Raw genomic sequence first — 112,192 nt, 5'->3', positions numbered from 1 at the left:
GTCCTTCGTCATCAACGCCGTGCTGATGCTGGTCCGCTTCAGCCGCGACTTCCGCCCGCCGCGCCCGCGGGTGGACCTGAAGGTCTGGGCGGCGATCCTGAAGGTGTCCGCCCCCATGGCGGTCAGCGTCTTCGCCTGGGCGCTGTTCTCGCACCTTGATCTGGTGATGCTGGGCTTCCTGGTGCCGCAGCATGACGTCGGGCTCTACACCGCGGTGACGAAGCTGCTGGTGCTGGCGCTGACCGCCGGCAACATCGTTCTGAGCGCCTTCATGCCGCAACTGGCCGCCGCCTATGGCGACCCGGCGCGGATGCGGGAGCGCATGCGCGACTACGCCACGACAATCCTCAGCATCGGGGCGCTGATCGCGGCCGGAGGGATCACGCTGGCGCCGGCCATCCTGGGGGTGATCTACGGGCCGGCCTACGCGGACGCCGCCGACTCGCTGCGCCTGATCATGATTTCGGTGGCGGTGGTGCACGTCAACCTGGCGCTCGGCAACCCGCTGCTCGTCTGGCACCGGCAGACCGGCTACATGACCGCGATCCTGATCGGCGGCGTGACGAACGCGGCGCTGAATTGCGCGCTGATCCCGCGCTGGGGAATCGAGGGGTCGGCCGTCGCCACCATCGTGGCGGAGCTGACCGCGATGACCGGGCTGGCGTGGCAGCACCGCCGGGCCGTGGGCGAGCTGCATCTGGACATCATCGCGCGGGCGGCCCTGTGCGGCCTGCTGGCCGTCGCAGTCACATCGGCGCTGTTGCCGGCGCTGATGAACGCCCTTCCCGACCTTCTGGCACCACGAAGCCCCCTGGTGACCGTCCTGGTCGGCGGGCTCCTCCTTACGGCGGTGTATGCCCCCGCCGTTCTGATCACCGGCCTCGTACGCCCGTCGCGCCTCCGGCGCCTGATGACGGCGGCGGCCTGAATCCACCCGTACTCCCGATGACGCTGCCCATCCGATCGGACGCACACTTCTCACCGGTCCGGAGTAATCCCAAAAAAACTCCGGCCAATCAACAGCATAGCCTCTTCACGCCGGCAATATGACCGGAACATTGGCGCACCAACGGGCGTTCGGAGTCGCGCATGGTGCCGACGGTGGGTGAAGCGGCGCCTTCGGATGCATGCGCAAAACACTTGCAGGATCGAACGAATATGCTTCCAAAGTCCTTCCCAGACCGGAATGTCTGCGTCCTGGGCCTCGGCTATGTCGGCCTGACGCTTGCCGTCGCGATGGCCGACGCGGGCTTCCAGGTCCATGGCGTCGAGGTGCGTGGCGAGGTTCTCGACAAGCTGGCGCGCGGCATCCCGCACTTCCATGAGCCGGGCCTGACCGAAAAGCTGCGCCATGTGGTGGCGCGCGACCGCTTCTCCTTCGGGCGTACGCCGGAGGGATGCGAGCGCTGCAGCGTCTTCATCATCACCGTGGGCACGCCGCTGGGCGCCGACGGGCAGGTGCGCACCGACATGATCGAGGCGGCGACCCGCCAGGTCGCGGACTGCATCCACGATGGCGACCTCGTCATCCTGCGCTCCACGGTGAAGCTGGGCACGACCCGCAACATCGTGGCGCCGATCCTGCGCGCGACGGGCAAGCGCTTCGACATCGCCTTCTGCCCGGAACGCACGCTGGAAGGCCAGGCGCTGATCGAGCTGAACCAGCTGCCGCAGATCATCGGGGCGGAGAGCGTCGAGGTCGCGGCCCGCGCCGCGCAGATCTTCGGCATGCTGACCCCGACCACGGTCAAGGTCTCCACGCTGGAAACGGCGGAGATGATCAAGCTGGTGGACAACACCTACCGCGACGTGACCTTCGCCTTCGCCAACGAGATCGCCCGGCTGTGCAACGCCATGGAGGTTTCGGCGCTGGAAGTGTCGCGCGCCGGCAAGCTGGGCTATCCGCGCACGCAGCTGCCGCTGCCGGGCCCGGTCGGCGGCCCCTGCCTGGAGAAGGACCCGCACATCCTGATCGAATCCGCCCGCCAGTTCGGGGTGGACATGGACATCACCGCGGCCGGCCGGCGCATCAACGAAAGCCAGCCCATCGAGGTGTCGGTGTTCCTGGAGCAGCTGACCGGCTCCATGCAGGGCTTCCCGAAGGCCCCGACCATCAGCCTGATGGGCCTTGCCTTCAAGGGCCGCCCGGCGACCGACGACCTGCGCGGCACCATGGCCAAGCCGCTGTACGATGAGCTGCGCACCCGCTTCCCGAATGCCCGCTGGCGCGGCTTCGACGCGGTGGTGGCGCCGGACGACATCCGCGGCTTCGGGCTGGAGCCGGCGGGCAGCATGGCCGAGGCGGTGGACGGCGCCAACCTCGCCGTCATCCTGAACAACCACCCGGTCTTCACCTCCATGCCGCTGCCGGATCTGGCGAGCCGCATGGACCGGCCGGGCGTGATCTACGACTTCTGGAACAACTTCAACAGCCGCGAGGTGGACCTGCCCGAGGGCACGGCCTACGTGGCGCTCGGCAGCCACGGCGCCGCCCGCTTCGCCCACGTTGCCTAAGGGGAATTCCATGCCGAAACATTACCTCGTCACCGGGGGCAGCGGCTTCATCGGTGCGGCGCTGGTCCGCCGCCTGGTCCAGGACGGGCACCAGGTCCGCGTGCTCGACGACAACTCGCGCGGCCACCCGCGCCGGCTGGGCGACGTCGTCAACGCCGTGGAGTTCGTCACCGGCGACATCCGCGACCTTGCTGCCGTCACCAAGGCGGTGAAGGGCGTCGACGGCGTGCTGCACCTGGCCGCCGTCAACGGCACCAAGCATTTCTACGAGAAGCCGGAGACGGTGCTGGACGTCGGCGTGCGCGGCATGCTGAACGTGCTGGACGCCTGCCGGTCGGAGGGGGTCGGCGACCTCGTCCTCGCCTCCTCCTCGGAGGCCTACCAGACCCCGCCGGTCGTCCCGACGCCGGAGGACATCCCGCTGGTCGTGCCGGACGTGCTGAACCCGCGCTACAGCTACGGCGGCTCCAAGCTGATCTCGGAGCTGCTGGCGGTCAACTGGGGGCGCACCGGCTTCGACCGCGTGGCGATCTTCCGCCCGCACAACGTCTATGGCGCCGACATGGGCTGGGAGCATGTGGTGCCCGAGTTCGTGCGCCGCGCCGTGGCCGCCATCGACCTGTCGCCGCGCGGCCCCGTGCCCTTCCTGATCCAGGGCGACGGCACCCAGACCCGCGCCTTCGTCCACATCGACGACGCCATCGACGGCATCGTCACGGTGATCGAGCGCGGCGAGCATCTGGGCATCTACCACGTCGGCAACCCGGAGGAGGTGGCGATCGCCGACCTCGCCCGGCAGGTCGTCTCCATCCTCGGCCGCGAGGCCGAGATCCAGGCCGGTCCGCCGGCCCCGGGCGGCACGCAGCGGCGCAGCCCGGACATCGCCCGCCTGTCGGCGCTGGGCTACACGCCGCGCATCCCGTTGAAGGACGGGCTGCCGGGCGTCGTGGACTGGTACGCCGCCCGCAGCCGCGGCCAGGACAGCATCGCCAGCGCGGCCGAATAAAGGACCGAGTCCATGGATAGAAACGCCCGCATTTTCGTCGCGGGGCACCGGGGCCTCGTCGGCTCCGCCGTGCTGCGCCGCCTGACCGAGGAAGGCTACGGCGACCTCGTCCTGCGCAGCCGTGCCGAGCTGGACCTGACGGACCAGGCCGCGGTGCGCGCCTTCTTCGACCGGGAGAAGATCGATTACGTCTTCCTCGCCGCCGCGAAGGTCGGGGGCATCCTGGCCAACGACCGCTTCGGCGGCGACTTCATCCGCGACAACCTGCAAATCCAGACCAACGTCATCGACGCGGCCTGGCGGGCGGGGGTAAAGAAGCTTCTGTTCCTGGGCTCCTCCTGCCTCTACCCGAAGTTCGCGGAGCAGCCGCTGCGCGAGGATGCGCTGCTGACCGGCCCGCTGGAGCCGAGCAACAAGCCCTACGCGATCGCCAAGATCGCCGGCATCACCATGTGCCAGGCCTACCGGCGGCAATACGGCTTCAACGCCATCTGCGCCATGCCGTCGAACCTCTACGGCCCCGGCGACAACTTCGACCCGGAGGGCTCGCACGCCATCCCCGGCCTGATCCGCCGCCTGCACGACGCCAAGCGGCAGGGCGCCCCCTCCGTCACGCTGTGGGGCACGGGCACGCCGCGGCGCGAGTTCCTCTACGTCGACGACATGGCCGACGCCTGCCTGCACCTGATGGACCACTACGACGGGGAGGACATCGTCAACGTCGGCCCCGGCGAGGACGTGACCATCGCCGATCTCGCCGGGATGATCCGCGAGGTGGTCGGCTATCCGGGCACGCTGACGCAGGATCTCAGCAAGCCGGACGGCCATCCCCGCAAGGTGATGGAGGTGTCCCGCCTGTTCGCCACCGGCTGGCGGCCCAAGGTTGGGCTGGAGGAGGGCCTGCGGCGCACCTACGCCTGGTTCCAGGAGAACGTGGCGCCGGGCATCGACGCCCCTTCCGCCGCCAAAGCCGCGGAGTGATCCGATGCCCGACGATTCCGCCGCCTTTCGCGCCGTCGCACCCGCCGTCGCCGTGCCGCCCCGCGCCCTGATGGTCGCCATGAGCTATTGGCCGGAGCCGGCCGGCAGCGCGCCGATGATGACCGACCTCGCCACCGCCTTCGCGGCGGCGGGAACGGACATGACCGTGCTGACCGCCCGGCCCAACTACCCGGGCAACCGCGTCTACGACGGCTACGCCGACGGCAGCCAGGACCATCGGACGGTGGACGGCGTGCGGATCGAACGGCTGTTCACCATCCCGCCGCGGGGGGGCGGCATGAGAGCCCGCCTGGTGCACGAGGGCGTGCTGCACGGCGGCTTCCTCGCCGCCCGGGCGCGCGGGCGGGTGGCCAGGCACAAGGCGGTGCTGTCGCTCTGCCCGTCGATCTTCAGCGTGGCGGTCGCCGACCGCTTCAGGGCGCCGGGCGGGCGCCACGTCGCCATCGTCCACGACATCCAGTCGGGCCTCGCCGGCGCGCTGGGCATGGGCGGCGGGGCGGCGCTGAAGGCGATCCAGGCGCTGGAGCGCACCGCGCTGAACCGCGCCGACAGCATCGTCGTCCTGTCGGAGGCGATGCGCGACGTGCTGCGCGACCTCGGCGTGCGCCGTCCCGTAACGGTGATCCCGCCGCATGTGGACGCGGATGCCATTCATCCCCTGCCCCGCCCGGACGGCCAGCCGCCGACCGTGCTCTACAGCGGCGCCTTCGCCCGCAAGCAAGGGCTGGAACAGGTGCTGGAGATGGCCCGCCACCTCCACAGCCTGCGCCCCGACGCGCGCGTCCTGCTGCGCGGCCAGGGCGGGCTGGAGGAGGAGTTGAAGGCGCAAGCCACGGCCATGGGCCTGACCAACGTCGAGTTCGCGCCGCTGTCCCCCAAGGAGCGGCTGGCCGAAGGGCTGGCGGAGGGCGACGTGCACCTCGTCCCGCAACGCCCGGAGGGGGCGGCCTTCGCCATGCCGGGCAAGGCGGTGACCATCCTGGCCGCCGGCCGCCCCTTCGTCTGCACCTGCCTGCCGGGCTCCGCGCTGGCGCGGCTGGAGGCGGAGATCGGCGCCTTCCTCAGCACGCCGCCCGACTCCCCCGAGGCCATGGCGAAGGCCGTGGCCGACCTGCTGAACGCTCCCGACCGCAGCGCCGCCATGGGCCGCCGCGGCCGCGCCTGGGTCGAAGCCCACGCCAGCCGCAGCGCCGTGCTGGCGCGCTACGCCGGGCTGCTGATGAACGGTGAGGTGGAATGAGCAAGCCCGCCCTGATTTTCTCCTGGGAAATGTTCGGCCCCTACCACATGGACCGCCTGGAGGCGGTGGGACGCCGGCTCGGCCACCTGTACGACGTGGTCGGGCTGGAGGTCGGGTCGAAGTCCCACACCTACGCCTGGGATTCGACCGGAAGCGGCCAGAATTTCCGCAAGGTCACGCTGTTTCCCGGCCGGTCCAAGGCGGACATCCCGTCCTTCCAGGTCTACCGGGCGCTGCTGCGCGAATGCCGGAGGGCGAACGCCAGCCACGTGTTCCTCTGCCACTACGAGGACCCGGACGTCTTCGGGCTGGCGGTGACGATGCGGCTGCTCGGCCGCAAGGTCGTCAACATGAACGCCTCCAAGTTCGACGACAAGCCGCGCGTCCTGTGGCGGGAGGCGCTGAAGGGGCTGCTCTACAAGCCCTACCAGGCGGCGATCGGCGGCAGCCACCGCACGGTGGACTACTACCGTTTCCTGGCGCTGCCCAAGGACCGGCTGTTCATCGGCTACGACACGCTGTCGCTGGACCGCGTGCGCCGGCTGTCCGGCATGGTCCCGGCGCCGGACGGCGTGCCGTTTGCCGAGCGGCACTTCACGATCATCGCCCGCTTCGTGCCGAAGAAGAACCTGTTCCGCGCGGTGGAGGCCTACGACCTGTACCGACGGCTGGCCGGGGACGCGGCGCGCCCGCTGCACCTCTGCGGCTCCGGCCCGCTGGAGGCGGAACTGCGGGCGGAGGTCGCGAAGCGGGGCCTGGAGGGGCACATCATCTTCCGCGGCTTCCTTCAGGAGAAGGGCATCGCCGAGACGCTGGGCTCCACGCTGTGCCTGCTGCTGCCCTCGCTGGAGGAGCAGTTCGGGCTGGTGGTGAACGAGGCGTTGGCGATGGGCGTGCCGACGATCCTGTCCGACCAGTGCGGCGCCCGCGACGTGCTGATCCGCAGCGGGCTGAACGGCCACATCGTCGAGCCCGACAACCCGGAAGGGCTGGCGCGCTACATGCTCTCCGTCGCGGCGGACGAGGCGGAGTGGCGGCGCCTCAGCCTCAACGGCCGGCCGTTCCAGGCGCTGGCCGACGCCTCCTTCTTCGCGGAATCGGTGGAGAAGGCCCTGGTCAGCCTGGGCGCGCAGCCCGTTTCCCACACCACCATCCAGTCCGCCCCCATGCCGTCCGCCCACATGCCATCCACTCGTGAAAGCGAGGGTTGATGACCGACCGCAGCACGTCCCCCCACATCGTCGTTTCCGGCCGCCTGCCCCCGCCGGTCGACGGGATGAGCCGCGTCACCGCCCTCGTTCTCGACCGCCTGCGCGCCCGCGGCGACGTGGAGGTCGCGGACCTGTCGCCGGGTTGGAACGGCGGCGGCCCGCGCTACCACGCGGCCAAGGCGCTGCGCGTCCTGCTGGCCGGGCTGCGGCTGGCGGCCGGCGGAATGCAGGAGGACCGGCGCTTCTACATGCCCGTCGATTCGGGCCTGGGCATCTTCTACACCACGGCGCTGGCCGGGCTGGCGCGGCTGTTCGGCTACGAGCGCACGCTGCACCACCACTCCTTCGCCACCATCACCAAGCCGACCTGGCGGATGAGCCTGCTGACGCGCGTGGCCGGCACCGACTGCATGCATGTGCTGCTCTGCCCGGCGATGCAGCTGGCGTTCCAGAAGCTCTACCCCGCGGCGCGCACGGGGATGAGCATGTCGAACGCCATCTTCACGCCGCCGGTGCCGCGCCCGCGCGCCCGCAAGCCGGGTCCGCTGCGCATCGGGCACCTGTCGAACCTGTGCGTGGACAAGGGGCTGGACACGATGTTCAACCTGCTGCGCGCGCTGCGGGCCGAGGAGGTGGACGTGAAGCTGGTGCTGGCCGGGCCGGGGCTGGGCCGCATGGACAACGCGCTGGTCGCGGCGGGGCTCGCCGCCTTCGACGGCGACGTGGAATACCGCGGCCCGGTCGACGGCGAGGCCAAGGCCGCCTTCTACCGCGACATCGACGTCTTCGTCTTCCCGACCCAGTACCGCAACGAGGCGCAGCCGCTGGTGCTGTTCGAGGCCATGGCCGCCGGCGTGCCGGTGCTGGCCTATGAGCGCGGCTGCATCGGCAGCGACATCCCCCGCCCGGGGCTCGTCCCGCAGGACAAGGATTTCGTGCAGACGGTGCTGCCGGCGCTGCGCCGCTGGGCGGAGGACCGCGCCGCGCTGGCGCTCGCCTCCGAGCAGGCCCACGCGCGGGCGCGGGCGGCCTATGAATCCAGCCACGCCGGGTTCGACGCCGTGCTGGAGCGCATCGCCGGCCCGGCCCCCGAACCGGAATCCGCGGCGGTCCGGCCGAAGCGCGCGGTGGGCTGAGGCCGCGCGCGCCCTGCTTTACGCCGTACAGCCAGCTTGACACCGCGATCACCGGAAGCCCATTGGTGGCCCCGCGACAACCCCTGCTGAGTCCATCGATTGCGGCATCGGCTTCTCCTTCTCGTGATCGGGGCATTGTTGCCGCTGGTCCTCTTTGCGGCCGGTGTCACCGCGTTCGTGCTCCACACGCAGCAGGAGCGGATGAGGGACGAGGCCGTCGGCCGGGCGGACGCGCTGTCGGCGCGCATCGACCACGACCTGGCGACCCAGATCGAGCTGCTGAAGGTCCTGGCGCGCTCCCCCCGGCTGGACGAGGACGTGGCGGATTTGGCCCCCTTCTACGAGGTGGCGACCCGCTTCAAGGCCGAGCTTCCGCACTGGGACCGCATCTTCCTGGCCAACATCGCGGGCGACCAGCTGGTGAACACCGGCCTGCCCTTCGGGACCCCGCTGGGCCATGTCGTCGACGAGGCGGGGCACCTGCGCGTCGTGGCGGTGGGCAAGCCCATCGTCGGCAACATGGTCGGGCCGGGCACGGCCTCGCCCAACGGCCGGGGCATGGTGAGCGTGCGTGCGCCGGTGATCCGGCACGGGCAGGTCGTCTACACGCTGGCTGCCACCATCAAGGCCGACCGCTTCGCCGACCTGCTGCGCGCGGGGCTGCGGGAGCCGCTGCGCGGCATCGTGGTGGACAACGCCGGAGTCATCGTCGCCACGACGGGAAACCCGGACCGCATCGGCCAGTCCCCCGGCCCCATGGCCCTGAAGGCGCGGGCCGAAGGCGACGCGGGTGTCTACCGGGGCTTGACGCCCGACAACGCCGGCATGATCACCGCCTTCCGCAAGTCGCCGGAGACCGGCTGGTCCGTCCATGTCGCCATCCCGATCGCCGTCTATCAAGCGCCCTTCGACCGCTCCGTCTGGATCCTGGCGATCGCCTGCGTCGCGGCGCTTGGCCTCACCGCCCTTCTGGTGGGGTTGCTGCGGCGGGAGCTTCGGGCCGAGCGGCAGGACATCCAGGCGAAGGCCCACGCCGCCCGCATGGAAGCGCTCGGCCGCATGACCGGCGGGGTGGCGCACGACGTCAACAACCTGCTGATGGCCGTCCAGGGCAACGCCGACCTGATCGGCCGCCGCCTGCGCGACCGCCACCATGTGGAGGATGCCAAGCTCGATCGCCATCTGGCGTCGATCAAGCTGGCCGTGGAGAAGGGAACGCGGATCACCCGCGACCTGCTGGTCTTCTCCCGCGGCGGCAGCGCAGCCCATGTGGAGACCATCGACTTGGCGGAGCGGATCGGCGGCAACCTCGGCCTCATCCGCCAGTCGCTGACCGGCGCCATCGCGCTCGATCTCGACCTCACCCCCGGCTTCCGCGTCGCCATCGACCCGGTGCAGCTGGATCTGGCGCTGATCAACCTTGCGGTCAACGCGCGCGACGCGATGCCGGACGGCGGGACGCTGCGCATCGCGCTGGAGCGGACGACGCTGGAGGGAGGGGAAGAGGGCCGGGCCGTGACGCTGTCGGTCACCGACAGCGGGGTCGGCGTGCCGCCGGAGATCCTGCCCCACGTCTTCGAGCCCTTCTTCACCACCAAGGGCGTCGGGTCGGGCACGGGACTCGGCCTCAGCCAGGTCTATGGCCTCGCCAAGGCGGCGGGCGGCGGCGTGTCCATCACCAGCGCCGAAGGACCCGGGGAAGGACAAGGCACGACGGTGTCGATCCACCTGCCGCTGGCGGAGGAGACGGAGGGCACGGCCGTGGCCGGATGGGCGGATGCCCCGGCGGACAGGATCGGGCCCGGCACGCGCCTGCTGCTGGTGGAGGACAACGAGGAGGTCGGGCGGGTGACGACCGCCTTGCTGACCGACGCCGGCTTCACCGTGCGCCGGGTCGTCGACGCGGAGGCGGCGCTGGACCTCCTGTCGGCCCGGTCGCCTGAAGATCCCATCCAGGTGGTGGTTTCCGACATCCGGCTGCCCGGCTCCCTGGACGGCGTCGCCCTGGCCCGGCGCGTCCGGGAGGACTGGCCGGACTTGCCCGTCCTGCTGGTGTCCGGCTACAGCGACTCCATCGCGGAGGCTCGCGCCCTGGGCTTCACGGTGATCGGCAAGCCGTTCGACACGGCCGGTCTGATCAAGGCCGTGACGCGCGCGATGGCCGCCCCGGCCGCCGACCGCACGCCCATCGCCTGAGCTCCCGTCGCCTGAGCCCCCATTGCCTGAAAGGTCCGCCGGTCACACCCGTCGCGCCACCGCCACGCCCAGGCGCGACAGGGCCACGGCCGCCCAAGCGAGCGCGCGGGCTCCCCAGGGCGGGGACGGGTCGAGCCGCGCCGCGTCCAGGCTGTGCTGGATCTCGTCGTGGCGGCAGGCCTCCAGCATGCGCAGCAGGCCGGGATCGGGGGCCAGGCGGCGGGCGGTGTCGATCTGCCCGGCGTAGTGGCCGTCCACCCAGGCCTCCACGCCTGCGACCACCGCGTAGAAGTAGGCTGGGCCGAGGCGGGCCGGCAGTCCGCCCATCAGCCGGCCGGACAGGCGCCAGAACCCCATCAGGCGGCTGCGGCGCGCGTGCGGAAGCACCGCTTCGAACAGGCGCAGGTGCCGCAGCTCGACCAGCCGGTGCGAGGCCGCGAAGCGCAGCAGCTCCGGGTCGGCCGTGGCGCCGGCCACGCCGTTGTAGAGGTTCACCGCGACCGTTTCCCCCACATGGCTGGCGCGCAGCTCGCGCAGCATGCGGGGCGGCAGGGCGTCCAGGTCGAGGCGCGGCGGGGGGAGGCCGATGGTCTCCGAGGGCGGCGCTTCGGTCGGGGCCCCTTCGGTCGGGGCCCCTTCGATCGGGGGTGTGGGAGAGACGGCGTCCACGGCGTCAGCGAGCCCCTTCCGGGCCGATGCGGGACCAGGGCAGGTCCTCGAAGCCGATCTTGCGGGCGGGGGAGTTCGCGCGCAGGCGGAAGTCGCCCTTGTCCGGGTCCTGGAAATAGGGGTCCGGCAGGCTGCCCGCCTGGACCGAGCGCTGCGTCCGGTCCGACGCCGCCGCCTGGGCGCGGGCGTTGCGGCCGGCGCGGTCCAGGATGTTGTTCTCCAGCCGGTATTCGCCGCCGGTCAGGCTGGTGACGATCTGCTCCACCGGCACGCGGGCGTAGACGAGGTTCCGCGTCGCCGCGTTGTCGTGCAGGAAGCCGGCCGTCCCGGCGCTGGGCACCCATTCGAAGCGGACGAACTTGTCGCGCCCCTCGGTCAGCACGGCGATGTTGTTCTCCACCCGGTTGCCGTCTCCGCCGTGGATGAAGACCGCCGCCCAGCCGGTGTCCTCCAGGAAGTTGCCCTGGACGGTCACGCCGTTGGTCAGGTCGTCAAGGTAGATCCCGAAGCCCTTGTAGCGCACCAGCCAGTCGCCGGCCGGGTTGGTGGCAAGACCGCCGGTGCCGCGGATGTCGTTGAAGCGGATCACCGTGCGCGTGTCGATGTCGCTGCGCCCCAGCGTCTCGATGGCGCCGAGGTCGGCGGTCTCCCGCCCGACGTCGCGGATGCGGTTGTATTCGACGACGTTGTCGCTGTTCTTGGTCTGCGGGTTCCAGTTCTTCAGCGAGATGCCGTAGCGCGCCGCCGTGCGGATGTCGTTGTGGGCGATGATGGTGCGGGTGACGCCCGCGGCCATGACCCCGGCGCTGTAGAAGTTCACCTCGCCGATGTTGCGGATGCTGTTGGCGACGACGCGGTTGCCGTTGCTGCCCGGCGTCAGTTCCACGCCGCTGCGGCCCAGATGCTCCATGGCGTTGCCGGTGACCTCGCTGCCGTCCGCCCCGTCCAGGATCACGGCCGTGCCGACCGCGAAGAAGCGGTTGCCGGCGACGCGATGCCCCGTCCCGCCCGTCAGGCGGATGGCGGCGCCGTCGTAGGGCGTGTCGGCGAAGCCCAGGCCCTCGATGGTGAGATTGTCGGCCTTCTCCGCCCGGATCAGCGGCGCCAGCCGGGCCACCACCGCCTCGCCGCTGCGGGCGAAGCCCTCCGGGTCGTGCGGGCGGAGCAGAAGGCGCTTGTCCCGCGCGCGCCAGGCGAACTGGCCGGGAAACCTCAGGAAGTCGGGGTGGCCGAGCAGGCGGAAGGTCGTGCCGTCGCGGAACGGGTACCAGCCGTCGCGGTCGAGCACGAGCGTGCCGTTCCGGTCGATGCGCTCGATGCCGCGGATGTCGTCGGCCTGGCGTGCGCGGTCCAGCGCCTGCACGCGCACGCCGGGGACCGCCCAGGCCGACTGAACCGTGCCGGGCGGAAAGCGGAACTGCCGCTTGTCGCCGCCGCCCTTGGTGGCCTGCGCGACGAACCAGCCGGAGCGGATCGGGTCGTTGGGGTCGAAGTTGCCGCTCTGCGCCGCGCGCTGGCGGACGCCGCCGGCGGTGACGTCCAGGCCGGGCTCCCGCGCCAGCGGGGCGGAGACGGTGCCGCCCGATTCCACCGTGAAGCCGGTCACGCGCTCCCCGCCCGACAGGACGGGCTGCTCGCCGGAATAGGCGGCGATGCGCAGCCCGGAATCCTCCGGCCCCAGCGTGACGGTCTCGGTCAGGCGGTGGGTGCCGCCGCGCAGCAGGACGACGCGCGTCTTCGCCTGGCGGGCCGCCTCCACGGCGCGCTCCAGCGTGGCGACGGGGCCGTCCTTGCCGTCCGGGGTCGGGTCGGCGCGGCGGCCGGACCAATGGTCGTTGCCCTTGGTGGACACATAGATGGCCGGATCGGCCGCCAGCGCCGGAACGGACAGGAGCATGCACAGGATCGGGCTCAACAGCAGCGCAAAGACACCGCGGGACCAGCTTTTCCTCAGGCGCGTCATATCACCTCCGCTTCGGACGCTAGCGAAACTGGCGGCGGAGCCCCGGCGTGGCAAAAGCGCGAAGGGATTGCCCCGAAATCGCGGCGAGGGCGTGGATCAAGAATTCATCATTCCCGTCAATCCGGAGGACGGCACACCGGAAAGTTTCATCGGCCCCCGCCAACCGGAGGGCTGAACGCCGCCCTCCGGCGTAGAGACCTGCGGACGATTGACACCCCAGTGGGGATAGTCCGCTTTCGGGATGCGCTCGCCGTCTGCGCACGCTCCTCCGTCGGACCCCGGCCCGTGTGCGCCGCGTTGCTTCGTCCGGACGTCCTCCCCGCCGGCTCCTTCAAACGGGCTGGGCGGGCGAGGCGCGTCGTCACGAGCGAGGCGGAGCCCGGTATGATCGAAACGGCGTTGATCGCGCAGGTGCTGGTGGTGGCCCTGGTCGCCGTGGTGTTCGTGAGCAGCGGCACCGCGTCGATGTTCCACCCCCTGACCTACTACCTGGTCTTCCACACGCTGGTCTTCGTGATCCGCCCGCTGCTGGTGTACACCTTCAACATCGACAACGTCTGGCTGTTCATCGGATTCTGGCCGAGCGCCACGGAATTCGTGAAGTCGCTGACCGTCAGTTCGGTGGCGCTGATCGCCTTCTCCATCGCCTGCGGCTACGCCGGGCGGGTCAGGCCGGACCTCAGCCGGATCCCGAAATTCACCTTCGACCGGCTGGACATCACGGCCTTCGTCATGACGGTGGTCGCGCTGGCGCCGCTGGCCGTCTATTCGGCCATCCTGCGCCAGCAGGGCGCGGACTTCAGCGGCACCGGCGACGTCCAGATGGAACGCGACCCGATGACCGGCCAGCCGGTCTACGTCAACACCACCGGCTACATCGCGGAGGCGCATTCCATGGGCCTGCCGCTGACGCTGGGGATCATCTGGGTCAGCCGCTTCCACCCGCTGTCCTTCATCCCCTTCATCGCCTTCGTCAGCTACCGCGCCTTCCTCGGCTGGGGGCGCTGGGCGATCATCATGGGCGTGCTGGGCATGGTGCTGCTGGTGCTGTACCACACGCGGGCCAAGTGGTTCCGCTGGTGGCAGGTGGCGGCCGGCCTGCCGGTGCTTCTGCTGTTCCACACGCTGGGCAACAACCGCGACTTCCTGCGCGGCGTGCTGGACGGCAGCGTCAGCCCGTTCAACATGTTCCGCATGTTCGACGGCGGCTCCAGCTCCTTCGTCGACAGCGTGTCGAACCAGGACATCGCCAACTTCGACTTCCTGGCCTTCATCCTTTGGGTCGTGCCGAACCAGTCCGGCACCTACACTTGGTTCACCCAGTACCTGCAGCTGTTCACCGAACCGATCCCGCGCATGCTGTGGCCGGACAAGCCGATCGGCGCGCCGGTCAAGTGGGTGTCGCTGCACGACTTCGGCAACTTCTCCAACCTGACCACCTCGCTGGCCGGCGACGGCTGGATGAGCGGCGGCTGGATCGGCATGATCGTGACCATGGTGGTGGTGGGCCTGATCCTGGGCCGGCTGCACCGCTGGTTCTGGCAGAGCGGGTTCCAGAACCGCTACGCCGTGCTGTTCTACTGCGCCTTCATCCCGCTGTCGCTGCAGTGGTTCCGCGACGGCAACATCACCATCGTCAAGTTCGGCTTCTTCTCGCTGCTGCCGATCCTGCTGTGGATCGCGGTGACCCGGCTGCTGCGCGTCTGGATGCGGCTGGGCGACGGGATCGCCGACCGGGCGGACCAGCCCGCGCTGCGCCTGCCGGAACGGCTGTGAGGACGGCATGAGGATGCGGTTCGGAAGCCTGTTGGGCGGCTTGTTCGGGGGCTTGTTCCGGGGGTTCGACGGCCTTGCCCTGCGGGCCTGCGCGCTGGTGGCGGCGCTGGTACTCCCGCTCGCCCACGCGCTGGACCCGCCCGACGGCGACCTGACGCGGATGGGCGGCTTCGCGGAGAACCGCTTCGGCCCGTCGGCCCCGCAGGCGATCTTCGTCCCGCCACTGGCCGAGGCGGCCCGGCTTGGCACGGCCTACGACGTGGTGGTGATGGGCGACGGCTTCTCCCGCCCCGACCCGTCGGACAGCCGAACCCCCTACGGCCACTACTGGACCGACCACCTGCGCAACCAGACCGGCCTGAGCGTCGGCGTGCTGCATTTGGACGAGACGCCGCTGGCCAAGTATCTGGCCTCCGCCGACTTCCGGGACCGCCCGCCCCGCGCCCTGGTGCTGGAGGTGGCCGAGCGCGACCTGCCGGCCCGCACCGCCCATCTGCCCGCCCCGGCGGAAAGCCTGCTGCGCGCGCCCGCGCTGACCGTCGTCTCCCAGCAAAGGGGCCAATCGGCGGCACCGAAGGCCGCACCGCTGACGCCGAAGGCGATCGGGCAGACCGCGCAGCCCTGGACCCGCGCCCGCGCCCACGCCTGGGCCGCACCCCCGGTCGGCTACGCCATGGACATGCTGGTGAAGGCCATGCCGCGCGCGCTGCTGAACCTGCCCGCCGCCTCGGTGCAGGAGCGGACGCTGGTCTACGCGGGCCTGTTCAGCTCGGCCGCCGCCTCCAGCACGCTGTTCCGCACCGACGATTTCCTGCCCTGGCGGGCCGACCGCGCGCTGCTGGAGGAGCGGCGGCGGAGCCTGCGCGCGCTTCAGGCCGCGGTGGAGGCCAACGGGCGGACGCGCTTCCTGCTGATGGTCGCGCCGGACAAGGGCACGGTCTACGCCGATTTCCTGCTGGAGCCCCCGCCCGTCCGCTCCGCGGTGGAGGAGGTGCTGTCCGACGACCGCACGCTGCACCTCGCCCCGCTCGCCTCCGGGCTGAAGGCGCTGGCCGCCGGCGGCGTGACCGACCTGTACAAGCCCAACGACAGCCGCTGGGGGACGGAGGGGCATTTCTACGCCGCGCGCGTCGTGCAGGCCTCGCTGGCGCGGCTGGGCGTGCTGGTCCCCACCGAGGCGCCGAGCGTGGCGAACCTGCCCTGCCGCCCGCCCTCCTCCGACTGCGTTCCGTTCCAAGTGCAGACTGATTGATCGAGGATCGCCCGGCCATGGTACCTAATTTTCCGGCGGCGGACGTCGCCCGCGACGTCGCCGCGATCGTCGTCACCCACAACCGGCTGGCGCTGCTGCCGACCTGCCTCGCCGCCATCCTGAACCAGGTGCCGCGGCCCGACCGGGTCGTGGTGGTGGACAGCGGCTCCAGCGACGGCACGCCCGAATGGCTGGCTGCCCAGAAGGAGGAATGGGGCGACGTGCTGGTCGTCGTGCGGCAGGCCAACTGCGGCTCCGCCGGCGCCTACCACACCGCCTTCGACACCGCGCTCGGCCTCGGCCACCGCTGGATCTGGAGCACCGACGACGACGGCATCCCGCAGCCGGGCGCGCTGGCCGAGTTGCTGGCCCAGGCCGAGCGGCACCACCTCGACATGGTCGGCCCGCTGGTGCTGGCGGCGGAGGACCACGGGATCCTCGCCTTCCCCATGCAGGGAATCCGCGATCCCGACGCGCTGCGCGCGAAGGCCGTGGACGGGCTGGTGCCGGACACCATCGCGCTGTTCAACGGCACGCTGATCGGCCGCAAGGTCTTCGAGACCATCGGCAACGTGAAGCGCGAGATGTTCATCTGGGGCGACGAGTACGAATTCACGCTGCGCGCCCGCCGCGCCGGGCTGAAGTCCGGCACCGCGGTGAAGGCGATCCACGTCCACCCCGGCATGTCGCGGACGGAGCACAAGGTTCTGGGCGGCCGGCTGGGCACCGTGGAGACGATGCGCGCCGACCGCACCCCGCATTTCTTCCGCAACATGGGCTACATCCACGCCAACTACGAGAAGGCGTCGGTGATCCCGCGGATGATCGCCAAGTACAGCGCCCATTACCTGCTGAACCGCGACTTCAAGGGCCTGAGCGTCTTCCTGGAGAGCTACCTGGCCGGCCTGCGCGACGAGTATCCGGAGGAGCAGAAGCGCCCGCCGACCTTCCTGCCGATGCCGGAGCGGCCGCGTGCGTCTTCGTCGTCCAGCGAGGTCGCCTGATGGCATCCGTCAGCGCCGTCATCGCCACCTACAACCGCGCGCCGGAGCTGCGCACCGCACTGTCGCGCCTGCTGGCGCAGAGCCACGCGGTGGCGGAGATCCTGGTGGTGGACGACGGGTCGACCGACGGCACCGACGCGATGGTGCGGACGGAGTTCCCCAGCGTCCGCTACGTCCGCCTGCCGCACAACGCCGGGCTGATCTACGCCCGCAACTTCGGCTTCGTGAACACGACGGGCGACTATGTCCTGTCGGTGGACGACGATTCCTGGTTCGAGGAGCCGGATGGGCTCGCCCGCGCCGTGGCCTATCTGGAGTCGCACGCCGACACGGCGGGGGTCGCCTGCAACATCGAGACACGCGACGGGCTGGTCTATTTCCCGCGCGGCGTCGCCCCCTTCGACGTGCCCTGGTACGTCGGCTGCGGCCACCTGCTGCGCCGCAGCGCCGTGGCCTCGGTCGGCCTCTACATGCCGGAGCTGTACCGCCAGGGCGAGGAGAAGGACCGCTGCCTGCGCCTGATGGGCGCCGGCTTCCGCGTCGTCGCCCTGCCCGACGTCATGGTCTACCACGACAAGAGCGAGAAGGGCCGCAAGCCGGGGCTGGAGCGCTTCTACAACCACCGCAACGACCTGATCCGCGAGGTCGCCCGCTGCCCCGCCGGGCTGCTGCCCTGGCGATTCGCCCGGGCCTGGATCGGCAACAGCTGGAAGAACCTGCGGCACGGCCCGCGCCTGACCGACCTGAAGGTGCTGGCGGCCCTGCCGGAGATCGTCCGGATCGGGCGAAAGCACCGCGCGCCGGTGAGCGCCGAGGCCTACCGGCGCTGGCAGCACCTGGCCGCCACAGCGGCGCCGGGGCGGGTGGGGAATGCTCCGGAGTCGTCTGTGGAGCGGTCAGTGGTCGCGCTGGGCCCCCACCCTAACCCTCCCCCGCTGGGCGGGGGAGGGAACTAGCCCATCTCCCTCCCCCGCCCAGCGGGGGAGGGTCGGGGTGGGGGTAAGGACGTCCCCCTACCCCGCTTTCCGCATCAAATGGTGCCCGATCGCCGTGCGCAGCTTGTTCAGGCGGCGCGGCAGCTTGCGGAGCTGGCGCAGGACCGCGGGCTGCGGCGGGTTGATCGGTTCGCTCAGCAGTTCCGGGGCCATGCGGCGGATCAGTTCCGCGTGGTGGCGGCTGGCGCGGCGGACGTCCACCGGCAGGGCCAGGGCCACCGCCATGAAGTCCGCGCAGTTGCCGGGCTGGAACAGCTGGCGGCCGGTCAGGTCCACGCCCTGGTCGATGGCCGACAGCCAGCCGGCGACGCGCTGCTCCAGGTAGAAGCGGTCGCGGAGATCCATCGCCAGCTCCGGCGTGCGCACCACCCAGTCCAGCCACTCGCGCAGCGAGTCGTAGTGGGACAGCGGGTTGTACAGCTTGCCGCGGAAGCTGTCGAACAGGCGGGCGGCGGTGTCCTCGCCGTCCGCGGTCAGGCCCGGCGGGATCTGGCCCCAGTAGAAGCAGCGCGCCACCTCGAACACGCCGCCGTGCAGGACGGTGCTGCCCTCCGGCACGCCCTCCCAGGCGCCGTTGGAATGGAATTCCCCGTCCAGCGCCGCCGTGTGGCGCCCGGTGTGGGCGAGGTAGTCGCGCGCCCGCTGCCGGTCGATGGGGCCGCAGTGGATCAGCGTGTGCTCCACCCCCGCGATCTGCGCCAGCTTCGGCGGCAGCTTGCGGTCGCCGGGGGTCAGGTCCTTGTGGTCGAAGGTGAACGTCGCGAAGGGCACCTCCGCCTTGCGCGCGGTCGCCAGCAGCAGGCGCGTGTCGAAGCCGGCGGTCAGCTGCAGCATCAGCGGCCGCCCCACAGTCCGGTGCAGGTTGCGCACGGCCGTTACCAGGATGCGCTCCATCCGCTCCATGGCCTGCTCGTCGGAGAAGCCGGGCAGCAGCGGCGGGAAGGGCCGGCGGAAGGTGAGGAACCCCTCCTCCCCGATGCGGCGGGACGGGTTCAGCACCTGGGTCGGCAGCAGGCGGCGCACCCCCTTCAGGCCGGAGCCCGGCAGCGGGTACCAGTCGAGCCCGGCCTCGTGCGTCAGGCGGCGGCGGAACTCCGCCTTGTCGCCCAGCAGCTCCGCCATCAGCGCGGCGCTGGAGGACAGGACCAGGCCGCCGTCCACCTCGCCGTAGAAGACGCCGAGCGTGCCGCCGGCGTCCATGTGCACGGCGCGGTTGCTCAGAAGGACCCAGCGCCCCGCCCAGGAGCGGTGCGTCTCCCCGATGGTCTCGAAGCGCGAACCGGCCAGGGCCTCGGCCGGATCGGGACGCGCCGGGTCGGTCTGCACGGCGAGGCCAAGCAGGTGCCAGACCGTGCCGTCGGCGCCGAGCACGCGCTCGACCGGCAGGTCGGGCGCGTGGGACAGGACCAGCCCGCCGATGTCACGGACCACCCAGTCGGACCCGATCGCTTGCGCTTGCCTGGACACGATGAACTGCCGCCGGTGCAGCATGCCGATTTCCCCTCTCCGGACCCTCGTACGTGGTCACGGATAAACACTTCGGTGCGGCGCAGGGGCAGCGCCATACCCTGTTTGCACCGGGGGCACCCCGGACGGAGAAGAATTCGCACCCGGCATGGACCGCGGCGATTGACTCACGCGGGCTGTGCCTCTATACAGCGGGGCTCATTTTTTGCCCTGAGATCGAGGAGTAAAGTGCCGTGAAACGCACGTACCAGCCCAGCAAGATCGTGCGCAAGCGCCGGCATGGCTTCCGCGCCCGTATGGCGACCGTCGGTGGCCGCAAGGTGATTGCCCGCCGCCGCGCCAAGGGCCGCAAGGTCCTGAGCGCCTAACACGCGATGGCGGCGCCGGACCGCTTGGTCGGGCGCCTGAAGCGGCGGCCGGAGTTCTTGGCCGTGGCCGGTACACGGCGAAAGCATGTTGCTCCCGGCCTGATCCTGCAGGTGCGCCGACACGACGATCGACAGCGGCCCGCCCCTGGCGAGCCGCCGATTCGTCTTGGCCTGACAGCGAGCCGCAAGGTGGGCAACGCGGTCGTGCGCAATCGCGCCCGCCGCCGCCTGCGCGAGGCGGCCCGCCAGATCCTTCCCGCCCATGCGGCCCCCGGTCACGATTTCGTGCTGGTGGCCCGCGCCGACACGGCCGAAAGGCCGTGGACGGAGCTGTTGGGCGACCTGTCCGCGGCGCTGAAACGCCTCGGGCTTTGGCGCGACGCGCCGAAAAGCGGGCCAGACGACGGACCACGCAGCGAGGGGGCCGGCGCATGAGCCCGCTTGCCTTTTTGCTGCGCGGCCTTGTCGTCCTCTACCAATGGACGCTGTCGCCCTTCGTCGGGTGGCACTGCCGATTTCAGCCAACCTGTTCCAACTACGCTCTTGAGGCGCTATCTAAGCACGGAGCGATCCGGGGCAGCTGGCTGACCGTCCGGAGGCTCTTGCGTTGCCATCCCTGGGGCGGGTGGGGGTACGACCCCGTGCCCGAGCCGGGGCGGGCGGACCGCTGCTGTTCGCACGGGCCGTCCGGGGCGGCGCATCGACACACTTTCTCAGGCCGGCCCTGAGGCCGGCCATCGGCCGCCCTCTACCAGCAAGGCCCACGGCAACCGGGATGCCATGACCGACCAACGCAACCTCATCCTCGCGATCGCCCTCTCGATCGCCATCCTGCTGGGCTTCCAGTACTTCTATGAAGGGCCCCGCGTGCAGCAGCAGAAGCAGGCTGCGCAGCAGGCCGCCCAGACGGAGCAGCCGGTCGCCCCCGGCACCGCTCCGGGGGTTCCCGGCGCCACGGTGCCCGGTGCTGCGGCACCGGAGGCGGTCAAGGACCGCGCCGCGCTGATCGCGGAGCAGATGGCCGCCGGCAGCCGCGTCAAGATCGACACGCCGGCCCTGCACGGCTCGGTCAACCTCGTGGGCGCGCGGATCGACGATCTGACGCTGGCCGACTATCACGAGACGACCGACCCGAAGAGCCCGGAGATCGTCCTGCTGGCCCCGGGCGGCACGCCCGACGCCTATTACGCCGAGTTCGGCTGGGTGCCGGAGGACAAGGGGCAGCCGGTCCCCGGCGCCGACACCAAGTGGACCGCCAACGGCCAGGCGCTGACCCCGGACAAGCCGCTGACCCTGACCTGGGACAACGGCAAGGGCCTGGTGTTCGAGCGGACCATCGCGGTCGACAAGAACTTCATGTTCACGGTCACGCAGAAGGTGCGCAACACGGGCTCCGCCCCGGTGCGCCTGCTGCCCTACAGCCTGGTCAGCCGCGCCGGCACGCCGCAGACGTCCGGCTACTACATCCTGCATGAAGGCCCGCTCGGCGTCTTCAACGGCAAGCTGAACGAGCACAAGTACGACGACCTGAAGAAGTCCGGTTCCATCTCCGCCCCGACGACCGGCGGCTGGATCGGCATCACGGACAAGTACTGGCTGGTCTCCCTGGTCCCGGACCAGAAGGAGCAGGTCACCGCCCGCTTCCTCCACACCTCGCCGGGTGCGACCGACCGCTACCAGGTCGACACGCTGGGCCAGGCCATCGAGGTCGCCCCCGGCGCCACGGCCGAGCAGACCAGCCGCCTGTTCGCCGGCGCCAAGCAGGTCCGCCTGCTGGACGAGTATTCGGACAAGCTGGGCATCGCGAACTTCGACCTGGCGATCGACTTCGGCTGGTTCTACTTCCTGACCAAGCCGTTCTTCTACGCGCTGGATATGCTGGGCCGCCTGTTCGGCAACTTCGGCGTCGCCATCCTGGTCTTCACCGTGATCGTGAAGGCCTGCTTCTTCCCGCTGGCCAACAAGTCCTATCACGCGATGGCCAAGATGAAGAAGCTGCAGCCCAAGATGCAGGAGCTGCGCGAGCGCGTGGGCGACGACAAGGTCCGCCTGAACCAGGAGATGATGGCGCTCTACAAGCGCGAGAAGGTCTCCCCCGTTTCGGGCTGCCTGCCGATCCTGATCCAGATCCCGGTGTTCTTCGCGCTCTACAAGGTGCTGTTCGTGACCATCGAGATGCGGCACGCGCCCTTCTTCGGCTGGATCCACGACCTGTCCGCGCCCGACCCGACCACCATCTTCAACCTGTTCGGCCTGATCCCCTGGACGCCGCCGCAGATGCTGATGCTGGGCCTGTGGCCGATCATCATGGGCATCACCATGTACTTCCAGCAGAAGCTGAACCCGACCCCGCCGGACCCGGTCCAGCAGAAGGTGTTCCAGTTCCTGCCGATCATCTTCACCTTCATGCTCGCCAGCTTCCCGGCCGGCCTGGTCATCTACTGGGCCTGGAACAACACGCTGTCGGTGGCGCAGCAGTGGATCATCATGCGCCAGGACGGCGTGAAGGCCTGATCGCCCTTCCCTCCTGAGCGGACTCCATGACCGCCGGCAAACCCCTTCCTTGACGGGCGTTTGCCGGCGGTTATGTTTTGGGCGAGATTTTCGGGACGACCTAGCCCTCACCCTCCCACGCCTTCGGCGCGGGCCCCTCCCTCTCCCGCCGGAGGCGGGCGAGGGGGTTTCTACCGTGAAAGCACTGCCATGACCCCACCCAACATCACCGGGCCCAACAGCACCGGCCTGATGTCCGGCTTCAGCGAGGAGGCCCTGGAAGCGGGGCGGCTCCTGTTCGCGAAGGAATGCGACTTCAAGTGGGGCGCCCAGACGCCCGACCAGCTGCCGGAAGCCGACCTGCCGGAGGTGGCCTTCGCCGGCCGCTCCAACGTCGGCAAGTCGAGCCTCGTCAACGCCCTGACCGGACGCAAGACGCTGGCCCGCACGTCCAACACGCCGGGGCGGACGCAGCAGCTGAACTTCTTCGACCTGGGCGGCCGGCTGAAGCTGGTGGACATGCCCGGCTACGGCTACGCCAAGGAATCGAAGGAGAAGGTGGAGGCCTGGAACGACATGGTCCGGCGCTACCTGAAGGGCCGGGTCACGCTGCGCCGCGCGCTGGTGCTGATCGATTCGCGCCATGGCCTGAAGCCGAACGACGACGAGATCATGACGATGCTGGACAAGGCCGCCGTGCCCTACGTCGTCGTGCTGACCAAGGCCGACAAGGTGCGGTCGCAGGAGCTGGCCGAGGTCACCAAGCGGTGCGAGGCCGGGCTGAAGAAGCACCCCGCCGCCTTCCCGCAGGTCCACATCACCAGCTCCGAGAAGGGCCTGGGCATCGCGGAGCTGCGGGCCAGCCTCGCGGCACTCGCCGCGGAGTAACCCGGTGCCCCCCGCGCTGACGCCGGCGCTGCTGTTCCTGGTCCAGGCGATCCTGCTGATCGCCGGGCCGTTCCTGCTGTGGCGGCTGTGCGGGGTGAAGCATGTGGCCCCGATGGTGGTCATCCAGATCCTGTTCGGCATCGCGCTCGGCCCTTCCGGGCTGGGGCACTTGGCACCGGGCCTCTGGGGCGCGCTGTTCGCCCCGGCGTCCCTGGCGCCCCTCTCGGGGCTGGCGCTGCTGGCTGTGGTGTTCTTCGCCTTCCTGACCGGGCTGCACCTGGACGTGGACGAGCTGCGCGGGCGCGGGCGCGGTTTCGTGGCGGTCAGCCTGTCGAGCATGCTGGTGCCGACCCTGCTCGGCGGCGCGCTCGGCCTGTGGATCGCCGGCGCCTTTCCGGGCATGGCGGGGCCGAAGGCGGAGCCCTGGCTGTTCGCCGCCGGCTTCGGCATCTGCGTCGGGGTGACCGCCCTGCCCGTGCTGGGCGCCATCCTGCGCGAGATGGGCCTTCTGGAGGAGCGGGTCGGCCGCCTGGCGCTGGGCTATGCCGCGGTGAACGACGCGCTGCTCTGGGTGCTGATCACCGCCGTGCTGGCCTGGGCGGCGGGCGGGACCGAGGGCCTGGGCGGCGTGGCGGCGGTCGCGGTGCTGGGCTTCGCCTATCTGGCCCTCACCGAACTGGTCGCCCGCCCCCTGCTGAGCCGCCTGCTGGACCGCGTGGCGCCCGACGGCCGGGTCGGCGACACCGCCGTGGTCGTCACCTGCACAGCACTTCTGGCCTCCGCCGCGGTGACGGAGCTGATCGGCCTGCACTACATCCTGGGCGCCTTCGTGGCCGGCACCGTCGTGCCGCGCCGGCTCGCCGCCGCCGTGCTGGACCGGCTGGAGCATTTCGCCACGCTGGTCCTGCTGCCCTTCTTCTTCACCCTGACCGGGCTGAAGGTGGATTTGGACCTCGCCGCCTCCGCGCAATGGTGGGTCTTCGCGCTCGCCACCGTCACGACGCTGGTCGGCAAGACGCTGGGCACCGCCATCCCCGCCCGCCTGACCGGCGAGAGCTGGCGGGATTCCTGGAGGCTCGGCGCCCTGATGCCGTGCAAGGGGCTGATGGAGGTCATCGTGCTGACCATCCTGCTGGAAGCCGGCGTCCTGTCCGGGGCCTGCTTCTCCGCGATGGTGCTGATGGCCGTCACGGCGACCGCGCTGACCCAGCCGATGACGGTGCTGGTGGGGCGGGTCGCGCGGGTCCGCGTGGCGTGAGGGTTGGTTTCTTGGGGGACAACAGGGTTTTCACGGATTTCACGGATTTGAGCGCGGATTTCACGGAAGATTATGCTTGCTGAGCCGTGGCTGATCGAAAAGCCCTGGCTGAGCCAAGATCAAAGAAAAATCCGTGTCATCCGTGTCAAAATCCGTGCAATCCGTGAAAACCCTGTTGCCCGCAACGGAGCGACACCCCGTCACTTCGGCTTGCCGTCCCCGCTGCCTTCGTCCTTGCGCGGCTTGATCTCCCCCTGGCCCTTCTCGATCTTGCGCGCGTTCTCCTCCAGCTCCTCCTTGTGGGCTTCGGTGAAGGGGTTGCGCGGGGTCGGCAGGATGCGGTCGTTCATGGTCTCGTCCCGTTCGGTTGCCACTCGGTTGCCATTCGGTTGTATGATCTCGAACCATGCAGCCTTTCGAGGGTTCCCGGCTGAAAAAGCCCACTAGGCACCCCCGGAGCTTTCCGTTAAAGAGTCCGCCAATGTCCACCCTGACGAACGGCTCTCCCGTGCAGAACACCACCCGCGACGAGTGGCTCGCCAAGGCCCGCACCCTGTCCGAAGCCCTGCCCTACATGCGCCGCTACGCCGGGCGCACCTTCGTCATCAAGTACGGCGGCCACGCCATGGGTGACGACAGCCTGGCGGAGAGCTTCGCCCGCGACATCGTCCTGCTGAAGCAGGTCGGCATCAACCCCGTGGTCGTGCACGGCGGCGGGCCGCAGATCGGGCAGATGCTGCAGCGGCTGGCGATCAAGTCGAGCTTCATCGACGGCCTGCGCGTCACCGACAAGGAGACGGTCGAGGTGGTGGAGATGGTGCTGGCCGGCTCCATCAACAAGCAGATCGTCGCCGCCATCAACAACGCCGGCGGCCGCGCCGTCGGCCTGTCGGGCAAGGACGGCAGCCTGATCACCGCGCGCAAGCTGCGCCGCACCCAGCGGGACCCGGACAGCAACATAGAGAAGGTGCTGGACCTGGGCTTCGTGGGCGAGCCGTACCAGGTGAACCCGTCGATCATCACCTCGCTGGCCCAGTCGGACATCATCCCGGTCATCGCCCCGATCGGCTTCGATCGCCAGGGCGACACCTACAACATCAACGCCGACACCGCCGCCGGGGCCGTCGCCTCCGCGCTGGGCGCCACGCGCTTCTTCCTGCTGACGGACGTGGCCGGCGTGATGGACAAGAACAAGGACATCATCGCCAAGATGTCGCTGGAGCAGGCCCGCGCGGCCATCGCCGACGGCACCGCGACGGGCGGCATGATCCCGAAGATCGAGACCTGCATCGACGCCGTCGAGCAGGGCGTGGACGCCGCCGTCATCCTGGACGGCCGGGTGCCGCACGCCCTGCTGCTGGAGATCTTCACGGAGGGCGGGGCCGGCACGCTGATCGGCCGCGAGTAAGACCGGCCGCGGGTAAAATCGGCCGCGAGCAAAATCGGAAGGGGCCTTCATGTCCGACGTCCGCAAGGAGTTGCTGCGCCAGATGAAGGCCATCCGCGAGCGGATGGACCCGAAGCTGCTGGAACGCGCCAAGCTGTCCGTCTTCGGCAAGGTCCCCTTCGACCGCGATTCCGCGAAGGAGGCCGTCGGCCACTTCCTGGACTCCCGGAAGGACGGCGGCGCCTTCCGCCGCAAGCTGGAAGCCGAGCTGCGCAAGGACGGCGGCCCCGCCGAGCTGGACCTTCCGGCAAAGGCGGATGAGGCCCCCCCGCCGAAGCCCCGCCGCGTCGGCCGCATCGTCTGACGGCGGCGCTCCGGCATGCTGCACGCATTCGTCAAGGACGGCGGCACGCTGCGCTGGTCCAAGGAGGCCGAGCAGGACGCCGAGCAGAATGGCGGCCCGCTTCCGGCCGCGACCACCTGGATCGACCTGCTGAATCCCACACCGGAGGAGTTGGCCCGCGCCGAGGCGCTGATGGGCGTGGCCCTGCCGACGCGCGAGCAGATGGCGGAGATCGAGGAATCGAGCCGCCTGCGCATCACCCCCGGGGCCGTGCACATGACGGTGATGGCCCTGCTGTGGGCGGACACCGACCGCCCGAGCATCGTCCCGGTCAGCTTCGTGCTGGCCGGCGGGCGGCTCGCCACCATCCACCCCGTCGATCCGCAGCCCTTCCTGGCCTTCCGCCGCCGTGTCACACGCAGCGGATGCCCAGTGGCGAAAGGGGCGGCGACCGGCGGCGAAGCGGTCCTGGCGGCGCTGGTCGAGGCCATGGTGGAGCGCACGGCCGGCGTGCTGCGCCGCGTCGGGCTGGAACTGGACACCATGAGCAGCCGCGCCTTCCGCGGCCGCGCCCTGCCCTCCCGCACCGAGAAGAGCGACGACACCCGCACGCTGAAGCGCATCGGCCACACCGGCCATCTGGTCGGCAAGGCGCATGTCAGCCTGGCGAGCCTTCACCGCATGCTGACCTTCCTCGCCCGCGGGGAGGGCTGGACCGCCGCCAAGCCGACCCGGCGCTGGGCGCGCGCGACCCTGCAGGACGTCGTGGGGTTGAGCGAGTACGCGCGCTTCCTGGCGGGCAAGGTCGGGCTGCTGCTGGACACCACGCTGGGCCAGATCAACGTCGAGCAGAACGAGATCGTGAAGATCGTCTCGATCCTGACGGTGGGCCTGTTCCCGCCGACCCTGGTCGCGACCGTCTACGGCATGAACTTCGCCGGCATGCCGGAAAAGAGCTGGGAGTGGGGGTACCCGCTGGCCATCCTGCTGATGGTCCTGTCCGCCCTGCTCCCGATGCTCTATTTCCGGTCGCGGCGTTGGTTGTAAAGCCGCCCTGGGGGGGGCGGCGCTGGTTGTAGCCGCCCCGGTTACCAGCCGCTGAACAGCGTTTTGAAGGGGATGTGCAGATAGCCGCCGGCCGTGTTCACGCCCGGATTCTTCCGGGTGATGCCGGCGTTGGAGATGTGCGACAGGTAGGCGGACACGCGCATCTGGTTGTCGAACTCGTAGCCGACCTCGATCTGGCTGCGGAATTCCAGCGCGGAGCCCAGGTTCTTGCTGCCGCCGCGCCGCCAGAAGCCCAGGCCGACGCTCGGCGTGACGACCACCGGCCCAAGCTTCAAATCGGCCAGGAAGCCGCCGCCGCCGTACAGCATGCCGTCGATCGTGGTTTCCACGCCCAGCCAGGGGTGGATCTGCGCGTAGGGTTCGGTGAAGGGCAGCAGGGAGTAGCCAAAGCGGTATTCCAGCCGCAAATCGAGCGACCGGTTGCGGGGCGTGTCCGTCGACTCCTGGAAAACGATGGAGTCATAGGCCCCCACGCCGAAGCTGACCAGATCGGGGGAGGAGGCCGCGTGCACGCGCCCTGCGAAGGGCATGCTCAAAGACAAGGCAGAAAGAGCAGCAACCACCAAGTATTTTCGGATCGCGCGCATGAAGCCTCCCAGTCTCGACCGCGAAGCAACATGAGTGTTATTTGTCCGCGAATGAATTGCGCCGATGGTGGTATGACCCCGGCGCAGAAGCAGGGCGAAACATCTACGCCGTTCGGGTTTCGGCCGCAGCCTCCCCGTGGTGCGTGGCCTCCCGGGCCTCGCGGCTTTCTGAAAGTTTCTCGCGCGTCGTTAAAAACTTTTCTTTTACCTCAAGCCATTCCTTCAGGATTTTTCCCATCGCGAAGACGAAAAGCCCATGCGCCGTGGTGACCTCCACGCCGATGAAATCCTCCAGCATGGTGTCGAACAGTTCGAGCACCGCCGTCAGCAGCAGGAAGGCGGAAACAGCGATTTGGGCGAAGGAAGGCCATTGGGACAAGCGCATTGCGCGAACTCCGGGCGCGAGGATCCGCTCAGGACGATCAAGGAGCGGACATCATACGCGCGGCATGGCGCAACCTCAACGTCATCGTCCCCATGGGTTGTGCAGAGGCAGCCTCAGGCCAAGGACAGGAGGATGGACCAGCCGAGAAGCACGGCGTTGACCGTCAAGGTCACCGACATGCCCGGCGCGCGGGCGTAGGGATGGGCGAGGTAGCCGGCCCAGAACAGCAGGCGCCCCACCACGAACAGGATGGTCGCCACGGTCGCCGCCCCGAGATCCGGCAGGGGAGCCTGCGCCACCAGCGCGGCCAGCGCCGGCAGGAAGATCAGGGTCTGCTCCACCGTGTTGCTCAGTACGCGCTGGCTGACCCGGTGGAACCGCGACTCGGGATCGTCGATGGGGTTCAGGGCGACCGACCGGGTCCGCGCCAGCATGACGCCGCCCACGGCCAGGAACAGGACCAACGCCGGCCACAGGGCCAGACGCGCCCAGAAGGCCATGCGCGCGCCGGGGTTGGCGATCCCCTCCGGCGGCGCGACGATCGCGGACAGCAGCCAGAAGGCCGCGAGTGCCAGCGCCACGGCCGTCAGGTTGACGGTGGCCGCCAGCCCCAGAAGACGGGTCTTCCTGCCGGCGGCCATGGCGCGTCCTCAGCCCAGGCCCTTCTGGCCCATATCGAGGAACTTTTGGCGGCGCTGGGCGCGCAGGGCGGCGCCGTCCAGCCCCTCCAGATCGCGCAGCGACTCCTCGATGGCGTCGCCGAGCGCCTTCACCGTCTCCGCCGGGTCGCGGTGGGCGCCGCCGATGGGCTCGCTCACCACCCGGTCGATGACGCCGAGTTCCTTGAGGTCCTGGCTGATCAGGCGCAGCGCGATCGCCGCCTCCCCCGCCATGTCGGGGTTGCGCCACAGGATCGACGCGCAGCCCTCCGGCGAGATGACGGAGTAGATGGCGTGCTCCAGCATCAGCACCCGGTCGGCCGTCGCGATGGCGATGGCGCCGCCCGAGCCGCCCTCGCCGATCACCGCGGCCACCATGGGCACGGCGAGGCGCAGGCAGCGCTCGATGCTCTTGGCGATGGCCTCGGCCTGGCCGCGCTCCTCCGCCTGGACGCCGGGGAAGGCGCCGGCGGTGTCGACCAGCGACACGACGGGCAGGTTGAAGCGGTCGGCGAGGTCCATCAGGCGCTGGGCCTTGCGGTAGCCCTCGGGCTTCGCCATGCCGAAGTTGTGGCGCACGCGCGTTTCCGTGTCGTGCCCCTTCTCCTGGCCGATGACCACCACCGAACGGCCGCGGAACCGGCCCAGGCCGCCGATGACCGCGCGGTCTTCGGCGAAGGCGCGGTCGCCGGCCAGCGGCGTGAAGTCCTCGATCAGCCCTTTCACATAGTCCAGGCAGTGCGGCCGGTTGGGGTGGCGCGCCACCTGCACCTTCTGTGCGGGGGTGAGCTTGGCGTAGGTCTGCCGCAGGAGCTTGTCGACCTTGGTCTGCAGCTTGGTGACCTCGTCGGCGATGTTGATGTCGCCGGCGTTGGTCAGGTGGCGCAGCTCTTCGATCTTGCCTTCAAGCTCGGCGATCGGCTTTTCGAATTCGAGGAAGGTTTGCATGCCGGAAGGATCACGGACCGATATAGATAGGACGCGGACGTCGCGGACCGGCCTTGGTAGCACGGTGCGGCGCGGCGACGCCACAGGTTATCGCGCGGCATTATGCCCAAAAACGCGGCGCCCCTAAAGCCGATGGCCGAGAAGCCGATGGCCCAGCAGCCGGCGCCCGAAGGCGACCAGCAGCACGCCGGCGACGATCACCGCCGCTCCGCCCCAGATCCAGGCGGAATAGCGCTCCCCGAAGACCAGCGTGCCGGTGCCGAGCCCCACCGCCGTCGCCACATAGCCGATCTGGCTGAGATAGACCGGCCCGGCCACGACCTGGAGCCGGAAATAGAGGATGTAGGTGAAGGCGGTCACCGCGATCTGCAACGCGGCGAGGCCCGGCGCCAGCCAGAGCTTCGGCAGATCCCCCACCGCCCCGGTGGCGAGCAGGGCCAGCGCCACCCACGCCGCGCCGCCGAGCATGGTGCCGGCCGCCAGCGCCAGCGGCTTCGCCCCCGGCGGCCAGGCGGCCGTGCGGTAGATGTTGCCGGCCGCGACCGAGACCGGCATCAGGAAGGCCAGCGCCATCCAGCCGGCGAGGTCCGGCGACGGCAGGCTGCCGCGCGGCCCCACGATCATCAGCGCGCCGGCGAAGCCCAGCCCGATGCCCGCCGCCCGCCAGCGGTCCGGCCGCTCGATGCCCACCGCCGTGGCCAACAGCAGGGTCAGGATCGGCGGCAGCGTGTAGACGACCGACGACAGGCCGGCGCCCAGCGGCGGCATGACGAAGAACAACACCACGTTGGGCAGCGCCACGGACAGGAAGCCGGACACCGCGAAATAGCGCAGATACCGCCCGGTCAGCGGCACCGGCGCCCCCTTGGCCCGCGCCAGCGCCGCCAGGATCGCCCCGGCGCCGAACATCATGGAAAAGGCCCAGGGCAGCGGCGGCACGCCCGCCGCCTGGGCGAACTTCGTCGCCGGAACGATCGCCCCGATCAGCCCGCCCGTGGTGAGCAGGAGCAGAAGCGATTCGAGGCCGTGGGAGGAGCCGCGCGGGGCTGGCCGGGCGGCGGGGGAGGATGCGGACACGGGAGCGCTTCGGGTCATCCCGGCCGCCGGGCGGGTTGCTGGTTCCGCCGCCAGCCATCCTCCAGGTCTTCGGGAAAATCCGGGCTCAAGGTCTGGTCGAGGGTGAACGGATTGCCTTCCGGGAAGCGATCGGCCGGCAAATCCGTCTCGCGGGCGGCTTCGCGGCGGGCAAGCTGGTAGGCCTTGTCGAACAGGACCGGGAGCTTCGGCGCGAGGCTCGGGTTTTCCTCCAGCGCCAGGGCCGCGTTGTCGCGCTCGCGCTGGATGGTGTTGCGCCAGCTTCGGGACCGGCGCTCCGGCTGTTCCTGCCATTTCAGGAGGTGAAGAAGGATCAGGCGCAGGCAGCTCCGCAGCCGGTCCGCTTCGCTGCGGCCCATGCTCTCGATCTCCTCGGCGAGGTTTTCGACGTCCACCTCGGACAGCTTGCCGGCACGCAGAAGCCCGGCCTGCTCCTGCGTCCAGCCGTAGAAATCGTCCTCATAGGCGGCGGCGTTGCGTCCCATTCCCGGCCTCCGGTTTATGGCCTCCCGGCTCAGCGGGATATGGTAACGGCCGAACCGCCGCCCAAGGAAGCCCCCGCTCACACCCCCTGGGCGACGATGTGGTCGTAGGCGGGCAGGGTCAGGAAGTCGACGAAGTCCTTGCGCTCCACGAGGTCGCGGAACAGCACGGCGGCCTCCTCGTACTGGCCGACGTCGAAGGCGGCGGCGCCGACGCGGTCCTTCCAGGCGGCCAGTTCCTCGTCGATGACGGCGTCCACCAGCTCCATGGTGACCGGGCGGCCGTCGTCGAGCGCCGCGCCGTGGTGAAGCCACTGCCAGACCTGGGTGCGGCTGATCTCCGCGGTCGCGGCGTCCTCCATCAGGTTGAACAGCGGCACGCAGCCGATGCCGCGCAGCCACGCCTCGATGTAGCCGATGGCGACCGCGACATTGTTGCGCAGTCCCTTCTCCGTCTTCGGCCCGTCCGGCACCGTCAGCAGGTCGGCGGCGGCGACGGTCACGTCGGTGCGCTTGCGGTCGATCTGGTTGGGGGTGGGCATGTAGGTGTTGAACACCTCCATCGCCACCGGAACGAGGCCGGGGTGCGCCACCCAGGTGCCGTCGTGGCCGTTGGACACCTCCCGCTCCTTGTCGGCGCGGACGCGGGAGAAGGCCGTCTCGTTGGCCGACGGATCGTCCTTCACAGGGATATAGGCGGCCATGCCGCCGATGGCCGGGGCGCCGCGCTTGTGGCAGGTCCGGATCGCCAGCAGGCTGTAGGACTGCAGGAAATGCGTCGCCATGGTGACCTCCGCCCGGTCGGGCAGGACGGCGGCGGGGTCGTTGCGGAACTTCTTGATGAAGCTGAAGATGTAGTCCCAGCGCCCGCAGTTCAGGCCGGCGGAGTGGTCGCGCAGCTCGTAGAGGATCTCGTCCATCTCGAAGGCGGCCAGGATCGTCTCGATCAGCACCGTCGCCTTGATGGAGCCGTGCGGGATCTTCAGGTAATCCTCGGCCAGCGTGAACACCTCGTTCCACAGCCGCGCCTCGAAATGGCTTTCCAGCTTCGGCAGGTAGAAATAGGGGCCGGAGCCGCGCTCCAGCAATTCCCTGGCGTTGTGGAAGGCGAAGAGCGCGAAGTCGAACAGCGCGCCGGAGATCGGTTCGCCGTCCAGCAGGACGTGCTTTTCCTCCAGGTGCCAGCCGCGCGGGCGGACCTTCAGCACGGCGGTCCTGTCGTTCAGCCGGTACTTCTTGCCGGTAGCCGGGTCGTCATGGCTGATCGTCCGGCGCACGGCGTCGCGCAGGTTGATCTGCCCCTCCACCTGGTTGGTCCAGGACGGGCAGAGCGAGTCCTCGAAATCGGCCATGAAGACCTTCGCGCCGGAGTTCAGCGCGTTGATGATCATCTTGCGCTCCACCGGGCCGGTGATCTCCACCCGGCGGTCGAGCAGGTCGTGCGGCAGCGGGGCAATGGTCCACTCCGCCTCGCGCACCGCGCGGGTCTCCGGCAGGAAGCCCGGCTTCTCCCCCCGGTCCAGCAGGGCCTGCCGCTTGGCGCGCACATCGAGAAGGCGCAGCCGCTCCGACCCGAAGCGCCCCTCCAGCTCCGCCAGGAAGGCCAGCGCCTCCGGCGTCAGGATGGCGTCGAAGCCCGGCTTGATCGGACCCAGGATCTCCAGACCGGAAATGGTCGTGCCCATGCGTGTTCCCCCCGAACGGAGCGGCGCGTCGTTGCGTGGCCGCTCAACACCAGTTGGCCAATTGGCCCAATTGGTTCAGGGATATACCACAGCGGAGGGGGTCGAACCAATGGCGCATCGCACGGATCGGTCGTGCCAAGCGGTCGCGGCGTAACACTATTGCGTACGTACGGTCTTCCGCCGCGCCAGGGGGTGGTGCTCGTGCACGACCTGTTTCAACCGTTCCGAGACCACGTGCGTGTAGATCTGGGTGGTGGCGATGTCGGCGTGGCCCAGCATCTTCTGGACGGAGCGCAGGTCGGCGCCGCGGTCGAGCAGGTGCGTGGCGAAGGCGTGGCGCAGCACGTGGGGGCTGACCTTCTCCGGGTCGATGCCCGACTCGATGGCCAGCTCCTTCAGCAGCTGGGCGAAGCGCTGGCGGGTCAGGTGGCCGTTGGTGGAGCTGCGCGACGGGAACATGAAGGCCACCGGCCCGCCCTCCCGACCCGCGAGGATGAAGTGGCTGCGCCAGGGCAGGTAGGCGGCCAGCGCGGCCGAGGCGGGCTCCGACAGCGGGACCATGCGCTCCTTCCCGCCCTTGCCGCGCACGATCAGGCCGCGCCCGTCGCGCAGGATGGACGCCATGGGCAGGCCGACCAGCTCCGACACGCGCAGGCCGGTGGCGTAGAGCACCTCCAGCAGCGCCACCAGCCGCAGCCCCTCCGGCCCGCCGCGGGTCTGGGCGGCGTCGATCATGCGGGTGACCTCGTCCACCGTCAGGATCTTGGGAAGCGGCCGGCCCTGCTTGGGGCTGTCGAGCGCCGAGGCCGGGTCGTCCTGGCGCCGCCCTTCCGACACCAGGAAGCGGTAGAACTGGCGCATGGCCGACAGGCGCCGCGCCACGGTGCGCGGGGCGGCCGGCTTCTGGTCGCCGCCGCCGGCCGCGTGCTGGTAGGCCAGATAGCCGCGCAGGTCCTCCGTCCCGGCCTTGTCCAGCGGCAGGCCGCGCTGGGCGAGCCAGAGGCCGAGGTCGGCGAGATCGCGCTCGTAGGCCATGCGCGTGTTCAGCGCGGCCCCGCGCTCCGCCGTCAGCATGTCGAGGAAAGCGTCCACGTGCGGCGACGCGGCGACCGGCCTCGGCTTGCAGGGGCGTCCGCGCCGCTTGGCCCCGGTGCTGTTGGCGGGGGGCTTCGTCTGGGTCGTCTTTGGGGGCATTCGGGTCATCCAGCCAGGGCTGCGGCGGCTTCGCGGGCGACGGCGCGGGCGTCGGCCTCCAGGCCCACGGCGCGCAGGCCCGCCACCACACGGGCCACCACCACGGGCGAGGCGGCGGCCGGCCCACCCTCCCCCAGCAGCAGAAGGGCGGCAAGCACGGTTTCCCCGGTCCGGCCGGCGGCGGAGGCGTCCTTCAGCCGCTCCCACAAAGCGGGGTTCGGAAGCATGGGAGTCATTTGCGCCGCAGGGGCCTCGCCGTCGGCGGCGCGCAGCCAGGCGTCGTCCGGCACCGTCACGCCGACCGCCTGCAACAGGGCGAGCTGGCCGGCGACTCGCGCCCGGGCCGCGGCGTCGGCGCCGCGCAGCGCCTCGTCCATCCAGCCGGCAAGACCCATGTTCCCCGCCGGGGCGCCGCTGGCGATTACGGACAGCGGCCACAGCCGCGCCACCTCGGCCGTCGGCCGGCCGCGCAGCGCGAGGTCGTGCCAGCGCCGGCCCGCGTCGGCGCGGCCCAGCGCGAAATAGAGACGCGCGGCGGCCGGGGCCAGCGCCGCGGCGTCCGGGGTCGGCGACACGGTGTCGAGCATCCCCGCCGCCGCGGCCCCCAGCGGACCGGCCAGCAGCGGCGCGTCCACGAGGTCCACGGCCAGCCGCGCCAGCTCCACCCGGCGCCGGCCGTCCATCGCGGCCAGGAAGGCCCGCTGCACCAGCGCCCGCGTGCGGGCGGAGCGGTCACGGGCCGCCATGTCCTTCAACTGGACCGGATCTTCGCTGTTGGAGGGGCCTTTGGAGGGAACCGCGTGGTAGGCGTCGGCCAGTTGGCGCGCGTCCAGGAACAGGGCCGCGGCGGCGCGCTCGGCGGCGGTGACGCGGGTCGCGGGGTCGGTCGCCGGGCTGGTGGCCACGGCGGCGAGGCGCGCCGGGTCGGTCAGGGCCAGGACGTCGGGCGGCGCGCCGAACTGGAGCGCGCGCAGGGCCGCCAGGGTCACCGGGCCGGGATCCTTCAAGCCGGGCAAGCCGCGCAGCGCGGGCGGCGGGCCGCCGGCCATCGCCTCCGCCAGGGCCGGGAACAGGCGGTCGCCGCCCGGCTGCTCCCGCAGCATGTCGAGCGCGAGGCCGGCGTCCGAGGCCTCCGCCGCCTTTCCGGCGCGCAGGCGGCAGAACAACTCCACCCGCTGCCAATAGGCGCCGGCAAAGGGCTTGGCACGCTCCTGCGCGGCGGCGCAGTCCAGGGGGCCGGCGAGCATTTGCGCGTCGGTCAGGGCGCGGGCGGCGCCCTCGTCGGCCAGGACCTCGGGCAGCAGGGACGCCAGGTCGGCGGCACCGCGCGGGTCGCCCATGGCCGCCAGCTTCTCCACCCGCAGGGCGCCGAAGCGGCGCGGCGGGGCGGGCTCGCCCGGGGCCGCCTGGGGCGAACCGCGGCTGAGCAGGAGCCGGCGCTGCAGTTCCTTGACGGCGGGCGACGGGGTGGCGACGGGCAGTTCGGGCAGAAGGCGCAGCAGGACGGCGCGCGGCAGGCCCTGCCAGGGGTTGCCGCCCAGGCCCCGGGCGCCGTCCAGCGTGCCGGCCCCGTCGGGGTCGAGCGGCCCCAGCGTCTCCACCTGGATCGCGGCGGGAGGCGCCACCTTGGGCACCACGTCGAAGGACGGGGGCTGGGGTGCCGGCGGCTCCACGAGCGTCACGGGCGGCGGCGGAACGGCAGCGGGGGGTGCTGCGGGCGGCAGCACCGGCACCAGCCGAATCGGCGGGCCGACGCGGCTGTCCTGCGCGAGCGCCGGCGCTGCGATCGAAAAAGCGGTCGAGACGGCGAACGCACCGGCGGCCACGACGGTGAAGGCCGCGGGCCGGCGCGGTCGCCCGGCGGTTATCCCGGCGTCAGCGGGGGAACCGCTCATCCGGAATGACCTTTTCCACCGTCTTCGACGGTGCCGGCATGTCCCAGGACGCGAGGAACGCCATGCCGCCGCCGACAACGAGCAGAAGCAGGACGAAGAGTACGGAAATGACCCGGCTCATGGTGATCGGTGACGTGTTTCTGTGGAAGGAACGGCGGCGCTGTATCACGGTCTGCGTCCGTGCGGCTTGGGACAAGGATGCGCTTCATGCTAAAGCATCGCGAACCCGTCCGCGCCGCTGACCCGATGGTCGATGACCGCAGGACGTACCACCTTAGACGCACGGCACGGTTCGGCGCAACAACCGGTCGTGCGGCAGGTCTGGATTTGGACGCCGGTATCAGGGATTTCGCAACGTCATGACCGCTCGCGCACCGTCACACACCCCGCCTCAGAGCCCGCCTTCAGGCCCGGCGAAGACCCTGCCGAAGACGGTCGTGCTCGTGGGCCTGATGGGTGCGGGCAAGAGCGCCATCGGCCGGCGCCTGGCCGCGCGCCTGCACCTGCCCTTCGTCGACGCCGACACGGAGATCGAGGCGGCCGCCGGCTGCACCATCGCGGAAATCTTCGCCCGCGACGGCGAGGCGGTCTTCCGGTCCGTGGAGCGCAAGATCATCGCCCGCCTGCTGACGGAGCAGCCCGTGCACATCCTGGCGACCGGCGGCGGCGCCTTCATGGACCCGGAGACGCGCGCGATGATCCGTCGGCACGGCCTGTCGGTGTGGCTGCGCGCGGAGCTGGACGTGCTTCTGGCGCGCACCGCCCGGCGCACCCACCGGCCGCTGCTGAACTCCGGCGACCCGAAGGAGATCCTGCAGCGGCTGATGACCGCCCGCTACCCCGTCTACGCGGAGGCCGACCTGACGGTGATCAGCGACGAACGCCCGCCGGAGGCGACGGTGGAGCAGGTGCTGGACGCGCTGGAGGCGCATTTCGGCATCGCCCTGCGGCACAGCGGTCATCAGGGCGGCCACCACCGACACCACGCCGCCCATTCCTCCGACAAGACCTGACACAGCACGGACCGGGACCCGACCATGACCACTTCCGTCACCGACACCGTCCGCCTCGACCTCGGTCCGCGCAGCTACGACATCCTGGTCGGCGACGGCGTGCTGGCCGACGCCGGCCCGCGCATCGCCGCGGTCACCCGGGGCCGGGCCCCCATCGTCGTCACCGACGAGAACGTCGCGCCTCTGCACCTGCCCACGCTGGAACGCACCCTGCGCGAGACCGGCGTGGAGCCGACCCAGGCCATCGTCCTGCCGGCCGGCGAGAAGACCAAGGACTTCGCCCATTTCGAGCGGCTGATGGACGCCATCCTGGAGCGCGGGATCGAGCGGTCGGCCGTGCTGCTGGCGCTGGGCGGCGGGGTGATCGGCGACATCACCGGCTTCGCCGCGGCATCGGCGCTGCGCGGCATCGACTTCATCCAGGTGCCGACGACGCTGCTGAGCCAGGTGGACAGCTCGGTCGGCGGCAAGACCGGCATCAACAGCCGGCACGGCAAGAACCTCATCGGCGCCTTCCACCAGCCGAAGCTGGTCATCGCCGACACCGCCACGCTGGACACGCTGCCGCGGCGCGAGGTGCTGGCCGGCTACGCCGAGGTGGTGAAGTACGGGCTGATCCGCCTGCCCGACTTCTTCGCGTGGCTGGAGCAGAACGGCCCCCGCGTGGTGGCCGGCGACAGCGACGCCCGCCGGTACGCCGTCACCGCCAGCTGCCGCGCCAAGGCCGACATCGTCGGCGTGGACGAGCGGGAGAGCGGCGACCGCGCGCTCCTGAACCTCGGCCACACCTTCGGCCACGCGCTGGAGGCGGCGACCGGCTTCGGCGCCCGCCTGCTGCACGGGGAGGCGGTGTCCATCGGCATGGTCCTGGCCTTCGACCTGTCGGTGCGGCTCGGCCTCTGCCCCGCGGCGGACGCCGACCGGGCGCGGGCGCATCTGGCCGGCGTCGGCCTGCCGGTCCGCCCGACCGACGTGCCGGGGGTGGAGTGGGACGTCGACGGGCTGATCCTGTCCATGGCCAAGGACAAGAAGGTGAAGGATGGCCGCATCACCTTCGTGCTGGTGCGCGGCTTGGGCGACGCCTTCACCCTGCGCGACGTCGAGCCGGCGCAGGTGCGCGCCCTGCTGGAGGATGCCGTTTCCGGGAATTGACGCGCGGGTATCACAACCGGATGCCTTGACCGCTGGCTGAACGAACTGTCAGAATTCCCTATCGTCTCGATTCGCGCCCTATCGGGCGCCGAGTCGCTGCCCAACGAGGGAGTAGAGACATGCCGAATCGCAAGCTCATGCCCGACGTCATCAAGGACCAGCAGCTCGCAACCCTCCCGCCGGACGCCACCGCCCGCGACGCCGCCGTGCTGATGGCGGAGCGGCGGGTGGCCGCCGTCCTGGTGACGGAAGGCCGGCTGCTGAAGGGAATCGTCACGGAGCGCGACCTGACCGCCCGAGTCGTCGCCGCCGGCCGCGACGCCGCCGCCACGCGCCTTGCCGAGGTGATGACCGCCAACCCCGACACGCTGGGGCCGAACGCCCGCGCCATCGAGGCGCTGGAGCTGATGGAGCGGCGCCATTACCGCCACCTGCCCGTCACCGCCGACGGGCCGGACGGCGGCGCGGTGCTGGGAATCGTGTCGATCCGGGACCTGTTCGCCGTGGTGCGCGCGCATCTGGAGGACGAGATCCGCGACCGCGAGGCCTTCATCTTCGGGTCGAACTATTCCGTCGGCATGTCCCCGTGATGGGGTCCGGCTGATGGAACCCGGATGATGCTGCCCAGTTGATGTTGCCCAGTTGATGTTGCCCAGTTGATGCTGCAATGCGGCGGGGCCGGCTTGACCTGAACGCTGGCCCCGCCGATATTCCTTCAACCCACAAACACGCCGTCCCAGCAAGACGGCCTCTGCCAAGAAAACGGGCCGGTTTGCATCGAATCGGCCAGGACCACCCGAGACCAGAGAGCCCCATGCCGCTGTCCGAACCCGCCGCCCGCGAGCCGATCCACACCCGGGAGGTCACCTGCCGGGGCTTTCGGCGGGCCGACGGCCTGTGGGACATCGAAGGCCACCTGACCGATGTGAAGGCCTACGAATTCACCACGGAGCAGCGCGGACAGATCCTGCCCGGCGACCCGGTGCACGGCATGTGGATCCGCCTGACGGTGGACGACAGCCTGACGGTCCGGGCAGTGGAAGCGGTGACGGAGAAGAGCCCCTACCGCACCTGCGGCGCGGTGCTCCCGAACTTCCAGCGCCTGGTCGGGCTGAAGATCGCCACCGGCTGGACCCGCGCCGTGAAGGAGCGTCTGGGCGGCGTGCAGGGCTGCACCCATCTGGTGGAGCTGCTGGGCCCGGTCGCGACCACGGCGTTCCAGACCATCTACCCGATCCTGGCCCGCGAACAGGCGGCGAAGGCGAAGAGCGGCGAAACGGGCGAGGCCATGCTGAGCACCAAGCGGCCGGTCCTGCTGAACACCTGCCACATCTTCGACAGCAACGGCGAGGTCGTGCGCAAGAACTGGCCCGACCACTACACCGGCGGTACGGAAAAGGCGGCGGAAGCGGCCGACTGACCGCCTCCCACCGCCTTTTGGTCCGTTTCGCCCGTTGGTCCCGGCGCCGGGCTTGCGACTCGCCCGGGCTACGATTCGTAGGTCGCGCGCGAAACGTCGGTGAAGCCCATGGCCGGGAAGCCCGGCGGCGCCGCGATCGCCTGGGGGCCGGCGTCGCCCGCGGGCTGGTCGAGATCCTCCTGCTGCGGCAGTTCGAACGGCGTGCCGACGAAGGGGTCGCCGCCGCCGTGGCCGGCCCGCACATGGCCGTCCTCGGTGCAGGCCCGCCGGAAATAGGCGGCGATGAAGACGCGGACCGCCGAGGTCAGCGTCACCTCCACGCTGTCCGCCGCCAGGCCCTTGCGCCGCGCCTGCTCGTCCAGCCGCTCCTTGATCTGGGTGCAGAGCTTGTTGACGGTCAGCCCCTCGCGCCGCGCGATGTCCTCCAGCGCGTCCCACATGGACGGTTCCAGCCGCATGCTGGTGCGATGGCCGCCCACCATGATGTTCATGCTCTTCAGCGGCTCCACCCCCAGGCTGGGTATGGTGCTCACCCGCTTCTTCGGCCCGCGCTTCGCCATCCGCCGCTCTCTCCACGAAGCCGCCGGTGACGCGCGAGGGGTGCGTCGGTCACGGCGCGATAAATGGTTGCATGTGCCGCACTGTACTAAATACCGCGAGAATTGCAACCATAGCCGCACTCAAATTATGCTGACCGGAGAGAAAAGGACTCCCGATGGTTGCACGCATATGTATGCATTTCCGATGGCCGCTTCCGCTGCCGCTTTGACGGCGGCGAAAGCGGTCCCGGTGCCGTTCTAGTCGGCGTTGTTACCGGTTGGCCTCGTCCGGCGTGAGCGTGGTCAGGCCGAGCGCATGGATGCGTTCCGCCATTTCTTGGGCGAGCAGGCCGTAGACCATGCGCTGCCGCTCCACCCGCGACTTTCCGGCGAAGGCGGCGGAGACGATGGTGACGTGGAAGTGGGTTTCCCCTTCCGGGCGGGCCCCGGCGTGGCCGGCGTGGCGGCCGGACTCGTCGGCGATGTCCAGCGTCTCGGGGGCCAGGGCGTCGGTCAGCTTCTGGCGGATGCGGGTCGCGTATTCCATGGCGGGGATCCTGGACGGTGTCCTGCGGTTGGGTGCGCCGCTGAGGAGGGACCACGGCCGAGCCCGTGTCAAGGTTTCCGGCGGTCTTTCCGCGTCATGGGACCCGCCCCTTGCGTGCGCTTGCCAGAGTGGGTGCCTCTTCCCATACTTGCCTGATGACCAAGCAGCGCCCTCGTTACGACTTCAGCAGCTTCTCCCGGCCCCGCACCGCGACGCGCGCGTGCGACCATCCGGGCTGCGAGAGCGAGGGCGAATACCGCGCGCCGAAGAGCCGCACCCACCTCAACGACTACTACTGGTTCTGCCTGGACCATGTGCGCGAGTACAACCGCGCCTGGGACTATTACGCCGGCATGAAGCCCGAGCAGATCGAGGAGGAGGTCCGCCGCGACACGACGTGGCAGCGGCCCAGCTGGCCGCTCGGCTTCTGGGCGGTGCAGGAGAAGTTCCTGCGCGACCGCGCCATGCACGGCTTCAGCTTCGAGTTCGGCCGCGAGGCCGGCAAGGGCCAGTCGGAAGAGCAGAAGCAGCGCCGCCAGGCCGCCCGCACCGCGGAGGAGGAGGCGCTGGTGGTGCTGAACCTCAGCCCGCCGGTGGACTTCCCGCGGATCAAGGCCCGCTACCGCGAGCTGGTGAAAATTCACCATCCCGACGCCAACGGCGGGGACAAGGCGGCCGAAGAGAAGTTGAAGGAGATCAATCAGGCCTACAACACTCTAAAAGCCTGCTATGGTGTATGAACCCTGACGGTTGGGCCGGATCCGTTCGGCCGGGCCGCACCCGACCACAGACACTCGCTGGAACGATAAGAACCTCCCATGCCTTCTCAAGGAGCCACCCAGGCCAGCTCGGCCCTGTTCGATCACGTTCCCGACATCACCCTGTCGGTGCGTCAAGTCTTCGGCATCGACAGCGACATGCAGGTGCCGGCCTTCAGCCAGCGCACGGAGCATGTGCCGGACATCGATGAGGCCTACCGCTTCGACCGCGACACCACGCTCGCCATCCTGGCGGGCTTCGCCTACAACCGGCGCGTCATGGTCCAGGGCTATCACGGCACCGGCAAGTCCACCCACATCGAACAGGTGGCGGCGCGCCTGAACTGGCCCTGCATCCGCATCAACCTGGACAGCCACATCAGCCGAATCGACCTGATGGGCAAGGACGCCATCGTGCTCCGCGACGGCGTGCAGGTGACGGAATACCGCGAAGGCATCCTGCCCTGGGCGCTTCAGCACGCCTGCGCGCTGGTCTTCGACGAGTACGACGCCGGCCGCCCGGACGTGATGTTCGTGATCCAGCGCGTGCTGGAGGTGGAAGGCAAGCTGACGCTGCTCGACCAGAACCGCGTCATCCGCCCGCACCCGGGCTTCCGCCTGTTCGCGACCGCGAACACCGTGGGACTGGGCGACACCACCGGCCTGTACCACGGCACGCAGCAGATCAACCAGGGCCAGATGGACCGCTGGAACATCGTGGCGACGCTGAACTACCTGCCGTTGGACGCCGAGGTGAAGATCATCGCCGCCAAGGTGCCGGAGTACGACGACGAGGCCGGCCGCAAGACCGTGGCCTCCATGGTGCGCCTGGCCGACCTGACCCGCGCCGGCTTCATCAACGGCGACATCTCCACCGTGATGAGCCCCCGCACGGTCATCACCTGGGCCGAGAACGCCCGGATCTTCAACGACATCGCCTTCGCGTTCCGGATCACCTTCCTGAACAAGTGCGACGAGGTGGAGCGCCCGACGGTCGCCGAATACTACCAGCGCTGCTTCGGCACCGAACTGCCGGAGACGGGGGTGCAGGCGAACCTGGTGTAAGGCGAGCGGCAGGGGCCGGCCGAGGGAGCAACAGCCATGGGATACATCAGGGTTGGACCGAACGGTGAGCTGCCGCTCCCGCAGGATTTGCGTGACCAGCTGGGTGTGAAGCCCGGGGATCGCGTGGAGTTGGTCCTGCGGAGCGACCGCAGCATCGTGGTCCGCCCCCGTCCCCACACGCTGGAAGATCTCATCGGCTGTGGCGGCACCTTCGAGCGTGCCGTCACCCAGGAGGAGATGGACGAGGCGATCCGCCAACAGGCGGTCGAGCGCTTCAACAGAAGCCGGAACACGGAACCGTGATCGGCCTCGACACCAACGTTCTTCTTCGTCTGGTGATCGAGGACGATCCGGATCAGTCGGCCAAGGCACGGACAGCCGTTCGCGCGGCCGTGGCCGCCGGGGAGATCTGCTTCGTCGACCGTGTCGTCCTGTGCGAGTTCGTGTGGGTGATGGAAGGCGTCATGCGCCGGAGCCGCACGGACATCGCCCGTATCCTCGACCTCGTTCTCGGGAACTCCGCCATCCAGGTCGAGTGCGAAGATGCGGCCCAAGCCGCTCTGGCCCTCTACCGCAATGGCTTCGACTTCTCCGACGCCTTGATCGGCCTCTGCAACCGGGACCAGGGCTGCACCACCACCCTGACCTTCGACCGCAAGGCAGCCCGGCTGCCGGAATTCCAGCCTCTTACCTGAAGCCCGCCATGACCGAACGCGAAAATCCCGTCGAGGCCTTCAAGCGCTCCACCGCCGCCACGGTGCGCGCCCTGTCGCGTCGCGCGGACGTGCAGGTGGGCTTTTCCACCGAGCCGCCGGGCGTGGCGGGCTTGCGCGTGCGCGTGCCGACGCCGGCGCGCGACCTGAACCCGCAGGACGTCGCCAAGCTGCGCGGTGCGGCCGACGCCGCGTCGCTGCGGCTGCGCTTCCACGACAACGCCATCCACCTCCAGCGCATGCCGCTGGGCGACACCGCCCGCGCCGCCTTCGACGCCATGGAGCAGGCTCGCTGCGAGGCGCTGGGCGCCAACAACATGCCGGGCATCGCCGCCAACCTGGAGGCCTCGCTCGACGAGCGCTACCACCGGCAGGGCTTCGACCGGATGGAAGACCGCGACCAGGTGCCGCTGGCCGAGGCCCTGCGCCTGATCGCGCGCGAGGCCATGACCGGCGCCGTCCCTCCCCCCTCCGCGGCCCACGCGGTGGACCTGTGGCGCCCCTGGATCGTCGACAAGCTGGGCACCGACCTGCACGGCCTCGCCGAGCACATCGGCGACCAGGACGCCTACGCCCGCGCCGTGCGCAAGCTGCTCGCCGAGCTGGACATGGAGGTCGGCAACGAGCCCGACGAGCCGGAGGAGAGCGAGGAGGACGAGCGCAACAACGAGCAGGACGACAACGAGCCGAACAGCGGCCAGACCCAGGGTTCCGACGACGTCCAGAGCCAGACCGACTCCATGACCTCGCAGGAGATGCAGGAGTCGGACGAGGGCGACCAGGCCGAGGAAGGCACCGGCGAGGAGGGCGACACCCAGATGGGTGAGGGCGAAGGCGCCGAGGAGCCCGCCGGCCCCGGCCAGCCCTGGCGCCCGGAGGCGCGCGGCCGCAACGAGCCCGACCCCAACGCCTACAAGCCCTTCACCACCCAGTTCGACGAGGTGGTGGACGCCGCCGACCTCTGCGACCCGGACGAGCTGGCGCGGCTGCGCCACATGCTCGACCAGCAGCTTCAGCACCTCCAGGGCGTCATCTCCAAGCTGGCCAACCGCCTGCAGCGCCGCCTGCTGGCCAAGCAGCAGCGCAGCTGGGAGTTCGACCTGGACGAGGGCATCCTGGACGCCGCCCGGCTGGCCCGCATCGTCGTGAACCCGGTCCTGCCGCTCTCCTTCAAGAAGGAGAAGGAGACGGACTTCCGCGACACGGTGGTGTCGCTGCTGATCGACAATTCCGGCTCCATGCGCGGCCGGCCGATCTCCATCGCCGCCATGAGCGCGGACATCCTGGCCCGCACGCTGGAGCGCTGCGCGGTGAAGGTGGAGGTGCTGGGCTTCACCACCCGCGCCTGGAAGGGCGGGCAGGCGCGCGAGAGCTGGATCGCCGCGGGCAAGCCGCCGAACCCCGGCCGCCTGAACGACCTGCGCCACATCGTCTACAAGGCCGCCGACCAGCCCTGGCGGCGCGCGCGCAAGAACCTGGGCCTGATGCTGCGCGAAGGCATCCTGAAGGAGAACATCGACGGCGAGGCGCTGATGTGGGCGCACAACCGCCTGATCGGCCGGTCGGAGCAGCGGCGCATCCTGATGGTCATCTCCGACGGCGCGCCGGTGGACGACTCGACGCTGTCGGTCAACTCCGGCAACTATCTGGAGCGCCACCTCCGGCAGGTGATCGAGTACATCGAGACCCGCTCCCCGGTGGAGCTGGTGGCCATCGGCATCGGGCACGACGTCACCCGCTACTACCGCCGCGCCGTCACCATCGTCGACGCGGAGCAGCTGGGCGGCACCATGATGAACAAGCTGGCCGAGCTGTTCGACGAGGACGACCGCCGTGGCCGCGGCGGCATCTGGCGGTAATGTCGCGCCGGAAAGAGCGCGGGGGGAACCTCCGGTCCCGCCATCGGTCTGTTGACCTTGGAAGGCCGGGTCCGCCCCCGCGGTCCAAAGCGGGTCGCAATCCTATTCAGTGCCCGAAAACCCTGTCGATCTCCGCTTTCAGGTGAACGGGCAGGATCGGCTTGAACAGAACGCCCGCGGGGTGGTCCTGCTGGATGCGTTGCACCGTTTCCGGTTCCCGCGATCCGGTGATGAAGATGACCGACGAGCCGACGGTCCGGTGAATCTCGATGGCTGCGTCCACGCCATCCGCCTGCCCTTTCAAACGGACGTCCATGAGCACGAGGGAGGGACGGTGTTGCTGCGCCAGGGCGATGGCCTGCTCCGCCGTGGCCGCCGTTCCACAGACCCGCAGGCCCATGGAGCGGAGGGTGACCGTCAGGCCCAGCGCGATCAATGCCTCATCATCGACCACCAGGACGCACGTGATCTCGTCCGTCATGCCCGGACCTCGGGCCGAGGCATCCGCACGTCGACCTTGGTTCCTCCGACGTCGGACATGCTCATTTCCCCTTCCAACTGTGCGACCAGCGCTTGGACGATCGTCAACCCTAACGCGTCCGTCCTCGCCGGAGTTCCATCCGGCCGGTAGTAACCACCGCCGTCGTCCTGGACCGAGAGCAGCAGCGCGTCGTCGGCGTGGTGCTTGAGGTGGACCCGCAACGTTCCGCCGCCGTCGCGGAATGCGTGCTTCAGGGCGTTCTGCACCAGTTCCGTCACGATCAGGCCGAGCGGAATGGCGAAGTCCAGGTCAACCCGCAAGGGATCGGCCTCGACGGAGATCGTGACGCCCTGCTGTTCGCCACGGATCGCCGCCTGGAGGCTGGTCCGGAGTTCCTCCAGGAAGGGCCGAATGTCGAAGGTCACCAGATCGTCCGACGTCATCAATTGCTGATGCACGAGGCCGAGCGCGTTGATGCGTTGGCGCAAATCGTTCAGAAACCCGTCCGCCCCAGCCGTGTCCAAGGTGGCGCCCTGGATGGCGATGATGCTGTCGATGACCTGAAGGTTGTTCTTCACCCGGTGGTAAACCTCACGCAGCAGGAGGTTCCGTTCGTCGAGCGCCTTCCGCAGCCGCTGGTTCGAGGCTTCCAGTTCGACCGTGCGCTCGGCGACGCGCCCTTCGAGCGTTTCGTTGGCCTCGCGCAGCGAGCGATGGAGCTTGGCGAACTGGCCAAGGAAGAACACCAGGAGCAGGCTGGCCGAGACGAAGCCGCTCACCCGGCTCAGATCCCACCCGACGGTGTAGCGGGCGCCCCCCGCCACCGCGAGCGCGTTGAAGGCGGCGAAGGCGATCAAGGCGATGCCGAGCCAGCCGAACAGAAGGTTGCGGCCGCGGGTGACCAACCAGAGGAGAAGGAATGCGGCCGTCGAGAGCAAGACGGACGTCCACTGGGCCGCATTGCCCCAGGTGGCAAAGACGTTGCCCTGGAGTTCATGCGGCAGCCAGTCATGTCCGGTCGTGGCGGCCAGCGCAAGCAGGAGCACCACCACGACCAGGGCCGCCATGGTGGCGCGGATGACTCCGCCGATGCGCTCGGGGGCGATCCGCCATTCTCCGCGGCGGGCTTCGGCGAGGATGGCGGCAAGGACGAGGGACGGGAAGCCCACGACCCATAAGATGAACAGCCATCCCACCGATTGGGGAGTGCCGATCAGCGCACGGTCGACGATCCAGGCTCCGGGGAAGCTGAGCACGTGCAGAAGCGCCATCGCCGCGCTGTAGAAGTAGGCGACGGCCAGCAGGAGCAGCGACACGGTGCGGACGGCGCGGAACTGGACGAGCAGCAGATAGCCGGTGCAGAGGTCAGCGATCAGCACACCCGCGCCGAATGTGGTGGTGACGGCCGGAATGACCGGACCAGGATTGGCGGCGAATGGAAGAACCGCGAGCGTCGCGAGGACGAAGGCGATGCACAGGGCACCGATTACCCTCCTTGTCGTCGGCGTGGCGCTCTCGCCAACGAAGGTGCCGCGGTGTCCGTAGCCGGTACTCGCCTCCATGGCCATTCCCCCCGCAAGATGCTGGCGAGAATAACGGCCAGGCTGCGCCACCGTTTCAGCCTCCCGGCATGATATTCGTTCTCGCAAGGAGGTGCCCGTTTTTCGGGCGACGTCATCGCTATTTCCACGCAGCGGCCAACCGCGCTCACCGCGAGGCGCGTTTCTCCCGATTCGATCCTGACGACGCCCGCTATTGCAGGCTTCGCTGCATCTCTTCGAAGTTCCGCGAGAAGCCGTTCAGCGGGAAGTCGATGTCGCGCTTGCCGGCGCGCAGGAAGTTGACGCGGACCAGCACGGTGGAGCCGTTGCGGAATTGGTCGACCACGCGGCCCGACACGAAGTTCGGGAACATGCACATGTTCAGCGTGGCGATCTGCGTTTCGATTCGCGGCTGCCGGTCCACGCGGATCGCGCAGTTCTCGACCATGCCCTGGCTGGTGGTCAGGAACAGGTGGAAGTCGTTGCCGGTCGGGATGACGCTGAGCGCCACGAAGCCGACCTCCTTCCCGTCGTCGAACAGCCGGTAGTTCATCAGGCGGCAGACCTTGCTGTCGGTCATGCGGTCGATCTCGCACCGGTTCGTCCACGCCCCTTCCGGCCCGAACTCGCCGGCGGCCTTGGAGAAGTCCACGGCGGACGCCGGGGAGACGGCGGCGGTCGCGGACAGCAGCGCCGCACCAAAAGCGATGAGAACCTTCCAACGCATCGTCTTTGCCCCTCAACCGTCGCGGAGTGTTGTGGAAGGGCGTCGGACCGCCCGCGCGGATTATAGGCATACCCAAAAGTGGTACAAGGCCTTCCTCCTTTCGCCAGAAGCTTCCGCAACCGCTTCGTGAGAACAGTTATCATTCTCGCTTGACAGAGCAGCCTCCTCCGGCCAAGGTGCCGGTGAGAACGGTTCGCAACTAGGAACCGCACGGCCATCGGGACATCGGGAGAAATCAGGATGCACATCGGAACGCGCGCCGCGCTGACCGCCGCCTTCACCGCCACGCTGCTCGCGTCCGTCGGGGCCAGCGCCGCGGAGGTGAACGTCTACTCCTCGCGCCACTACGATGTGGACAAGGCCCTCTACGACACCTTCACGCAGCAGACCGGCATCAAGGTCAACGTGATCGAGGGCAAGGAAGACGAGCTGATCGAGCGCATGAAGACCGAGGGCGCCAACAGCCCGGCCGACGTGCTGATCACCGTCGACGCCGGCCGCCTGTGGCGCGCCCAGGAGGCTGGCCTGCTTCAGCCCACCCGCAACAAGGCGCTGGAGGCCGCCATCCCGGCCCACCTGCGCGAGCCGGAGGGGCACTGGTTCGGCATCTCCAAGCGCGCCCGCATCATCGTCTACAACAAGGCCACGGTGAAGCCGGCCGACCTGCCGCGCTACGAGACGCTGGCGGAGCCGGCCTGGAAGGGCCGCGTCCTCGTCCGCGCTTCCAACAGCGTCTACAACCAGTCGCTGGTCGGCGCGCTGCTCGCCGCCAACGGCGAGGCGAAGACGGAAGCCTGGGCCAAGGGCGTCGTCGCCAACATGGCGCGCAAGCCGCAAGGCGGCGACACCGACCAGATCAAGGGCGTGGCCGCCGGCGAGGGCGATGTGGCGGTGTCCAACACCTACTACTTCGCGCGAATCGCCTCCTCCACCAAGCCGGAGGACAAGGCCATCGCCGACAAGCTGGGCGTGATCTTCCCCAACCAGGGCGACCGCGGCACCCACGTGAACATCTCCGGCGCCGGCATCACCAAGAGCGCGCCGAACAAGCAGTCGGCGGAGAAGTTCCTGGAGTACCTGATCAGCCCCGACGCCCAGCGCATGTTCACCGAGAAGAACTTCGAGTACCCGATCGTCGCGGGCGCGCCGACCGCGCCGGTGCTGGTCAGCTGGGGCACCTTCAAGGAAGACCCGCTGAACGCCGCCGTCTACGGCAAGAACAACGCCGAGGCCCTGAAGATCATGGACCGCGCCGGCTGGAAGTAAGCCACAGCCGTCGCAAAACAGAGGGCGCGTCCCAGCGGTGGAGACGCGCCCTTTCTTTTTTGGGAAATTTGTAGGTTGGGTGGAGCGCAGCGCAACCCGACACACGTTGCCATGCGGAGACTGTTGGGTTTCGCTGGCGCTCCACCCAACCTACGGCGGAGAGCTTCGTAGGTCGGGTGAAACCCGACACACCGGCCCGCCCTACCCCTCCAGGTCGAACCAGCCCCAGCGCCCCCAGGCCCCGTCGAGGAAGGCGGCGGCCCGCTTGGCGCCGGGCAGGCCGCAGCAGGTCAGCAGCGACGGGGGGACGCGCCCGCCGCCGCGGCTCCACCACAGGCTGGCGAGCGGCGGCAGGGGGCCGAGCTGCTCCACCACCACGGCGGCCAGCGCCGGGTCGGCGCCCTCCACGTCCGGGCGGCCGAGGATGGCCATGCGGGCGGGCAGCGCGTCCACATCGGCCCCGGCGCGGCAGGCGTCGGCGGCCAGCGCCTCGGCCCGGGCGAACCAATTGGCGCAAGCGGCCGGCACCACGGCCAGGTTCGTCCCGGCCGGCAGGGTCGTCACGATGGTGAAGGGGTAGAGGCGCCCGACCCGGTCGGCGCTGGGCATCAGGATGCCGGCCAGCGGCGCGTCGCCGCACAGCCCGGCGGACAGACCGAAGCGCCAGACCGGCGCCGCCTGGAACAGCCGCTCCCACGGCGCGCCCAGATGGCGGCCGGCACCGGCCAGAACCTCCGATAGCCAGCCGTCCCACAGCATCAGCAGCCCGCGCGGCAGCCCGTACCCGACGAAGTCACCCCGCGCCGGGACCTTGCCGTGGAATCCGACCGCGAATCCAGCGCTCATGAGGGCGGAAGGCTCGGGTTGGGACGGGGGACGGGGGCTTGGTCCAGCACCTCCTGCACGCGCGCGACCAGCGCCTCGTCCGGCGGGACGGGGGCGAAACCGACGTCGACCAATGCTGCGAGATGGTCGCCGAGCGCGCGCCGCCGCTCCTCATGCGCCGGGCCGGGGAGCGTGCGCTGCCAGTCGGCGGCCAGCCATTCGGCGAGGCCGGCGGGATCCAGCGGCTCCTGCCCGCCGACCATGCGGTAGGCGCGCAGCGCCGGGCGCAGCAGGTCCGGGCGCGCCCAGTTGGTGCGCAGCTGCTCCTCCAGCCGCAGCGCGATGCGCGACAGGAAGACGCTGCGCAGCGCGCGAAGGTACACCTCCTCCGCCGGGCGACCGATCCGCTCGCCCTGGTAGAGCCCGCCGCCCATGGAGAGCGGCACCCAGCCCCCGCGCTCGGTCCAGCCGCCGGGCAAGGCGCGCAGCGCGTCGAGCGCCGGCAGCACGGCCTGGAAGTCGGTGTCCGCCACGCGGGCGAGCGAGCGCGGCGGGCTGTCCAGCAGGCGGATGCTGTCCTCGGCCTGGGCCACCGCCGCCTCCGCCCGCGCCAGCAGCGCGTCGTTGGCGTGGTAGCTGTTCAGCCCGAACAGGCCCACCGCGACGCCGGCCGCCCCCGCGGCCCCCAGCGCGACGAGGCCGTGCCGCCGCCGCAAGCGTTCCAGCGCGCGGTCCACGCCGACCAGGTTCGCCTCCGGGAACACCACCTCGGGCAGCAGCCGCTCCAGGAAGAAGGTCTGGGCCGGGGCCTCGGCGGACGCGCCGGCCTGGGTGGCGCTGGTCACGTAGACCCCGCGCAGCAACGGCGCCTCCTCCTCCGCCTCGGCGGTGAAGGCGGTGTCGACGAGGTCGGCCAGCGCCGCCTCGTAGTCGGCCATGCGCAGCGGGAAGGCGAAGACGTCGCTGCGCCGCTGGATGTCCGGTTCCTGGTGCAGCCGCTCCGGCAGCCACTCGTCGAGCCGACGCAGCAGCGAGGCGAACTGCGCGTGGAAGACGCCCAGCGGCTCGATGCCGTGCTCCAGCGCCAGGTCGGCGTCCCTCTTCGCGTCGGCCGCGGCGCCGGTGGCTGCGGTAAAGGTCATGCCCCAGACCTGCGCGCGCTCCGCCCGGTCGAGCGTGTCGAAGAAGGTGGCGAAGCCCTCCACCAGATCGGCCTTGGTGCACAGCAGGTAGACCGGCACCCGCAGGCCGAGGTGCGCGCGCAGCTCCGCCAATCGCTGGCGGATGGTGATGGCGTGGTTGTGCCGCTCCTCCTCGCTCCACTCCGCGAGGTCGGACAGGCTGATGGTCAGCAGGACGCCGTTCAGCGGCTGGCGCGGCCGGTGTTCCTTCAGCAGGTCGAGCAGGCCGGACCACACCCGCCCGTCCACCGTCCGGCGGCTGTCCTGGGTGGTGTAGCGGCCGGCCGTGTCGATCAGCACCGCCTGGTCGGTGAACCACCAGTCGCAGTTGCGGGTGCCGCCCAAATTCTGCACCGGCATCCCCTCCAGCCCGCCGCCGAGCGCCGCGCCCAGCCGGGCGTTGGCCAGCGCCGTCGTCTTGCCGGAGCCCGGCGCGCCGATCACCAGATACCAGGGCAGCTGGTAGAGGTAGCGCCCGCCCCAGCGCGCGCCGAAGCGCTGCGTCATCAGCCGGCCGAGCACGTCGTCCAGCCGTTCGCGGACCGTGCCCAGCTCCTCCAGCGAGGCCTTCAGCTCCGGATCGCGGGAGGCGGCGAGCGCCTCCACCAGCCGGGCGTTGGCCGTCCGCTCCCGCACATCCTCGCGGCGGTTCAGCAGGGCCCAGACGGCCAGCGCCACGAGCGTCGGCAGCAGGCGCGCCGGCGTTCCCACGAGGCCGAGCAACGGCGTGACCGCCCAGCCGAACAGGCCAACCGACAGCGCAACCGCCAGCGTCCCGGCCCAGCGCATCCGCGGGGCGACGTGCACCGCAGCCGGGCGCGGCCGACGGAGGGCCCGATGAAGGGGCCGACGGACGGGCCTGTCCGGGCGGGGACCCTTCGGCGGTGCTTCGGTCTGGTTCGGGTCGGAGGAAGCCCGGTCGGCGGGACGGCGAGGGCGCATGGGATCCGCAGCCTATTCGGGGTAGAGACGGACATCGACGCGCCGGTTGGCGCCCCGGCTGGCCGAGGTGGCGTTGGTGGCGACGGGGTCGCGGTCGCCGCGCCCCTCCGACGACAGGCGCGGGGCGCCCACCGTGCGTTCCAGGATCCGGCGCACGGCCAGAGCCCGCGCCTCGGTCAGCGCCTGGAGCGTCGGGAAAGGGCCGCTTCCGGGTGGCGGCTCGTCGGTGTGGGCGACCACGACGACGCGCCCGGCCTCGGGGCCGAGCGCTTGGCCGACGCGGTCCACCACGGCGCGGTAGCGCGCCTTCACCACGTCGCTGGCCGTGGCGAACATGCCCGCCCCCTCCACCCGGATCACCAGGGCGCCGTCGTCGCCGGACAGGACCGCCACGGCGCCGGAGCGGATTTCCGGCTGCAGCAGGCTGGTGACCCGGACGGCCAGCGACGGCACGGCCGTCGGCGGGGGCGGCGGGACGCCGCGGACGATCTCGATCGGCCGGTCGGGCAGCAGGCCGGACAGCCGCGCCGCCAGGGGCTCCGCCCGCCCGGCCAGCGAGGAGCCCCACTCCACATAGAGCATGGCAAGCAGGGCGGCGACCGCCACCGCCGCCAGCCAGGGCGGCAGGGCGAGCCCCAGCGGCCGGAACCGCTCCGCCACGCCGCGCCACTGCGGCGACAGGGTGCGGTCGCGCTCCCCGCGCAGGCGGCGCAGCACGCGGTACAGCTCGTCGCGCAGGTGGGCGTGGTCGTGGGCGCCGCGCGGCTTGTCGCGGAACTTGCCCTCGAAGCCCAGCGACAGGCAGGCGTAGAACAGCTCCAGCTCCGGCCGGTGCAGGCGCGGATCGCTCAGCATCGTGTCGAGCAGGTCGTAGAAGCGCTCCGGCCCGCCGGCCTCGCGGTCCACCAGCGCGACCAGCCCCTCCCGCGCCCAGCGGCAGCGGGCGCCCCAGGGGGTGGCGCGCACCACGTCGTCCAGCGTGGCGCAGAGCGCGAAGCGGGCGACGCGCACCTCCTCCGCCGACAGGCCGGCGGCGGCGGCCTCCGCCTCGAAGCGCGCCAGATCGGCCAGGATCTGGTCACGCAACCCCTCGGAATCCTCCAGCCCCGCCTGCTCCCGCAGGCCGGCGGCGAGGTCGAGCAGGGGAGCGGCGGCGGCCAGAAGCGGGTTGGTGGCGCCGCGCAGGCGGGCCGGCAGGATCGGCGGCGCGTCGGCCCTGGCCCGGTCCCGGCGGCGCCCGTCGCCGCGCGACCCGCCCCAGGCGGCCGGACCGGCGGCCAGGAAGGCCGGCAGCGCGCGCGGCGGCGCCATCTCGGGCCGGACACCTTCCGGACGCCCTGTCTCCTGACGCAGGCCCGGCGCTGCGGAGGTTTCGCCATCCCGCACGGCCGCATCGCCGACGCGTTCGTCCGTCCCCATACCCGTGCCGCCGCCCTTAAGAATGATCCGTCCCTAAAGGAGGTATAGCAGGCCCGCGCGCGGGAAGAAATCGTAGGGTTTTATGCGCATTGACAAGGTTTGCCGGTGTGACCCGAAAACCGCCCGAATCGGCGCGCGTCCAAACGACGCGGACGGCCGAACGGGACCCCTCACTCCGTGGTGCCGTCCACCTTTTCGATGAAGCCGGTCAGCAGGCCGGCCCCGCACAGGAACAGCCCGAAGGCGCAGACCAGTTCCGCCACGCTGCGGTCGTGCACCGCCCAGACGAGCGACAGGACGGCGAAGAGAAAGGCCGCCAGCAGAAAGGCGACGTTCAGCGCATCGACAAATTCATGAAGCTGTTGCAGCCACGCCTCTGCGGCGCGGGAGTCCTTGCGGGGATCGGTCGTCATGGCGGCACCGTCCTTTTCCGTTGATGGACGAAGGATTGCCGGAAGACGGACGTCCGAGCATTGATGCGGATCAAGCGCGGCCATCACGGCACAGGCGGCCGGCGACCATTCGGCATCGTCAAGGATAAGGACTTCGGGCTAGTCCATATTGCGCAGACTTGTGTCGTAAAGCTGCTGCGCCAGAATGCTCTTCACAAGGGCATCGACGGTCATGCTCATGTAACGGGCGCGCCTTTCCAGTCTCTTGTAGACGTCGAGCGGCAGTTCGAGCGTGACGTTGACCCTGCTGGTGTTGAGGCCGGCGTGGGAATAGTCCGACATGTTCCCCTCCTTCCCTACGAACCGGGTCACGCCACCATAGGACCGGATCCGCGCCCGGTCCAGGGCGCAGTCCGCGAGGCGCGCTGCGCCGTTGCGCCGCACAACTCCCTCAATTTGGGATGGCTCCGGCCGCCTCACCCGCCCCGGCCGGCCGCCATCGCCGCGTGCACGTCGGCCAGGATCTCGTAGGAGCGCAGGCGCGCCCCGTGATCGTAAATGGCCGAGGCGACCATCAGCTCGTCGGCGCCGGTGCGCTCCAGGAACGCCTCCAGCCCCTGGCGGACCGTGTCGGCCGACCCGACGAAGGAACAGGACAGCATGTTGGACGCCTGCGCCTTCTCCATCGGTGACCAATAGCTCTCGATGTCGTCGATGGGCGGCGGCAGCAGGCCGCGCGTGCCGCGGACGAGGTTGGCGAAGCTCTGCTGCGGGGAGGTGAAGAGGCGCTTGGCCTCCGCGTCCGTGTCGGCCGCGACGACGTTCACCCCGACCATGGCGTAAGGCCGGTCGAGCTGTTCCGACGGCTGGAAGCCGGCCCGGTAGACCTCCAGCGCCTGCATCAGCGCGTCCGGCGCGAAGTGCGAGGCGAAGGCGTAGGGCAGGCCGAAGGCGGCGGCGAGCTGCGCGCCGAACAGGCTGGACCCAAGGATCCACAACGGCACGTTGGTGCCGGCACCGGGGACCGCGCGCACCCGCTGGCCGGGCTGCACCGGGCCCAGCAGGGCCTGCAGCTCCAGCACGTCGCGGGGGAAGTTCTCCGCCGCCTCCGGGTCGCGGCGCAGCGCGCGCAGCGTCATCTGGTCGGTGCCGGGCGCGCGGCCCAGGCCCAGGTCGATGCGGCCGGGGAACAGCGTTTCCAGCGTTCCGAACTGCTCCGCGATCACCAGGGGGGAGTGGTTCGGCAGCATGATGCCGCCCGACCCGACGCGGATCGTGCTGGTGCCCGCCGCCACATGGCCGATGACGACGGAGGTCGCGGCGCTGGCGATGCCGACCATGTTGTGGTGTTCGGCCAGCCAGTAACGGTTGTACTTCCAGCGCTCCGCGTGGCGGGCGAGGTCGAGCGTGTTGCGCAGCGCGTCCGCCGGGGTGCTCCCCTGCGGGACGTGCGCCAAGTCCAGAACGGAAAAGGGAATGGCGTGGTCAGCGGCCATGGGGAATCATCCGATGCTGTCGATGTAGTCCTGCACCGACCTGGCCAGGGCAGCGCCCTCCGGCTCGAAGCGCAGGGCCACGGAGTTGATGCAGAAGCGCACGCCGGTCGGCGGCGGTCCGTCGGGGAAGACGTGGCCCTGGTGGCTGCCGCAGCGGGCGCACAGCGTCTCCACGCGCACCATGCCGTAGCTGTTGTCCTGCAACAGCTTCACATGCGCGGTGTCGAAGGGGGCGGTGAAGCTCGGCCAGCCGGTGCCGGACTCGAACTTGGTGCCGGCCTGGAACAGCGGCAGGCCGCAGAGCTGGCAGCAGTAGGTGCCCGGAGTCTTGTTGTGGAGCAGCGTCCCGCAATGCGGCGCCTCGGTCCCGTGGCTCAGCAGCACGCGGCGCTCCTCGCCGGACAGGCGGGCTTCCAGCGTTCGGCGCTGCTCGGCCGTGGGCGGCGTCAGGTCGAAGCCGGCCGGGGACGTCTGCGGGGAGGCGTGCGGGGTTTCGGATGGAGTCGTCATGGGGCGGGCCCTCTCGGCATGGCGGCCCTTACATATTGGCGCCCCCGCCGCCGATGACACCCGGCGTTCCTTCGCTATCTTCAATGCGCAAATCGAATGAAGGGAGAGACACCCCCATGAGCACTCAGAAGGGCGGCAAACAACAGGGCAACTGGCTGGACCTGACGGCGTCCGACGGCCACCGCTTCCGCGGCTACGAGGCGCGGCCGGCCGGCGCCGAGAAGGGCCAGATCCTGGTGATCCAGGAGATTTTCGGCGTGAACAACCACATCCGCAACGTCTGCGAGGACTTTGCCGCCGAGGGCTACCGGGCGCTCGCCCCCGCCCTGTTCGACCGTGCGGAGCGCGACGTGGAACTGGCCTACGACGACGCCGGCATCCAGCGCGGCCGCGAGATCATGGGCAAGGTGACCATCGACGACGCGCTGAAGGACGTCGCCGCGGGCCTGGCCCATCTGGGCGGCGACGGGGCGGCGGCCATCGTCGGCTACTGCTGGGGCGGCACGGTCGCCTGGGCCGCGGCGCAGCGCTTGGTGGTGCGCGCGGCCATCGGCTATTACGGCGGCGGCATCGCCAACCGCCTGGACGAGGCCCCCCGCGCCCCGACCCTGCTGCATTTCGGCGAAAAGGACCACGCCATCCCCCTGACCGTCGCCGACAGCGTCCGCGACCGCCACCCGAGCGTGATGGTCCACCTCTACCCCGCCGGCCACGGCTTCAACTGCGACGAACGCGCGAGCTACGACGCCGAGAGCGCCGCGCTGGCGAAGCAACGGACGCTGGGTTTGTTGCGCGCGGTGTTCTGAGGGGGCGGGGACGGGAAGGACACGATAGGATGGTCGCCGCGCTGATGAGGGTTGCAGCGCGGCGACCATCGCCTTGTGCCGCAAAACGCTACATAGTAACGGTATTAGTTCATCTAAAGGCGGGAAAGGCACGATCATCTGGCATTTGAACTTTGCCCACCCGACCTGCAAGGAAATTCAGAAGGGGGAATTTGTCCAATCCCCACCTTCTGAGATTTGTTGCTCAGCGCTCACTCATCGCATCACTAGAGAACCAGTCTCGACCAGTCTCGCTGGTTAGCACAGATGCAACGACCTGACCCGACAGTCGACCGTGCCGCGCTTCGTCTACAAGAAGAAGTATCGGCCCATTGATCCCGGTGTTGATATCCTTCATCCGTCGAACAATATCTTCTCCGAGCTCAGTAAGTTTGGCTCCGAGCTCTGGCGTGTCAATGCTGCTGTGAAAGGCAAAAGGTACCGGAAAATACCTTCCGCAGTTCTCTAAGAGTGCGTTGTAAGCAACTCTTGATGGACGTCCCGAAAAATCAAACCTAGCCACATATCGGACATCAAATACAAACTTAGCTTGTAGATCCACAATGGTCCGCAGAAAAACAGGGTTCGTGATCGAGTTTGTCCCTAAAAAAACAACCTCCCTTTCTCGGTCGAGTTTCAGCTCAAGTTGCTTTGGGGCTCGCTTATTACTTTTTGGCTTCGTCTCGCGAGCTTGCTCCTCGTCCGGAACATTCCTGTTCCGTACGAAGGGAACAACCTTGCCATCGTTGGGCTGTGAAGCCATGTTAATGTCCCAGCTAATTTTATTGGTCAACAAGCCGGACCTCTAGATCTGCATAGCTAACCCTATGGAGTTGCCAAGGATTTGAACCTTTTGGGCTCCCGATGCCAAACTTTCCAGTAACCTTGTCCTTGTAAGGTCGGTCTTTCAAGAACACACGCTGATACAATCTCGGCGCAACGCCAATGAATGGTCGGAATAGCACCTTTCCCTTATTGCCAGGCTCACTTTCCACAGACTGCCTACCCTGTTCTGTAGCCCGTTCATTTTGGAACTTGGCAATTCTAGGTGAGTCAAATTCTTCTGGAGACATCCATCCAGACGTCTCAGTAGTGATAGAATCTTTATGCAGATCCAAGGCCCTGCTTTTCGGATATGGCTCAATGTAATGGACCTCGGAAACGCCGGCCGTCACGATATGCCGCGCGCAGTAATGACAGGGGAACGTAGTTACAAAAAGTCTGCTTCCAACGAGGGATGCGCCAGTACGGGCGGCTGAGAGTATAGCATCCATCTCAGCATGAACTGCACGGCTAAATTCGATAAGCCCGCCGAGAGCAGTGCTACGTAGTTTTTTCGTTAGAGCATCGACGCCGGCCACATCCGTTTCACGTGTCTTGCCGGTTGCCGCCTCAATAACCTCCTCAATTATGGCATTCTGAACACGATTGTTACTGCATCCGCCAAAATCGGCAAAGTAACACCGGTTATCATCATGATCATGTCGTTCGCCGTATACACCACCGCCGGCACGAGGAACTTCGTTCGTACCCGTCGCAAGAATGTTTCCAGAGCTATCAATAAGACAAGCACCTACTTGCCTCGAAAGACAATAGCTGCGTAGCTGTGCGGAATAGGCCATGTGCATAGCCGTTTCCTCTATGCGAGGGCGCTTGACTTCGGAATGCGTGATAACCTCGATCAAGCGACCAAACTCTTCATTTAGGAATGGCTTTTCATTCTTCTTGTCATCTTCAGAGTTATCTATGAAGTAGTCCGATTCATGAAAAGTGTCAGTCACATGCTGTCCATGATCACCCTGGTTTTCGCCTGCATCTCTGGACATTAACTTGCGCACCATATCGCGAGCGTGTTTGCCCTGTGTCGCTTGTTCAGGAATGGTATAGAAGGCGTTCAGAAGGCGCTCTTCCCTTTCGCGCTCTTCGCAGACAACCCCAACCAATATGAACGCGTCGCCGTAAACTTCCCGCAATAGACGGACTTCTGCCGGATTTTTGAGTGAATCTACAATGTATGCCCTCGGCATGTTATCAGGAGTCACGGGCTCCGAAGGGTTTACTTTCGTATCCATAAACTCCGCCCGCTTGGCGCGAATAGCCGCAATAGCTTCAAGTGCGATAGCCGCCTCTCCCATCTCACGACGCATCATGTCGCCAAGGTCTTGATAGGCTGTAACCCTGTCGATGGTCTTTCGGTCACCATTCGGAAGAGCCTTGCCGGTTCTTTGCGCCCACTCAGTTATGAGATCGCTCGCCTTAATTCTGCAGAATTTAAACCTATTTCCATCTATGGCTGTAGTTTCAAGCACCTTCATCAGGCGCTCTGCTGCGCGACTGCAACCAGCACCCGCAGGTCCAACTAGGGCGAAAAACAACTCGTTCGAAGACGCTTCTTTGATTGTTTGTTGGGGTGATTGAGCATTTCCAACGCTTCTGGACACTGGAGAGGTGTTGAGATTGACAGCAGTGTTCGACATACAAGTTCACCCAAGCTCTTGACGTGCTCACCCGAGGACAAAGCGTGATATAATTGTCACGTCGGGAGCCGCAACGCGTATCCGTAGCTGGGTAATCGATATCACATAAGCACGGTTGTCTGAAGGTGCATGCATGAGCCGTTCGGCATTTTGATGCGGGCCGATGCCGCCAACCGTAACAAGTGCGGCAACATGCGTTTCGCACTGCGGGGAGAAGGGTTCAGCCCGCCACAAGCGCACTTTCCGCCTTCAGACGCGGAACTGCGAACCGTTACCTGGGATATTGCCTGGAACGAACAAGGGCTTAGCGCGGTAGCGCTAAGCCCTTTAAGAAACTGGTGCCGCAACAGGGATTTGAACCCCGGACCTACTGATTACGAATCAGTAGTTTAGAAAAAGGCGTAACCCTATGATGTTCTATGAGCTCCTACGTTACCCTATACAACATTGATAACACTACGTTTTTTTCTCCAGTTTAGAACACGCCCGCGATGAGGTACGATCTCCTACCATCTGCACCGAGGGTGGGTGGTTGCTAAGTGGTTGCTGCTCGCCGAGTCGCGGTGTACCGTGTCCATGCTGGCAACCACCGCTGCGAGGACGCGATGGCGACGACCCGAATCACCAAGCGCGCCGTTGAGGCTGAGGCGCCCTCCGAGAAGCCGGTGTTCCTGTGGGACGACCAACTGTCGGGCTTCGGGGTGAAGGTGCTCCCCACTGGGCAACGCCGCTACGTTGTCAAGTACCGCGCAGGCGCGGGTGGGCGCGACGCGCAGCAGCGATGGTTGACCCTGGGGACGCACGGCGTCATCACAGCGGACCAAGCGCGCGCGATGGCAACGCAGGCGCTGGCCGCCGTGGCTCGCGGCGAGGACCCACAAGCCAGCAGATTGACCGCCCGGGCGGCCCCAACCATGGCCGACCTGTGGACGCGATACGAAGCGGAGCACCTCCCACGGAAAAAGCTGTCCTCACAGCGCGACGACTTGCAAAAGTGGCGGGGCATCATTGGGCCGATCCTCGCAAGGCGCAAGGTGGGGGAGATAAGCCGAGACGATGTCGCCAGCTTGCACCGTCGTTTGGCCGAAACCCCCTACCAGGCAAACCGCGCTCTGGCCCTCCTTTCAAAGCTGTTTAATCTCGCCGAACTCTGGGGCATGCGGCCCGATAACACCAACCCGTGTCGCCATGTGCGGAAATTCCCGGAGCAGCATCGTGAACGTTACCTGACGAGCGAGGAACTGGCTCGGTTGGGCAATGCTCTTCGCGCGGGGCTCGCCGCACAGACGGAGACGCCGTACATGGTGGCCGCCATCCAGCTTCTATTGCTCACCGGGGCACGGCTCAGTGAAATTCTGACCGCGCAGTGGAGCTGGGTGAACTGGTCTAGCCGCATTATTCAACTTCCCGACAGCAAAACCGGTCGCAAGCCGCTGTTCTTGAGCGAACCGGCCATCAACGTGCTGCGGGAAGTGCAAGCGTTGCCCACGTCAAAGGACAGCCCATACATCATTCGGGGCAGATCAAAAGACCAACCCTTGATCAACCTCGCCAAGCCATGGAAACGCATTTGTGAGCGCGCTGGACTGTCCGATGTCCGATTGCACGACTTGAGGCACACAGCGGCCAGCGTGGGCGTGGCTCAAGGAATGAGTCTTCCCGTTGTTGGCCGCCTTCTTGGTCATACACAAGCGAGCACTACCAACCGCTATGCTCACGTGGACATCGACCCCGCACTCGCCGCCGCGAATCTTATTGGAAACGCGATCTATTCCGCCATGGAAACAATAAAGCACCCAGACGATGATGAAGCGCCTTTTGGCGCACACCCGCCGGATTAGGGTGAGGATTTTATCACGAACTGCAAGGCGCGCTATTGGCACCTGTTGTCTCGGTTGGTTCGGAGTCGCGCCCGATCCTGAGATTCAGGAGCATGAATTTTGGTCCATTGAACGATCCGCTGTTCTGAAAGGCGGTGATCGGGACGCCCGGCGCCATGACGACTTCCAGGATCGCTCCCACAACTCGGACTTCGCACGTGATGTCCTGGCGCGCCTACTGGCACGTGTGCGCTGTGGCCGAGGTAAATCTCCTCGCTCGGGAGTTCATGCGAGGGGATGTCCCACGGCACATTGGTGCGACGGTCGGTTGAGTGCAGATAGCATCCAATGCCGTCCAGACAGGCTCGTTGTGCTGGTCTGCGCAGGCGTTGGTGCAGGCGCGGGCCACTTGTCAAACAAGCCCGACCGAAGTCGTTCGGCCGGGCTTACAGGGCACTCTGAGCTCGCAACTTGCTCTACAGTTTGAGGATGTGCCCCGAGATGCAGATCACCCGTTGACGCCCGAACGGTTTGGGAAGCTTTCGATGGATGTGCTTCGGGCCGGTGGTGTGTCGGGTTGCGTACCCCGCAGTGAGAAGGTCGTAGAAAACCTTATCCGGGTCGCGACCGGCGCACACAATCGTATCGAACACATCCTTCAAGATAAGAATTTCCGGGGTGCGGCAGCGCCGGTTGACGAAGCCCGGCACGCTGTCATAGTCCATGAGGGCGTCGCGACCGTCCGCGTCTCCGAAGTTGGCGATACTGTTGGTGAGATAGGCTCGGACAACATCGACACCGGAGCGTGCGCGGTTGATGCCAGCGTTCAATTCATCGAGCATGGCGCGTTCGTGGCAGTAACGGACGGCCGAAAGGATTTCCTTGCGGGTGAATGGCAGCACGTCGTAGAAAACGGCCAGAGCACCAGCGGTATACACCAGAGCAAAGCGGTCTCCGATGCGCTGGTATGGACCTTGCGCGTTGTTGTGCGGCATGGTTTTCCGATAAAGCGACATCCGCCGCCCCACCCAAGATTTCAGCCATTTCGGACGTTTGGCCAAATCCTCGGCCAGGCGTTGGAGAAATTTGTCGGACGCAGTGCCAAAGTGGGTTTTGGCGGCCTCCTTCAAGGCGTTCGCCGCAGAGGCAGCGTCTGTTTCATCATGCAATGTCTCGAAGATGCCATGCCCCTTTCCAGCATCCGCAGGAATGTCGATCATGCGGGCCATCTGTCCCACCGTGAGCTCGATGTTCGCATCTTTGGCCAACTCCGGGAACGTGACCTCGCTGGAGCTGAAGAACAGGGCGTCCCAAGTGACCGGTTTTTCCCGATCGGGCTGCTTCCTTTTGGCTTGCCCCCCGGTGTACTGGAAAACGGCCTTGGCGACAATTTCGCCCGCCTTGGGACCGCCTGGATTGTCAGCAAGCTTGGCCTCATCTTTGAACACTGGGACGTGCCGGTGCAGCGCGGCTTCCGTATCGACAGCGTTGATCGTCGTGTGCCAAGAGCTGATGAAACCATCCTTGCCGCCGCCGCCCCACACCGAGCCCCAGACGGTCAGCGCCATGGTCTTACCGATGGAGGAGGGACCAGTGAGCTGGAAGCCTCCGCTTTCGACCGCGCAGATGCCCATCAGGGGCGGAGCAAAGGCGAATGCCAAACCAAATACCAACGTGCGGTTTCCACCGCAGGGAAGAGCAACGTGTTCCCGCCATTGCTCATAGCCGCCCGCGCTGCCGTACCAATGATTGGCCGCCCCATCGAGCAGCGCCAACCGTACACGTTTCCTTTTGGGGCCATAGACGTTGGTCGGCAGGCAGAAATTCGCTTCGGACCATCCAACACGAGAGACTACAACATACTCATCAGGCGCAACACTGCTGTCAAGAAGTTCAACAAGAGCACGGCGACGCTTCGACGATCCTGGGACATTGAAACCCGAATGCGCGAGAATATCCATAATGCGGGGCTCGCCTTTGGCCTTGTCCTTGGCCGAGATGAGGGCCTCGACCCGCTCACCTTTCCCGTTTCGGAACTCCGCGACGGTGTAGCGGAGTCCAGTCAATGCGTCGTAGCCGTAGCCGATCACAGTCAACGGCGCCTGCTGGTCGTCGTTGCATGCTTCGGCCTTAGACCTACGGAGTTTACCGTTACCAAGCTCATTGCTACTCATTGAAGAGGCTCCAAGGCAGACGCACGGCTTCCCATGCGCGCACACAACGCACACGGTGCACAGCGAGATGGCGGCTGCCGTAATGTGGGGTTTAGGGAAATAGACGGAGATGCAGTGTTGCTATCTTCCGTTCTTCATTCTTGTCATGGAAGGCTTGAAACAGGTTCTCCGAGCCTCCGTAAGCCGTTCCCGACGATCTTCATCCTCAATTTGTGAGGACAAAATCAGCGCGATCTAGAAAGGGACCAAATTCCAGCCATGCCGACGCACGTTCCGCAGGAACAGGCGGTCAGTCGGCTGATACCGGTCCAGATAGATCATCAACTCTCGAACTTGGGTCGGTTTCATCGGGTATGGCCAAGTGTTCGGCCTGCCCAATCCGTCCAAGAAGCTGTTCCGCTGAAAAAAGGCCGATTTCCATGCGTAGGATGCCGCCTTCACGCCGTTTTTCACTGTCCGCATGCGAATCGGCCGGGGCACAGCGTCGTCAGCGATCAGATGACGTTCCAGTGCCTCTCGGATCGCCTTGGAAGTGGCCCCATTGACGAGGAGGTAGAGGTGGGGAGACCAATGCGGCTCCCACCGCTTCAGCCCATCAATGTTGAAGCTGATGTCCACGGCACCAACCATGAACCGGACATTGAGCCCGGCCCTCTTGATCTGCGTCCGGTATTGATCGATCAGCTTCCTCAAATCCAAGGTGTGAAGCTGGCCCGCTTGCCGTCGATGATCCCGGTTCACCAAAGTGACGCTGAGCACCACGGCGTCATTGTCACCATCCGTGATTTCGGTAAAGGATAGGAGCTTCAAAACCTCGCCGACCCACCAACGGCGGAACCGCCGACCGCAGATCGGACACGCTCCGGAACCGCAACGACGTTGCGGCTTGCACCGCTTCAGTCGCTTTGCGACCCGTCGCGCCGCATTCTCGCCATTCTCCAGAAGGCGAACCAGCTTGTCCCGTCGCTCCCGCACCTGGTCAGCCGTCTCGAACCGTTCCTTCGGTTTCCAATGTTTCGTAAGCCAAGCGACATCGTGTTGGACAGGAGGCAGCGGAAGCCGGTCGGCCCACGATGGAGGCCGCTGCGTTGCCGACGTGCAACCGGTCTTCAAGTTATCTTTGTCCGCCTTGGGACCAGGGGACAGGGAAATCCGGGCGGGAGTGATGCGCATTTTGGCCATCGGTCAGTTCTCCGACGTCGAGCTGCAGCGGTTCGCGTCGATCCACGCCAGCAGATCATCGCCCCGATAGCGCACGGCTTTGCCCAGCTTGATGTACGAAGGACCGCCAAAGCCCTTCAGCCGCCACGCCTCGAACGCTTTCGCGCTGAGGCCAGTGACAGCGGCCACTTGCTGTGTCGTGTAGAGCTGCCCCGGCTCGAACGTCAGACGCTGAGGACAACCTTTACCGGTGCGTGCAACGACCTCCGCATCGTCGGGACAAGGCGACTGTATTGGGCTCTTCGAACCCCCAGCAGGAGGCCGACTCAGCCCTGGACAGCCAGCTGGGACAGAAGCCGTCAGCGTTGTGTTGTGCTTCGCCTTCTCCTTGAAACGAGGAAGAATGGAAAATGGTCGGCTCTGACGAGCCATTTTGGTTTCAGCGGAACGAACTGGGGCGAGCGCACGGGCGCCGCTCCACGGCACCGGTCCGTGGGTCTTCTCCGACATGATGGAACCTATGAGTGAGGAGTGTGGGTTGTGAGGGAGAGGGCGAAAGGAAAACAGGGCGATCTAAGGTCCCTGTCCTTGAACTCTGAGGGGGGCATGGGCTTCGTCTTTACGCGGCTGTGCTCGGTGCACACCTCTTAATGAAAATTAGTGTGCGCCCTGTCCTCACGTGTCCTGTTTACACACTCAGAAGCCGTCATATGGGGCGGCCTCTTTTTTATTTATATTGCCGGTTTGTTTAAGTGCGGTTGATTTGAGAAGTGTCAATTCCTTCGAGGCCGAAGGGAGCGCATCATCATAAGGGTCGTCGAACGGTATTCCGCGAAATGTCCCTCACCAGTCTCCGCACGAGGCGTCGTTCCACGGGCAAGTGGCCTCCTTCTTTCGGAAGCACCACGTCGGAACATTTCTCTTCCACCAATGCCACGCGAGAGGACGGACGCGACCCTTGTACAGGTGATATTGCCCATGAATACCTTTAGGGCCTAAAGGTTTGTGGCAACTTCAGGTGCGCGGCAACGATGGCTAGAAAATTCACTAACGACCCGCATTCCGACCTCGCCGATATGGAAGGCCGTTTCCGAGAAGTCGAAGAAAGTGTGAATAAGTACAGCCGCACAGAGAAGCGCGCGCGCGACCAGTTGTATGAGGCTCTTGAACAGATTTACGACTTCGTGGTTGGTGCCCTCAATGACGATATGGCGAAGTTGAAAGCTTTCGTCCGTCAGAAATCCAGCAAGCGATGGAGCGCATGGGACGACCGCAACCCGTTTCTGCCCGTCGTCAAGCTTGCCTTCGGCGCGGTTGGAGAGGCTTCGCACTCCCAATACGCCAAGGTCCTTCAACATGCATCAACCGTGAAGCCGCCCAACCAGACGCTGTCCGAGTGGCTTAAGGAAAAGAGCGGAATCGAAAAGGCGTACTCCGAGGCGGTGGAAAGCGATTTACAGTCGCGGGGTGCAGATGAGGGGAAGGCTGAACGAGAAGTGCGCATTCAGAGAGGTCGGGCAAAAGCTTCGGCGATGTCTAAATCGGAACCCTTCCGCTTCGTTGGGACTATGGACGTGCAGGAAGGATTTGTCGTTGCCTTGGTCCATGTCGGGAAAGACGGGCTTGCGCGAGTTGTTGATATGTTGGATTACGATGAGGGGCGCCTGGAAAAGCAGCTTCTCAAATATGCCGATGAGGATCGAAATGCGGAGGCGCTGAAGCCTCCGGTCGCGATTGTTGACAACAGCAGCTTGGATGAGGGGGCCCCCTCATCCAAGCTTGTGCATGGACTCTTCTACCTCGTAGGTATTCTGCCGGATGGTGATGAAGGTTTGGGCGTTGATTTACGTCTCATAAACGGTGGCCCAGAGGTTTGCCACAAAGCTGTCCTCGTTGCGCGATCTCACAAAGAACCCCGGGTCGAGACGCTCGTTGTTCTAGATCACCACCTACCTGTGCTGCCCGTTCCTGCGGAGTTTGCGATCAGCGAGATCGGAGTCAGGCACTTTCTTTCTCGACTGAGCAGCCCGGCAGGTTGCTCTATCCAGAAATCGCAATCCAGGCAGTCTGAATTCCGCCTCGTCTGCTCGGAGGCCGGAACGGACGAGCTCCTGCTGCATCTGGTTGAGGAGCCAAGTGTATTGAATGCAGCAATCTTCAAGACCATCCGAACGCGGGAAAAGCAAGCCTTCAAAGTAACGGAGAAGGCCATGGAGAGTTTTTCGCCATACTTTTCTACGTCAGGCACTGGCGGGAGCCATCCAGGAATTGATCATAAATCAACGCCGCACGGGGGTACTATGTTAACCCTCGCTGTCGAAGGAAGAAACTTGACGGGCAGATCGAGGCCAACCGGAGATACACTGGTGTTAGGCGATTTCACTATTCCGCCGGAGAAGTTCCCACACTGTCAAGCTGCGCTGTCGGACTTTGTGCGCATTTACCAAGCATTCCCACCCGACATCGATTCAGTACGGGTGCATATTGTACAACTCGACGATGCAAATATGGTTGTCGTATTTCGATGGGAGGATCGGGAGGTCGCCGTCGCAAGCAGTGCACCAATTCATGTGGCGAATTCAGAACTGCGTGAGCGCGAGAAGTAGCTTCATAAGCTTCTGCGGCCGATTGTGAGGTTCAGCTATGAATACAATGAGCCGCAAAAAAACTCTCTGCCGAATGCCATGAAGTTCGTGGGCATGAACGAAGTGTCGAGTCCATAGCGGCTTTTTGGCGTTGTCTGTGAGGCAAAAACCTGGGAGTACGTGCCTGATAGGCGCGCGGGTGTAGACTATTGAGGCGCGGTGCTGTTTCCCACGTGCAGAGGCAAGAGGTGATCTTGTCAGGAAAGTTGGAGCGGTGGTTCATTCTCCTGCCTCGCGCGAGAATCGGAGTCAGTCAACTCCGAATGCTTTGAAGACTGCATCGATAGGGTCGCTGAAGAACGACGTCTGAAATTTGGTGAACAGTTCGGCCGTTACAGTCGGGATGTCGGCGGCGCTTGACATCGGGATCAGGATGCGCTTAGCACCCGCGTCAAAAGCCACTTGAAGGCACTCGGCAAGGTTTTCAACGGGAGCGACGCTGCCGCCCAGGCTCATGTCCCCGAGCACCACCATTTGGCTCTGAATGGGCTTCCCGAGCGCCCCCGAGCAGAACGCGACGAAGCTCGCCAGAGTCATAGCCCTAGCCGCACCCGTGTTGTGAAGCTCGACCGTGTGCAGGTGGAAATCGTGGTCACCAGCTTTGGCGTGGCCGTTGATCCGCGAAAGGTTGGCTTCCAGGTAATCGAAGGCGACCTTCACCGCCTCCTTTGCAGCCGAGTTCGATCCCAAGCCGGAGGTGGTCAGCTTACCATTGCCGGCCGTAATCTGGGTTTCCAATCGGTACAGTCCGAGGTGGCCGCTGGTACCTGTGGCGATAGAATGCAGGACACCGGGCTTAAGCGGCCCTTCGGGGATGAGTTTGCCGCCACCCTGCTCGGGCACGGTGATCCACCGCTCTTCCAATGTCTACTGGTCGATGTAGGAGAAGTGAACGTCGTAGAATTCCATCCCTCCGATTTTCTTGAGCTGCTCCTTGACACGGCGGCGTGCTTCGAGGGCGTATTCAAGGCAGCGACGAACGGCTTCCTTGTCGTAGTCGCCATGGGGATAGAGGAGCTTCAAGAGACCCGAGACCGTCCGCAAAGCACCAATGGCTTCCGTTCCGATTGGGGCCCGGACATCCACGCCGGCTATCGTTCCGTCACCGGAACGGCGCGCCGGCAAGGCCAGTCCGCCTGGACCGCCATCCGCGACCTCGTGGACGGAAAGTTCGTCGTCGCTTAGCCGATCACTGGCCGATCACGGGCGGCCGGCCCGGTGAGCAAACACCGGTGGGGTCCGCCACCTCCTCCTGGTCCACGCCTGCTCCCTGCTCGCCGCCCAGCGCGGGGGTATGGGCATAATTGATTTGGCTCCTGATCGAACTGTGGCGCACCCGGCGCAAGGCGCCCAAGCCCGATCTCCAGACCAAAGCGCAGGCCGAACGTTTTCAGAATTTCAAACTCACCCACGCTGCGCTGCCTGAAAGCCTTAACTGCCCGTGGTTGCCGGTCCAACTACTGCTCCCCTAATGCTCCCTCGAGGACACGTAGCACCGCAGGCGCCGCAAACGTGCGGCTATGCAGGTTACCAGTTAGCTCAACAAGTATGCCCGCCCCGACAAGCTGTTCTATTCCTTTGTACGATGCCGCGCGGTTTACCATCAGGAGGTTCGTGAGCAATCTAGCCGTCACAACAGGATAGGAAGGAAGGAGGTCGAGCGTCCGGTATGCGGCAGAACCATTGCGAAAACCAGGCTGATGTTTCCACAATGCAGGCAAGTCGACAATGCCATGATCTATTTCACTATCTTCTTTCTGGGTTGCCGCTAAGGAATTTCCAATGAAGCTAACGAGGTGGGTCCAATTTTGCGCTTCTTGGGCTCGGCGCAAGGCTGCGATGTACTCAGTTTTTAGCTGCTCGATTTTCTTTGAAACCAAAATCGTTCTAAAGCCGTAGGCAGACAACATCAAAGTAAGCAGTAGACGCCCAACTCGTCCGTTCCCGGCTGCAAAGGGTTGCATAGCGTCGAAGTGAGCATGAGCGATTGCGGCTCGCGCCAGCGCAGCGGCGCTTACAGGGTCTTCCTCTAGCTGCTGCATATATTCGGCCAAATCAGCGAGCCAAGTCTTTATCTGATCAACATCGATACCTTTGCGGTAGATGGGGTTGTCGGCAGATTGGGAAGTATGCATCACAACAATTTGGTGAAGATGGTGGATCAGCTCCACCGTCAGCTCCGTAGGACCGCCTTCCCTGACGACTGGAATAAATCGCTCCAGCGCCAATACATATTGCCTTACTTTATGGACCGACTGAGGGCGGCTCGGCAGATCAGTGTTTTCTCCTCTTGCCTCAAGTGTGAGAAGGTCTTCCAATGTGCAGCGAACGCCGTCCATACGCGACGACGACATCGCTTCAAGCCGGATCAGCATGCGTGCGGCAACTGAGTGTTGCTCAGTCGCAGGAAGCTGGTGCTTGGTTGACGTCAAGGACGCTATCAATCGCTTTGGAAAGCTGTCTAAAACAGTTGCGGGTGAAATGATCGCAGGAGGCGATGCAGATCGTGGCGCAGGTGTAGCGCCCGTCTCTAGAGACAAAGTCGATGGTTGCTGCGGCCAACGGCTTGCGTACACGCGGATTTCTGGCCCCGTAAACAAGGCTCCAGTTTTCTTGTGGATGCCTGCCCGAGCTAATTCTTTAGCAATTTCTTCCCAACGAACCCCAAGACTGCGCGCTGCGTCAATTTCGCTCCTAAAAAGCTTAAGCAAATCAGAATTGGTCAAAGTTTGAGGCCAAGCCGTGGGCGTGTTCGCCCCACCGTGTTGGAGCAGCGCTCTCTTAAATACGGAAGCAATCTGGTGAATATCCATCGCTGGCTTGGCCATTAGATGTTTCTCAATGCTCCCGTTTTTTCTACTTCTAAACAGGTGTGATCCGCTTTCAAAGCTCTTTAGTGCCGCGATCTTCCATGCTTTAGGCCGTACTGGCCTTCCATCATCTGTTTCCATGAAGGAACAAGCAACAAAAAGGGGCGGTGGCCAAAGCCACCGCCCCGTTGTCAGTCGCGAGCGACCTTGGCTTAGAACGCCAGGACCGAGCGGACCAGCACGACGTGCGCATCGTCGTCCGGCTGGGCGCCTTCGAACTTGCTGGTGACGTAGTCGTACTGAGCCTGCAGGGTCAGGCCCGGGGCGACGGTGTAACCGACACCAGCCTCGTAGACACTCAGGTGACGGCTGCCGGCGACGGCAGTCGAGCCAGCGTCAGCACCGAACTTGTAGTTCGCGCCAACCACGAGCGGGCCCGTGGTGTACTGGATGCCAGCGGTGTAGTTGCGCTGGCCCTCGGTGAAGCCCAGCGAGTTCTCGCCCGAACGGTTGTAGTCGATGTAGCTGCCGCCAACCGCGAAGCCAGCGTAGCCGATCTGCGCACCAGCCTGCCAGCCGGTCAGGTCGTTGTAGTTGGTCGCGAATGCTCCCGTACCACGGAGCGCGCTGCCGCCCATGTAACCGGCGCTAGCCTTGACGGTGAAGCCGGCGATGGTGTTGCTATAGTTCGCGCCGACTTCCCAGACGTCCTCGTAGATGCCGGTCTGGAACACGCTGGCCAGAGCGGACGACGTGAACTTCGACCGGTTCATGTCGGTGTTGTTGCTGTCGTTGCGCGGGGTGTAGCTGGCACCCAACTGCAGACCAGCGATACGCGGCGAGAAGTAAACAACCTTGGTCGCATTGGCATCGACGTTCAGCGACGGCCAAATGATGCTGTTGCGGGTCGTGATGCTCGCACCACCGGAGCCGATGGTGTTGGTGTTCAGGGCAGTGCCCGAAACGGTGTTGCCCGGCAGCCAGTTGATGACCTGATCGTACAGAGCCAGCGGCAGGTAGTCCATCGGGCCGGTGATGTAGGTCTCGTCGTTGAACGAGTTGCTCACACCCAGACGGACCTGACCGAAGGCGCCCTGCGCGAAGATGTACGCGCGGTCGGCGTCCACGCTGCGGTCACCGTTGGCAGCGCGGATACGGATGCGGCCACCGTACTCGAGGCCGTTGTCAGCCTTGGCGGTCGGGATGATGTTCACGCGGAAGCGGTTGCGGAACTCGGTCGAACGCGAGTTGGTGTCCAGGTCCTGGCTGACGTAACCGGCTTCGAAGTAGGCGTCGCCACCGACCTTGACCTCGAACTTGGCCTGGGCGTTAGCCGCGCCAGCACCCATCGCCAGAGCAACGGCGGCGCAGCCCGCCAGCAGATAACGGTTCATAGTTGTTGCCTCCATCCTGGCAGCTTTAGTGGCCGATTTGGCCTGTGAACGAGGCCATAGCTACATGCATGCATTCGGTTCGGCAATTGCGTTGGTGCCCTTGGGCAACAAAACGTAGGGGGTGTGGCGCTAAAAACACATCCTGTCTCGGCAGGTCTGACGCCGGCAGGGGCGCAAACATGCTTCGCTTTCCCGTGTTGGTGTAGGCTTTGTGTGGCTTTGGAGCGGATATAAGATGTTCGGCGCCGCGCCCCACGGACGTTGCATTGTATTCCAGCATTTCGCCGCGTTAGCATGAACGACCGACAAGATGATGTTCAGGCCGCATTGAGCTCACATGAGTGAACCCAGGTGCACGATCTAGTTCTGGGGTTGGGTCGTCGCGGTCGCCAAAGCGCACATCGCGCTGGTTGTTTTCACAACAGCTCCGGAGCCGGGCTCGCTGCCGTAGGTGTCCAACCGCGGGCACGGCGCCGCGCAGGAGCTTATCGCCGTCCGGTGCGCGCCAGAACGTCACCAATGCCGGTCCCTTGCCGGGCCAAGACAAGCTGGTGCTGCTCAACATCGTCCACCCCTTGGCCGCCAACAAGGCCGAGTTGCTCCGGGTGTCGTGGAGCCGTGCACCGGTCTGCTCCTGCGCGTTGGCCGCCGCTCATCACCAAGGCCAAACCGAGGGCAATCAGAACGCGTATACGGCCGCGTTGCTGCGGTGATCCTCTCCGCCCGTACCCGCAGCCGCGAAGGTCAGGAGCGCCCTGGGGCGAGGCCCGTGAGTTCTCAAATGGGCACCAGGTGTGAAGTTTGCTTTTTGAGGGCAACCACTTTAGAACCCCACCACGTACCATGAGGCCCGTTTTCCCGTGATTGCTGGGTGGTTGCTAACACCCAACAACTAAACACCTACGGAAACGGGAAAGGCCCCGAAAGGCGTTACCTTTCAGGGCCTTAGAGTGGTGCCGCAACAGGGATTTGAACCCCGGACCTACTGATTACGAATCAGTTGCTCTACCCCTGAGCTACTGCGGCGTCGACGTCGTTTCCGTCGTCGTGGGCGCGGAACATAACCGCATGGGTCGGGGGATGCAAGAGGACTTTTTTCGGGTGCGTGCGATTATCCGTGCTGGGCGATGACGTCCAGGAAGGCCTCGGCGTAGCGGTCCAGTTTGCGGGCGCCGACGCCCGGCAGGCGGGCGAAGGATTGGCGGTCGCGGGGGCGGGAGGCGACCATTTCCAGCAGCGTGCTGTCGTGGAAGATGACGTAGGGCGGCACGCCCTGGGCGCGGGCCAGTTCGGTGCGGCAGTCCTTCAGGGCGTGCCACAGCGCGTCGTCGGCGGGCGACAGCGTTCCGCGGGCGCCGGCGCGCGACACGCCCTCCCCCGACAGGGCGCCGGAGGAGGCACCGCCCCCGCCGCGCGAGACGTGGCGGCGCAGCGCGTCATGGACGCCGCGGCGCTTCTCCACGATGGGGTCCTTGCGCAGCTTGACCGTGGTCTGGCCCTTGATGACCGGGATGCCGGCGTCGGTCAGGCGGAAGCCGCCGTAACCCTCCAGGTCCACCGTCAGGTAGCCGGCGGCGACGAGCTGGCGGTAGACCGACTGCCACTCCGCCTTCGACAGCTCCTTGCCGCAGCCGAAGGTCTTCAGCGCGTCGTGGGCCTGCTGCGCCACCTTTTCCGTGGAATTGCCCAGCAGCACGTCGATCAGGTGCCCGGCGCCGTAGCGCTGGCCGGTGCGGTAGACGGCCGACAGGGCCTTCTGCGCGGCGATGGTGCCGTCCCAGGTCTCCACCGGCTCCAGGCAGGTGTCGCAGTTGCCGCAGGGCTCCGCCAGCGTCTCGCCGAAATAGTTCAGCAGCACCTGGCGGCGGCAGGAGGACGTCTCGCAGAAGCCGAGCAGGGCCTCCAGCTTCGACCGCTCCACCCGGCGGTGGGAATCGCCGGCCTCCGACTGCTCCAGCATCTGGCGCAAGCTGACAACGTCGGCCATGCCGTAGCTCATCCAGGCGTTGGCCGGCAGGCCGTCGCGGCCGGCGCGGCCGGTTTCCTGGTAGTAGGCCTCCAGGCTCTTCGGCGGGTCCAAGTGGCAGACGAAGCGGACGTTCGGCTTGTCGATGCCCATGCCGAAGGCGACCGTCGCCACCATGACGATGCCTTCGCCCTTGATGAACAGGTCCTGGTTCGCCTCGCGCACCTCCGGCGGCAGCCCGGCGTGGTAGGGCAAGGCCTCGCGGCCCTGCTGGTTCAGCCAGGAGGCGATCTCCTCCACCTTCGCCCGCGACATGCAATAGATGATGCCGGCGTCCTCGGGGTGGTTCTCCCGCAGGAAGGCCAGCATCTGCTGGCGCTCGCTCTTCTTCGGGACGACGCGGTAGGTGATGTTCGGCCGGTCGAAGCTGGACAGGAAGACGCGGGCCTCGGTCAGGCCCAGCTTGTCCTTGATCTCCGCGCGGGTCTGCGCGTCCGCCGTGGCGGTCAGCGCGATGCGCGGCACCATCGGGTGCCGCTCGTGCAGGATGGAGAGCTGCAGGTACTCCGGCCGGAAGTCGTGGCCCCACTGGCTGACGCAGTGCGCCTCGTCCAGCGCGAACAGCGCCAGCTTCGTGCGGTCGAGCAGGTCGAGGAAGCGCGGCGTCACCAGCCGTTCCGGCGCCACGTAGACGAGGTCGAGCTCGCCCCGGACCATGGCGCGCTCCACCTCCCGCGCCTCGGCCGGGTCGAGGGAGGAGTTGAGGTAGGCCGCGCGCACGCCGAGTTCGCGCAGCGCCGTCACCTGGTCGCGCATCAGCGCGATCAGCGGGGAGACGACCACGGTGATGCCGTCGCGCACCAGCGCCGGAACCTGGTAGCACAGCGACTTGCCGCCGCCCGTCGGCATGAGGACGAGCGCGTCGCCGCCACGGATCACGTGGGCGATGATGTCGGCCTGCTGCCCGCGGAAGGCGGAATAGCCGAAGACCGACCGCAGCACCTCGAGCGCCGGGTCGGAGTCCGGATTCCGGGCCGGGTCCGTGGGGCGGGCCTGGAAGGAAAAGAGCGAGTCCACGCCGATGCGATTCTGGAACTGGACGATTCAAAATCTGGTGGCCGGGGTGCGACCCCGAACTCAAGGCCTATGATGTGGCACAGATTGCCCGATTCGGGAAGACGCAATCCGGAATTGGTGGGGGGACAAGCGTGGCGCATCGCCGGATCCACTGCCGATCCGCTGCCCCGGCCGGACGGAAAAGGTCACCGTCGCGGCCGGCCCGCGGCGTGGGGCGGCGGGCGAATCCTCTGGGCTTGGCAGCGCCGCTGCGTATACTGCGCCGATGGCACGCATGCTGTACCTTCGCGACATCGAGGTCGATGTGGATGTCCGCTGCCGCGCCTGCGGACACGAGGGCGTGCTGCCGCGTGCCGCCATGCTCCGGCGCTTCGGGCCCAACTACCCGGTGCTGTCCATCGCCCCGCATTACCGCTGTTCCCGGTGCGATTCCCGCGACACCGAAAGCCGGCCGGCACCCCCGCCCATGACGTTCGCTCCGGCGGCGGAGGTGGAGGAGGCGCCGCCCTCCTTCGCCGGCCCGCTGGCCGCGCTGCAAGGGCTGCTCGACGCGGTGCGCAGCCGCGGGGACGAGGATGAGGAGGAGCATCAGGCTCCCCCTCCGGCCGCACCGGAACCGGCGATCATCGCCCGCCCCCTGCCCTCGCTCGAACTGGAAGACCTGATCGCGGACACCACGCCCCCCGAGGTGACGGGGCGGCGTCCGCTGTGGGAGCCCGTGTCGCTCGCCGACATGGCAGCCGACCTGCGCGAGGAAGATCCCGAGGAGGCGGAGCCCGCCATCCACGAGGATGAGGACCAGGGCGACGAGGACGAGGACGAGGACGCCGCCGCCGATCTCCCCCGCCCCTTCGCCATCGCCGACGCCAGGCCGGAACGCGCCGCGCCGGAGGATGACGACGATCCGGTCGCGCACTTCAACCGCACCATCGCCGCCCTGCGCGGGATGCTCGGCGACGACGACGCACCCCGGGACACGGCGCGGCCCAAGGAGGCTCCTCACCCGGCCGCAGCGGATCGCGAGGACGCGCCGGAGGATGACGAGCCGCCGCGCGCCGTCCCGGGTCCCCTGCTGGCGCGCAGCGATTTCGAGGATGAGGACGAGCCTTCGGAGGACGAGACCGCGGAGGACGAACCTTCGGATGAGGACATCGTCGCCTTCGCGATCCGCGATCCGGAAAAGGCCCCGCCCCGGCGGGAGCGCGTTGCCGTTCCGGAGGAGCAGCCGCTCGACAAGACCATCGCCGCCCTGCGCAACATGGTCCACGAAGCCGCCGCTGATCCCGACGACGAGCCAGAGGACGACGAAGACGATGATGCGCCGGAGGATCTGCCGGACGATTTGACCGCCGGTTGGCTGACGGAACGGGACGCCGACGAGCCCGCCTCCCCCTTGCCGCACCGCCAGCCGCTGTTCGTCGCCGCAGACGACGACGAGGAGGACGATCAGGAGGAGGAGCCTCCCGCCCCGCGCAAGTCCGCCCAGGAAATGGACATGGAGGAGGCGTTGCGCGCCCTGCGCGCGCTCGTCGAGCAGGAGGATGACGACGAGGACGATCCGCTCCCTCCCCTGCCGCCCACCCCGATCCCCCTGCGGGCCGGCCGGCCGACCATGGCCGAACTGATGGAGCAGGCCACGCGGGACGACGAGGATGCGGCCGAGATGGAGGACGACCCCGCCGACCGGAAACCGGCGGCCCTGTTCCCCACGCCCATTCCGCTGGGCGTGGCGCCGGATGAGGACGACGACGAACCGCTCGACCTCGTGGACATGGTGGAGCACCGCCAGCCGGCGCCCGAGCCGAAGGGGGCGCCGAAGGGGGGCGACAAGAAAGGGGGCGACACGGGCGAGTCGAGTTCGCTCGACAAGACCATCGCCGCCCTGCGCAGCATGCTGGAACTGGACGGCAAGCGCGGCCGATAGGCCGTCAGCCGTTTTCCGCCAGGACCGAACCCGCCAGATAGAGCGACCCGCAGATCAGCACGCGCGCCGGCCCGGCCGGGGCGCGTTCCAACAGTTCGGCCAGCGCCGTCGCCACGTCCGGCGCGGGGGCCGAGTCCGCGATGCCGCAGTCGCGAGTCGCCGCCGCGGTGTCCTCGGCGGACAGGGAAGCCTCCTCGCCTGGGATCGACACCGTGCGCGCGGCGGCGACGAAGGGCGCCAAAGGCTCCAGGAACTCCCGTGGTTCCTTGCTCGCCAGCATGCCGTAGATCATCAGCAGCGGGCGCTTGGGGTCTTCCTTCGCCCAAGTCCCGGCCTGAACGGCCAGTGCCTCGCCCGCGGAATCGTTGTGGCCGCCGTCCAGCCACAGCTCCCACCCCGCCGGCAGGCGCTCGGCCAACGGACCGCGGGTCAGCCGTTGCAGGCGGGCCGGCCACTCCACGGCGGCGAGGCCGCGGCGCACCGCGGCGTCGTCCACCTTCACCGGCAGATGGTCAAGACAGGCCAGCGCCACGCCGGCGTTGATGATCTGGTGCGCGCCGGCGAGGCCCGGCGGCGGCAGGTCGATGCGGCGCCGGGGGCTTTCGAAGCGGAAGCCGGTGGCGGTCGGGGTGACGCGCCAGCCGTGGATGGGGGCGCCGACTCTCGCCGCGTGGACCACCAGGGTGCCCATGGCCTCGTCGGACGGCTGCGGGAACAGGACCGCGGGAACGCCCGGCTTGAAGATGCCGGCCTTCTCGCCCGCGATGGCCTCCAGCGTGTCGCCCAGGAACTGGCGGTGGTCGTAGGAGATGCGCGTGATCGCGGTGACCGCCGGCCGGTCGACCACGTTGGTGGCGTCCAGCCGCCCGCCGAGCCCGGTTTCCAGCAGCACGACGTCCGCCGGTTCCCGCGAGAAGGCCAGGAAGGCGGCGACGGTAGTCACCTCGAAGAAGGTGATCGGCGCGCCGGCGTTGGCGACCTCGCATTCCTCCAGCAGGGCGGCCAGCCGGTCGTCGTCGATCAAGCGGCCCGCCACCCGGATGCGCTCGTGGAAGCGGACAAGGTGCGGCGAGGTGTAGACGTGCACGCGCAGGCCCGCCGCCTCCAGCATGGCGCGCAGGAAGGCGACGGTCGACCCCTTGCCGTTGGTCCCGGCCACATGGACCACCGGCGGCAGGCGCCGCTCCGGATGGTCCAGGGCGGCCAGCAGCCGGTGCACGCGGTCCAGCGACAGGTCGATGACCTTGGGGTGCAGCCCCTTCAGGCGGTCGAGCACGGGGTCGGCGCGCGACCCCTCAGGCTTGGTCCCCATGGAACCGACCTCTCCCCTGTTCAGACCGGCTGCATCAAACCGGTTGTTCGGCGCCGGTCTTCTCCGCGCCCGCCTGCGGCGGGGTCGCATCCGGCGCCTCCGCCTGGGTGCGGGCCTTCTCCTCGGCGGCCGGCTGGGTGGTCGGCAGCGCGGCGGGGACCTCGTCCAGGGATTCCGGCTCGGCCGGAACCAGGGTCTTCTGCATCAGCAGGGCCAGCACGCGCGACAGGGTCGGGCGCAGGTCGCGGCGATGGACGACCATGTCGACCATGCCATGCTCCAGCAGGTATTCGGAGCGCTGGAAGCCCTCCGGCAGGGTCTCGCGGATCGTGCTCTCGATCACGCGGGCGCCGGCGAAGCCGATCTGCGCGCCCTTCTCGGCGATGTGGATGTCGCCGATCATGGCGAAGGAGGCCGTGACGCCGCCGGTCGTCGGGTCGGTCAGGACCACGATGTAGGGCAGGCCGGCTTCCTTGACCATCTCCACCGCGATGGTGGTGCGCGGCATCTGCATCAGCGACAGGATGCCTTCCTGCATGCGCGCCCCGCCCGAGGCCGGGACGGCGATCAGCGCGGCGTTCTGCGCGATGGCCGCCCGGGCCGCCGCCAGGATGCCCTCGCCCACCGCGATGCCCATGGAGCCGCCCATGAAGCCGAAGTCGAAGGCCGCCACGACCGCCGGCTGCCCGCCGATCAGGCCGGAGCCGACGACGATGGCGTCGTGCCGGGTGGTCTTCGACTGCGCTTCCTTCAGGCGGTCGGTGTAACGCTTCTGGTCGCGGAACTTCAGCGGGTCGACCACGGTCTTCGGCAGCTCGATCGACTGGTATTCGCCGTCGTCGAACATGGACGCCAGGCGCTTGACCGGCTCCAGCCGCATGTGGAAGCCGCAGTGCTGGCAGACGTTCAGGTTCTCTTCCAGGTCGCGGTGGAAGAGCATCGCCTCGCAGCTCGGGCACTTGTGCCAGAGGTTGTCCGGAACCTCCTTGCGGGCGTACAGGGCGCGGATCTTGGGGCGGACGTAGTTGGTAAGCCAGTTCATCGAAATGTTTCCTGAATTCCCGCTGGCGGGTTTCCCTTGAGCCGGTTCGGTCAGCTAAGCCGGTTCGGTCAGCCGCGCGCCCGGCGCACGCCGGCCGCAAGGTCGCGCACGAAGCCCAGCACGTCCTCGACCAGGCCCGGCCGGGCCTTGCCCGCGGCGTCCAGCCCATCGGCGATGCGGGTGACGATGGCGGAGCCGACCACCGCCGCGTCGGCGACGCGGGCGATGTTGGCGGCCTGCTCCGGCGTCTTGATGCCGAAGCCGACGGCGACCGGCAGGTCGGTGTGGCGCTTCAGCCGGTCCACGGCAGCCCCCACGGCGGCGTTGTCCGCGCTGGCCGTGCCGGTGATGCCGGCGATCGACACGTAATAGACGAAGCCCGAGGTGTTCTGGAGCACCGTCGGCAGGCGCTTCTCATCCGTGGTCGGCGTGGCCAGGCGGATGAAGTTCACCCCGGCCTTCAGCGCGGGGATGCACAGCTCCTCGTCCTCTTCGGGCGGCAGATCCACGATGATCAGCCCGTCCACCCCGGCCCCCTTGGCGTCCGCCAGGAAGCGGTCGACGCCGTAGGCGTGGATGGGGTTGAAATAGCCCATCAGGATAATCGGCGTGTCGGCGTCCCGCTCGCGGAAGCCGCGGACGAGGTCCAGCGTCTTGCGCGCCGTGGTGCCGGCGTGCAGCGCGCGCAGGCTGGCCGCCTGGATCGCCGGACCGTCGGCCATCGGGTCGCTGAAGGGCAGGCCCAGCTCGATCAGGTCGGCGCCGGCGGCCGGCAGCCCGTCCAGCAGGGCGCGGCAGGTCTCCAGGTCCGGGTCGCCGGCGGTGATGAAGGTGACGAGGCCGGCGCGGCCCTCCGCCTTCAGGGCGGCGAAACGCTTGGCGATACGGCCGGTATCCGTGCTCACAGCTTCACTCCCAGATGCTGGGCGACGGAGAAGATGTCCTTGTCGCCGCGGCCCGACAGGCACAGCACCATCAGGTGGTCCTTGGGCAGTTTCGGGGCGCGCTTGACGATCTCCGCCAGCGCGTGCGCCGATTCCAGCGCCGGGATGATGCCCTCGGTGCGGGCGCAGAGCTGGAAGGCGTCCAGCGTCTCCTGGTCGGTGGCCGAGACATACTCGACGCGCCCGATGTCGTGCAGCCAGCTGTGCTCCGGCCCGACGCCCGGATAGTCCAGGCCGGCGGAGATGGAGTGGCCCTCCAGGATCTGCCCGTCCTCGTCCTGCAGCAGGTAGGTGCGGTTGCCGTGCAGCACGCCGGGGCGCCCGCCGGTGATGGAGGCCGCGTGCTCCAGCGGACCCTTCTCGATCCCGTGGCCGGCGGCCTCGACCGCGATCATCTGCACGGTCGGCTCGTCCAGGAAGGGGTGGAACAGGCCGATGGCGTTCGACCCGCCGCCGACGCAGGCGACCAAGCTGTCGGGCAGGCGGCCTTCCAGCTCCTGCATCTGGGTGCGCACCTCGTCGCCGATCACCGACTGGAAGTCGCGGACCATCATCGGGTAGGGGTGCGGGCCGGCGGCCGTGCCGATCAGGTAGTAGGTGTCGGCGACGTTGGTGACCCAGTCGCGCAGCGCCTCGTTCATCGCGTCCTTCAGCGTCCGGGCGCCGGAGGTGACGGGCACGACCTCCGCCCCCAGCAGCTTCATGCGGAAGACGTTCGGCTGCTGCCGGGCGATGTCGGTCTCGCCCATGTAGATGACGCAGGGCATGTTGTAGAGCGCGCAGACCGTCGCGGTCGCCACGCCGTGCTGGCCGGCGCCCGTCTCGGCGATGATGCGCTTCTTGCCCATGCGGCGGGCCAGCAGGATCTGGCCGATGCAGTTGTTGATCTTGTGCGCGCCGGTGTGGTTCAGCTCCTCGCGCTTGAAGTAGATCTTGGCACCGCCCAGCATCTCCGTCAGGCGCTCCGCGTAGTACAGCGGATTCGGCCGGCCCACATACTGCTTGAGCTGCTGGCGGATTTCGCCTTCGAAGGCAGGGTCCGCCTTCGCGTCCTTGTAGGCCTTCTCCACCTCAAGGATCAGCGGCATCAGCGTTTCGGCGACGAAGCGGCCGCCGTAGATTCCGAAATGCCCACGTTCGTCGGGGCCGGAACGGTATGTGTTGGGTCTGGTCATGGCCTGGAAAACTGCCTGAAGCGGGTACGAGGGCGCCCGGAAGGCGCCACCATAGCGGCGCGGCGCCCGGATTTGAAGCGTTCGCCGCGCGTCATCTCGACATGGCCCCCAACATGGGGACGGGACGGGGCCGGGCAAGGGGGCGCGCCCCCACCAGACAACGGGCCTCATCCGCCCAGCGGCGGCGCGAACATCAGCCCGCCCTTGTTCCACAGCGCATTCAGCCCCCGCTCGATGCCGAGGGGGGAGCCGGCGCCGAGGTGGCGGTCGAAGATCTCGCCGTAGTTCCCGACCTGCGTGATCACGCGCCAGCCCCAGCCGTCGTCGAGGCCGAGGCCCCAGCCGAGCCCCGGCGTCACGCCCAGCAGCTTGCGCACCTCCACGTCCAGCGTCTCCTCCTTCACCGCCGCGGCGTTGGCGGCGGTGACGCCCTTCTCCTCCGCCAGGATGGTCGCCAGGAAGACCCAGCGCACGATGTCGAACCAGCGCTTCTCGCCGGTCCGCACCATGGGGCCCAGCGGCTCCTTGGAGATGGCTTCCGGCAGGATGACGTAGTCGCTGCTGTCCGGGGCCATCAGGCGCCGCTGGGCGTACAGGCTCATGCGGTCGCTGCTGAACAGGTCGCAATGGTGGTTGAAGAAGGCGGAGGTCGCCCCCTCGTCGGAGCGCACCCGCTTCAGGGTCAGGCGCGCCCCGTTGCGGGCCATCCAGTCCTCCAGGTTGCGCAGGGATGTGGTCTGCTCGATCACGCAGACCGACGCCGTGGTCTTCGCCAAGTCGTCCAGATGCGCGACCCCCAGCGACCGGTGGGCGATGAAGCCCTGCCCGTCGAACAGGTAGACCGTCGGGAAGTCCACCCCGAAGGCGGCGTCCCGCTGCAGCGTCCAGGTGGTGCCCTCCATCACCACGTCCACCTCGCCGTTGCGCAGGATGGAGAAGCGGTTCTCGGTGTTGGCCTCCACGAACTCGACCCGGTCGGCGTTGCCGGTGACGGCGGCCGCCACAGCCCGGCACATGTCGGCGAAGAAGCCGCGCCAGCGCCCGGATTCGTCCAGGATGGACAGCCCGCTGCCGCGCGAGGTGATGCCGCAGCGCAGGACCCCCGACTCCTGCACGGCCGTCAGCGTGTCGGCCCGCGCCGGCCGGCCGGGAACCGTCGCGCCGAGGACGGCCAGCCCGAGAAGCATCCCGGCAAGACTCCGGACCATCCGCATCGCCCCTCCCCGACCCACGACTTCCTAACCCGAGGATCTTGCGGGCAACCATCGCGGGTCAAGTCGCCGCTGTTCCCGGCGGCGGCCCGCGGGGAGCGCCGATTTGCGCGGCGGCAACGCAACGTGCTATCTGACGGGGGTGACCGACATGAGGGACAGGGGTATGCGGCTTCCCCGGCTGGGCGTGGCGTTCCGCATCCTGGCGGGCCTGACGGTGATCGCCGGCCTCACCGTCACCACCAGCGTGGTGGCCGTGTCGCTGTTCGGGCGATTCCAGGAAGGGTTCGAGCAGGTCGCCGCCGCGAAGGTCCCCGGGCTGATCAGCGCTTCGCAGCTGGCGCAGCAGAGCGGCACGCTGGCGGCGAACGCCCCGGCGCTGGTCGCGGTGCAGAGCCAGTCGGTGCGCGAGGCGGTGATGTCGCGGCTGGGCGACCAGATCGTCCTGCTGGAGGACCTGATGGCCCGCCTGCGCGTCCGCGGCGCCGACCCCGCCGACCTGGCCGAGCTGGAGCGCCGCAAGAACGAACTGGTCGGCAACCTGCTGGCGCTGAACAGCCAGGTGGAGCGGCAGTTGGCCGCCTCGGCGGAGGTGGGCGGGCTGGTCAACCGCCTGATGATGCTGGCCGAGCGCGTCCGCCAGTTGGAGCAGGCCCTGCTCGACGACGTTCCCCTGCCGGCCGATCCGGCGGGACTGGCCGACGCCTACCGGCGCGAACGCGTCATCGACCATTGGACCGACGCGGCCTACCACGCCGCCACCATCATGCTGGCGGCCTCGCGCGCCGACCACGAGGCGCGGCTGGAGCGGCTGCGCGACGACTACCGGGCCGCCATGGACCGCGCCGCCGCCGCGGTGGCGGAGCTTCCCCCGGACCTCGTCGCCGGGGCCGAGCCGCTGTACCGGGAGCTTCAGTCCCTGGGGCTGGGCGAGCGCAACCTGTTCACCGGCCGGCAGGAGGAGATCGTGCTGGCGCGCTCCATCAAGGGGCTGGTCGCCCGCAACCAGAACGTCTCCGACCGGCTGGTCGCCGCGGTGTCCGACCACGTCATGGCGATCGAGCGCGACATCTCCCGCCGCTCCACCGAGTTCGAAGGCGTGATCCGCAACGGCAGGCACGCCATCCTAGTGATGGCCCTGGTCTCGATCCTCGGTGCCGTCGGCATCTTCCTCTACATCCACAAGAACGTGGTGCGGCGGCTGCGCGGCCTGCAGGAGGCGATGACCGCCTCCGCGGCCGGCCGGCCGGTGACCATCCCGACGCGCGGCCTGGACGAGATCGCCGACATGGCCCGCGCCCTGCACTATTTCGTCGCCACCATCCGCGCCCGCGAGCGCGACCTGTCCGATGGGGAACGCCGCCTGCGCGCGATCCTGGAGCAGAGCCCGGTCGGCGTCTCCATCGGCCGGGCCGACGGCGCGCATCCTTTCCAAACGGTGGCCTTCGCCAACGCCCGCGCGGCGGAACTGGCCGGCCGGCCGCTGGACGCCTTCGTCGGCAGCCGGCAGCCGCTTCCCCTGCCGCTCCCCCTGCCCCTTCCGGCCGGGGCCGCCGGAATGGCCCAGGACATGGTCGCGCGCGATGGGGATCTGGTCGCACGCGATGGGGATCTGGTCGCACGCGACGTGGAGGTGGCGATCGACCGCCCCGACGGCAGCCGCGTCTGGGCGCTCCAGACCATCCAGCGCACGGAGTTCGAGGGCCGCTCCGCCCTTCTCGCCTGGAGCTACGACATCACCGCCCGCAAGCACGCGGAGGAGGCGCTGCGCCACGCCAAGGAGCAGGCGGAGGTCGCCGCGAGGTCGAAGTCCGAGTTCCTGGCGACCATGAGCCACGAGATCCGCACGCCCATGAACGGCGTGCTGGGCATGCTGGAACTGATGGCCCTGACGCCGCTGAACGCGGAGCAGGCGCAGATCGTCACCACCGTGCGCGACAGCGCGACGGCCCTGCTGCGCATCATCGACGACATCCTGGACCTGTCGAAGATCGAGGCCGGCAAGCTCGACCTGGAGGAGATGGACCTCGACCCGCGGGAGCTGGTGGAGGGCGTGGCCGAGCTGCTGGCGCCGCAGGCCCACCAGAAGCGGCTGGCGCTCGTCTGCGACGTCGACCGCGCGGTCCCACCGGTGGTCCGGGGCGACCCCGGCCGGCTGCGCCAGATCCTGTTCAACCTGGCCGGCAACGCCATCAAGTTCACCGACGCCGGCCGGGTCGTCCTGCGCGCCCGGCTGGAGGACGCGCCGGCCCCAAACACGCCGGCCCAGAATCCACCAGGCCGGGACGCCGTGCGCCTGCGCTTCGCGGTGGAGGACACCGGCATCGGCATCAGCCAGGCCGGCCAGTCCCGCCTGTTCCAGCCCTTCAGCCAAGCCGACAGCTCGACCACCCGGCGTTTCGGCGGCACGGGGCTGGGGCTGGCGATCTGCGCGCGCCTGGTGGAGATGATGGGCGGGCGCATCGGCGTGGAGTCGATGCCCGGCCATGGGTCCGTCTTCTGGTTCACGGTCGATCTGGCCGCCGGCGACCCGGGCACCCGATACCAGGGCGGGGGACTGGACGGCATCGACCTGTCGGGCCTGTCCATCCTGGTGGCCGACCCCGATCCGGTGCAGCGCGCCGTCCTGATCCGCAGCCTGGAGGACCGCCAGGCCGCCGTCGCCGACGCCACCACGGCGGAGGAGGCGGTGGAGCTGCTGACCCTGTCCGGCGCCGACCTGCTGGTCCTGGCCGGCGGCCTGCCGGACCACCATCCGGACGACGCGCCGGGCGAGCCCAACCCGCAACTGACCGTCACCGAGCTGCTGGACCGCATCCGCCAGGCTGGCGTCCGTCCGCCGCCGACCCTGCACCTGCTGGACGGGCGCGAACCGTTGGCCGATTGCCCCGACGACCTTGCCGCGGATCTTGCCCCCGACGTGGTCCACGACCATCTGACCCGCCCGGTGCGCCGAGAGGCGCTGTTCCGCAAGCTGGCGGTCCTGGCCGGCCGCGCCGCCGCCACCCCGCCCTGCGGCGCGGCCGACCCGGCGCCGGACGGGTCGTCCCTGCCGGGGCCGGCCATCGTAGAATTGGGGGCCATAACGGGGGCCGGCGCCCCGATCCTGGTGGCGGAGGACCACCCCACCAACCAGCAGGTGATCCTGCGCCAGCTCCGCCAGCTGGGGTTCGAGGCCGACCTGACCGCCGACGGGCTGGAAGCGCTGGCGGCGTGGCGGAGCGGGCGCTACCGCCTGCTGATCACCGACTGCCACATGCCGCGCCTGGACGGCTACGAGCTGTCGCGCCAAATCCGCAACGCCGAGTTCCGCGAATCGGATTTCAAAGGGTCGGAGGCGCCGTCCGGCCAGCCCCGTCCCCGCATGCCGATCATCGCCATGACGGCCAACGCGCTCGCCGGCGAGATGGAACGCTGCGCCGCCGCCGGCATGGACGACTACATCGCCAAGCCCGTGACCCTGAGGCAGTTGGCTGCCGTGCTGGACCGCTGGCTGGGCGAGGGCTCCGCCACCCCGCCGGAGGACCCGTCCGCCGCCGTCGCCGCCGACACCACCCGCGTGCCGCTCGACCTCGCCCACGTCCGCGAGACCTTCGGCACGCTCGACCGCACGGCCCTGGAGCTGCTGGGCTATTTCCTGGAGACGACGCGCCCCCTGCTCGACAAGGCGGCCGGCGCCCTGGAGCGCGGCGACCTGGACGCCGCCCGCACCGCGGCCCACACGCTCGCCGGCGCCGCCCGCACCGCCGGCGCCAACGAGCTGGCCTGGCACAGCGCCGCCCTGGAGGTCGCCGCGGAGGCCGGCGACGGACCGGAGGCCGCACGCTGCCTGGAGGCGATGCGCGCGGCCTTCCCGGTGGTGGAGGCGGCGATCACCACGATCCGCATCGGGGAAGGCGTGTGGTGACGGTGCCCCTCCCGCCCGGCGACTTCAGAGACACCGGCTTGCCGTCAATCGTCGCGCCGGTCACCCCGATCCTTTCGCGATATGCTTTCCGCGAAGCCGGACGCCATCCGTCGCACCCGACTGTTGAACCATCGTTGCGCCATTCCCAACCTAAGATTTCCGAATGACCAGCGCGGATCGCCGGAAACGGGTTCACCTCTCCGAAAGGGGCACCACCCGTCGCCCTGCCTTGTCCCGCCGAAGGGCGTGGACTAGTCTCTGGCTCGTGAACGCGTTTACCAAACCATACGCCCTGGCTGCGCTCGGGCTGGCGGTGGGACTCGGCTTGTCGGCCGGGCCGTCCTCCTCGCCGCTCGCCATGGGGTTCGCCGGGGTGCTCGGGGCCGCCGGCTTCGGCGGGTTGTTCTGGAACGCGAAGGAAAACCGCCGCCGCGCCGACAAGCTGTCCGCCGACATCGCCCGGCTGGAGGCGCTGCTGGCCGCCAGCCCGCACCCCTGGTGCGCCTGGAACGCGCAGGGCCTGTCCGCCGCGGCGCCGGACTGCGCGGCCCTGCTCGGCACCGCCCCGGAGGGCGACCTCGCCGCCGCCTTCGCCGCGACGGATGCCCCCCGAGTCGCCGAGGCGATGCGCCGGCTGCGGGACCGGGGGGAGGGCTTCCGGATCGAGGCCACAGCCCGCAACGGGCGGCGGATCCTGCTGTCCGGCCGCCGTTCCGGCGCGCCCGGTGCCCTGCCGGCCGCGGAACCGGCGGGGCACCAGGACGTGGTCTGGCTGGAGGACATCACCGACCGTTGCACCGAGCGCGACGACTTGACGCGGGAGCGCGTGGGCGCCGAGTCGGCGCTGGCCGAATTACGGGCGGCGGCGGACGCCCTGCCGGTGCCCGTGTGGCTGCGCCGGGCGGACCTGGGGCTCGCCTGGTGCAACCGGGCCTATGCCCGCGCCGTGGACTCCGACCCCGTCACCGCCCTGTCCGCGCAGGCGGAGCTGGCCTCCGCCACCGCCGGGCGGGCGCTGGCCGAGCGGGCGCGGTCGGGCGGCGTCGCCCAGTCGGAGCGGGTGACCGTGGTCGTCGGCACCGAACGGCGTCTGCTGGAGGTGACGGAGGCCCCCCTGCCCGCCCCGGACGGCGAGGGCACGCTGGTGGTCGGCTACGCGCTCGACCTCACCGCGGTGGAGGAGATGCGGGCGGAGCTGGGCCGCCACCTCGCCGCCCATGGCGAGGTGCTGGAGCGGCTGGGGGCGGCCATCGCCATCTTCGGGGCGGACACGCGGCTGACCTTCTTCAACCAGGCCTACGCCCGCCTGTGGGAGCTGGAGGAGGTCTGGCTGCGCAACCAGCCCACCCACGCCGAGATCCTGGAGGAGCTGCGCGCCCGCCGCCGTCTGCCGGAATACGCCGACTACCAGAGCTACAAGCGGGAAAGGCTCGGCCGCTACACCCGCCTGCTGGAGCCGGTGGAGGAGCTGCTGCACCTGCCCGACGGCACCACCCTGCGCAGCCTCGCCGCCCCGCACCCCATGGGCGGTCTGATGCTGATCATGGAGGACGTGACCAACACGCTGGCGCTGGAGTCCTCCTACAACACGCTGATCGCCGTGCAGCAGGAGACGCTGGACAACCTGGCGGAAGGCATCGCGGTGTTCGGCGGCGACGGGCGGCTGAAGCTGTCCAACCCCGCCTTCGCCCGCATCTGGGACCTGCACGAGGACGACCTGCACGGCGAGCCGCACATCTCCGACCTGTTCGAGCGCATGCGCCCCTTCCTGGAGAACGGCGGCGACTGGGACAGCCTGAAGGACGAGATGATCGGCGCCACGCTGGAACGCGCCGTCCGCTCCGGCCGGCTGGAGCGTGCCGACGGCTCGGTCGTGGAGTTCGCCACCTTGCCGCTACCCGACGGGGCGGTGCTGAACAGCTACCTCGACGTCACCGACAGCGCCCGGCTGGAGCAGGCGCTGCGCGCCTCCAACGCCGCGCTGGAGGCCGCCGACCAGCTGAAGTCGGAGTTCATCGCCAACGTCTCCCACCACCTGCGCACGCCGCTGAACGGCATCATCGGCTTCGGCGAGGTCCTGGCGAACCAGTATTTCGGGGAGCTGAACCCGCGCCAGATGGAATACGTCAAGGGCGTGCTGAACGCCGGGGAGCGGCTGCTGGCGCTGATCGACGACGTGGTGGACATGACCAGCCTGGGCGCCGGCGTCACCACGCTGGACCGCGGCGCGGTGGACGTGCCCGACCTGCTGACGACGGTGGCCGAGCTGACCCGCGAATGGGCGCGGCGCGAGGGCCTGCGGCTCGACCTCTCCGCCCCGGCCGCGCTGGGGGAGGTGGAAGGCGACGCGCGGCGGCTGAAGCAGGCGCTCTTCACCCTGGTGGTCGGCGCCATCCGCCACCCGCCGACCGACAAGCGCATCATCCTGGCCGGGGAGCGCACGGCGACCGCGCTGGTGGTGACCATCGGCAGCGCCGCCCCGCCCGACGCCACGGCCCTGCCGTCCCGCTACGACCGCACCGACCCGCGGGGTGCCGCGGCGCTCGGCCTGTCGCTGGTCCGCAACGTGATGGAACTGCACGGCGGCCGGCTGGAGGTCGAGGAATGGCTGGGCGACGGCGCCCGCTTCCGCTGCATCCTGCCGATCCGGCCGTCAGTGTGACTCGTAGGTTGGGTGGAGGCGCAGCCGAAACCCAACACACGTCGCGATGCGAAGGCTGTTGGGTTGCGCTGCGCTCCACCCAACCTACGGAACTCGACCCCTACCCCTGCCGCCGCCGCGGCTCATTGAAGGGCTGCGCCGTTCGCCCGACCGGGGATGCTGCCGGCTGCACGGTCGCGGAGGTCGGGCTGTCCTGCGTGATCAGCCGCGCGCCGCGCTGGTAGGTGGCGTAGCGCCACAGCCACTGCATGGTCACCAGCACGCGCTTCTGGAAGCCGACCAGCAGGTAGACGTGGATGATGGCCCACAGCACCCAGGCGAACCAGCCCTTCAGGTGCCGTTTGCCGAAGTCGAAGACCGCGGCGCTGCGCCCGACGATCGCCGTGTTGCCGCGGTTGTGGAAATGGAAGGGTTCCATGGGCTGGTCGCGCAGCAGGCTGGCCTCCAGCGCCGCGCCCAGATGCTCGCCCTGCTGCTTGGCGACCTGGGCGAGGCCGGGCAGCGGCTTGCCGTCGTCCCCGGCCAGCGTCGCCGTGTCGCCCAGCGCGTAGACGTCCGGCACGCCCGGCACGGACATGTCGGCGTTGACCGGGATGCGCCCGGCCCGGTCGGTCTCCGCCCCCAACCATTTTCCGGCCGGGGACGCCTGCACGCCGGCGCCCCAGACGATGGTCCCGGCGGGGATGAAGCGCCCGGCCACGGTCGCCCCCTCCGGCGTGATCGCCTCCACCGCTTGGCCGGTCAGCACCACCACGCCCAGTTCCTCCAGCTTGCGGCGGGCGTAGTTGGCGAGGTCGTCGGGGAAGCTCGCCAGGATGCGCGGCCCGGCCTCCACCAGCAGCACCTTGGCGGCGCGCGGGTCGATGCGGCGGAAGTCCTTGGCCAGCGCGTGGCGCGCCAGCTCCGCGATGGAGCCCGCCATCTCCACCCCCGTCGGCCCGCCGCCGACGATGATGGAGGTCATCAGCGCCTTCTGCCGCTCGGGGTCGTCGCACATCTCCGCCTGCTCGAAGCTCATCAGCAGGCGGGCGCGGATGCGGCGGGCGTTCTCGATGGTCTTCAGGCCGGGCGCGATCGCCGCCCAGTCGTCGTGCCCGAAATAGCTGTAGGAGGAGCCCGTCGCCAGCACCAGCCGGTCGTAGGGGACGAAGCTGCCGTCGGCCAGCACCACCCGCTTCTGCGCCCGGTCGATGCCGGTCACCTCCCCCATCAGCACGTCGATGTTCGGGTGCCGGCTGAGGATGCGCCGGATCGGCTCCGCGATGTCGGCTGGGGAGAGCGCGGCGGTCGCCACTTGGTACAGCAGCGGCACGAACAGATGGTAGTTGTGCCGGTCGATCACGGTGACCCGGATGTTGGTCCCGCCCAGCGCGCCCGCGCAGGCGAGGCCGCCGAATCCGGCCCCCACGATCACCACATGCGGGCGGCTGTCCACAGGCGCTGGCGTTCGGTCGAGTTGGGGCACGGCACGGTCCCTCCGGTCGGGGTCTTTACCGACAACCGGATGTGCGTCGCTTATGTTGCGGTGCATTGGACACAGGGGCTCAAGGGTCGCCCCTTGACAGTATCATTATTGATATCACATGATGCGGAGCATGGCGAAGATCGACGACATTCTCAGACGCATGCGGAGCGTGCCGCACGACGTCGCGTTCGACGATGTCGCCAAGCTCTGTGACCACCACTTCGGCAAGCCGAGGCAGCAGGGGACGAGCCACAGGGTTTATCGGATGCCATGGCCGGGCGACCCGCGCGTGAACATCCAGCGCGGGAAGGACGGAAAGGCCAAAGGCTATCAGGTCAAGCAGGTGGTCCAGGCCATCGACAAGCTGCTGGCGTCCCAACGGGAAGACGACGATGCCGACTAGCCACTATTCCTACCGCGTGACGTGGTCCCCGGAGGACAACGAATACGTCGCCTCCTGCGCCGAGTTCCCGAGCCTGTCCTGGCTCGACGAGGACGAGGTGGAAGCCTTGCGCGGCATCCGGAATCTCGTCGCGGAAACCGTCGAGGACATGCGCGCGAACGGCGAGCCCATTCCCCAACCGCTGGCGGACCGGGAGTATTCGGGAAAATTCGTCGTCCGCACCACGCCGGACGTGCATCGGCGCCTGACCATCGAAGCGGCCGAAGCGAAGGTCAGCCTGAACCGCTACATCAATTCGAAGCTGACCGCCTCGTAACGCCAGGGCTTCTGCACCGCCCCCCTACCGCGGCAGGGTCACCGTCACCCGCAGTCCCCCCTCCGGTCTGTTGGCCAGCGCGATGTCGCCGCCGTGGCCGCGCACGACCGTCCGGGCGGTCGCCAGCCCCAGCCCGACCCCGCCCGTGTCGCGGGAGCGGGAGCGTTCCAGCCGGTAGAAGGGGGCGAAGACCTTCTCGAACTCCTCCTCCGGGATGCCGGGGCCGGCGTCGTCGATCTCCACGCGGACGATAGACGTGGCGATGGACGTGGACGAGGGCCCGTCCTCCGGCCGCAGGCGCACGGTGAAGCCGCCGCCGTAGGCGATCGCGTTGTCCATCAGGTTGGCGAAGGCCCGGCGCAGCGCCACCGGCCGGCCGTCGAGTGCTGCGTGCGCCGGCCCCTCGTAGACCGCCTGATGCCCGGCGTCCACGCGGTCCTCGCACAGGCTCTGCAGCAGGTCGGCGAGGTCGAGGGGGCCGCGCGGCTCGCGCTTGGCGTCGTCGCGGGCGAAGGCGAGCGTGGCGTTGATCATCGCCTCCATCTCGTCGAGGTCGGACAGCATCTTGCGCTGCATCTCCGGGTCCTCGACCAGCTCGGCGCGCAGGCGAAGGCGGGTCAGCGGGGTGCGCAGGTCGTGGCTCATGGCCGCCAGCATCTGGGTGCGGTCGGCGACGAAGCGGGCGAGCCGCGCCTGCATCCGGTTGAAGGCGCGCGTGGCGGCACGCAGTTCCCGCGGGCCGCTTTCCGGCAGGGCCGGCGCCTCGCCGTCCACGCCCAGCCGCTCCGCCGCCACGGCGAAGCGCGCGATGGGCGCGGTCAGCCGCCGCGCCGTCCACAGCGAGACGAGCGCGATCGCCGCGACGATGCCGGCCATCCACAGCGCGAAGCGCAGCAGGCGGAACGGCCCCTCCAGCGGGTCGCCGCCGGCGAAGACCACCCATGACCCGTCGTTCAGCCGCACCGACAGCCGCACGTCGCGGCCCCAGTGGTGGTCTTCCGCCGGAAAGGGCCCGGGCATCGGCGGTTCGCGTCGCACCTCGATCACCACTTGGCGGTCGCGGTCGTCCAGCCCGTTGCGGATGGCCCGGCGCAGCCGGTCGAAGGGGAAGCCCTCGCGCACGCTGTCGGTCTTGAAGCGGGGGGTGTCCCGCTCCCACTCCACGCGCAGCACCGGGTCGTCGATGGCGCGCACCAGCCGCGTGCGCTCCGGCACGGGCGTGCTTTCGACCAGCTGGACGATGGAGGTGACGCGCTGCACCAGCACGCGCGGGCTGTGCACCGGCGGCCCTTCCGGCCGGTCGGTCAGATAGACCAGGGCGCTGACCGCCTGGGTCAGCAGCAGGGCCAGCACGACCGTCAGCGCCATGCGCGCGGCGATGCTGTCGGGCAGCCGCAGCCAGCGGCGCGCGACGAGCAGGCGGCTTTTCCGCGCGGTCTCCATCAAGACCCCACCACGACCGGTGGCGTGAAGAGATAGCCGCCGCCGCGCACCGTCTTGATCAGGGTCGGCTCCGCCGGGTCGGGCTCGATCTTGCGGCGCAGACGGCTGACCTGCACGTCGATGGAGCGGTCGAAGGGCACCGCCGACCGGCCGCGGGCGAGGTCGAGCAGCTGGTCGCGGGTCAGCACGCGCTGGGGATGCTCCACGAAGGCGACCAGCAGGTCGTACTCGCCGGCCGACAGCTGGACCAGCACCCCGTCGGGGGAGCGCAGCTCCCGCTTGGCCAGATCCAGCGTCCAGTCCTCGAAGCGCAGCAGCTTGCCGCTCTCCCCGCCCGGGGCGGCCGGGGCGGCGGCGCGGCGCAAAACCGCCTTGATGCGGGCCAGCAGCTCGCGCGGGCTGAAGGGCTTCGCCAGATAGTCGTCGGCGCCCATTTCCAGCCCGACGATGCGGTCGGTCTCCTCCCCCATGGCGGTCAGCATGATCACGGGGGTCTGCGCCGTCTCGGGCGCTGCGCGCAGGCGGCGGCACAGGCTGAGCCCGTCCTCCCCCGGCATCATGAGGTCGAGCACGATCATATCCACCCGCGCGGTGTCGAGCGTGCGCATCATCTCGGCACCATCCTTGGCGCCGGTGACGCGGAAGCCGTGGCGCGTCAGGAACTGCGCCAGCAGCGAGCGGATTTCGCGGTCGTCGTCCACGACCAGAAGGTGGGGCGTGCGGTCCATGGCCCGCATGATCCGACGCGCGGGCGCGGGGGTGAAGGAAAAATGTGTAACGGCACGTAACGGCCGGCGGGGCTGTTACACAGCGTTACCAAATGACCGGACGCCGGACATCAACGGGCAACGTTGGGGGCGCAGTCTGAGCGTCATCGGGAAGGCACAAAGCCTTTCGAAAAAGCTTTCGAAAACGAGGAGCACCACCATGAAACGCGCCATGATGACCACCGCCGCTCTGGTTCTCGGCCTCGGCCTCGCCGTGCCGGTCTTCGCCCAGCAGCAGCCGGGTCCCGGCGCCGGTCCGGGGGCTGGTCCGGGCGCCGGCCGCGACCACGGCCGCATGTTCTCCCGGATGTGCGAGGACCAGGACGCCCGGCTCGCCGGCATGCTGGCCTTCGCGGAGAAGAAGCTGAACATCACCGACCAGCAGCGCGCCGCCTGGACCAAGTTCGCCGACGCGGCGAAAGGGGCGGAGAAGCCGATGCAGGACTTCTGCGCCAAGTACAAGGACCAGCCGATGCCGGCCAGCGCGCCGCAGCGGCTTGAGCGGATCGAGGCGATGACGGCGGCCCGCCTGGCCCAGATCCAGCAGGTCCGCCCGGCGGCGACCGACCTCTACGCCCAGCTGACCCCCGACCAGCAGAAGATCGCCGACCAGTTCATGAACCGCGCCGGCGGCGGCTTCGGCGGTCACCGCGGCGGCATGCACCACCATGGCATGGGTGGGCACGGCATGGGTGGACACGGCCCCCGCAACGGCTGATTTCCCGCCTCCCGTCAGCCGTTCGCAGAACGGGTCGCCGGTTTCCCCCGGCGGCCCGTTTTGCGTTTCGGCTCAGTCCGCGCCGGGAACGCCCTTCGAGGTCGAGTATTCGAAGTGCAGGGCCTCGCCCGGGTGGACCAGCGGGTGGATGGCGTGGGCAGCCTGCGCAGCTTCCGAGAAGCCGCAGAGGATCAGCTTCAGCTTGCCGGGATAGGTCGCGATGTCGCCGATGGCGAAGACGCCGGGGGCGCTGGTGGCGCAGCCGGGCAGGCTGACGCCGATGTGGCTGCGCTCCAGGTTCAGGCCCCACTCGGCGATCGGGCCCAGGTTCATCGACAGGCCGAAGAAGGCCAGCAGCGCGTCGGCCGGCAGGTCCTTCTCCGCCCCGTCCAGCGTGGCGACGCGGACGGCCGAAAGCTGGCCGTTCTCGCCGACGAGGCCGGAGAGCTGGTAGGGCACGACCATCTCGATCTTGCCCTCGCGCGCCAGCACGTCCATGCGGGCGACGCTTTCCGGGGCGGCGCGGAACTTCGGGCGGCGGTGGACGACATAGACCTTCTCCGCCACGTCGGCCAGCGACAGCGTCCAGTCCACCGCCGAATCGCCGCCGCCGGCGATCACCACGCGCTTGCCGGCGAAGTCCTGCTTGCGCCGGACCATGTAGAAGACGGACGTGCCCTCATACTGCTCCAGCCCCTCCAGCGGCGGGCGGTTCGGGCCGAAGGCGCCGCAGCCGGCGGCGATGATCACCGCCTGCGTGTCGATCTGCGTGCCGATGCTGGTCTCCACCAGCCAGCGGCCCTCGTCCGTGCGGGTCAGCTTCTCGACCTGCTGGCCCAGGTGGTAGGTCGGCGCGAAGGGGGCGGCCTGCTCCGCCAGCTTGTCGATCAGGTCGGCGGCCTCGATGGCCGGGTGGGCCGGGATGTCGTAGATCGGCTTTTCCGGGTAGAGCGCGGTGCACTGCCCGCCCACCATGTCCAGCGCGTCCACGACGTGGCAGCGCATCTTCAGCATGCCGCATTCGAAGACGGCGAACAGGCCCACGGGGCCGGCCCCGACGATGACGACATCGGTGCGATGGACGGTCTGCGGCATGGAAGCGCTACCCTTTGTTCCGAAAGTCCCAAGCAATGTGCCGCATTCAATGGGACGGTTTCGGGGTTGCGGTCAAGGCCGTCGCGACCGTCATGCGCCTTTGGAGGAGCGGGCACGCGAAAAAATCGTACATTTGTTTAAAATTGCTAATTTAACGCCCTTCATACTGGAGTAGGATATACCGCATGCGCGGACGACCGGAGCTGGTTTCATGAAGGAATTGCGCTGCCTCGTGTTCACCGACCAGGAAGTGGTGAAGGCGGTGCTCGACCGTCGGCGGCGAATGCGCGAGCCGCTGCCGCGCGGGACCGTCGGAACGGTTACCTATCGTATGAACCAAGGCGTCGAGACGGTCATCCAGGTCACCGGGGACGAGGGCGACGACCGGACCATGGTCCTGCACGAGGCGGAGGTGGCCGCCGCCCTGGTCGCCTACTGCATGGGCCGCAAGATCCCCCTGCCGGTCGATTCCGACAAGATGCTGCACGTCATCAACGACAGCCTGACGCTGATGATCACCATGAACTTCAACAAGGCCCCGCGCCTGGTCGAGGGCAAGGCGGGCGAGGACAGGCAGGCAGACGTGGAAACCATAGCGCCCCACGCCCTGAAGGCCCGCCGCCCGGCCACCGCCCGCGCCTGACCATCGCCAGCGGACCCGTGACCTCGGTCGCGGACCCGCCTTTCCGGCTTGCGGGCGGTGCCGCCGTTCCCCCACAATCCGGCGCCATGACACAGCCGCCCTTCACTCTGCCCTCCCGGCGCACCGTTCCGCTGCCCAACGAGGCCGCGACCGCGCAGCTCGCGCGGCGGCTGGCGTCGGCGCTCGTCCCCGGCGACCTCGTGGCGCTGCGCGGCGACCTCGGCGCCGGCAAGACCGCCCTGTCGCGCGCCCTGATTCGCGCCGTGACGGAGGAGGAGGCGGAGGTGCCCTCCCCCACCTTCACGCTGGTGCAGACCTACGAGACCGACATCGGCCCGGTCTGGCACTTCGACCTCTACCGCCTGTCCGGCCCGGACGAGGTGACCGAACTGGGCTGGGACGAGGCGCGCGCCGAGTCCGTGCTGCTGGTGGAATGGCCGGACCGGCTGGGTCCGTTGCTGCCGGACGATCATCTCGAAATCAAAATGACCTTCACCGGCCCGGACAGCCGCCAGGCCGACCTGATCGGCCATGGGACTTGGGACGGCCGACTCGGCGCCCTCGACCTGTCGGGACTGGAGCAGCCGTGACCGCCCAATCCCCACAGCGCACCGCCGAGATCGTGACCTTCCTCGCCCGCCACGGGCTGGACACGGCCAAGCGCCAACCGCTGGCCGGCGACGCCTCCGCCCGTCGTTACGAGCGCGTAACGACCAACGACGGCGGCACGCTGATCCTGGTGGACACGCCGGCACCGGCCGAGGATCTGCTGCCCTTCATCGCCATCGGCGACACGTTGCGCGGCCTCGGCTTCTCCGTGCCCGGCATCGTTGCGGCGGAGGTGGAGGCCGGGCTGGCGCTTCAGGAGGATTTCGGGGACGACACCCTGTCGCGCCTGCTGGCGGCCGGGGCGGAGCCGCGCCCGCTCTACGAACTGGCGACCGACGTCCTGATCGAGCTGCACCGCCGCTTCCCGGTGGCGGAGGCCGCCCGCCTCGCCCTGCCCACCTACGACGCCGCCCTGTTCGCGCAGCAGGTCGCCCTGTTCGCGGAGGTGTACGTCCCGGCGGCCACCGGAAAGCCACTGTCCGACACGGCTCTGTCCGACCTCGAAATGGCCTGGGCGGCGGTGATCCCCGCGGCCTGCGCCGGCCCGCAGTCGCTGCTGCTGCGCGACTACCACGTTGACAACGTGATGCGCCTGCCCCGCCCCGGCCTGAAGGCGGCGGGCCTGATCGACTACCAGAGCGCCGGGCTCGGCCCCATCGCCTATGATCTGGTGTCGCTGCTGGAGGACGCGCGGCGCGACGTGCCCGCCGACCTCGCGGATTCGTTGCTGAACCGGTACGTTTCCGCCTTCCCCGGCCTGGACGCCGCGGCCTTCCGCCGCTCCTACGCGGTGCTGGGGGCCGTGCGGCACGCGCGGATCGTCGCCATCTTCGTGCGGCTGGCGCTCCAGCAGCGCCGCCGCGGCTACCTCGTCCACCTGCCGCGAGTCTGGCGGCTTCTGGAAGGCCAGCTCGCCAAGCCGGAACTGGCCCCCGTCGCCGACTGGTTCGCCCGTCACCTGCCGCCGGGAACCCGCGCGGACTTTGTCGTTCCGGAGCCGGATTGATAATGTCGTCTGTTGAGAAGCCTGTGAAAGCGCCCGAAAAGGCCATGGTCATGGCCGCCGGCCTCGGCCTGCGCATGCGCCCGCTGACCCTGGAGCGGCCCAAGCCGCTGATCCCGGTGATCGGCAAGCCGATGCTCGACCACGCGCTCGACCGGCTGGAGGAGGCCGGCGTCCAAACGGCCGTGGTGAACGCCCATTATAAGGGCGAGATGATCGCCGACCACCTGAAGGCGCGCACCCGCCCGGCCATCGCCCTGTCGCCGGAGGACACGCTGCTGGAGACCGGCGGCGGCGTGAAGAAGGCGCTGCCCCTGCTGGGATCCTCCCCGATCTACGTCGTCAACGCCGACATTCTGTGGCTGAACGGCCCCTCCCCCACGCTGGCCCGGCTGGCCCGGCACTGGGATCCGGAGGCGATGGACGCGCTGCTCCTGCTGATGGCGACCACCAAGTCGGTGGGCTACGAGGGGCGCGGCGACTACCACATGGACCCGGTGGGCCGGCTGGTCCGCCGCGGCGAGATGGAGATTGCCCCCTTCGTCTTCGCCGGCGTGCAGATCGTGAAGCCGGAGCTGTTCGCGCAGAACACGCCCGACGGCGCCTTCTCCACCAACCTGATCTGGGACCGCGCGCAGGAGGCCGGGCGCCTCTACGGCCTTGCCCACGACGGGCTGTGGTTCCACATCGGCACGCCCGCGGCACTCCAGGAGTCCGAGGATCTGCTGTCGATGAGCGACGTGTCGGTGGTCACCACCTGACCGCCAAGGCCGAGAATTTTTCACCACAAAGACACAAAGGGCACAAAGAACGTCACAAAGAGGTGTCGACCTGAAGGCGTTGTCACTTCAAATTTGAGACCCACTTTGTGAAAATCTTTGTGTCCTTTGTGTCTTTGTGGTGTCTGGTTTCCACCGTCTGAACGTTCCGGGACATCGATGACCAGCAGCGCGGAACCGAAGGTCTTCACGATTCCCTCCGGCGTGTCCTTCGTGGACACGCTGGCGGCCGGCATCGTGGAGCGTGTGGGCGACGACCCGCTGGCCCTGGCCGCGGTGACCGTCCTGCTGCCCACGCGCCGCTCCTGCCTGTCCCTGCGCGACGCCTTCCTGCGCCGATCCGGCGGCCGGCCCATGCTGCTGCCCCGCATGAGCCCGCTGGGCGAGCTGGACGCCGACACGCTCAGCCTGACCGCGGAGGAGCTGCCCGGCGTCCCGCTGGAGCTTCCGGACGCGGTCACCCCGCTGAAGCGGCAGCTTCTGCTGGCCCGGCTGATCCTCCAGGCCCAGGGCGTCTCGGCCACCACCGCGCAGGCGGTGCGGCTGGGCGCCGACCTCGGCCGGCTGATCGACGCGGTGTGGACGGAAGGCGTGGCCTTCGACCGCCTCGCCTCCCTGGTGCCGGAGGATTACGCCCAGCACTGGCAGGTGACGCTGGAGTTCCTGAAGATCGTCACGGAGCACTGGCCGGTCATCCTTGGCTCCATCGAACTGACCGACCCGGCCCAGCGCCGCAACATCGTGCTGGAGACCCAGGCCGCGCTCTGGCGGGCCGAGCCGCCGCAGGGGCTGGTCATCGCGGCGGGCTCCACCGGCTCCATCCCCGCCTCCGCCGACCTGCTGGCGGTGATCGCCCGCCTGCCGCAAGGCGCGGTCGTCCTGCCCGGCCTGGACCAGGAGGCCGACGACACCGCCTGGGACGCCATCCGCCGCGACGAATCGCACCCGCAGCACGGGCTCGCCCACCTGCTGGACCGGCTGGGCACCACGCGCGACGGCGTCCGGCGCTGGAACGATGTGGAGGAGCCGCGCGCTGTCCGCGCCCGCTTGATCGCGGAGGCCATGCGCCCCGCCGCCACCACGGAAAGCTGGCGGGAGCTGGAAGGGCTGGACGCATCGGCGCTGGCCAACCTGACCCGAATCGACGCCGCCACGGCGGAGGAGGAGGCGTCGGCCATCGCGCTGCTGATGCGCCACGCGCTGGAAACGCCGGAAAAGCGCGCCGCCCTGGTAACCCCCGACCGAAACCTCGCGCGCCGCGTCGCCATGGCCCTGTCGCGCTGGGGCATAGCGGTGAACGACTCGGCCGGCCAGCCGCTCGTCCACACCGCGGTCGGCACCTACCTGCGCCTGACCGCCGAGCTGGCCGCCAGCCGCGCCCACCCGCTGGCCCTGCTGGCGCTCGCCAAGCACCCGCTGGCGGCCGGCGGGCGCGACCCGTCCGACTTCCGCAGCGCCGCCCGCGCGCTGGAGCGCACCGTCCTGCGCGGTCCCCGCCCGGCGGAAGGCTTCGGCGGCCTGATCGCCGCGCTGAAGGGTGCGGAGTATTTCGCGCAGCACGAGGGGCGCAAGGACCAGCAAGCCTTCCTGCTCGACTGGCTGGAGGGTCTCGCCAAGCTCGCGGCCCCCTTCATGGAGGTGCTGTTCAGCGAGGCGCCCATCGCCGACCTCGTGCGCGCCCACATCGCCTTCGCGGAAAAGCTGGCCGCCCGCACCGACATGCCCGGCGAGAAGTTCCTCTGGCTCCAGGCCGACGGCGAGGGGGCCGCCGGTTTCGTGCACGAACTGCTGGAGGCCGCGGAAGGCTTCCCGGCGGTTCCCGGCACCGACTATCCGGCCCTGCTCGACGCGCTGATGGCCATGCGGCCGGTCTACCCGCGCTATGGCCTGCACTCGCGCTTGTGGATCCTCGGCCCCATGGAGGCGCGCCTCCAGCATTTCGACCTGATGATCCTCGGCGGGCTGAACGAGGGCACCTGGCCGCCCGACCCGGCCGCCGACCCTTGGATGTCGCGCCCCATGCGTCGCGACTTCGGCCTGCCCAGCCCGGAGCGCATGGTCGGCCTGTCCGCCCACGACTTCACCCACGCCTGCGGCGCGCCGGAGGTGGTGCTGACCCGCGCGGAACGCGTGGACGGCACGCCGACCGTGCCGTCCCGCTGGCTGCTGCGGCTGGAAACCGTGCTGCGCGCCCTGAACCTGGACGGTCGCATCGATTTGGCCGGGGAGCCCTGGCTGGTCTGGGCGCGCGGCCTGGACGAGCCCGACGCCGTACGCCCCGTTTCGCCCCCGGAACCACGCCCGCCGGTCGCCGCGCGCCCGCGCAAGCTGTCGGTCACCAAGATCGAGCGCTGGATGCGCGACCCCTACGCCGTCTACGCGGAGCATGTGCTGCGCCTGCGCAAGCTGGACCCCATCGCCGCCGATCCGGGTGCGGCCGACCGGGGCCAGTTCATCCACTCGGCCCTGGACGCCTTCGTGCGCGAATACCCCGGCCTGCTGCCCCAGGACGCGCTGCACCGCCTGATCGACCTCGGCCGCGAGTCCTTCGGCCCGCTGCTGCAGACCCACCCCGACGTCTGGGCCTTCTGGTGGCCGCGCTTCGAGCGCATCGCGGAGTGGTTCATCGCGCTGGAGCGCGACCGCCGCCTGACCGTGAAGCCGCTGACGACCGAGGTCAGCGGCGAACTGACGCTCAACGGCCCCGCCGGCCCCTTCCTGCTGACCGCCAAGGCCGACCGCATCGATTCGACCGGCGAAGGGCTGGTCCTGATCGACTACAAGACCGGCACGCCGCCCTCCACCCGCGAGATCGAGCTGGGCTTCGCCCCGCAGCTGCCGCTGGAGGCCGCCATCGCGCTGGCCGGCGGCTTCGGCGGCGTGGCGGCCGGCACGGTCGCGGAGCTGTCCTTCTGGCGCCTGTCCGGCGGCGACCCGGCCGGCGAGGAGAAGCCCGTGAAGGGCGACCCCGCGACCCTCGCCGCCGAGGCCCGCGCCGGCCTGGAAGAGCTGATCCGCCACTTCGACGACCCCGCCACCCCCTACCGCTCCTGCCCCCGCCCCGCCATGGCGCCACGCTACACGGACTACGCGCACCTCGCGCGGGTGCAGGAATGGTCGGCCGGTGGCGATGGTGGTGAGGGATGATGATGCACGGATGCCCCCTCCCTCCCACGCTCGCGCGTGGGTCCCTCCCTCCCCCACCGTTGGCGGTGGAGGGGAAGAGTGCGGAGTTCCCTCTCCCGCGAAAGCGGGGGAGGGTTAGGGAGGGGGCAAGCGTCGCCCCCGCCTCCCCCGGAGCGATTGCCCCATGAACCTCCTCGACTTCCCCGCCCGCGAGCTGCCGCTCGACCCGAACGTCAAGCAGCGCCAGGCCTCCGACCCGCTGTCGTCGGTGTGGGTGGGCGCGTCGGCCGGGTCCGGCAAGACGAAGGTGCTGACCGACCGCGTGCTGCGGCTGATGCTGGCCGGCACGGCGCCGGCGCGCATCCTCTGCCTCACCTTCACCAAGGCGGCGGCGGCGGAGATGTCCATCCGCATCAACCGCACGCTGGGCATCTGGGCGACCCTGCCCGACGCCGACCTGGAAGACCGCCTCTACGACCTGTGCGGTGAGCGGCCGACGGCGGAGACGCGCACCGCCGCTCGGCGCCTGTTCGCGCAGGTCGTGGACTGTCCGGGCGGCATGAAGATCCAGACGATCCACGCCTTCTGCCAGTCGCTGCTGCGCCGCTTCCCGCTGGAGGCCGGGCTCGCCCCGCATTTCGAGGTGATGGACGAGCGCACGGCCGCCGGCCTGCTGACCGATGCGCGCGACGAGGTGCTGCACGCCGGCCGCGCCGCGCCCGACACCCCGCTCGGCAAGGCGATGGCCCGCCTGACCGCCGACCTGAACGCGGAGGAGTTCGCCGACATCCTGGCCGAACTCGCCAACGAGCGCGGCCGCATCCAGCGCCTGTTCGAGCGCTATAAGGGTCTTGACGGCGCCATCGACGCCGTCCACCGCGAGCTGGGCGTGGAGCCCGGCACGACCGAGGCCGACATCCTGCATGAGGCCTGCGCCGACGCGTCGCTGGACGTGCCCACCCTGCGGGAAGCCTGCCGGGCGCTGTCCACCGGCACCAAGACGGACGAGGAGCGCGGCATCGGCATCCAGAGCTGGCTGGACGCGGCGGAAAGCCGCGTGCGCGCCTTCCAGGCCTACGCCCGCCTGTTTCTGACGGCCGAGGGCACGGCGCGCAAGACGCTGATCACCAAGAAGCCGGCGACCAACTTCCCCGCCGCCCTGATCGCGCTGGAGCGCGAGGCGGAACGGCTCGTTTCGCTGATGAAACGGGTGAAGTCGGCCGGAGTCGCCGCCTCCACCACCGCCCTGCTCACCCTGGCCGAAGCCCTTCTGCACGCCTACGACGCGAAGAAGAAGGGCAAGGCGCTGCTCGACTACGACGACCTGATCCTGGCGGCCAACACGCTGCTGCGCGGCAAGGACGGCGTGCCGGCCGTGCCCTGGGTGCTGTTCAAGCTGGACGGCGGCCTGGACCACATCCTGATCGACGAGGCGCAGGACACCAACCCGGAGCAGTGGGCCGTCGTGTCCTCCATCGCGGAGGAGTTCTTCGCCGACCTGTCCGCCCACGGCAGCGCCGGCACGACGCGCACCGTCTTCGCCGTGGGCGACGAGAAACAGTCGATCTTCAGCTTCCAGCGCGCCAACCCGGCCGAGTTCGCGCGCATGCGCCGGCATTTCCAGACCCGCGCTGAGATCGCGACGCGGACCTGGCACGCGGTGGAACTGGACATCTCCTTCCGCTCCACCGCCGCCGTGTTGCAGGCGGTGGACGCCGTGTTCCGGCTGGACACCGCCAAGGACGGGGTGGCGTCGGAGGTCAGCCCGGTGATCCGCCACCGCGCCTTCCGCCGCGGGCACGCCGGGCTGGTGGAGTTGTGGCCGCCGGTCAAGCCGGCGGAGGTCGCGGACCCGCCGGCCTGGGCGCCGCCAGTGGAGCGAGAATCGGCCGATTCGCCCTCGGCCCGGCTGGCGGCGGTCATCGCCGACACGATCCGCGACTGGACCCAGCGCGGGGAGACGCTGGAGTCGCGCGGCCGGCCGATCCAGCCCGGCGACGTGATGGTGCTGGTCCGCCGCCGCACCAGCTTCGTGACGGAGCTGGTGCGCGCGCTGAAGGACCGCGCCGTGCCCGTCGCCGGCGTGGACCGCATGGTGCTGACCGAGCAGCTGGCGGTCATGGACCTGATGGCGCTGTGCGAATTCCTGCTGCTGCCGGAAGACGACCTGACGCTCGCCACCGTGCTGAAGGGGCCGCTGATCGGGTTGAGCGAGGATCAGCTGTTCGATCTGGCTCATGGCCGGCGCGGCACGCTGTGGTCGGCGCTGGTCGCCAAGGCGGAGGAGGATCCGGCCTACCGCCCGGCGCGCCGCTACCTCGGCGGCCAGCTCGCCCGCACCGACTTCCTGGCGCCCTACGAGCTGTTTGCAGGCCTGCTGGCCGCCCCCTGCCCGGCCGACGAGCGGTCCGGGCGCCGCGCCATCCTGAAGCGGCTGGGCCCCGACGCGCAGGACCCGCTGGACGAGTTCCTGGCCGTTTGTCTCGCTTTCGAAAAGACCGAGCCGCCGTCGCTCCAGAACTTCCTCGCCTGGCTCGCCGCCAGCGAGGCGGAGATCAAGCGCGAGCTGGAGCAGGGCGGCGGCCGCGTGCGCATCATGACGGTGCACGGGTCCAAGGGATTGCAGGCGCCCATCGTCTTCCTGCCCGACACGCTGGGCACCCCGACGCAGAGCCCGCCCATCCTGTGGCCGGACGAGGGCTGCGCCGTCCCCCTCTTCGCCGCGCGCCGCAACCAGGAGGACGCGCTCTGCACCGAGGCGCGGTCCCGCGCCAACCGGCGCCGCGACCAGGAGTACAGGCGCCTGCTGTACGTGGCCCTGACCCGCGCGGAGGACCGCCTGTACGTCTGCGGCTACCAGGGCAAGCGCGACCCGTCGGAAGCCTGCTGGTACAAGCTGGTCGAGGCCGCCATGGGCGAGATCGGCATCCCGCATCCCTTTGATTTTTCATCTCTTTGCCCCGACGGCTGGGCCGGGGACGGCTGGCGCCTGCACGACCCACAGACCGCAGCACCAAAGCCGGACGGCGCCGACGCCGGCCGCGTGATGGAGGCGTACGCGCCGCTGCCCTGGCTGACCGCCAACGCCCCGGAGGAGCCGGAGCCGAGCCGCCCCCTCACCCCCTCCCGCCCGGACGGGGACGAGCCGGCGGTGCGCTCCCCCCTCGGCGAGGACGACGGGGCGCGCTTCAAGCGCGGCCTTCTGGTCCACCGGCTGATGCAGAGCCTGCCCGACCTGCCGCCCGACGGGCGGGAGGCCGCCTGCCGCCGCTTCCTCGCCCGGCCCGCGCACGAGCTGACGCCGGAGCGGCAGGACGAGATCGCGCGGGAGACCATGGCGGTGGTCAACAGCCCCGACTTCGCCCACCTCTTCGGCCCCAATTCCCGTGCCGAGGTGCCGGTGGTCGGCGTGGTGGACGGGCGCGCCCTGTCCGGCCAGATCGACCGGCTGGTGGTGGAGGGCGACACCGTCTGGATCGTCGACTACAAGACCAACCGCCCGCCGCCCCGCCGGGTGGAGGACGTGCCGCCGGTCTACCAGCGGCAGATGGCCGCCTACCGCGGCGCCATGACGGCGGTCTATCCGGGCAAGCGTATCCGCTGCGTCCTGCTGTGGACCGACGGCCCCTATTTGATGGAGCTTCCGTAATTTGCTCCACCGCCTTGGGCGACTCGGGCGCGCGAATGGTTTCGGGGGCGGAACTTTTCAACGTCCGCCGGGTTGCAGGAACCGGCGGATTGGGTTGACCGGGCCGCATTTGCCGCTCTGCTTGACCGGAGCGGGGAGACGGCCCTACATTTTGGCAAAGTTCCACGACAGGGATGGGATCGCCGACGGCTTGTTTTTCCACGGCGGCACCCCTGAACCCAGGCAAGAGGTCACATGAGCAACCCCATCAAGGTCACCGACGACAGCTTCGAACAGGATGTGCTGAAGGCCGAGGGTCCGGTCCTGGTCGATTTCTGGGCGGAGTGGTGCGGCCCCTGCAAGATGATTGCTCCGGCGCTCGACGACCTCGCCAAGGAGTATGGCGGCAAGGTCACCGTCGTTAAGCTGAACATCGACGACAACCCCGGCACCCCGACCAAGTACGGCGTGCGCGGCATCCCGACGCTGATGATCTTCAAGAACGGCCAGGTCGCCGCCACGAAGATCGGCGCCCTGCCGAAGACCGCCCTGTACAGCTGGGTCGACCAGTCGCTCTGATTGGCCTCAGCGCACGCGCGTTGCAAAAGCCCCGCCCTACGGCGGGGCTTTTTGCGTTACGGTTTTTTGCGTTACGGTGAGGGCATGGCCTACCGTCTGCCCCCGCTCAACACGCTGCGCCTGTTCGAGGCCGCCGGCCGCCGCCTGAGCTTCAAGGCCGCGGCGGAGGAGCTGTGCCTGACCCCCAGCGCGGTCAGCCACGGCATCCAGACGCTGGAGGACTGGCTGGGGGTGGAGCTGTTCCTGCGCGGCAACCGCAGCCTGTCCCTGACCCCGGCCGGGGAGGCCTATCTGCCGCGGGTGCGCGACGCGCTGCAATCCCTGGCGCTGGCCACGGAAAGCGTGCCCGGCCGCAAGCCGAGCGGGCGCCTGTCGGTCAGCGCCGCGCCGACCTTCGCGCTGCGCTGGCTGATTCCGCGCCTGCCCGATTTCCGCGCGACCCACCCGACCCTGTCGGTCAGCCTGGACACCAGCCACCGCCGGGTCGAGTTCCCGCGCGACGGAATCGACGTTGGCATCCGGCTGGGCAGCGGCCCCTGGCCCGGCCTCGCCGCGCTGAAGCTGCTGGAGGAGGAGCTGGTGCCGGTCGCCGCCCCGGCGCTGGCGGCGCGCGTCGCATCACCCGCCGACCTCCTGGCGCTGCCCCGGCTGCACATCGCCAGCGTGTCGGAGGACTGGGCAGCCTGGGCGGAGGGCGCCGGCCTGCCGCCCGCGGCCTTCGCCGAGGGCCTGCGCTTCGACGCCATCCACATGGCGGTGGACGCCGCCGTCCGCGGGCTGGGCGTCGTCATCGGCCGCCGCCCGACCATCGACCCGGAGCTTGAGGCCGGCCGGCTGGTCGAGGTCACCGGGCCGCGCCTGCGCGCCAGCACCAGCTGGTGGATGGTCACCTCCCGCGACAGCCTGCAACGGCCGGAGATCGCCGCCTTCCGCGCCTGGATGCGGACGGAGTTCAATCACCCGCGGTGACCGACATCGGGTGAATTCCCCTCACCCGAGACGGAAAAGCTCTCGTTTGCCGGGCGGCGCGCCGGGCCGGATGCTGATGCTCCGATCACCCAGGGCTTTCGCATTTGGCCTTTTAAACCTCTCCCCTCTGGGGAGAGGGCAGGGTGAGGGGGCCCCGCCGCCTTGGTACGTCCGGCACAAGCGCAACCCCCTCACCCTAACCCTCTCCCCAGAGGGGAGAGGGGATTTCAAATGCGATTACCCCGCCGTTCCCCAACGACGGAGACCGTACCATGGCAATCCCCGTGTCTTTCCGCCCGCAGCCGTGCCGCGTGCCCGTGGCGTTCCGCCCCTTCGCCTGGCTCGCCCGTCTCTGGCGTCGGCGCCAGGAAAGCGCGCAGCTCCTGTCCATGACCGACCGGGAACTGCGCGACATCGGGATCACCCGCTACGAGGCGCTGACGGAGGCCCGCAAGCCCTTCTGGCGCTGAATCGCCGCCAGCAGGCCGGCCGCGCCCGCCTCGCAGAGGTCCAGCACCTCGGCAAAGCCATCGGCACCGCCGTAGTAGGGATCGGGCACGTCGCGCCCCGCGCCGACGGCCGCGTAATCCAGGAACAGCGCGACCGTCGCGGGGCTGGTGGACGGCATCATGCGGCGCAGCTGCGCCAGATGGCCGCGGTCCATGGCCAGGATGTAGTCGAAGGCCGCGAAGTCGGCGATCGTCACTTTGCGGGCGCGCAGGTCCGACAGGTCCACGCCGCGCGACCGGGCGGCGCGCTGGCTGCGCTGGTCCGGCGGTTCCCCCACGTGATAGCCGTCGGTGCCGGCCGAATCGGCATGGACGTGATGCTCCAGCCCCGCTTGCTTTACCAGGGCGCGGAACACACCTTCGGCGGTGGGCGACCGGCAGATGTTGCCCGTGCAGACGAACAGGACCTTGACCATCCCGGCTGCCTCCTCTTTCCTTGCTCCAATCGAAAGAAGTACCAGCCGTTTCCAGATCCCGCCAGGGCGCCCATGACGACCATCAGCTCCACCATCGCGAACCACATCAAGCCGACCGACTCCATCGTCATCCTGACCGGGGCCGGCATCTCCAAGGAATCGGGGCTGGACACCTTCCGCTGCGCCGACGGCATCTGGGCCAAGGTGGACCTGGAGGACGTCGCGACTCCGCAGGGCTTCGCCCGCGATCCGAACTTGGTCCACCGCTTCTACAACGACCGCCGCCGCGGCTTGGCTGACCCGGCCATCCAGCCGAACGCCGCCCATGCCGCGCTCGCCGAGCTGGAGCGCCGCTGGAAGGGGGAGCTTCTGCTGGTCACCCAGAACATCGACGACCTGCACGAGCGCGCCGGCTCCAAGACGCTGATCCACATGCACGGGGAGCTGCGGAAGGTCTTCTGCGTCCACTGCCGCACGGTGGAAACCTGGGACGGCGACCTGTCGGTGCACGACGTCTGCCCGACCTGCGCGCGCAAGGGCGGCATGCGGCCGGACGTTGTGTGGTTCGGGGAGATGCCCTACCAGATGGATCGCATCTACCGCGCGCTGGGCGCCTGCGACCTGTTCGTCTCCATCGGCACGTCCGGCAACGTCTACCCCGCCGCCGGCTTCGTGGCGGAGGCCCGCGGCGCCGGCGCCCACACGGTGGAGCTGAACCTGGAGCCCTCGCTCGGCGCCAGCCACTTCGCCGAGGCGGTGAACGGCCCGGCGACCGAGGTGGTGCCCGCCTTCGTGGCCGAGCTTCTGCGGCTTTGACCGACAGCCTGGAGGCCTTGTTTGCGCAGGCGCGGGCCTGCCGCCTGTGCGAAGGCTCGCTGCCGCACGGCTGCCGCCCGGTGCTGCGCGGCAGCCCTTCCGCCCGGCTGCTGATCGTCGGGCAGGCGCCGGGGGCACGGGTGCACGCCAGCGGCATTCCCTGGAACGACCCGTCGGGCGACCGGCTGCGCCAGTGGCTCGCCATGGATCGCGCCGCCTTCTACGACGAATCGCGCATCGCCGTGGTGCCCATGGGGCTCTGCTACCCCGGCACGGCGCCGAAGGGCGGCGACTACCCGCCGCGCCCGGAATGCGCCCCACTGTGGCACCCGCCGCTGCGCGCCGCGCTGAGCGGCGTGCGCCTCACCCTGCTGGTCGGCAGCTACGCGCAGGATTATTACCTGGGCGGCCGCCGCAAACGGACCATGACCGACACGGTGGCGGCCTGGCGGGACTACCTGCCGGACTTCCTGCCCCTGCCGCACCCGAGCTGGCGCAACACCGCCTGGCTGAAGAAGAACCCCTGGTTCGAGGAGGAGCTGGTCCCCGCCCTGCGCCGCCGTGTCGCAGAGGCGCTGGACGGCTGAGCGCGCATCCTGATCACTCCAAACTCTCGATGCGCTCCATGTCGTCGTCGGAGAAGCCGAAATGATGGCCGATCTCGTGGATCAGCACGTGGCGGACGATGGCGAACAGGTCCTCGCCGGTCTCGCACCAGTAATCCAGGATCGGGCGGCGGTAGAGGAAGATCATGTCCGGGCCGCTGCGCAGGTCCGCGACGCTCTGCCGGGTCATGTCCACGCCGCGGTAGAGGCCCAGCAGGTCGAAGGGGCTTTCCAGCTCCATCTCGCGCTCGGTCTCCTCGTCGGGAAAGTCCTCGACCTGGATCAGGAGGTTCCCGACCGGGGCCAGCAGCGCCTTCGGGATTGTGTCCAGCGCCTCCTCGGCCATCCGCTCGAGGTCGGGCGTGGAGGGAGGAACGGTGTGGGTGTGTGCCGGTTTGCGGTTCATGCCGAAAAGGTAGCGTCGCTTGCGGCCCAGGCCAAGCGGCGCTAAACCGGGATCGACGTTTGATGAACGCCTTTTAACCAACCAAGGGGGGACGCAGGCCATGTCGGACAAGCTGGTCGGGACCAAGAGACAGACCGCGCTGAAGGAACTGCACGGCTGGTCGGAGGTGCTGGAGCGCGACGCGATCCGCAAGACCTACCACTTCCCCGACTTCCCCACCGCCTGGGGCTTCATGAGCCAGGTCGCGCTGCTGGCCGAACGCGTCAACCACCACCCGGAATGGTTCAACGACATGGGCCGGGTGGAGGTGATCCTGTGCACCCGCACCGTCGACGGCCTGACCCAGGCCGACGTGGACTTCGCCCACCGCCTGGACCAGATCGCCCCCCGCGACGACCGGTAATGCGCTTTTGTAGGTCGGGTGGAGCGCAGCGCAACCCGACACGCCCCGCATCGCCGACGCTGTCGGGTTGCGCAGGCGCTCCACCCGACCTACGACTCCATCATTGCGTTACAGCCACCCGCGGCGGCGGAAGTACCAGAGCGGCACCACGGCCGACAGCACCATCATGACGATCGCCATGGGGTAGCCGAAATCCCAGTCCAGCTCCGGCATGTGGTGGAAGTTCATGCCGTAGGCGGACGCGATCAGCGTTGGCGGCATCAGCGCCACGGCCACCACCGAGAAGATCTTGATGATGGCGTTCTGCTCGATGTTGATCAGCCCCAGCGTGGCGTCGAGCAGGAAGTTCGCCTCGTGCGCCAGGAATCCCGCGTGCTCGTTCAGGGAGCGCAGGTCGCGCGACAGGGTCTTCAGCGCGGCCTTCTGCTCTTTGGTCAGCCGGCCGGCGCTGACCGAGGTCAGGAAGGCGACCAGCCGGTCGAGGCCCGCCAGGCTGTCGCGCACCTTGTGCGTCAGGTCGCCGGCCCGGCCAATGCCGCGCAGCACGTCCTGCAACTCGTCCGGCTTCTTGGCCGCCTGGCCGAAGCCGTTGCTGTCCAGCGACTCGGTGAAGATGCGCGTGGACAGCCCGTCGATGCGCCCGCCGATCAGCTCCAGCACGTCGGCGACCCGGTCGATGACCGCGTCCAGGATGCCGAGCAGCGCGTCCTCGGCGCTCGCCAGCAGCTCCGGCTGGCGCATGGTGCGCGCGGCGAAGGTGGCGACGGAGCGCGGCTCGGTGAAGCGCACCGTGATCATGTGGCGCGGCGTCAGGACGAAGGTGATCTCGCCCTGCTCCGGGTGAGGCGTGTCGGCCCGCGCGATGACGGAGGAGGTCAGGTAGACGGCGTCGCCTTCCATGTACAGCTGGCTGGACGCCTCGATCTCCTTCATCTCCTCGCGCGTCGGCAGGTCGCAGCCGGTGGCGGCGCCCACATGGGCGCGCTCCGCTTCGTCCGGGCGCAGCAGGTCGATCCACACCGTGCCGGCCGGCAACGGTTCGCCGAGGCTGAGCGGCTGCTCGACGACCCGGCCGCCGACACGGGCGTGGACCGTGATCATGCAAGTGCCTCAGCCGGAACCGGCGCGCCGGCGGCGCGGCAGGCGGCAGCCAGCGTGTTCAGCATCAGGCAGGCGATGGTCATCGGCCCGACGCCGCCCGGCACCGGGGTGATGGCGCCGGCAACCTTCACGGCCTCCTCGTACGCCACGTCGCCGACGAGGCGCGTCTTGCCGGCTTCAGCACCCGGCACGCGGTTGATGCCGACGTCGATCACCACGGCGCCCGGCTTGATCCAGTCGCCGCGCACCATCTCCGGCCGGCCGACCGCGGCCACCAGGATATCGGCGCGGCGACACTCGCCGGGCAGGTCCTGCGTGCGGGAATGGGCAACGGTCACCGTGCAGTCCTGCTGGAGCAGCAGCTGCGCCATCGGCTTGCCGACGATGTTGGAGCGGCCGAGCACCAGCGCCCGCTTGCCCTTCAGGTCGTTGCCCAGCACATCGCGGATCAGCAGCAGGCTGCCCAGCGGCGTGCAGGGGACGATGGCGCCGGGGCTGCCGACGGCGAGCAGGCCGGCGTTGACGACGTGGAAGCCGTCGGCGTCCTTCTCCGGCACGATGCGGGCCAGCACCTTGGCCGTGTCGATGTGCTTGGGCAGCGGCAGCTGGACCAGGATGCCGTGCACGGCCGGGTCGGCGTTCAGCTGGTCGATCAGGGCCAGCAGGTCGGCCTCCGCCAGGTCGGCGGGCTTGTGGTGGTCGAAGCTGTTCATGCCCAGCTCGACCAGCGCCCGCTCCTTGGAGCGGACGTAGACCTGGCTCGCCGGGTCCTCGCCCACCAGCACGACCGCGAGGCCGGGGGTGACGCCGTGGCTGGCCTTGAGGGCGGCGACGCCCTCCGCGACGCGCGCGCGAAGGCCGGCCGCGAAGGCCTTGCCGTCGATGATCTTCGCCTCAGCCATCGGTCCCCTCCTCGCTCAACAGCGCCGTCAGCCGGCGCATCAACTCGGCCGGGTCGCCGGCCACATGCACGATCTTGTTCCGGTCGGTCGCCCCGGCCACCACCGTCAGGCTGGTTTTGGGCAATTTCCACGCCTTGGCCAGCAGCTTCACCACCGCCTCGTTGGCCTTGCCGTTCTCCGGCACGGCCGTCACCATCACCTTCAGCGCCTTTGCCCCCGATGCCGTGTCGACCAGCCCGGAGATCCCGTTGCGCGACGCCTTGGGCGTCACCCGCAGCGTCAGGCGGACTCCGTCGAAAACGGCTTCGAAAGGACCCGCCATCAGAAGCGCGGCCAGTATTCCGCCATCAGGTTGCGGACGAAGAAGATCAGCAGGATCAGGACCATCGGCGACAGGTCCATCCCGCCGAAGTTCGGCATCACGCGGCGAATCGGCCGCAGCGCCGGTTCCGTGATCCGGTAGAGGAAGTCGCCGATGGCGTACACCGCGCGGTTGCGCGTGTTGACCACGTTGAAGGCGACCAGCCAGCTCAGCACCGCGGAGGCGATGAGCAGCCAGACATAGATGCTGAGAACGGTGTCGATCAGCAGGTACAGCGCAATCATGCCCGGCCCGTCCCAATTCGTTCAATTTTGCGGGGCACCCTAAGCACAAGCGGCAAGGCCTGTCCAGTGCCGCGCGGAGGGCCGGCGCCCGCCCCTTTCGGGCGGTGTCGCGGGGCCGCGATTTGGTGTGTTCAGAAGGCTTGACAGGCACCAATCGCATCACCATTATCCGCCCCACGCCGGTGACGGTGTGTGGGGCCGTAGCTCAGCTGGGAGAGCGACGCGTTCGCAATGCGTAGGTCGGGAGTTCGATCCTCCTCGGCTCCACCATTACTTGTGTTCCCATTGATTCGGCTGGGAAATCCGCCCCGAACGGGGTGTCTGACCCGGTGTGTGACACAGCCCTGT

Annotated in this window: 104 protein-coding genes, 2 tRNA genes and 1 pseudogene (1 of these 107 cut by a window edge); 55 read left to right on the top strand and 52 right to left on the bottom strand. The window is 68.6% G+C overall.

The window, feature by feature from the left end; all coding sequences use genetic code 11:
* The 8 genes from J2851_RS10255 to J2851_RS10220 form a co-directional block, all read left to right on the top strand.
* A protein-coding gene (locus tag J2851_RS10255) for a flippase (protein ID WP_209766173.1) crosses the window boundary here: on the top strand, positions 1-928 show its 3' portion. Its footprint begins 542 nt before the window's first position; the window shows 928 of its 1,470 coding nt (coding positions 543-1,470); the start codon falls outside the window, past its left edge; it ends in the stop codon at positions 926-928.
* A 230-nt stretch (positions 929-1,158) separates the two neighbouring features.
* Positions 1,159-2,514 (top strand): nucleotide sugar dehydrogenase, encoded by a 1,356-nt coding sequence (locus J2851_RS10250; protein ID WP_209766172.1) that lies wholly within the window; start codon positions 1,159-1,161, stop codon positions 2,512-2,514.
* 10 nt (positions 2,515-2,524) lie between these two features.
* The gene (locus J2851_RS10245) at positions 2,525-3,520 is read left to right on the top strand and encodes an NAD-dependent epimerase/dehydratase family protein (RefSeq protein WP_209766171.1); all 996 of its coding nucleotides are present in this window, start codon (positions 2,525-2,527) and stop codon (positions 3,518-3,520) included.
* A gap of 12 nt (positions 3,521-3,532) precedes the next feature.
* Positions 3,533-4,501, top strand: coding sequence for a GDP-L-fucose synthase family protein (locus J2851_RS10240; protein WP_209766170.1), 969 nt, complete (start codon positions 3,533-3,535; stop codon positions 4,499-4,501).
* Between the two features lie 4 nt (positions 4,502-4,505).
* On the top strand, positions 4,506-5,762 hold the full coding sequence (locus tag J2851_RS10235; protein WP_209766169.1) for a glycosyltransferase family 4 protein: 1,257 nt from the start codon (positions 4,506-4,508) through the stop codon (positions 5,760-5,762).
* Positions 5,759-6,973, top strand: a complete 1,215-nt coding sequence (locus tag J2851_RS10230) for a glycosyltransferase (protein ID WP_246500556.1) — start codon at positions 5,759-5,761, stop codon at positions 6,971-6,973. Before J2851_RS10235 ends, J2851_RS10230 begins: the two co-directional genes overlap by 4 nt.
* Positions 6,973-8,109: a glycosyltransferase family 4 protein gene (locus tag J2851_RS10225; protein ID WP_246500555.1), complete on the top strand. Its 1,137-nt coding sequence runs from the start codon at positions 6,973-6,975 to the stop codon at positions 8,107-8,109. The genes J2851_RS10230 and J2851_RS10225 overlap by 1 nt, the downstream gene beginning before the upstream one ends.
* A gap of 177 nt (positions 8,110-8,286) precedes the next feature.
* Positions 8,287-10,305, top strand: coding sequence for an ATP-binding protein (locus J2851_RS10220; RefSeq protein ID WP_209766168.1), 2,019 nt, complete (start codon positions 8,287-8,289; stop codon positions 10,303-10,305).
* 42 nt (positions 10,306-10,347) lie between these two features.
* On the opposite strand, the gene J2851_RS10215 is transcribed toward J2851_RS10220, so the two are convergent.
* Both J2851_RS10215 and J2851_RS10210 read right to left on the bottom strand, forming a co-directional pair.
* Positions 10,348-10,974 carry a demethoxyubiquinone hydroxylase family protein gene (locus J2851_RS10215; RefSeq protein ID WP_307419382.1) on the bottom strand — a complete coding sequence of 209 codons (627 nt, stop codon included), beginning with the start codon at positions 10,972-10,974 and terminating at the stop codon, positions 10,348-10,350.
* A 4-nt stretch (positions 10,975-10,978) separates the two neighbouring features.
* Complete coding sequence (locus tag J2851_RS10210) at positions 10,979-12,937, bottom strand: right-handed parallel beta-helix repeat-containing protein (protein WP_209766167.1); 1,959 nt, start codon at positions 12,935-12,937, stop codon at positions 10,979-10,981.
* A gap of 384 nt (positions 12,938-13,321) precedes the next feature.
* On the opposite strand from J2851_RS10210, the gene J2851_RS10205 reads away from it, so the two are divergent.
* Genes J2851_RS10205 through J2851_RS10190 form a run of 4 tightly spaced genes read left to right on the top strand, consistent with a single transcriptional unit; the run spans position 13,322 to position 17,925 of the window.
* Complete coding sequence (locus J2851_RS10205; protein ID WP_246500554.1) at positions 13,322-14,713, top strand: hypothetical protein; 1,392 nt, start codon at positions 13,322-13,324, stop codon at positions 14,711-14,713.
* Positions 14,714-14,720: 7 nt separating this feature from the next.
* Entirely contained in the window at positions 14,721-15,965 is a 1,245-nt protein-coding gene (locus J2851_RS10200) for an alginate O-acetyltransferase AlgX-related protein (protein ID WP_209766166.1), read from the top strand.
* A 17-nt stretch (positions 15,966-15,982) separates the two neighbouring features.
* The gene (locus J2851_RS10195; protein WP_209766165.1) at positions 15,983-16,969 is read left to right on the top strand and encodes a glycosyltransferase; all 987 of its coding nucleotides are present in this window, start codon (positions 15,983-15,985) and stop codon (positions 16,967-16,969) included.
* On the top strand, positions 16,969-17,925 hold the full coding sequence (locus tag J2851_RS10190; protein WP_209766164.1) for a glycosyltransferase family 2 protein: 957 nt from the start codon (positions 16,969-16,971) through the stop codon (positions 17,923-17,925). The genes J2851_RS10195 and J2851_RS10190 overlap by 1 nt, the downstream gene beginning before the upstream one ends.
* A gap of 57 nt (positions 17,926-17,982) precedes the next feature.
* Here the strand turns inward: J2851_RS10190 and J2851_RS10185 are convergent, their stop codons facing one another.
* Positions 17,983-19,455 (bottom strand): asparagine synthetase B family protein, encoded by a 1,473-nt coding sequence (locus J2851_RS10185; protein WP_209766163.1) that lies wholly within the window; start codon positions 19,453-19,455, stop codon positions 17,983-17,985.
* A gap of 209 nt (positions 19,456-19,664) precedes the next feature.
* Between J2851_RS10185 and rpmH the strand changes: the two genes are divergently transcribed.
* The 6 genes from rpmH (at position 19,665) to J2851_RS10155 (ending at position 24,438) form a co-directional block, all read left to right on the top strand.
* Positions 19,665-19,799, top strand: a complete 135-nt coding sequence (rpmH, locus tag J2851_RS10180) for a 50S ribosomal protein L34 (protein ID WP_209766162.1) — start codon at positions 19,665-19,667, stop codon at positions 19,797-19,799.
* Positions 19,800-19,805: 6 nt separating this feature from the next.
* Positions 19,806-20,234 carry a ribonuclease P protein component gene (gene rnpA, locus J2851_RS10175; RefSeq protein WP_209766161.1) on the top strand — a complete coding sequence of 143 codons (429 nt, stop codon included), beginning with the start codon at positions 19,806-19,808 and terminating at the stop codon, positions 20,232-20,234.
* Positions 20,231-20,527, top strand: a complete 297-nt coding sequence (gene yidD / locus J2851_RS10170) for a membrane protein insertion efficiency factor YidD (RefSeq protein WP_209766160.1) — start codon at positions 20,231-20,233, stop codon at positions 20,525-20,527. Before rnpA ends, yidD begins: the two co-directional genes overlap by 4 nt.
* Positions 20,528-20,579: 52 nt before the next feature.
* Positions 20,580-22,313: a membrane protein insertase YidC gene (yidC, locus tag J2851_RS10165; RefSeq protein WP_209766159.1), complete on the top strand. Its 1,734-nt coding sequence runs from the start codon at positions 20,580-20,582 to the stop codon at positions 22,311-22,313.
* 189 nt (positions 22,314-22,502) lie between these two features.
* The gene (gene yihA, locus J2851_RS10160; RefSeq protein WP_209766158.1) at positions 22,503-23,180 is read left to right on the top strand and encodes a ribosome biogenesis GTP-binding protein YihA/YsxC; all 678 of its coding nucleotides are present in this window, start codon (positions 22,503-22,505) and stop codon (positions 23,178-23,180) included.
* Between the two features lie 4 nt (positions 23,181-23,184).
* Positions 23,185-24,438, top strand: coding sequence for a cation:proton antiporter (locus J2851_RS10155; RefSeq protein WP_209766157.1), 1,254 nt, complete (start codon positions 23,185-23,187; stop codon positions 24,436-24,438).
* A gap of 200 nt (positions 24,439-24,638) precedes the next feature.
* On the opposite strand, the gene J2851_RS10150 is transcribed toward J2851_RS10155, so the two are convergent.
* Positions 24,639-24,788 carry a hypothetical protein gene (locus J2851_RS10150; RefSeq protein WP_209766156.1) on the bottom strand — a complete coding sequence of 50 codons (150 nt, stop codon included), beginning with the start codon at positions 24,786-24,788 and terminating at the stop codon, positions 24,639-24,641.
* Positions 24,789-24,919: 131 nt separating this feature from the next.
* Between J2851_RS10150 and argB the strand changes: the two genes are divergently transcribed.
* The 3 genes from argB to J2851_RS10135 are packed head-to-tail and all read left to right on the top strand — an operon-like array spanning position 24,920 to position 27,215.
* A complete protein-coding gene (argB, locus tag J2851_RS10145; RefSeq protein ID WP_209766155.1) occupies positions 24,920-25,846 on the top strand; it encodes an acetylglutamate kinase in 927 nt (308 codons plus the stop codon).
* Positions 25,847-25,895: 49 nt separating this feature from the next.
* On the top strand, positions 25,896-26,189 hold the full coding sequence (locus tag J2851_RS10140; protein ID WP_209766154.1) for a hypothetical protein: 294 nt from the start codon (positions 25,896-25,898) through the stop codon (positions 26,187-26,189).
* A 15-nt stretch (positions 26,190-26,204) separates the two neighbouring features.
* Complete coding sequence (locus J2851_RS10135; RefSeq protein ID WP_209766153.1) at positions 26,205-27,215, top strand: magnesium transporter CorA family protein; 1,011 nt, start codon at positions 26,205-26,207, stop codon at positions 27,213-27,215.
* A gap of 41 nt (positions 27,216-27,256) precedes the next feature.
* Here J2851_RS10135 and J2851_RS10130 read toward each other — a convergent pair whose 3' ends face one another.
* The 10 genes from J2851_RS10130 to J2851_RS10085 form a co-directional block, all read right to left on the bottom strand.
* Entirely contained in the window at positions 27,257-27,766 is a 510-nt protein-coding gene (locus J2851_RS10130; RefSeq protein WP_209766152.1) for an acyloxyacyl hydrolase, read from the bottom strand.
* A gap of 160 nt (positions 27,767-27,926) precedes the next feature.
* Positions 27,927-28,208 carry a hypothetical protein gene (locus tag J2851_RS10125; RefSeq protein ID WP_209766151.1) on the bottom strand — a complete coding sequence of 94 codons (282 nt, stop codon included), beginning with the start codon at positions 28,206-28,208 and terminating at the stop codon, positions 27,927-27,929.
* A gap of 113 nt (positions 28,209-28,321) precedes the next feature.
* On the bottom strand, positions 28,322-28,849 hold the full coding sequence (locus tag J2851_RS10120) for an MAPEG family protein (protein ID WP_209766150.1): 528 nt from the start codon (positions 28,847-28,849) through the stop codon (positions 28,322-28,324).
* 9 nt (positions 28,850-28,858) lie between these two features.
* Entirely contained in the window at positions 28,859-29,815 is a 957-nt protein-coding gene (locus J2851_RS10115) for an acetyl-CoA carboxylase carboxyltransferase subunit alpha (RefSeq protein ID WP_209766149.1), read from the bottom strand.
* 123 nt (positions 29,816-29,938) lie between these two features.
* Positions 29,939-30,892: a DMT family transporter gene (locus tag J2851_RS10110; protein ID WP_209766148.1), complete on the bottom strand. Its 954-nt coding sequence runs from the start codon at positions 30,890-30,892 to the stop codon at positions 29,939-29,941.
* A gap of 14 nt (positions 30,893-30,906) precedes the next feature.
* Positions 30,907-31,395, bottom strand: coding sequence for a DUF29 domain-containing protein (locus tag J2851_RS10105; RefSeq protein WP_209766147.1), 489 nt, complete (start codon positions 31,393-31,395; stop codon positions 30,907-30,909).
* A gap of 77 nt (positions 31,396-31,472) precedes the next feature.
* Positions 31,473-33,077: a malate synthase A gene (aceB, locus tag J2851_RS10100; RefSeq protein WP_209766146.1), complete on the bottom strand. Its 1,605-nt coding sequence runs from the start codon at positions 33,075-33,077 to the stop codon at positions 31,473-31,475.
* A gap of 156 nt (positions 33,078-33,233) precedes the next feature.
* Positions 33,234-34,271 (bottom strand): site-specific tyrosine recombinase XerD, encoded by a 1,038-nt coding sequence (gene xerD, locus J2851_RS10095; protein ID WP_209766145.1) that lies wholly within the window; start codon positions 34,269-34,271, stop codon positions 33,234-33,236.
* A 5-nt stretch (positions 34,272-34,276) separates the two neighbouring features.
* A complete protein-coding gene (locus J2851_RS10090; RefSeq protein ID WP_209766144.1) occupies positions 34,277-36,166 on the bottom strand; it encodes a hypothetical protein in 1,890 nt (629 codons plus the stop codon).
* Complete coding sequence (locus J2851_RS10085) at positions 36,147-36,287, bottom strand: hypothetical protein (RefSeq protein ID WP_246500552.1); 141 nt, start codon at positions 36,285-36,287, stop codon at positions 36,147-36,149. Before J2851_RS10085 ends, J2851_RS10090 begins: the two co-directional genes overlap by 20 nt.
* A 238-nt stretch (positions 36,288-36,525) precedes the next feature.
* Between J2851_RS10085 and J2851_RS10080 the strand changes: the two genes are divergently transcribed.
* The 4 genes from J2851_RS10080 to J2851_RS10065 all read left to right on the top strand — a co-directional run bounded on the left by J2851_RS10080 (position 36,526) and on the right by J2851_RS10065 (position 39,751).
* Complete coding sequence (locus tag J2851_RS10080; RefSeq protein ID WP_209766142.1) at positions 36,526-37,179, top strand: shikimate kinase; 654 nt, start codon at positions 36,526-36,528, stop codon at positions 37,177-37,179.
* 24 nt (positions 37,180-37,203) lie between these two features.
* A complete protein-coding gene (aroB, locus tag J2851_RS10075) occupies positions 37,204-38,331 on the top strand; it encodes a 3-dehydroquinate synthase (protein WP_209766141.1) in 1,128 nt (375 codons plus the stop codon).
* Between the two features lie 119 nt (positions 38,332-38,450).
* Entirely contained in the window at positions 38,451-38,921 is a 471-nt protein-coding gene (locus tag J2851_RS10070; protein ID WP_209766140.1) for a CBS domain-containing protein, read from the top strand.
* Between the two features lie 224 nt (positions 38,922-39,145).
* Positions 39,146-39,751: a DUF2889 domain-containing protein gene (locus tag J2851_RS10065; protein ID WP_209766139.1), complete on the top strand. Its 606-nt coding sequence runs from the start codon at positions 39,146-39,148 to the stop codon at positions 39,749-39,751.
* 68 nt (positions 39,752-39,819) lie between these two features.
* On the opposite strand, the gene J2851_RS10060 is transcribed toward J2851_RS10065, so the two are convergent.
* Positions 39,820-40,311 (bottom strand): ribbon-helix-helix domain-containing protein, encoded by a 492-nt coding sequence (locus J2851_RS10060; protein ID WP_209766138.1) that lies wholly within the window; start codon positions 40,309-40,311, stop codon positions 39,820-39,822.
* A 250-nt stretch (positions 40,312-40,561) separates the two neighbouring features.
* Positions 40,562-40,837, bottom strand: coding sequence for a BolA family protein (locus J2851_RS10055; RefSeq protein WP_209766137.1), 276 nt, complete (start codon positions 40,835-40,837; stop codon positions 40,562-40,564).
* Positions 40,838-40,992: 155 nt separating this feature from the next.
* On the opposite strand from J2851_RS10055, the gene J2851_RS10050 reads away from it, so the two are divergent.
* From J2851_RS10050 to cobT, 5 genes are all read left to right on the top strand, one after another.
* Positions 40,993-41,577 carry a J domain-containing protein gene (locus J2851_RS10050; RefSeq protein WP_209766136.1) on the top strand — a complete coding sequence of 195 codons (585 nt, stop codon included), beginning with the start codon at positions 40,993-40,995 and terminating at the stop codon, positions 41,575-41,577.
* Positions 41,578-41,655: 78 nt separating this feature from the next.
* Positions 41,656-42,660, top strand: a complete 1,005-nt coding sequence (cobS, locus tag J2851_RS10045; RefSeq protein ID WP_209766135.1) for a cobaltochelatase subunit CobS — start codon at positions 41,656-41,658, stop codon at positions 42,658-42,660.
* Between the two features lie 36 nt (positions 42,661-42,696).
* Positions 42,697-42,963 carry an AbrB/MazE/SpoVT family DNA-binding domain-containing protein gene (locus J2851_RS10040; protein WP_209766134.1) on the top strand — a complete coding sequence of 89 codons (267 nt, stop codon included), beginning with the start codon at positions 42,697-42,699 and terminating at the stop codon, positions 42,961-42,963.
* A complete protein-coding gene (locus J2851_RS10035) occupies positions 42,960-43,355 on the top strand; it encodes a type II toxin-antitoxin system VapC family toxin (protein WP_209766133.1) in 396 nt (131 codons plus the stop codon). Before J2851_RS10040 ends, J2851_RS10035 begins: the two co-directional genes overlap by 4 nt.
* Before the next feature lie 8 nt (positions 43,356-43,363).
* Positions 43,364-45,232, top strand: a complete 1,869-nt coding sequence (gene cobT / locus J2851_RS10030; protein WP_209766132.1) for a cobaltochelatase subunit CobT — start codon at positions 43,364-43,366, stop codon at positions 45,230-45,232.
* A gap of 106 nt (positions 45,233-45,338) precedes the next feature.
* Here the strand turns inward: cobT and J2851_RS10025 are convergent, their stop codons facing one another.
* The 3 genes from J2851_RS10025 to J2851_RS10015 all read right to left on the bottom strand — a co-directional run bounded on the left by J2851_RS10025 (position 45,339) and on the right by J2851_RS10015 (position 47,981).
* Positions 45,339-45,713, bottom strand: coding sequence for a response regulator (locus J2851_RS10025; RefSeq protein ID WP_209766131.1), 375 nt, complete (start codon positions 45,711-45,713; stop codon positions 45,339-45,341).
* On the bottom strand, positions 45,710-47,275 hold the full coding sequence (locus J2851_RS10020; RefSeq protein ID WP_209766130.1) for a sensor histidine kinase: 1,566 nt from the start codon (positions 47,273-47,275) through the stop codon (positions 45,710-45,712). The genes J2851_RS10025 and J2851_RS10020 overlap by 4 nt, the downstream gene beginning before the upstream one ends.
* Before the next feature lie 190 nt (positions 47,276-47,465).
* Positions 47,466-47,981 (bottom strand): invasion associated locus B family protein, encoded by a 516-nt coding sequence (locus J2851_RS10015; RefSeq protein WP_209766129.1) that lies wholly within the window; start codon positions 47,979-47,981, stop codon positions 47,466-47,468.
* A gap of 240 nt (positions 47,982-48,221) precedes the next feature.
* Between J2851_RS10015 and J2851_RS10010 the strand changes: the two genes are divergently transcribed.
* The gene (locus J2851_RS10010) at positions 48,222-49,247 is read left to right on the top strand and encodes a Fe(3+) ABC transporter substrate-binding protein (RefSeq protein ID WP_209766128.1); all 1,026 of its coding nucleotides are present in this window, start codon (positions 48,222-48,224) and stop codon (positions 49,245-49,247) included.
* A gap of 201 nt (positions 49,248-49,448) precedes the next feature.
* Here the strand turns inward: J2851_RS10010 and tagF are convergent, their stop codons facing one another.
* The 7 genes from tagF to msrB form a co-directional block, all read right to left on the bottom strand.
* Positions 49,449-50,093, bottom strand: a complete 645-nt coding sequence (tagF, locus tag J2851_RS10005; protein WP_209766127.1) for a type VI secretion system-associated protein TagF — start codon at positions 50,091-50,093, stop codon at positions 49,449-49,451.
* The gene (gene tssM, locus J2851_RS10000) at positions 50,090-52,042 is read right to left on the bottom strand and encodes a type VI secretion system membrane subunit TssM (protein WP_246500551.1); all 1,953 of its coding nucleotides are present in this window, start codon (positions 52,040-52,042) and stop codon (positions 50,090-50,092) included. Before tssM ends, tagF begins: the two co-directional genes overlap by 4 nt.
* Before the next feature lie 165 nt (positions 52,043-52,207).
* Entirely contained in the window at positions 52,208-53,614 is a 1,407-nt protein-coding gene (gene icmH, locus J2851_RS09995) for a type IVB secretion system protein IcmH/DotU (RefSeq protein WP_246500550.1), read from the bottom strand.
* A gap of 170 nt (positions 53,615-53,784) precedes the next feature.
* The gene (locus J2851_RS09990; protein WP_209766125.1) at positions 53,785-54,027 is read right to left on the bottom strand and encodes a hypothetical protein; all 243 of its coding nucleotides are present in this window, start codon (positions 54,025-54,027) and stop codon (positions 53,785-53,787) included.
* A 138-nt stretch (positions 54,028-54,165) separates the two neighbouring features.
* A complete protein-coding gene (locus tag J2851_RS09985) occupies positions 54,166-54,348 on the bottom strand; it encodes a hypothetical protein (RefSeq protein ID WP_209766124.1) in 183 nt (60 codons plus the stop codon).
* A 134-nt stretch (positions 54,349-54,482) separates the two neighbouring features.
* The gene (locus J2851_RS09980; RefSeq protein WP_209766122.1) at positions 54,483-55,502 is read right to left on the bottom strand and encodes an LLM class flavin-dependent oxidoreductase; all 1,020 of its coding nucleotides are present in this window, start codon (positions 55,500-55,502) and stop codon (positions 54,483-54,485) included.
* 6 nt (positions 55,503-55,508) lie between these two features.
* Complete coding sequence (gene msrB, locus J2851_RS09975; protein ID WP_209766120.1) at positions 55,509-56,012, bottom strand: peptide-methionine (R)-S-oxide reductase MsrB; 504 nt, start codon at positions 56,010-56,012, stop codon at positions 55,509-55,511.
* Positions 56,013-56,128: 116 nt separating this feature from the next.
* On the opposite strand from msrB, the gene J2851_RS09970 reads away from it, so the two are divergent.
* Entirely contained in the window at positions 56,129-56,818 is a 690-nt protein-coding gene (locus J2851_RS09970; protein WP_209766118.1) for a dienelactone hydrolase family protein, read from the top strand.
* Between the two features lie 223 nt (positions 56,819-57,041).
* Here the strand turns inward: J2851_RS09970 and J2851_RS09965 are convergent, their stop codons facing one another.
* Complete coding sequence (locus J2851_RS09965) at positions 57,042-57,599, bottom strand: hypothetical protein (RefSeq protein ID WP_209766116.1); 558 nt, start codon at positions 57,597-57,599, stop codon at positions 57,042-57,044.
* 19 nt (positions 57,600-57,618) lie between these two features.
* The gene (locus J2851_RS09960) at positions 57,619-59,313 is read right to left on the bottom strand and encodes an anti-phage dCTP deaminase (RefSeq protein WP_209766114.1); all 1,695 of its coding nucleotides are present in this window, start codon (positions 59,311-59,313) and stop codon (positions 57,619-57,621) included.
* A gap of 605 nt (positions 59,314-59,918) precedes the next feature.
* On the opposite strand from J2851_RS09960, the gene J2851_RS09955 reads away from it, so the two are divergent.
* Entirely contained in the window at positions 59,919-61,154 is a 1,236-nt protein-coding gene (locus tag J2851_RS09955; protein WP_209766112.1) for a tyrosine-type recombinase/integrase, read from the top strand.
* A gap of 455 nt (positions 61,155-61,609) precedes the next feature.
* On the opposite strand, the gene J2851_RS09950 is transcribed toward J2851_RS09955, so the two are convergent.
* The 3 genes from J2851_RS09950 to J2851_RS09940 form a co-directional block, all read right to left on the bottom strand.
* Positions 61,610-63,307 (bottom strand): DUF927 domain-containing protein, encoded by a 1,698-nt coding sequence (locus J2851_RS09950; protein WP_209766111.1) that lies wholly within the window; start codon positions 63,305-63,307, stop codon positions 61,610-61,612.
* Between the two features lie 234 nt (positions 63,308-63,541).
* Positions 63,542-64,489 carry a hypothetical protein gene (locus J2851_RS09945; protein WP_209766110.1) on the bottom strand — a complete coding sequence of 316 codons (948 nt, stop codon included), beginning with the start codon at positions 64,487-64,489 and terminating at the stop codon, positions 63,542-63,544.
* A gap of 3 nt (positions 64,490-64,492) precedes the next feature.
* Positions 64,493-64,978 carry a helix-turn-helix transcriptional regulator gene (locus J2851_RS09940; RefSeq protein ID WP_209766109.1) on the bottom strand — a complete coding sequence of 162 codons (486 nt, stop codon included), beginning with the start codon at positions 64,976-64,978 and terminating at the stop codon, positions 64,493-64,495.
* Between the two features lie 521 nt (positions 64,979-65,499).
* Between J2851_RS09940 and J2851_RS09935 the strand changes: the two genes are divergently transcribed.
* Complete coding sequence (locus J2851_RS09935; RefSeq protein WP_209766108.1) at positions 65,500-67,074, top strand: hypothetical protein; 1,575 nt, start codon at positions 65,500-65,502, stop codon at positions 67,072-67,074.
* Between the two features lie 288 nt (positions 67,075-67,362).
* Here J2851_RS09935 and J2851_RS35695 read toward each other — a convergent pair whose 3' ends face one another.
* Both J2851_RS35695 and J2851_RS35690 read right to left on the bottom strand, forming a co-directional pair.
* The gene (locus J2851_RS35695; protein ID WP_246500571.1) at positions 67,363-67,851 is read right to left on the bottom strand and encodes a S16 family serine protease; all 489 of its coding nucleotides are present in this window, start codon (positions 67,849-67,851) and stop codon (positions 67,363-67,365) included.
* A gap of 129 nt (positions 67,852-67,980) precedes the next feature.
* Positions 67,981-68,199, bottom strand: a complete 219-nt coding sequence (locus J2851_RS35690) for a BREX system Lon protease-like protein BrxL (protein ID WP_307419364.1) — start codon at positions 68,197-68,199, stop codon at positions 67,981-67,983.
* Here J2851_RS35690 and J2851_RS09925 point away from each other — a divergent pair.
* Positions 68,161-68,298 (top strand): annotated as a pseudogene (locus J2851_RS09925) (IS66 family transposase); the annotation flags it as partial. The gene J2851_RS35690 and the pseudogene J2851_RS09925 sit on opposite strands and share 39 nt — an antisense overlap.
* 272 nt (positions 68,299-68,570) lie before the next feature.
* Here the strand turns inward: J2851_RS09925 and J2851_RS09920 are convergent.
* Both J2851_RS09920 and J2851_RS09915 read right to left on the bottom strand, forming a co-directional pair.
* The gene (locus J2851_RS09920; protein ID WP_209766107.1) at positions 68,571-69,941 is read right to left on the bottom strand and encodes a Fic family protein; all 1,371 of its coding nucleotides are present in this window, start codon (positions 69,939-69,941) and stop codon (positions 68,571-68,573) included.
* Between the two features lie 194 nt (positions 69,942-70,135).
* Complete coding sequence (locus J2851_RS09915; RefSeq protein ID WP_209766106.1) at positions 70,136-71,317, bottom strand: porin; 1,182 nt, start codon at positions 71,315-71,317, stop codon at positions 70,136-70,138.
* Positions 71,318-71,868: 551 nt separating this feature from the next.
* On the opposite strand from J2851_RS09915, the gene J2851_RS09910 reads away from it, so the two are divergent.
* Positions 71,869-72,030 carry a hypothetical protein gene (locus J2851_RS09910; protein ID WP_209766105.1) on the top strand — a complete coding sequence of 54 codons (162 nt, stop codon included), beginning with the start codon at positions 71,869-71,871 and terminating at the stop codon, positions 72,028-72,030.
* Between the two features lie 238 nt (positions 72,031-72,268).
* Here J2851_RS09910 and J2851_RS09905 read toward each other — a convergent pair.
* Positions 72,269-72,343 (bottom strand) — tRNA-Thr (locus tag J2851_RS09905).
* Between the two features lie 85 nt (positions 72,344-72,428).
* Positions 72,429-74,360: a DNA helicase RecQ gene (gene recQ / locus J2851_RS09900; protein WP_209766103.1), complete on the bottom strand. Its 1,932-nt coding sequence runs from the start codon at positions 74,358-74,360 to the stop codon at positions 72,429-72,431.
* A 274-nt stretch (positions 74,361-74,634) separates the two neighbouring features.
* Here recQ and J2851_RS09895 point away from each other — a divergent pair, with 274 nt between their 5' ends.
* Positions 74,635-76,284 (top strand): hypothetical protein, encoded by a 1,650-nt coding sequence (locus tag J2851_RS09895; protein ID WP_209766101.1) that lies wholly within the window; start codon positions 74,635-74,637, stop codon positions 76,282-76,284.
* A 4-nt stretch (positions 76,285-76,288) separates the two neighbouring features.
* On the opposite strand, the gene J2851_RS09890 is transcribed toward J2851_RS09895, so the two are convergent.
* From J2851_RS09890 to J2851_RS09870, 5 genes are all read right to left on the bottom strand, one after another.
* The gene (locus tag J2851_RS09890; protein ID WP_209766100.1) at positions 76,289-77,596 is read right to left on the bottom strand and encodes a bifunctional folylpolyglutamate synthase/dihydrofolate synthase; all 1,308 of its coding nucleotides are present in this window, start codon (positions 77,594-77,596) and stop codon (positions 76,289-76,291) included.
* Positions 77,597-77,630: 34 nt separating this feature from the next.
* Complete coding sequence (gene accD, locus J2851_RS09885) at positions 77,631-78,638, bottom strand: acetyl-CoA carboxylase, carboxyltransferase subunit beta (protein WP_209766098.1); 1,008 nt, start codon at positions 78,636-78,638, stop codon at positions 77,631-77,633.
* A 68-nt stretch (positions 78,639-78,706) separates the two neighbouring features.
* Entirely contained in the window at positions 78,707-79,543 is an 837-nt protein-coding gene (gene trpA / locus J2851_RS09880) for a tryptophan synthase subunit alpha (RefSeq protein ID WP_209766096.1), read from the bottom strand.
* Positions 79,540-80,757 (bottom strand): tryptophan synthase subunit beta, encoded by a 1,218-nt coding sequence (gene trpB, locus J2851_RS09875; RefSeq protein ID WP_209766094.1) that lies wholly within the window; start codon positions 80,755-80,757, stop codon positions 79,540-79,542. The genes trpA and trpB overlap by 4 nt, the downstream gene beginning before the upstream one ends.
* A 167-nt stretch (positions 80,758-80,924) precedes the next feature.
* The gene (locus J2851_RS09870) at positions 80,925-81,965 is read right to left on the bottom strand and encodes an amino acid ABC transporter substrate-binding protein (protein WP_209766093.1); all 1,041 of its coding nucleotides are present in this window, start codon (positions 81,963-81,965) and stop codon (positions 80,925-80,927) included.
* Between the two features lie 169 nt (positions 81,966-82,134).
* Between J2851_RS09870 and J2851_RS36300 the strand changes: the two genes are divergently transcribed.
* Positions 82,135-85,875, top strand: a complete 3,741-nt coding sequence (locus J2851_RS36300) for an ATP-binding protein (protein ID WP_209766091.1) — start codon at positions 82,135-82,137, stop codon at positions 85,873-85,875.
* Between the two features lie 265 nt (positions 85,876-86,140).
* Positions 86,141-88,537, top strand: coding sequence for a PAS domain-containing sensor histidine kinase (locus tag J2851_RS09860; RefSeq protein WP_209766089.1), 2,397 nt, complete (start codon positions 86,141-86,143; stop codon positions 88,535-88,537).
* A gap of 100 nt (positions 88,538-88,637) precedes the next feature.
* On the opposite strand, the gene J2851_RS09855 is transcribed toward J2851_RS09860, so the two are convergent.
* A complete protein-coding gene (locus J2851_RS09855; protein ID WP_209766088.1) occupies positions 88,638-90,002 on the bottom strand; it encodes an NAD(P)/FAD-dependent oxidoreductase in 1,365 nt (454 codons plus the stop codon).
* 130 nt (positions 90,003-90,132) lie between these two features.
* Here J2851_RS09855 and J2851_RS09850 point away from each other — a divergent pair, with 130 nt between their 5' ends.
* Both J2851_RS09850 and J2851_RS09845 read left to right on the top strand, forming a co-directional pair.
* Positions 90,133-90,405, top strand: coding sequence for a hypothetical protein (locus tag J2851_RS09850; protein ID WP_209766086.1), 273 nt, complete (start codon positions 90,133-90,135; stop codon positions 90,403-90,405).
* Entirely contained in the window at positions 90,395-90,721 is a 327-nt protein-coding gene (locus J2851_RS09845; RefSeq protein WP_209766084.1) for a type II toxin-antitoxin system HicB family antitoxin, read from the top strand. Before J2851_RS09850 ends, J2851_RS09845 begins: the two co-directional genes overlap by 11 nt.
* A gap of 24 nt (positions 90,722-90,745) precedes the next feature.
* Here J2851_RS09845 and J2851_RS09840 read toward each other — a convergent pair whose 3' ends face one another.
* Positions 90,746-92,164, bottom strand: a complete 1,419-nt coding sequence (locus J2851_RS09840; protein ID WP_209766083.1) for an ATP-binding protein — start codon at positions 92,162-92,164, stop codon at positions 90,746-90,748.
* A complete protein-coding gene (locus J2851_RS09835; RefSeq protein ID WP_209766082.1) occupies positions 92,164-92,892 on the bottom strand; it encodes a response regulator in 729 nt (242 codons plus the stop codon). Before J2851_RS09835 ends, J2851_RS09840 begins: the two co-directional genes overlap by 1 nt.
* A 199-nt stretch (positions 92,893-93,091) precedes the next feature.
* Between J2851_RS09835 and J2851_RS09830 the strand changes: the two genes are divergently transcribed.
* Positions 93,092-93,649, top strand: a complete 558-nt coding sequence (locus J2851_RS09830) for a Spy/CpxP family protein refolding chaperone (protein WP_209766081.1) — start codon at positions 93,092-93,094, stop codon at positions 93,647-93,649.
* Positions 93,650-93,721: 72 nt separating this feature from the next.
* Here J2851_RS09830 and J2851_RS09825 read toward each other — a convergent pair whose 3' ends face one another.
* The gene (locus J2851_RS09825; RefSeq protein WP_209766080.1) at positions 93,722-94,744 is read right to left on the bottom strand and encodes an NAD(P)/FAD-dependent oxidoreductase; all 1,023 of its coding nucleotides are present in this window, start codon (positions 94,742-94,744) and stop codon (positions 93,722-93,724) included.
* Between the two features lie 211 nt (positions 94,745-94,955).
* Between J2851_RS09825 and J2851_RS09820 the strand changes: the two genes are divergently transcribed.
* From J2851_RS09820 to J2851_RS09780, 9 genes are all read left to right on the top strand, one after another.
* A complete protein-coding gene (locus tag J2851_RS09820) occupies positions 94,956-95,387 on the top strand; it encodes a hypothetical protein (protein WP_209766079.1) in 432 nt (143 codons plus the stop codon).
* An 86-nt stretch (positions 95,388-95,473) separates the two neighbouring features.
* Entirely contained in the window at positions 95,474-95,977 is a 504-nt protein-coding gene (gene tsaE, locus J2851_RS09815; RefSeq protein WP_209766078.1) for a tRNA (adenosine(37)-N6)-threonylcarbamoyltransferase complex ATPase subunit type 1 TsaE, read from the top strand.
* Positions 95,974-97,002 (top strand): aminoglycoside phosphotransferase family protein, encoded by a 1,029-nt coding sequence (locus J2851_RS09810; protein ID WP_209766077.1) that lies wholly within the window; start codon positions 95,974-95,976, stop codon positions 97,000-97,002. The genes tsaE and J2851_RS09810 overlap by 4 nt, the downstream gene beginning before the upstream one ends.
* A gap of 2 nt (positions 97,003-97,004) precedes the next feature.
* The gene (locus J2851_RS09805) at positions 97,005-97,760 is read left to right on the top strand and encodes a nucleotidyltransferase family protein (protein WP_209766075.1); all 756 of its coding nucleotides are present in this window, start codon (positions 97,005-97,007) and stop codon (positions 97,758-97,760) included.
* 177 nt (positions 97,761-97,937) lie between these two features.
* Positions 97,938-100,925 carry a double-strand break repair protein AddB gene (gene addB / locus J2851_RS09800; protein ID WP_209766074.1) on the top strand — a complete coding sequence of 996 codons (2,988 nt, stop codon included), beginning with the start codon at positions 97,938-97,940 and terminating at the stop codon, positions 100,923-100,925.
* 163 nt (positions 100,926-101,088) lie between these two features.
* Entirely contained in the window at positions 101,089-104,553 is a 3,465-nt protein-coding gene (gene addA, locus J2851_RS09795) for a double-strand break repair helicase AddA (RefSeq protein WP_209766073.1), read from the top strand.
* Between the two features lie 234 nt (positions 104,554-104,787).
* Positions 104,788-105,111, top strand: a complete 324-nt coding sequence (gene trxA, locus J2851_RS09790) for a thioredoxin TrxA (protein ID WP_209766072.1) — start codon at positions 104,788-104,790, stop codon at positions 105,109-105,111.
* Positions 105,112-105,195: 84 nt separating this feature from the next.
* Entirely contained in the window at positions 105,196-106,080 is an 885-nt protein-coding gene (gene gcvA, locus J2851_RS09785) for a transcriptional regulator GcvA (protein WP_209766071.1), read from the top strand.
* 272 nt (positions 106,081-106,352) lie between these two features.
* Positions 106,353-106,550 (top strand): DUF1127 domain-containing protein, encoded by a 198-nt coding sequence (locus J2851_RS09780; RefSeq protein ID WP_209766070.1) that lies wholly within the window; start codon positions 106,353-106,355, stop codon positions 106,548-106,550.
* Here J2851_RS09780 and J2851_RS09775 read toward each other — a convergent pair.
* The gene (locus J2851_RS09775; protein ID WP_209766069.1) at positions 106,508-107,005 is read right to left on the bottom strand and encodes a low molecular weight protein-tyrosine-phosphatase; all 498 of its coding nucleotides are present in this window, start codon (positions 107,003-107,005) and stop codon (positions 106,508-106,510) included. The two genes, J2851_RS09780 and J2851_RS09775, sit on opposite strands and share 43 nt — an antisense overlap.
* A gap of 72 nt (positions 107,006-107,077) precedes the next feature.
* On the opposite strand from J2851_RS09775, the gene cobB reads away from it, so the two are divergent.
* Together cobB and J2851_RS09765 are read left to right on the top strand one after the other, a co-directional pair.
* On the top strand, positions 107,078-107,821 hold the full coding sequence (gene cobB / locus J2851_RS09770) for a Sir2 family NAD+-dependent deacetylase (RefSeq protein WP_209766067.1): 744 nt from the start codon (positions 107,078-107,080) through the stop codon (positions 107,819-107,821).
* Positions 107,818-108,408 (top strand): uracil-DNA glycosylase family protein, encoded by a 591-nt coding sequence (locus J2851_RS09765; RefSeq protein ID WP_209766066.1) that lies wholly within the window; start codon positions 107,818-107,820, stop codon positions 108,406-108,408. Before cobB ends, J2851_RS09765 begins: the two co-directional genes overlap by 4 nt.
* 13 nt (positions 108,409-108,421) lie before the next feature.
* Here the strand turns inward: J2851_RS09765 and J2851_RS09760 are convergent, their stop codons facing one another.
* Positions 108,422-108,832 carry a metallopeptidase family protein gene (locus J2851_RS09760; RefSeq protein WP_246500548.1) on the bottom strand — a complete coding sequence of 137 codons (411 nt, stop codon included), beginning with the start codon at positions 108,830-108,832 and terminating at the stop codon, positions 108,422-108,424.
* A gap of 100 nt (positions 108,833-108,932) precedes the next feature.
* Here J2851_RS09760 and J2851_RS09755 point away from each other — a divergent pair, with 100 nt between their 5' ends.
* Positions 108,933-109,235, top strand: coding sequence for a 4a-hydroxytetrahydrobiopterin dehydratase (locus J2851_RS09755; protein WP_209766064.1), 303 nt, complete (start codon positions 108,933-108,935; stop codon positions 109,233-109,235).
* A 108-nt stretch (positions 109,236-109,343) separates the two neighbouring features.
* On the opposite strand, the gene J2851_RS09750 is transcribed toward J2851_RS09755, so the two are convergent.
* Genes J2851_RS09750 through J2851_RS09735 form a run of 4 tightly spaced genes read right to left on the bottom strand, consistent with a single transcriptional unit; the run spans position 109,344 to position 111,844 of the window.
* Positions 109,344-110,336, bottom strand: coding sequence for a magnesium transporter CorA family protein (locus J2851_RS09750; protein WP_209766062.1), 993 nt, complete (start codon positions 110,334-110,336; stop codon positions 109,344-109,346).
* Complete coding sequence (gene folD, locus J2851_RS09745; protein ID WP_209766061.1) at positions 110,333-111,238, bottom strand: bifunctional methylenetetrahydrofolate dehydrogenase/methenyltetrahydrofolate cyclohydrolase FolD; 906 nt, start codon at positions 111,236-111,238, stop codon at positions 110,333-110,335. The genes J2851_RS09750 and folD overlap by 4 nt, the downstream gene beginning before the upstream one ends.
* The gene (locus tag J2851_RS09740) at positions 111,231-111,560 is read right to left on the bottom strand and encodes a DUF167 family protein (protein WP_209766060.1); all 330 of its coding nucleotides are present in this window, start codon (positions 111,558-111,560) and stop codon (positions 111,231-111,233) included. Before J2851_RS09740 ends, folD begins: the two co-directional genes overlap by 8 nt.
* Positions 111,560-111,844 carry a YggT family protein gene (locus tag J2851_RS09735; protein WP_209766059.1) on the bottom strand — a complete coding sequence of 95 codons (285 nt, stop codon included), beginning with the start codon at positions 111,842-111,844 and terminating at the stop codon, positions 111,560-111,562. The genes J2851_RS09740 and J2851_RS09735 overlap by 1 nt, the downstream gene beginning before the upstream one ends.
* 194 nt (positions 111,845-112,038) lie before the next feature.
* On the opposite strand from J2851_RS09735, the gene J2851_RS09730 reads away from it, so the two are divergent.
* Positions 112,039-112,114 (top strand) — tRNA-Ala (locus tag J2851_RS09730).
* Positions 112,115-112,192: the final 78 nt, after the last annotated feature.

Origin of the sequence: Azospirillum rugosum, from assembly GCF_017876155.1 — a bacterium.
Taxonomy (GTDB): domain Bacteria; phylum Pseudomonadota; class Alphaproteobacteria; order Azospirillales; family Azospirillaceae; genus Azospirillum; species Azospirillum rugosum.
This window is presented reverse-complemented; position numbering and strand designations above follow the sequence as displayed.

What these genes read in the sequence shown, in the direction of transcription:
- J2851_RS10250 (WP_209766172.1), top strand. Translation starts at nt 1,159, where the DNA reads ATGCTTCCAAAGTCCTTCCCAGACCGGAATGTCTGCGTCCTGGGCCTC.
- J2851_RS10245 (WP_209766171.1), top strand. Translation starts at nt 2,525, where the DNA reads ATGCCGAAACATTACCTCGTCACCGGGGGCAGCGGCTTCATCGGTGCG.
- J2851_RS10240 (WP_209766170.1), top strand. Translation starts at nt 3,533, where the DNA reads ATGGATAGAAACGCCCGCATTTTCGTCGCGGGGCACCGGGGCCTCGTC.
- J2851_RS10235 (WP_209766169.1), top strand. Translation starts at nt 4,506, where the DNA reads ATGCCCGACGATTCCGCCGCCTTTCGCGCCGTCGCACCCGCCGTCGCC.
- J2851_RS10230 (WP_246500556.1), top strand. Translation starts at nt 5,759, where the DNA reads ATGAGCAAGCCCGCCCTGATTTTCTCCTGGGAAATGTTCGGCCCCTAC.
- J2851_RS10225 (WP_246500555.1), top strand. Translation starts at nt 6,973, where the DNA reads ATGACCGACCGCAGCACGTCCCCCCACATCGTCGTTTCCGGCCGCCTG.
- J2851_RS10210 (WP_209766167.1), bottom strand. Translation starts at nt 12,937, where the DNA reads ATGACGCGCCTGAGGAAAAGCTGGTCCCGCGGTGTCTTTGCGCTGCTG.
- J2851_RS10205 (WP_246500554.1), top strand. Translation starts at nt 13,322, where the DNA reads ATGATCGAAACGGCGTTGATCGCGCAGGTGCTGGTGGTGGCCCTGGTC.
- J2851_RS10200 (WP_209766166.1), top strand. Translation starts at nt 14,721, where the DNA reads ATGAGGATGCGGTTCGGAAGCCTGTTGGGCGGCTTGTTCGGGGGCTTG.
- J2851_RS10195 (WP_209766165.1), top strand. Translation starts at nt 15,983, where the DNA reads ATGGTACCTAATTTTCCGGCGGCGGACGTCGCCCGCGACGTCGCCGCG.
- J2851_RS10190 (WP_209766164.1), top strand. Translation starts at nt 16,969, where the DNA reads ATGGCATCCGTCAGCGCCGTCATCGCCACCTACAACCGCGCGCCGGAG.
- J2851_RS10185 (WP_209766163.1), bottom strand. Translation starts at nt 19,455, where the DNA reads ATGCTGCACCGGCGGCAGTTCATCGTGTCCAGGCAAGCGCAAGCGATC.
- rnpA (WP_209766161.1), top strand. Translation starts at nt 19,806, where the DNA reads ATGGCGGCGCCGGACCGCTTGGTCGGGCGCCTGAAGCGGCGGCCGGAG.
- yidD (WP_209766160.1), top strand. Translation starts at nt 20,231, where the DNA reads ATGAGCCCGCTTGCCTTTTTGCTGCGCGGCCTTGTCGTCCTCTACCAA.
- yidC (WP_209766159.1), top strand. Translation starts at nt 20,580, where the DNA reads ATGACCGACCAACGCAACCTCATCCTCGCGATCGCCCTCTCGATCGCC.
- yihA (WP_209766158.1), top strand. Translation starts at nt 22,503, where the DNA reads ATGACCCCACCCAACATCACCGGGCCCAACAGCACCGGCCTGATGTCC.
- J2851_RS10150 (WP_209766156.1), bottom strand. Translation starts at nt 24,788, where the DNA reads ATGAACGACCGCATCCTGCCGACCCCGCGCAACCCCTTCACCGAAGCC.
- argB (WP_209766155.1), top strand. Translation starts at nt 24,920, where the DNA reads ATGTCCACCCTGACGAACGGCTCTCCCGTGCAGAACACCACCCGCGAC.
- J2851_RS10140 (WP_209766154.1), top strand. Translation starts at nt 25,896, where the DNA reads ATGTCCGACGTCCGCAAGGAGTTGCTGCGCCAGATGAAGGCCATCCGC.
- J2851_RS10135 (WP_209766153.1), top strand. Translation starts at nt 26,205, where the DNA reads ATGCTGCACGCATTCGTCAAGGACGGCGGCACGCTGCGCTGGTCCAAG.
- J2851_RS10130 (WP_209766152.1), bottom strand. Translation starts at nt 27,766, where the DNA reads ATGCCCTTCGCAGGGCGCGTGCACGCGGCCTCCTCCCCCGATCTGGTC.
- J2851_RS10125 (WP_209766151.1), bottom strand. Translation starts at nt 28,208, where the DNA reads ATGCGCTTGTCCCAATGGCCTTCCTTCGCCCAAATCGCTGTTTCCGCC.
- J2851_RS10120 (WP_209766150.1), bottom strand. Translation starts at nt 28,849, where the DNA reads ATGGCCGCCGGCAGGAAGACCCGTCTTCTGGGGCTGGCGGCCACCGTC.
- J2851_RS10115 (WP_209766149.1), bottom strand. Translation starts at nt 29,815, where the DNA reads ATGCAAACCTTCCTCGAATTCGAAAAGCCGATCGCCGAGCTTGAAGGC.
- J2851_RS10105 (WP_209766147.1), bottom strand. Translation starts at nt 31,395, where the DNA reads ATGGGACGCAACGCCGCCGCCTATGAGGACGATTTCTACGGCTGGACG.
- aceB (WP_209766146.1), bottom strand. Translation starts at nt 33,077, where the DNA reads ATGGGCACGACCATTTCCGGTCTGGAGATCCTGGGTCCGATCAAGCCG.
- xerD (WP_209766145.1), bottom strand. Translation starts at nt 34,271, where the DNA reads ATGCCCCCAAAGACGACCCAGACGAAGCCCCCCGCCAACAGCACCGGG.
- J2851_RS10090 (WP_209766144.1), bottom strand. Translation starts at nt 36,166, where the DNA reads ATGAGCGGTTCCCCCGCTGACGCCGGGATAACCGCCGGGCGACCGCGC.
- J2851_RS10085 (WP_246500552.1), bottom strand. Translation starts at nt 36,287, where the DNA reads ATGAGCCGGGTCATTTCCGTACTCTTCGTCCTGCTTCTGCTCGTTGTC.
- J2851_RS10080 (WP_209766142.1), top strand. Translation starts at nt 36,526, where the DNA reads ATGACCGCTCGCGCACCGTCACACACCCCGCCTCAGAGCCCGCCTTCA.
- aroB (WP_209766141.1), top strand. Translation starts at nt 37,204, where the DNA reads ATGACCACTTCCGTCACCGACACCGTCCGCCTCGACCTCGGTCCGCGC.
- J2851_RS10070 (WP_209766140.1), top strand. Translation starts at nt 38,451, where the DNA reads ATGCCGAATCGCAAGCTCATGCCCGACGTCATCAAGGACCAGCAGCTC.
- J2851_RS10065 (WP_209766139.1), top strand. Translation starts at nt 39,146, where the DNA reads ATGCCGCTGTCCGAACCCGCCGCCCGCGAGCCGATCCACACCCGGGAG.
- J2851_RS10060 (WP_209766138.1), bottom strand. Translation starts at nt 40,311, where the DNA reads ATGGCGAAGCGCGGGCCGAAGAAGCGGGTGAGCACCATACCCAGCCTG.
- J2851_RS10055 (WP_209766137.1), bottom strand. Translation starts at nt 40,837, where the DNA reads ATGGAATACGCGACCCGCATCCGCCAGAAGCTGACCGACGCCCTGGCC.
- J2851_RS10050 (WP_209766136.1), top strand. Translation starts at nt 40,993, where the DNA reads ATGACCAAGCAGCGCCCTCGTTACGACTTCAGCAGCTTCTCCCGGCCC.
- cobS (WP_209766135.1), top strand. Translation starts at nt 41,656, where the DNA reads ATGCCTTCTCAAGGAGCCACCCAGGCCAGCTCGGCCCTGTTCGATCAC.
- J2851_RS10040 (WP_209766134.1), top strand. Translation starts at nt 42,697, where the DNA reads ATGGGATACATCAGGGTTGGACCGAACGGTGAGCTGCCGCTCCCGCAG.
- cobT (WP_209766132.1), top strand. Translation starts at nt 43,364, where the DNA reads ATGACCGAACGCGAAAATCCCGTCGAGGCCTTCAAGCGCTCCACCGCC.
- J2851_RS10025 (WP_209766131.1), bottom strand. Translation starts at nt 45,713, where the DNA reads ATGACGGACGAGATCACGTGCGTCCTGGTGGTCGATGATGAGGCATTG.
- J2851_RS10020 (WP_209766130.1), bottom strand. Translation starts at nt 47,275, where the DNA reads ATGGAGGCGAGTACCGGCTACGGACACCGCGGCACCTTCGTTGGCGAG.
- J2851_RS10015 (WP_209766129.1), bottom strand. Translation starts at nt 47,981, where the DNA reads ATGCGTTGGAAGGTTCTCATCGCTTTTGGTGCGGCGCTGCTGTCCGCG.
- J2851_RS10010 (WP_209766128.1), top strand. Translation starts at nt 48,222, where the DNA reads ATGCACATCGGAACGCGCGCCGCGCTGACCGCCGCCTTCACCGCCACG.
- tagF (WP_209766127.1), bottom strand. Translation starts at nt 50,093, where the DNA reads ATGAGCGCTGGATTCGCGGTCGGATTCCACGGCAAGGTCCCGGCGCGG.
- tssM (WP_246500551.1), bottom strand. Translation starts at nt 52,042, where the DNA reads ATGCGCTGGGCCGGGACGCTGGCGGTTGCGCTGTCGGTTGGCCTGTTC.
- icmH (WP_246500550.1), bottom strand. Translation starts at nt 53,614, where the DNA reads ATGGGGACGGACGAACGCGTCGGCGATGCGGCCGTGCGGGATGGCGAA.
- J2851_RS09990 (WP_209766125.1), bottom strand. Translation starts at nt 54,027, where the DNA reads ATGACGACCGATCCCCGCAAGGACTCCCGCGCCGCAGAGGCGTGGCTG.
- J2851_RS09985 (WP_209766124.1), bottom strand. Translation starts at nt 54,348, where the DNA reads ATGTCGGACTATTCCCACGCCGGCCTCAACACCAGCAGGGTCAACGTC.
- J2851_RS09980 (WP_209766122.1), bottom strand. Translation starts at nt 55,502, where the DNA reads ATGGCCGCTGACCACGCCATTCCCTTTTCCGTTCTGGACTTGGCGCAC.
- msrB (WP_209766120.1), bottom strand. Translation starts at nt 56,012, where the DNA reads ATGACGACTCCATCCGAAACCCCGCACGCCTCCCCGCAGACGTCCCCG.
- J2851_RS09970 (WP_209766118.1), top strand. Translation starts at nt 56,129, where the DNA reads ATGAGCACTCAGAAGGGCGGCAAACAACAGGGCAACTGGCTGGACCTG.
- J2851_RS09965 (WP_209766116.1), bottom strand. Translation starts at nt 57,599, where the DNA reads ATGGCTTCACAGCCCAACGATGGCAAGGTTGTTCCCTTCGTACGGAAC.
- J2851_RS09960 (WP_209766114.1), bottom strand. Translation starts at nt 59,313, where the DNA reads ATGTCGAACACTGCTGTCAATCTCAACACCTCTCCAGTGTCCAGAAGC.
- J2851_RS09955 (WP_209766112.1), top strand. Translation starts at nt 59,919, where the DNA reads ATGGCGACGACCCGAATCACCAAGCGCGCCGTTGAGGCTGAGGCGCCC.
- J2851_RS09950 (WP_209766111.1), bottom strand. Translation starts at nt 63,307, where the DNA reads ATGAGTAGCAATGAGCTTGGTAACGGTAAACTCCGTAGGTCTAAGGCC.
- J2851_RS09945 (WP_209766110.1), bottom strand. Translation starts at nt 64,489, where the DNA reads ATGGCCAAAATGCGCATCACTCCCGCCCGGATTTCCCTGTCCCCTGGT.
- J2851_RS09940 (WP_209766109.1), bottom strand. Translation starts at nt 64,978, where the DNA reads ATGTCGGAGAAGACCCACGGACCGGTGCCGTGGAGCGGCGCCCGTGCG.
- J2851_RS09935 (WP_209766108.1), top strand. Translation starts at nt 65,500, where the DNA reads ATGGCTAGAAAATTCACTAACGACCCGCATTCCGACCTCGCCGATATG.
- J2851_RS09920 (WP_209766107.1), bottom strand. Translation starts at nt 69,941, where the DNA reads ATGGCCAAGCCAGCGATGGATATTCACCAGATTGCTTCCGTATTTAAG.
- J2851_RS09915 (WP_209766106.1), bottom strand. Translation starts at nt 71,317, where the DNA reads ATGAACCGTTATCTGCTGGCGGGCTGCGCCGCCGTTGCTCTGGCGATG.
- J2851_RS09895 (WP_209766101.1), top strand. Translation starts at nt 74,635, where the DNA reads ATGCTGTACCTTCGCGACATCGAGGTCGATGTGGATGTCCGCTGCCGC.
- J2851_RS09890 (WP_209766100.1), bottom strand. Translation starts at nt 77,596, where the DNA reads ATGGGGACCAAGCCTGAGGGGTCGCGCGCCGACCCCGTGCTCGACCGC.
- accD (WP_209766098.1), bottom strand. Translation starts at nt 78,638, where the DNA reads ATGAACTGGCTTACCAACTACGTCCGCCCCAAGATCCGCGCCCTGTAC.
- trpB (WP_209766094.1), bottom strand. Translation starts at nt 80,757, where the DNA reads ATGACCAGACCCAACACATACCGTTCCGGCCCCGACGAACGTGGGCAT.
- J2851_RS09870 (WP_209766093.1), bottom strand. Translation starts at nt 81,965, where the DNA reads ATGGTCCGGAGTCTTGCCGGGATGCTTCTCGGGCTGGCCGTCCTCGGC.
- J2851_RS36300 (WP_209766091.1), top strand. Translation starts at nt 82,135, where the DNA reads ATGCGGCTTCCCCGGCTGGGCGTGGCGTTCCGCATCCTGGCGGGCCTG.
- J2851_RS09850 (WP_209766086.1), top strand. Translation starts at nt 90,133, where the DNA reads ATGGCGAAGATCGACGACATTCTCAGACGCATGCGGAGCGTGCCGCAC.
- J2851_RS09845 (WP_209766084.1), top strand. Translation starts at nt 90,395, where the DNA reads ATGCCGACTAGCCACTATTCCTACCGCGTGACGTGGTCCCCGGAGGAC.
- J2851_RS09840 (WP_209766083.1), bottom strand. Translation starts at nt 92,164, where the DNA reads ATGGAGACCGCGCGGAAAAGCCGCCTGCTCGTCGCGCGCCGCTGGCTG.
- J2851_RS09835 (WP_209766082.1), bottom strand. Translation starts at nt 92,892, where the DNA reads ATGGACCGCACGCCCCACCTTCTGGTCGTGGACGACGACCGCGAAATC.
- J2851_RS09830 (WP_209766081.1), top strand. Translation starts at nt 93,092, where the DNA reads ATGAAACGCGCCATGATGACCACCGCCGCTCTGGTTCTCGGCCTCGGC.
- J2851_RS09825 (WP_209766080.1), bottom strand. Translation starts at nt 94,744, where the DNA reads ATGCCGCAGACCGTCCATCGCACCGATGTCGTCATCGTCGGGGCCGGC.
- J2851_RS09820 (WP_209766079.1), top strand. Translation starts at nt 94,956, where the DNA reads ATGAAGGAATTGCGCTGCCTCGTGTTCACCGACCAGGAAGTGGTGAAG.
- tsaE (WP_209766078.1), top strand. Translation starts at nt 95,474, where the DNA reads ATGACACAGCCGCCCTTCACTCTGCCCTCCCGGCGCACCGTTCCGCTG.
- J2851_RS09805 (WP_209766075.1), top strand. Translation starts at nt 97,005, where the DNA reads ATGTCGTCTGTTGAGAAGCCTGTGAAAGCGCCCGAAAAGGCCATGGTC.
- addB (WP_209766074.1), top strand. Translation starts at nt 97,938, where the DNA reads ATGACCAGCAGCGCGGAACCGAAGGTCTTCACGATTCCCTCCGGCGTG.
- addA (WP_209766073.1), top strand. Translation starts at nt 101,089, where the DNA reads ATGAACCTCCTCGACTTCCCCGCCCGCGAGCTGCCGCTCGACCCGAAC.
- trxA (WP_209766072.1), top strand. Translation starts at nt 104,788, where the DNA reads ATGAGCAACCCCATCAAGGTCACCGACGACAGCTTCGAACAGGATGTG.
- gcvA (WP_209766071.1), top strand. Translation starts at nt 105,196, where the DNA reads ATGGCCTACCGTCTGCCCCCGCTCAACACGCTGCGCCTGTTCGAGGCC.
- J2851_RS09780 (WP_209766070.1), top strand. Translation starts at nt 106,353, where the DNA reads ATGGCAATCCCCGTGTCTTTCCGCCCGCAGCCGTGCCGCGTGCCCGTG.
- J2851_RS09775 (WP_209766069.1), bottom strand. Translation starts at nt 107,005, where the DNA reads ATGGTCAAGGTCCTGTTCGTCTGCACGGGCAACATCTGCCGGTCGCCC.
- cobB (WP_209766067.1), top strand. Translation starts at nt 107,078, where the DNA reads ATGACGACCATCAGCTCCACCATCGCGAACCACATCAAGCCGACCGAC.
- J2851_RS09760 (WP_246500548.1), bottom strand. Translation starts at nt 108,832, where the DNA reads ATGAACCGCAAACCGGCACACACCCACACCGTTCCTCCCTCCACGCCC.
- J2851_RS09755 (WP_209766064.1), top strand. Translation starts at nt 108,933, where the DNA reads ATGTCGGACAAGCTGGTCGGGACCAAGAGACAGACCGCGCTGAAGGAA.
- J2851_RS09750 (WP_209766062.1), bottom strand. Translation starts at nt 110,336, where the DNA reads ATGATCACGGTCCACGCCCGTGTCGGCGGCCGGGTCGTCGAGCAGCCG.
- folD (WP_209766061.1), bottom strand. Translation starts at nt 111,238, where the DNA reads ATGGCTGAGGCGAAGATCATCGACGGCAAGGCCTTCGCGGCCGGCCTT.
- J2851_RS09740 (WP_209766060.1), bottom strand. Translation starts at nt 111,560, where the DNA reads ATGGCGGGTCCTTTCGAAGCCGTTTTCGACGGAGTCCGCCTGACGCTG.
- J2851_RS09735 (WP_209766059.1), bottom strand. Translation starts at nt 111,844, where the DNA reads ATGATTGCGCTGTACCTGCTGATCGACACCGTTCTCAGCATCTATGTC.